At 58.7% G+C, this 115,088-nt stretch carries 104 protein-coding genes, 6 tRNA genes and 3 rRNA genes (2 of these 113 only partly in view); 27 read left to right on the top strand and 86 right to left on the bottom strand.

Annotation, left to right across the window (positions count from 1 at the left end; translation table 11 throughout):
- The 12 genes from rpoB to TAN611_RS01200 all read right to left on the bottom strand — a co-directional run.
- A protein-coding gene (rpoB, locus tag TAN611_RS01255; RefSeq protein WP_105229429.1) for a DNA-directed RNA polymerase subunit beta crosses the window boundary here: on the bottom strand, positions 1-167 show its beginning. Its footprint begins 3,862 nt before the window's first position; only the first 167 of its 4,029 coding nucleotides appear in the window; its start codon is at positions 165-167; its stop codon lies off the left edge, out of view.
- A gap of 329 nt (positions 168-496) precedes the next feature.
- Positions 497-865, bottom strand: a complete 369-nt coding sequence (rplL, locus tag TAN611_RS01250; protein ID WP_015344225.1) for a 50S ribosomal protein L7/L12 — start codon at positions 863-865, stop codon at positions 497-499.
- Positions 866-928: 63 nt separating this feature from the next.
- Positions 929-1,426: a 50S ribosomal protein L10 gene (rplJ, locus tag TAN611_RS01245; protein WP_015344224.1), complete on the bottom strand. Its 498-nt coding sequence runs from the start codon at positions 1,424-1,426 to the stop codon at positions 929-931.
- 327 nt (positions 1,427-1,753) lie between these two features.
- Entirely contained in the window at positions 1,754-2,458 is a 705-nt protein-coding gene (rplA, locus tag TAN611_RS01240; protein WP_105229428.1) for a 50S ribosomal protein L1, read from the bottom strand.
- A 3-nt stretch (positions 2,459-2,461) separates the two neighbouring features.
- Positions 2,462-2,890: a 50S ribosomal protein L11 gene (gene rplK / locus TAN611_RS01235; RefSeq protein WP_004089458.1), complete on the bottom strand. Its 429-nt coding sequence runs from the start codon at positions 2,888-2,890 to the stop codon at positions 2,462-2,464.
- 162 nt (positions 2,891-3,052) lie between these two features.
- Positions 3,053-3,598, bottom strand: coding sequence for a transcription termination/antitermination protein NusG (nusG, locus tag TAN611_RS01230; protein ID WP_004929914.1), 546 nt, complete (start codon positions 3,596-3,598; stop codon positions 3,053-3,055).
- Position 3,599: 1 nt separating this feature from the next.
- Entirely contained in the window at positions 3,600-3,983 is a 384-nt protein-coding gene (gene secE / locus TAN611_RS01225) for a preprotein translocase subunit SecE (protein WP_105229427.1), read from the bottom strand.
- A 257-nt stretch (positions 3,984-4,240) separates the two neighbouring features.
- Positions 4,241-5,425: an elongation factor Tu gene (tuf, locus tag TAN611_RS01220; RefSeq protein ID WP_105229426.1), complete on the bottom strand. Its 1,185-nt coding sequence runs from the start codon at positions 5,423-5,425 to the stop codon at positions 4,241-4,243.
- Between the two features lie 110 nt (positions 5,426-5,535).
- A tRNA-Thr gene (locus TAN611_RS01215) sits at positions 5,536-5,611 on the bottom strand.
- Positions 5,612-5,617: 6 nt separating this feature from the next.
- A tRNA-Gly gene (locus TAN611_RS01210) sits at positions 5,618-5,692 on the bottom strand.
- 186 nt (positions 5,693-5,878) lie between these two features.
- Positions 5,879-5,963: transfer RNA gene (locus TAN611_RS01205), tRNA-Tyr, on the bottom strand.
- A 23-nt stretch (positions 5,964-5,986) separates the two neighbouring features.
- A tRNA-Thr gene (locus TAN611_RS01200) sits at positions 5,987-6,062 on the bottom strand.
- A gap of 397 nt (positions 6,063-6,459) precedes the next feature.
- Here TAN611_RS01200 and TAN611_RS01195 point away from each other — a divergent pair.
- Both TAN611_RS01195 and coaA read left to right on the top strand, forming a co-directional pair.
- Entirely contained in the window at positions 6,460-7,008 is a 549-nt protein-coding gene (locus TAN611_RS01195; protein WP_105229425.1) for a GNAT family N-acetyltransferase, read from the top strand.
- Positions 7,009-7,231: 223 nt separating this feature from the next.
- On the top strand, positions 7,232-8,182 hold the full coding sequence (gene coaA, locus TAN611_RS01190) for a type I pantothenate kinase (protein ID WP_197951015.1): 951 nt from the start codon (positions 7,232-7,234) through the stop codon (positions 8,180-8,182).
- A 41-nt stretch (positions 8,183-8,223) separates the two neighbouring features.
- Here the strand turns inward: coaA and birA are convergent, their stop codons facing one another.
- From birA to pepQ, 11 genes are all read right to left on the bottom strand, one after another.
- On the bottom strand, positions 8,224-9,186 hold the full coding sequence (birA, locus tag TAN611_RS01185; protein WP_197951013.1) for a bifunctional biotin--[acetyl-CoA-carboxylase] ligase/biotin operon repressor BirA: 963 nt from the start codon (positions 9,184-9,186) through the stop codon (positions 8,224-8,226).
- Positions 9,183-10,220, bottom strand: coding sequence for a UDP-N-acetylmuramate dehydrogenase (gene murB, locus TAN611_RS01180; protein ID WP_105229422.1), 1,038 nt, complete (start codon positions 10,218-10,220; stop codon positions 9,183-9,185). The genes birA and murB overlap by 4 nt, the downstream gene beginning before the upstream one ends.
- A gap of 422 nt (positions 10,221-10,642) precedes the next feature.
- Positions 10,643-10,758 (bottom strand): 5S ribosomal RNA (gene rrf / locus TAN611_RS01175).
- A 106-nt stretch (positions 10,759-10,864) separates the two neighbouring features.
- A 23S ribosomal RNA gene (locus TAN611_RS01170) occupies positions 10,865-13,772 on the bottom strand.
- 207 nt (positions 13,773-13,979) lie between these two features.
- A tRNA-Ala gene (locus TAN611_RS01165) sits at positions 13,980-14,055 on the bottom strand.
- Between the two features lie 130 nt (positions 14,056-14,185).
- Positions 14,186-14,262 (bottom strand) — tRNA-Ile (locus TAN611_RS01160).
- Between the two features lie 74 nt (positions 14,263-14,336).
- Positions 14,337-15,878 (bottom strand): 16S ribosomal RNA (locus TAN611_RS01155).
- The 16S, 23S and 5S rRNA genes sit together here with 2 tRNA genes alongside, the layout of an rRNA operon.
- Before the next feature lie 404 nt (positions 15,879-16,282).
- Positions 16,283-16,804: a menaquinone-dependent protoporphyrinogen IX dehydrogenase gene (gene hemG, locus TAN611_RS01150; protein WP_105229421.1), complete on the bottom strand. Its 522-nt coding sequence runs from the start codon at positions 16,802-16,804 to the stop codon at positions 16,283-16,285.
- A gap of 21 nt (positions 16,805-16,825) precedes the next feature.
- Positions 16,826-18,277: a Trk system potassium transporter TrkH gene (gene trkH / locus TAN611_RS01145; RefSeq protein ID WP_105229420.1), complete on the bottom strand. Its 1,452-nt coding sequence runs from the start codon at positions 18,275-18,277 to the stop codon at positions 16,826-16,828.
- A 34-nt stretch (positions 18,278-18,311) separates the two neighbouring features.
- Complete coding sequence (locus TAN611_RS01140; protein ID WP_105229419.1) at positions 18,312-18,926, bottom strand: IMPACT family protein; 615 nt, start codon at positions 18,924-18,926, stop codon at positions 18,312-18,314.
- On the bottom strand, positions 18,926-20,257 hold the full coding sequence (pepQ, locus tag TAN611_RS01135) for a Xaa-Pro dipeptidase (RefSeq protein WP_105229418.1): 1,332 nt from the start codon (positions 20,255-20,257) through the stop codon (positions 18,926-18,928). The genes TAN611_RS01140 and pepQ overlap by 1 nt, the downstream gene beginning before the upstream one ends.
- Positions 20,258-20,600: 343 nt before the next feature.
- Between pepQ and fadB the strand changes: the two genes are divergently transcribed.
- Entirely contained in the window at positions 20,601-22,790 is a 2,190-nt protein-coding gene (gene fadB / locus TAN611_RS01130; protein ID WP_203067119.1) for a fatty acid oxidation complex subunit alpha FadB, read from the top strand.
- An 11-nt stretch (positions 22,791-22,801) separates the two neighbouring features.
- Positions 22,802-23,965: an acetyl-CoA C-acyltransferase FadA gene (gene fadA / locus TAN611_RS01125; protein ID WP_105229416.1), complete on the top strand. Its 1,164-nt coding sequence runs from the start codon at positions 22,802-22,804 to the stop codon at positions 23,963-23,965.
- A 150-nt stretch (positions 23,966-24,115) separates the two neighbouring features.
- On the opposite strand, the gene fre is transcribed toward fadA, so the two are convergent.
- The 3 genes from fre to pepE are packed head-to-tail and all read right to left on the bottom strand — an operon-like array spanning position 24,116 to position 27,171.
- A complete protein-coding gene (gene fre, locus TAN611_RS01120; protein WP_105229415.1) occupies positions 24,116-24,817 on the bottom strand; it encodes an NAD(P)H-flavin reductase in 702 nt (233 codons plus the stop codon).
- A gap of 51 nt (positions 24,818-24,868) precedes the next feature.
- On the bottom strand, positions 24,869-26,389 hold the full coding sequence (gene ubiD / locus TAN611_RS01115; RefSeq protein WP_105229414.1) for a 4-hydroxy-3-polyprenylbenzoate decarboxylase: 1,521 nt from the start codon (positions 26,387-26,389) through the stop codon (positions 24,869-24,871).
- 56 nt (positions 26,390-26,445) lie between these two features.
- A complete protein-coding gene (gene pepE / locus TAN611_RS01110) occupies positions 26,446-27,171 on the bottom strand; it encodes a dipeptidase PepE (protein ID WP_111736247.1) in 726 nt (241 codons plus the stop codon).
- A 274-nt stretch (positions 27,172-27,445) separates the two neighbouring features.
- On the opposite strand from pepE, the gene rfaH reads away from it, so the two are divergent.
- Positions 27,446-27,934: a transcription/translation regulatory transformer protein RfaH gene (gene rfaH, locus TAN611_RS01105; protein ID WP_105229412.1), complete on the top strand. Its 489-nt coding sequence runs from the start codon at positions 27,446-27,448 to the stop codon at positions 27,932-27,934.
- A gap of 33 nt (positions 27,935-27,967) precedes the next feature.
- Here the strand turns inward: rfaH and hemB are convergent, their stop codons facing one another.
- The 12 genes from hemB to udp form a co-directional block, all read right to left on the bottom strand.
- A complete protein-coding gene (hemB, locus tag TAN611_RS01100) occupies positions 27,968-28,990 on the bottom strand; it encodes a porphobilinogen synthase (protein WP_203067118.1) in 1,023 nt (340 codons plus the stop codon).
- 14 nt (positions 28,991-29,004) lie between these two features.
- Entirely contained in the window at positions 29,005-29,787 is a 783-nt protein-coding gene (gene tatD / locus TAN611_RS01095) for a 3'-5' ssDNA/RNA exonuclease TatD (RefSeq protein WP_187043798.1), read from the bottom strand.
- 53 nt (positions 29,788-29,840) lie between these two features.
- Complete coding sequence (tatC, locus tag TAN611_RS01090; protein ID WP_015344202.1) at positions 29,841-30,611, bottom strand: Sec-independent protein translocase subunit TatC; 771 nt, start codon at positions 30,609-30,611, stop codon at positions 29,841-29,843.
- Between the two features lie 3 nt (positions 30,612-30,614).
- Positions 30,615-31,133, bottom strand: a complete 519-nt coding sequence (tatB, locus tag TAN611_RS01085) for a Sec-independent protein translocase protein TatB (RefSeq protein WP_203067117.1) — start codon at positions 31,131-31,133, stop codon at positions 30,615-30,617.
- Between the two features lie 3 nt (positions 31,134-31,136).
- Positions 31,137-31,400, bottom strand: a complete 264-nt coding sequence (tatA, locus tag TAN611_RS01080) for a Sec-independent protein translocase subunit TatA (RefSeq protein ID WP_111736244.1) — start codon at positions 31,398-31,400, stop codon at positions 31,137-31,139.
- A 133-nt stretch (positions 31,401-31,533) separates the two neighbouring features.
- The gene (gene ubiB / locus TAN611_RS01075; protein ID WP_105229408.1) at positions 31,534-33,165 is read right to left on the bottom strand and encodes a ubiquinone biosynthesis regulatory protein kinase UbiB; all 1,632 of its coding nucleotides are present in this window, start codon (positions 33,163-33,165) and stop codon (positions 31,534-31,536) included.
- The gene (locus tag TAN611_RS01070) at positions 33,162-33,770 is read right to left on the bottom strand and encodes an SCP2 domain-containing protein (protein WP_105233187.1); all 609 of its coding nucleotides are present in this window, start codon (positions 33,768-33,770) and stop codon (positions 33,162-33,164) included. Before TAN611_RS01070 ends, ubiB begins: the two co-directional genes overlap by 4 nt.
- A gap of 13 nt (positions 33,771-33,783) precedes the next feature.
- Positions 33,784-34,539, bottom strand: coding sequence for a bifunctional demethylmenaquinone methyltransferase/2-methoxy-6-polyprenyl-1,4-benzoquinol methylase UbiE (gene ubiE, locus TAN611_RS01065; RefSeq protein ID WP_105229407.1), 756 nt, complete (start codon positions 34,537-34,539; stop codon positions 33,784-33,786).
- Positions 34,540-34,619: 80 nt separating this feature from the next.
- Positions 34,620-36,155 carry a DNA recombination protein RmuC gene (rmuC, locus tag TAN611_RS01060; RefSeq protein WP_203067116.1) on the bottom strand — a complete coding sequence of 512 codons (1,536 nt, stop codon included), beginning with the start codon at positions 36,153-36,155 and terminating at the stop codon, positions 34,620-34,622.
- A 125-nt stretch (positions 36,156-36,280) separates the two neighbouring features.
- Positions 36,281-36,811: a DedA family protein gene (locus TAN611_RS01055; protein ID WP_105229405.1), complete on the bottom strand. Its 531-nt coding sequence runs from the start codon at positions 36,809-36,811 to the stop codon at positions 36,281-36,283.
- Between the two features lie 90 nt (positions 36,812-36,901).
- Positions 36,902-37,684 carry a tyrosine-protein phosphatase gene (locus tag TAN611_RS01050; RefSeq protein WP_111736242.1) on the bottom strand — a complete coding sequence of 261 codons (783 nt, stop codon included), beginning with the start codon at positions 37,682-37,684 and terminating at the stop codon, positions 36,902-36,904.
- 233 nt (positions 37,685-37,917) lie between these two features.
- Positions 37,918-38,679 carry a uridine phosphorylase gene (gene udp / locus TAN611_RS01045; protein ID WP_111736241.1) on the bottom strand — a complete coding sequence of 254 codons (762 nt, stop codon included), beginning with the start codon at positions 38,677-38,679 and terminating at the stop codon, positions 37,918-37,920.
- 272 nt (positions 38,680-38,951) lie between these two features.
- Between udp and TAN611_RS01040 the strand changes: the two genes are divergently transcribed.
- Complete coding sequence (locus tag TAN611_RS01040) at positions 38,952-39,788, top strand: dienelactone hydrolase family protein (protein ID WP_197950205.1); 837 nt, start codon at positions 38,952-38,954, stop codon at positions 39,786-39,788.
- Between the two features lie 72 nt (positions 39,789-39,860).
- On the opposite strand, the gene TAN611_RS01035 is transcribed toward TAN611_RS01040, so the two are convergent.
- The 4 genes from TAN611_RS01035 to metE all read right to left on the bottom strand — a co-directional run bounded on the left by TAN611_RS01035 (position 39,861) and on the right by metE (position 45,164).
- Positions 39,861-40,796 (bottom strand): iron ABC transporter permease, encoded by a 936-nt coding sequence (locus tag TAN611_RS01035; protein WP_203067740.1) that lies wholly within the window; start codon positions 40,794-40,796, stop codon positions 39,861-39,863.
- Between the two features lie 62 nt (positions 40,797-40,858).
- The gene (locus TAN611_RS01030; RefSeq protein WP_203067115.1) at positions 40,859-41,812 is read right to left on the bottom strand and encodes an ABC transporter substrate-binding protein; all 954 of its coding nucleotides are present in this window, start codon (positions 41,810-41,812) and stop codon (positions 40,859-40,861) included.
- An 8-nt stretch (positions 41,813-41,820) separates the two neighbouring features.
- Entirely contained in the window at positions 41,821-42,615 is a 795-nt protein-coding gene (locus tag TAN611_RS01025; RefSeq protein WP_105229401.1) for an ABC transporter ATP-binding protein, read from the bottom strand.
- Between the two features lie 227 nt (positions 42,616-42,842).
- Entirely contained in the window at positions 42,843-45,164 is a 2,322-nt protein-coding gene (metE, locus tag TAN611_RS01020; RefSeq protein ID WP_203067114.1) for a 5-methyltetrahydropteroyltriglutamate--homocysteine S-methyltransferase, read from the bottom strand.
- 126 nt (positions 45,165-45,290) lie between these two features.
- Between metE and metR the strand changes: the two genes are divergently transcribed.
- A complete protein-coding gene (gene metR, locus TAN611_RS01015; RefSeq protein WP_105229399.1) occupies positions 45,291-46,241 on the top strand; it encodes an HTH-type transcriptional regulator MetR in 951 nt (316 codons plus the stop codon).
- A 46-nt stretch (positions 46,242-46,287) separates the two neighbouring features.
- Here metR and TAN611_RS01010 read toward each other — a convergent pair whose 3' ends face one another.
- The 8 genes from TAN611_RS01010 to TAN611_RS00975 all read right to left on the bottom strand — a co-directional run bounded on the left by TAN611_RS01010 (position 46,288) and on the right by TAN611_RS00975 (position 56,256).
- On the bottom strand, positions 46,288-47,406 hold the full coding sequence (locus TAN611_RS01010; protein ID WP_203067113.1) for a porin: 1,119 nt from the start codon (positions 47,404-47,406) through the stop codon (positions 46,288-46,290).
- Between the two features lie 44 nt (positions 47,407-47,450).
- On the bottom strand, positions 47,451-48,569 hold the full coding sequence (locus TAN611_RS01005) for a phosphotransferase (protein WP_158684775.1): 1,119 nt from the start codon (positions 48,567-48,569) through the stop codon (positions 47,451-47,453).
- Between the two features lie 14 nt (positions 48,570-48,583).
- Entirely contained in the window at positions 48,584-49,684 is a 1,101-nt protein-coding gene (locus tag TAN611_RS01000; RefSeq protein WP_203067112.1) for an aminoglycoside phosphotransferase family protein, read from the bottom strand.
- Positions 49,681-51,507 carry an ABC transporter ATP-binding protein gene (locus tag TAN611_RS00995; RefSeq protein WP_203067111.1) on the bottom strand — a complete coding sequence of 609 codons (1,827 nt, stop codon included), beginning with the start codon at positions 51,505-51,507 and terminating at the stop codon, positions 49,681-49,683. The genes TAN611_RS01000 and TAN611_RS00995 overlap by 4 nt, the downstream gene beginning before the upstream one ends.
- A complete protein-coding gene (locus tag TAN611_RS00990) occupies positions 51,504-52,652 on the bottom strand; it encodes a glycosyltransferase family 4 protein (RefSeq protein WP_203067110.1) in 1,149 nt (382 codons plus the stop codon). Before TAN611_RS00990 ends, TAN611_RS00995 begins: the two co-directional genes overlap by 4 nt.
- Positions 52,649-53,887 (bottom strand): glycosyltransferase family 4 protein, encoded by a 1,239-nt coding sequence (locus TAN611_RS00985; RefSeq protein WP_203067109.1) that lies wholly within the window; start codon positions 53,885-53,887, stop codon positions 52,649-52,651. The genes TAN611_RS00990 and TAN611_RS00985 overlap by 4 nt, the downstream gene beginning before the upstream one ends.
- Positions 53,832-54,935 carry a glycosyltransferase family protein gene (locus TAN611_RS00980; protein ID WP_203067108.1) on the bottom strand — a complete coding sequence of 368 codons (1,104 nt, stop codon included), beginning with the start codon at positions 54,933-54,935 and terminating at the stop codon, positions 53,832-53,834. The genes TAN611_RS00985 and TAN611_RS00980 overlap by 56 nt, the downstream gene beginning before the upstream one ends.
- Before the next feature lie 460 nt (positions 54,936-55,395).
- A complete protein-coding gene (locus TAN611_RS00975; protein WP_105229391.1) occupies positions 55,396-56,256 on the bottom strand; it encodes a carboxylate/amino acid/amine transporter in 861 nt (286 codons plus the stop codon).
- 146 nt (positions 56,257-56,402) lie between these two features.
- Here TAN611_RS00975 and TAN611_RS00970 point away from each other — a divergent pair, with 146 nt between their 5' ends.
- On the top strand, positions 56,403-56,732 hold the full coding sequence (locus tag TAN611_RS00970) for a hypothetical protein (protein WP_105229390.1): 330 nt from the start codon (positions 56,403-56,405) through the stop codon (positions 56,730-56,732).
- A gap of 1 nt (position 56,733) precedes the next feature.
- Here TAN611_RS00970 and ugpQ read toward each other — a convergent pair whose 3' ends face one another.
- The 11 genes from ugpQ to TAN611_RS00915 form a co-directional block, all read right to left on the bottom strand.
- Entirely contained in the window at positions 56,734-57,471 is a 738-nt protein-coding gene (gene ugpQ, locus TAN611_RS00965) for a glycerophosphodiester phosphodiesterase (RefSeq protein WP_197952296.1), read from the bottom strand.
- Positions 57,471-58,544, bottom strand: a complete 1,074-nt coding sequence (locus TAN611_RS00960; protein ID WP_105229388.1) for a sn-glycerol-3-phosphate import ATP-binding protein UgpC — start codon at positions 58,542-58,544, stop codon at positions 57,471-57,473. The genes ugpQ and TAN611_RS00960 overlap by 1 nt, the downstream gene beginning before the upstream one ends.
- The gene (ugpE, locus tag TAN611_RS00955) at positions 58,545-59,390 is read right to left on the bottom strand and encodes a sn-glycerol-3-phosphate ABC transporter permease UgpE (protein WP_203067107.1); all 846 of its coding nucleotides are present in this window, start codon (positions 59,388-59,390) and stop codon (positions 58,545-58,547) included. It lies immediately after the preceding gene.
- The gene (gene ugpA / locus TAN611_RS00950) at positions 59,387-60,274 is read right to left on the bottom strand and encodes a sn-glycerol-3-phosphate ABC transporter permease UgpA (protein ID WP_105229386.1); all 888 of its coding nucleotides are present in this window, start codon (positions 60,272-60,274) and stop codon (positions 59,387-59,389) included. The genes ugpE and ugpA overlap by 4 nt, the downstream gene beginning before the upstream one ends.
- 95 nt (positions 60,275-60,369) lie before the next feature.
- Entirely contained in the window at positions 60,370-61,683 is a 1,314-nt protein-coding gene (ugpB, locus tag TAN611_RS00945; protein ID WP_105229385.1) for a sn-glycerol-3-phosphate ABC transporter substrate-binding protein UgpB, read from the bottom strand.
- 186 nt (positions 61,684-61,869) lie between these two features.
- A complete protein-coding gene (locus tag TAN611_RS00940; protein WP_105229384.1) occupies positions 61,870-63,057 on the bottom strand; it encodes a PLP-dependent aminotransferase family protein in 1,188 nt (395 codons plus the stop codon).
- A gap of 78 nt (positions 63,058-63,135) precedes the next feature.
- A complete protein-coding gene (gene livF / locus TAN611_RS00935) occupies positions 63,136-63,837 on the bottom strand; it encodes a high-affinity branched-chain amino acid ABC transporter ATP-binding protein LivF (protein WP_105233184.1) in 702 nt (233 codons plus the stop codon).
- A 5-nt stretch (positions 63,838-63,842) separates the two neighbouring features.
- Positions 63,843-64,613, bottom strand: a complete 771-nt coding sequence (gene livG / locus TAN611_RS00930; protein ID WP_105229383.1) for a high-affinity branched-chain amino acid ABC transporter ATP-binding protein LivG — start codon at positions 64,611-64,613, stop codon at positions 63,843-63,845.
- Positions 64,610-65,893, bottom strand: coding sequence for a high-affinity branched-chain amino acid ABC transporter permease LivM (locus TAN611_RS00925; protein ID WP_203067106.1), 1,284 nt, complete (start codon positions 65,891-65,893; stop codon positions 64,610-64,612). The genes livG and TAN611_RS00925 overlap by 4 nt, the downstream gene beginning before the upstream one ends.
- Positions 65,890-66,816, bottom strand: coding sequence for a high-affinity branched-chain amino acid ABC transporter permease LivH (gene livH / locus TAN611_RS00920; RefSeq protein WP_203067105.1), 927 nt, complete (start codon positions 66,814-66,816; stop codon positions 65,890-65,892). Before livH ends, TAN611_RS00925 begins: the two co-directional genes overlap by 4 nt.
- Positions 66,817-66,925: 109 nt before the next feature.
- A complete protein-coding gene (locus TAN611_RS00915) occupies positions 66,926-68,038 on the bottom strand; it encodes a branched-chain amino acid ABC transporter substrate-binding protein (protein WP_111736229.1) in 1,113 nt (370 codons plus the stop codon).
- Between the two features lie 405 nt (positions 68,039-68,443).
- On the opposite strand from TAN611_RS00915, the gene panM reads away from it, so the two are divergent.
- Genes panM through TAN611_RS00900 form a run of 3 tightly spaced genes read left to right on the top strand, consistent with a single transcriptional unit; the run spans position 68,444 to position 72,100 of the window.
- Entirely contained in the window at positions 68,444-68,836 is a 393-nt protein-coding gene (panM, locus tag TAN611_RS00910; protein WP_105229378.1) for an aspartate 1-decarboxylase autocleavage activator PanM, read from the top strand.
- Positions 68,833-70,050, top strand: coding sequence for a DUF3142 domain-containing protein (locus TAN611_RS00905; RefSeq protein WP_203067104.1), 1,218 nt, complete (start codon positions 68,833-68,835; stop codon positions 70,048-70,050). Before panM ends, TAN611_RS00905 begins: the two co-directional genes overlap by 4 nt.
- Positions 70,037-72,100 (top strand): hypothetical protein, encoded by a 2,064-nt coding sequence (locus tag TAN611_RS00900; protein ID WP_203067103.1) that lies wholly within the window; start codon positions 70,037-70,039, stop codon positions 72,098-72,100. The genes TAN611_RS00905 and TAN611_RS00900 overlap by 14 nt, the downstream gene beginning before the upstream one ends.
- A gap of 66 nt (positions 72,101-72,166) precedes the next feature.
- Here TAN611_RS00900 and rpoH read toward each other — a convergent pair whose 3' ends face one another.
- From rpoH to ftsY, 4 genes are all read right to left on the bottom strand, one after another.
- Complete coding sequence (rpoH, locus tag TAN611_RS00895; RefSeq protein WP_105229375.1) at positions 72,167-73,024, bottom strand: RNA polymerase sigma factor RpoH; 858 nt, start codon at positions 73,022-73,024, stop codon at positions 72,167-72,169.
- 393 nt (positions 73,025-73,417) lie between these two features.
- Positions 73,418-74,371, bottom strand: coding sequence for a permease-like cell division protein FtsX (ftsX, locus tag TAN611_RS00890; protein ID WP_105229374.1), 954 nt, complete (start codon positions 74,369-74,371; stop codon positions 73,418-73,420).
- Entirely contained in the window at positions 74,361-75,032 is a 672-nt protein-coding gene (gene ftsE, locus TAN611_RS00885) for a cell division ATP-binding protein FtsE (RefSeq protein ID WP_105229373.1), read from the bottom strand. Before ftsE ends, ftsX begins: the two co-directional genes overlap by 11 nt.
- Before the next feature lie 5 nt (positions 75,033-75,037).
- The gene (ftsY, locus tag TAN611_RS00880) at positions 75,038-76,762 is read right to left on the bottom strand and encodes a signal recognition particle-docking protein FtsY (protein ID WP_203067102.1); all 1,725 of its coding nucleotides are present in this window, start codon (positions 76,760-76,762) and stop codon (positions 75,038-75,040) included.
- A gap of 254 nt (positions 76,763-77,016) precedes the next feature.
- Here ftsY and rsmD point away from each other — a divergent pair, with 254 nt between their 5' ends.
- Positions 77,017-77,640 carry a 16S rRNA (guanine(966)-N(2))-methyltransferase gene (rsmD, locus tag TAN611_RS00875; RefSeq protein WP_105229371.1) on the top strand — a complete coding sequence of 208 codons (624 nt, stop codon included), beginning with the start codon at positions 77,017-77,019 and terminating at the stop codon, positions 77,638-77,640.
- Positions 77,630-77,902 carry a DUF1145 family protein gene (locus TAN611_RS00870; RefSeq protein ID WP_105229370.1) on the top strand — a complete coding sequence of 91 codons (273 nt, stop codon included), beginning with the start codon at positions 77,630-77,632 and terminating at the stop codon, positions 77,900-77,902. The genes rsmD and TAN611_RS00870 overlap by 11 nt, the downstream gene beginning before the upstream one ends.
- Before the next feature lie 10 nt (positions 77,903-77,912).
- Here TAN611_RS00870 and TAN611_RS00865 read toward each other — a convergent pair whose 3' ends face one another.
- Positions 77,913-78,269 carry a DUF2500 domain-containing protein gene (locus TAN611_RS00865; RefSeq protein WP_105229369.1) on the bottom strand — a complete coding sequence of 119 codons (357 nt, stop codon included), beginning with the start codon at positions 78,267-78,269 and terminating at the stop codon, positions 77,913-77,915.
- 197 nt (positions 78,270-78,466) lie between these two features.
- Between TAN611_RS00865 and TAN611_RS00860 the strand changes: the two genes are divergently transcribed.
- Positions 78,467-79,093, top strand: coding sequence for a lysoplasmalogenase (locus TAN611_RS00860; RefSeq protein ID WP_105229368.1), 627 nt, complete (start codon positions 78,467-78,469; stop codon positions 79,091-79,093).
- Positions 79,094-79,124: 31 nt separating this feature from the next.
- Here the strand turns inward: TAN611_RS00860 and TAN611_RS00855 are convergent, their stop codons facing one another.
- Both TAN611_RS00855 and TAN611_RS00850 read right to left on the bottom strand, forming a co-directional pair.
- Entirely contained in the window at positions 79,125-79,439 is a 315-nt protein-coding gene (locus TAN611_RS00855) for an AprI/Inh family metalloprotease inhibitor (protein ID WP_232251578.1), read from the bottom strand.
- A gap of 158 nt (positions 79,440-79,597) precedes the next feature.
- The gene (locus TAN611_RS00850) at positions 79,598-81,040 is read right to left on the bottom strand and encodes a serralysin family metalloprotease (protein ID WP_105233183.1); all 1,443 of its coding nucleotides are present in this window, start codon (positions 81,038-81,040) and stop codon (positions 79,598-79,600) included.
- A 668-nt stretch (positions 81,041-81,708) separates the two neighbouring features.
- Here TAN611_RS00850 and TAN611_RS00845 point away from each other — a divergent pair.
- The 4 genes from TAN611_RS00845 (at position 81,709) to TAN611_RS00830 (ending at position 87,501) form a co-directional block, all read left to right on the top strand.
- Positions 81,709-84,024 carry a zinc/cadmium/mercury/lead-transporting ATPase gene (locus TAN611_RS00845; protein WP_203067101.1) on the top strand — a complete coding sequence of 772 codons (2,316 nt, stop codon included), beginning with the start codon at positions 81,709-81,711 and terminating at the stop codon, positions 84,022-84,024.
- Between the two features lie 143 nt (positions 84,025-84,167).
- Complete coding sequence (locus tag TAN611_RS00840) at positions 84,168-85,256, top strand: hypothetical protein (RefSeq protein WP_105233182.1); 1,089 nt, start codon at positions 84,168-84,170, stop codon at positions 85,254-85,256.
- On the top strand, positions 85,256-86,380 hold the full coding sequence (locus TAN611_RS00835) for a BamA/TamA family outer membrane protein (protein ID WP_105229365.1): 1,125 nt from the start codon (positions 85,256-85,258) through the stop codon (positions 86,378-86,380). The genes TAN611_RS00840 and TAN611_RS00835 overlap by 1 nt, the downstream gene beginning before the upstream one ends.
- 26 nt (positions 86,381-86,406) lie before the next feature.
- Positions 86,407-87,501, top strand: coding sequence for a DUF4056 domain-containing protein (locus TAN611_RS00830; protein ID WP_234008606.1), 1,095 nt, complete (start codon positions 86,407-86,409; stop codon positions 87,499-87,501).
- Between the two features lie 17 nt (positions 87,502-87,518).
- Here the strand turns inward: TAN611_RS00830 and tusA are convergent, their stop codons facing one another.
- Complete coding sequence (tusA, locus tag TAN611_RS00825) at positions 87,519-87,773, bottom strand: sulfurtransferase TusA (protein WP_015344163.1); 255 nt, start codon at positions 87,771-87,773, stop codon at positions 87,519-87,521.
- Positions 87,774-88,041: 268 nt separating this feature from the next.
- Between tusA and TAN611_RS00820 the strand changes: the two genes are divergently transcribed.
- From TAN611_RS00820 to TAN611_RS00810, 3 genes are all read left to right on the top strand, one after another.
- A complete protein-coding gene (locus tag TAN611_RS00820) occupies positions 88,042-88,707 on the top strand; it encodes a 7-cyano-7-deazaguanine/7-aminomethyl-7-deazaguanine transporter (protein WP_105229363.1) in 666 nt (221 codons plus the stop codon).
- 39 nt (positions 88,708-88,746) lie between these two features.
- Positions 88,747-89,178, top strand: coding sequence for a GNAT family N-acetyltransferase (locus TAN611_RS00815; protein ID WP_187043815.1), 432 nt, complete (start codon positions 88,747-88,749; stop codon positions 89,176-89,178).
- Between the two features lie 156 nt (positions 89,179-89,334).
- The gene (locus TAN611_RS00810; protein ID WP_187043816.1) at positions 89,335-89,898 is read left to right on the top strand and encodes a DcrB family lipoprotein; all 564 of its coding nucleotides are present in this window, start codon (positions 89,335-89,337) and stop codon (positions 89,896-89,898) included.
- A 41-nt stretch (positions 89,899-89,939) separates the two neighbouring features.
- Here the strand turns inward: TAN611_RS00810 and glpC are convergent, their stop codons facing one another.
- Genes glpC through glpA form a run of 3 tightly spaced genes read right to left on the bottom strand, consistent with a single transcriptional unit; the run spans position 89,940 to position 94,046 of the window.
- Positions 89,940-91,139, bottom strand: a complete 1,200-nt coding sequence (gene glpC, locus TAN611_RS00805) for an anaerobic glycerol-3-phosphate dehydrogenase subunit GlpC (protein WP_187043817.1) — start codon at positions 91,137-91,139, stop codon at positions 89,940-89,942.
- Positions 91,136-92,407: a glycerol-3-phosphate dehydrogenase subunit GlpB gene (gene glpB / locus TAN611_RS00800; protein ID WP_187044788.1), complete on the bottom strand. Its 1,272-nt coding sequence runs from the start codon at positions 92,405-92,407 to the stop codon at positions 91,136-91,138. The genes glpC and glpB overlap by 4 nt, the downstream gene beginning before the upstream one ends.
- Positions 92,397-94,046 carry an anaerobic glycerol-3-phosphate dehydrogenase subunit A gene (gene glpA / locus TAN611_RS00795; RefSeq protein WP_203067100.1) on the bottom strand — a complete coding sequence of 550 codons (1,650 nt, stop codon included), beginning with the start codon at positions 94,044-94,046 and terminating at the stop codon, positions 92,397-92,399. The genes glpB and glpA overlap by 11 nt, the downstream gene beginning before the upstream one ends.
- Before the next feature lie 359 nt (positions 94,047-94,405).
- On the opposite strand from glpA, the gene glpT reads away from it, so the two are divergent.
- On the top strand, positions 94,406-95,758 hold the full coding sequence (gene glpT / locus TAN611_RS00790; protein WP_105229359.1) for a glycerol-3-phosphate transporter: 1,353 nt from the start codon (positions 94,406-94,408) through the stop codon (positions 95,756-95,758).
- 235 nt (positions 95,759-95,993) lie between these two features.
- The gene (gene glpQ / locus TAN611_RS00785) at positions 95,994-97,073 is read left to right on the top strand and encodes a glycerophosphodiester phosphodiesterase (protein ID WP_105229358.1); all 1,080 of its coding nucleotides are present in this window, start codon (positions 95,994-95,996) and stop codon (positions 97,071-97,073) included.
- A gap of 67 nt (positions 97,074-97,140) precedes the next feature.
- On the opposite strand, the gene yigL is transcribed toward glpQ, so the two are convergent.
- The 5 genes from yigL to pldA form a co-directional block, all read right to left on the bottom strand.
- Positions 97,141-97,941 (bottom strand): sugar/pyridoxal phosphate phosphatase YigL, encoded by an 801-nt coding sequence (yigL, locus tag TAN611_RS00780; RefSeq protein WP_105233179.1) that lies wholly within the window; start codon positions 97,939-97,941, stop codon positions 97,141-97,143.
- A gap of 8 nt (positions 97,942-97,949) precedes the next feature.
- Positions 97,950-98,990: a lysophospholipase L2 gene (gene pldB, locus TAN611_RS00775; protein WP_203067099.1), complete on the bottom strand. Its 1,041-nt coding sequence runs from the start codon at positions 98,988-98,990 to the stop codon at positions 97,950-97,952.
- A 31-nt stretch (positions 98,991-99,021) separates the two neighbouring features.
- Positions 99,022-99,651, bottom strand: coding sequence for a threonine export protein RhtC (rhtC, locus tag TAN611_RS00770; protein WP_105229356.1), 630 nt, complete (start codon positions 99,649-99,651; stop codon positions 99,022-99,024).
- Between the two features lie 2 nt (positions 99,652-99,653).
- Positions 99,654-101,486, bottom strand: a complete 1,833-nt coding sequence (recQ, locus tag TAN611_RS00765) for an ATP-dependent DNA helicase RecQ (RefSeq protein ID WP_111736218.1) — start codon at positions 101,484-101,486, stop codon at positions 99,654-99,656.
- 85 nt (positions 101,487-101,571) lie between these two features.
- Entirely contained in the window at positions 101,572-102,450 is an 879-nt protein-coding gene (gene pldA / locus TAN611_RS00760) for a phospholipase A (protein ID WP_105229354.1), read from the bottom strand.
- A 202-nt stretch (positions 102,451-102,652) separates the two neighbouring features.
- On the opposite strand from pldA, the gene TAN611_RS00755 reads away from it, so the two are divergent.
- Both TAN611_RS00755 and rarD read left to right on the top strand, forming a co-directional pair.
- Positions 102,653-103,123 (top strand): thioesterase family protein, encoded by a 471-nt coding sequence (locus tag TAN611_RS00755; protein WP_111736217.1) that lies wholly within the window; start codon positions 102,653-102,655, stop codon positions 103,121-103,123.
- Between the two features lie 63 nt (positions 103,124-103,186).
- A complete protein-coding gene (rarD, locus tag TAN611_RS00750) occupies positions 103,187-104,074 on the top strand; it encodes an EamA family transporter RarD (RefSeq protein WP_203067098.1) in 888 nt (295 codons plus the stop codon).
- On the opposite strand, the gene TAN611_RS00745 is transcribed toward rarD, so the two are convergent.
- Positions 104,066-105,130: an AbrB family transcriptional regulator gene (locus tag TAN611_RS00745; protein WP_105229351.1), complete on the bottom strand. Its 1,065-nt coding sequence runs from the start codon at positions 105,128-105,130 to the stop codon at positions 104,066-104,068. The two genes, rarD and TAN611_RS00745, sit on opposite strands and share 9 nt — an antisense overlap.
- 131 nt (positions 105,131-105,261) lie before the next feature.
- The gene (gene corA, locus TAN611_RS00740) at positions 105,262-106,212 is read right to left on the bottom strand and encodes a magnesium/cobalt transporter CorA (RefSeq protein WP_105229350.1); all 951 of its coding nucleotides are present in this window, start codon (positions 106,210-106,212) and stop codon (positions 105,262-105,264) included.
- A 513-nt stretch (positions 106,213-106,725) separates the two neighbouring features.
- Between corA and TAN611_RS00735 the strand changes: the two genes are divergently transcribed.
- Positions 106,726-107,199, top strand: a complete 474-nt coding sequence (locus tag TAN611_RS00735; RefSeq protein ID WP_197950242.1) for a WbuC family cupin fold metalloprotein — start codon at positions 106,726-106,728, stop codon at positions 107,197-107,199.
- Positions 107,200-107,219: 20 nt separating this feature from the next.
- On the opposite strand, the gene uvrD is transcribed toward TAN611_RS00735, so the two are convergent.
- The 6 genes from uvrD to TAN611_RS00705 form a co-directional block, all read right to left on the bottom strand.
- Positions 107,220-109,382, bottom strand: a complete 2,163-nt coding sequence (gene uvrD, locus TAN611_RS00730; RefSeq protein WP_105229347.1) for a DNA helicase II — start codon at positions 109,380-109,382, stop codon at positions 107,220-107,222.
- 75 nt (positions 109,383-109,457) lie between these two features.
- Positions 109,458-110,174 (bottom strand): 5-amino-6-(5-phospho-D-ribitylamino)uracil phosphatase YigB, encoded by a 717-nt coding sequence (yigB, locus tag TAN611_RS00725; protein WP_111736214.1) that lies wholly within the window; start codon positions 110,172-110,174, stop codon positions 109,458-109,460.
- Positions 110,174-111,085: a tyrosine recombinase XerC gene (gene xerC / locus TAN611_RS00720; protein ID WP_105229345.1), complete on the bottom strand. Its 912-nt coding sequence runs from the start codon at positions 111,083-111,085 to the stop codon at positions 110,174-110,176. The genes yigB and xerC overlap by 1 nt, the downstream gene beginning before the upstream one ends.
- Positions 111,082-111,786, bottom strand: a complete 705-nt coding sequence (locus tag TAN611_RS00715) for a DUF484 domain-containing protein (RefSeq protein ID WP_105229344.1) — start codon at positions 111,784-111,786, stop codon at positions 111,082-111,084. The genes xerC and TAN611_RS00715 overlap by 4 nt, the downstream gene beginning before the upstream one ends.
- The gene (gene dapF / locus TAN611_RS00710; RefSeq protein WP_105229343.1) at positions 111,783-112,607 is read right to left on the bottom strand and encodes a diaminopimelate epimerase; all 825 of its coding nucleotides are present in this window, start codon (positions 112,605-112,607) and stop codon (positions 111,783-111,785) included. The genes TAN611_RS00715 and dapF overlap by 4 nt, the downstream gene beginning before the upstream one ends.
- A 72-nt stretch (positions 112,608-112,679) precedes the next feature.
- Positions 112,680-112,880, bottom strand: a complete 201-nt coding sequence (locus TAN611_RS00705) for a lipoprotein (RefSeq protein WP_281354970.1) — start codon at positions 112,878-112,880, stop codon at positions 112,680-112,682.
- Between the two features lie 127 nt (positions 112,881-113,007).
- Here TAN611_RS00705 and cyaY point away from each other — a divergent pair, with 127 nt between their 5' ends.
- Positions 113,008-113,328, top strand: coding sequence for an iron donor protein CyaY (cyaY, locus tag TAN611_RS00700; protein ID WP_105229341.1), 321 nt, complete (start codon positions 113,008-113,010; stop codon positions 113,326-113,328).
- A 37-nt stretch (positions 113,329-113,365) separates the two neighbouring features.
- Here the strand turns inward: cyaY and TAN611_RS00695 are convergent, their stop codons facing one another.
- A protein-coding gene (locus tag TAN611_RS00695; protein WP_187043820.1) for a class I adenylate cyclase crosses the window boundary here: on the bottom strand, positions 113,366-115,088 show its 3' portion. Its footprint extends 833 nt past the window's final position; the window shows 1,723 of its 2,556 coding nt (coding positions 834-2,556); its start codon lies beyond the right edge, outside the window; it ends in the stop codon at positions 113,366-113,368.

The following is a 115,088-nucleotide window of genomic DNA, read 5'->3' as shown; positions in this document are numbered from 1 at the left end:
ACAGAACGGAAGGCGGCTTCAAGGCCGTACTGCCCTTCTGGATCTTGCTCGATAAACTTCTGGAACGAGTCAAGCTGGATAGAAAGGAGATATGGCACATCCAACACTTGTGGACGCTTACCAAAATCCTTACGAATACGTTTTTTCTCGGTATAGGAGTAAACCATAGGGTTCCTCAGCTCGCTGAAAAGTAGAACCTCTCTGTCCGTCCGATTAGGACAGTTCATGCAACACTATTTTGTCGACCGGAAAGCGAGGACACTTTCCGCAATACCTCTTGCTATCACTCTTAAACCATTTCATTGCACCTGCCCCCAGAACTCCTGGAGCGCACAGCTGCAGTATATTAAGTCGTCGATAGAAACAAATATTGGGAGGCAATCCAGTAGCCAAACAGTGTGAAACGCTACTGGCGCCCTACAGCGCAAAAAGGCTGGTGACTAAAAAGTCACCAGCCATCAGCCTAATCGCTTAGGCTGCAACCGGAAGGGTTGGCTTATTTAACTTCAACTTCAGCGCCAGCTTCTTCCAGGGATTTTTTCAGAGCTTCAGCGTCATCTTTGCTCACGCCTTCTTTCAGAGCGGCTGGAGCAGATTCAACCAGGTCTTTAGCTTCTTTCAGACCCAGGCCGGTAGCGCCACGTACTGCTTTGATAACAGCAACTTTGTTAGCGCCTGCAGCTTTCAGGATAACGTCGAATTCAGTTTTCTCTTCAGCAGCTTCAGCAGCACCGCCAGCAGCAACAGCTACAGCAGCAGCAGCAGAAACACCGAATTTTTCTTCCATAGCGGAAACCAGCTCAACAACGTCCATTACGGACATAGCAGCTACTGCTTCCAGGATTTGGTCTTTAGTGATAGACATAACAATTGTTCCTAAGATTCAGAAATAGTTTAAATACGTTAGCAAAGGCTAAGAAAGAGCGGCTTATGCAGCTTCTTTCTGATCGCGCACAGCAGCCAGAGTACGAACCAGTTTGCCGGCAGCGGCTTCTTTCATGGTCGACATCAGGCGTGCGATTGCTTCTTCGTAAGTTGGCAGCGTTGCCAGGCGGTCGATTTGCGCCGCAGGGATCAGCTCACCTTCAAAGGCCGCAGCTTTAACCTCGAACTCTGCATTCGCTTTCGCGAACTCTTTGAACAGACGAGCAGCAGCGCCCGGGTGTTCAGTAGAGAATGCAATCAAGGTTGGACCGACAAACGTGTCTTTCAGGCATTCGAACGGAGTGCCTTCAACAACGCGACGCATCAGGGTGTTGCGAACAACACGCATGTAAACGCCAGCTTCACGACCTGCTTTACGCAGTTCAGTCATTTTACCTACGGTAACGCCGCGGGAATCCGCAACAACCGCAGACAGCGCGCCTTTGGCTACTTCGTTGACTTCAGCAACAATCGCTTGTTTGTCTTGAAGATTTAATGCCATTAGCTTTTTGCTCCTGGATTAGCCGGGGAACATCCCCGGAACTCACTTCACTTAATCGCTGCCGAAACAGCAGATCAAGCGGCTTAACACGGTGAGCAGAATCCAGCAAAGACATTCTTTTATAAAAAATTTCTTTAGGCTCTGTCACCGTCTACGCAGGAAAATTAAGTATCTTGCGATACACCTGCGGTCTTGGACGGAGGCCTGGATTAGGCCAGGCTCCAACCGAAAATTCTTGTGTTCCGCCGATAAAAACGGCAGAACCTTGGGGCATAAGATTCTAGGCGAAAATATGCCCCAAGTCAAAGCGATTAATCGTCTAAACGATTAGCTCGCTACAGCAGTCAGGCCGCTCTGATCGATAGCAACGCCAGCACCCATGGTGGTGGAGAGGCTAACTTTCTTGATGTAAACGCCTTTAGCCTGAGATGGTTTCGCTTTTTTCAGCGCAACCAGCAGGGCTTCCAGGTTTTCTTTCAGCTGAGCTGCTTCGAAATCAACCTTACCGATAGTGGTATGGATGATGCCGTTTTTGTCGTTACGGTAACGAATCTGACCTGCTTTAGCGTTTTTCACTGCTTCAGCAACGTTCGGCGTAACGGTACCCACTTTCGGGTTTGGCATCAGGCCACGTGGACCCAGAACCTGGCCCAGTTGGCCAACAACGCGCATTGCATCTGGAGATGCGATAACAACGTCAAAGTTCATTTCGCCTTTCTTGATCTGATCGGCCAGATCTTCCATGCCTACCAGCTCTGCGCCAGCTGCTTTTGCAGCTTCAGCGTTAGGGCCTTGAGCGAAGACGGCAACGCGTACGCTGCGACCGGTGCCGTGTGGCAGAACGGTAGCGCCGCGAACGTTTTGATCAGATTTACGCGCGTCGATGCCCAGGTTAACGGCAACGTCTACGCTTTCTACGAATTTAGCGGTGGCCAGCTCTTTCAGCAGAGCAACAGCTTCGGTGATGTCATACTGTTTAGTAGCATCAACTTTGTCACGGATCACGCGCATGCGCTTGGTCAGCTTAGCCATCTATTAATCCTCCACTACCAGGCCCATGGAACGAGCAGTACCTTCGATGGAGCGAATCATCGCTTCAACGTCGGAACCAGTCATGTCCGCAGCTTTGGTTTCTGCGATTTCACGTACCTGAGCACTGGTCACTTTACCGACTTTGTCTTTGTTCGGCTTGCCAGAACCAGACTTGATACCAGCCGCTTTTTTCAGCAGAACTGCTGCTGGCGGAGTTTTGGTAACGAAGGTGAAGGAGCGATCAGAATAAACGGTAATAACAACCGGGATCGGCAGGCCTTTTTCAATGCTGTCAGTCTTAGCATTGAACGCCTTACAGAATTCCATGATGTTAACACCTTGCTGACCCAGAGCTGGACCGACTGGCGGGCTCGGGTTAGCCATACCAGCTGCAACCTGCAGCTTAACGTAGGCTTGTACTTTCTTGGCCATTGAAATTTCCTCGTATGGGTAGTATCGCCTCGCAAGAGGCTCCCCGTGTTTCACCCCGCTCAAACCAATGAGCAAGGCCTCTAAAAACAAAAGGCGCGAAATTATAGTTTAATTTCGCGCCTCATACAAGACGTAAAGCCCGGATAGCTGATGATTAAACGATCAGCCTTTCTCCACCTGGCTGAAGTCCAGTTCTACCGGCGTTGCACGACCGAAGATGGAAACGGAAACCTTCAGGCGGCTCTTTTCGTAATCCACTTCTTCCACCACGCCGTTAAAGTCAGCAAACGGACCGTCGTTAACGCGCACCAGTTCACCCGGTTCGAACAGCGTTTTCGGACGTGGCTTATCGCCAACCTGCTGCAGGCGGTTCATGATGGCGTCAACTTCTTTGTCGCTGATTGGCGCAGGGCGATCCGACGTACCGCCAATAAAGCCCATCACGCGCGGAACGCTGCGCACCAAGTGCCAGCTGGCATCGTTCATCACCATTTGAACCAGCACGTAACCCGGGAAGAATTTGCGTTCGCTCTTACGACGCTGACCACCACGGATTTCAACCACTTCTTCCGTAGGCACCATGACTTCGCCGAACAGCTCTTCCATATCGTGCAGTTTGATGTGTTCACGCAGCGATTGCGCTACGCGACCTTCAAAACCAGAAAACGCCTGAACGACGTACCAACGTTTTTTTGGAGCTTCAGACATTTTAGAACCTCAGGCCAGTAATAAACGATACCAGACGGACCAGAACGCCATCCAGCCCCCACAGAATCAAAGACATCACGGCAGTTACCGCGGCAACGATCAATGTGGTGTGCAGCGTTTCCTGGCGCGTTGGCCAAATCACTTTACGTACTTCGGTACGCGCTTCACGCGCGAACGCTACGGTGGCTTTACCTTTGGTCGTCATCAGGGCGATGGCGCCCGCAATAGCAATCACCACAACCACAGCCAGCGCACGCAATGGCAGGCTGAAATCGCGGTAGTAATAGTTACCGACAATAGCCACAACCAACAGAACGGCGACGATTAGCCACTTCATCACTTCCAGGCCGCGCCCGCTCCCTTGAGCCTCGGTATTCGCACTCATAAACCAACCTGTCACTTATGATTCAGAACAAACAACTTTGCCTCGCATTGCGAGGCAAACCAAACCGATTAGATGCTCTTCAAACAGCATTCGGTGTTTTACGCGATGACGTACCCTGTCAATACGCTTTTAAGAGCCCATCTCACCAATGATTATGAACGTAAAATCGCTGATGAGATAGGTTCTAGTTCACAGCGTAGAAAAAGGGCATCAAATGATGCCCTTTTACCGCGTGTCGCGTCAAATGTTATCAGCGATTAAGCGATAACTTTAGCAACAACACCCGCGCCTACGGTACGGCCGCCTTCACGGATTGCGAAACGCAGACCGTCGTCCATCGCGATTGGGTGAATCAGGGTTACTACCATGTTCACGTTGTCGCCTGGCATTACCATCTCTACGCCTTCTGGCAGTTCGATGGTACCGGTCACGTCAGTTGTACGGAAGTAGAACTGTGGACGGTAGCCTTTGAAGAACGGAGTATGACGGCCGCCTTCGTCTTTGGACAGAATGTACACTTCAGATTCGAACTGGGTGTGCGGCTTGATTGAACCTGGCTTCGCCAGTACCTGACCACGTTCGATTTCTTCACGCTTGATACCACGCAGCAGAACACCTACGTTCTCACCAGCACGGCCTTCGTCCAGCAGTTTGCGGAACATTTCTACGCCAGTACAGGTAGACTTAACGGTGTCTTTGATACCAACGATTTCAACTTCTTCACCGACTTTGATGATACCGCGCTCTACACGACCGGTAACAACGGTACCACGACCGGAGATGGAGAAGACGTCTTCGATTGGCAGCAGGAACGGCTTGTCTACAGCACGCTCTGGCTCTGGGATGTAGCTGTCCAGCGCTTCTGCCAGCTCAACAATCTTCGCTTCCCACTCGGCTTCGCCTTCCAGCGCTTTCAGCGCGGAACCACGGATTACCGGCAGGTCGTCGCCAGGGAAATCGTAAGCAGACAGCAGTTCGCGAACTTCCATCTCTACCAGTTCCAGCAGCTCTTCATCATCTACCATGTCGCATTTGTTCATGAATACGATGATGTAAGGTACGCCTACCTGGCGGCCCAGCAGGATGTGCTCACGGGTCTGAGGCATTGGGCCGTCAGTCGCTGCTACTACCAGGATTGCGCCGTCCATCTGCGCTGCACCGGTGATCATGTTTTTCACGTAGTCGGCGTGCCCTGGGCAGTCAACGTGCGCGTAGTGACGAGTCGGGGTGTCATACTCAACGTGAGAAGTGTTGATGGTGATACCACGAGCTTTTTCTTCTGGCGCGTTATCGATCTGGTCGAAAGCGCGAGCAGCACCGCCGTAGGTTTTAGACAGTACGGTAGTGATTGCAGCGGTCAGCGTTGTTTTACCATGGTCAACGTGGCCGATAGTACCGACGTTAACGTGCGGTTTTGTACGTTCAAACTTTTCTTTAGACATCGATTGTCCCTCTAAGACACGGATAAATCGGTGGTATCACCACATCAACCAAGCTTAATGCTTGCTGAATTCAGAACAGAAAGAGAATCAGGGGGCGAGAAAATAAGAAGTGGTGCTGATAGGCAGATTCGAACTGCCGACCTCACCCTTACCAAGGGTGCGCTCTACCAACTGAGCTATATCAGCACATCTTGGAGCGGGCAGTGGGAATCGAACCCACATCATCAGCTTGGAAGGCTGAGGTAATAGCCATTATACGATGCCCGCATCCTGGAACTCGGCTACCTGATTTTTCTGCAGATATTGGGATGGGGAAAGGACGGTTGGTCGCTGAATTCCTCACCCTTCGTTTTGTACAGCCTTAAACACGCTGTGCAAACCGGTTTACCTTCCCCGCCCGGCATTCATCATACTGGCTGCCGTGCGGTTTAACCTTGCTAACAAGGTTAAAAATGGTGGTGGGGGAAGGATTCGAACCTTCGAAGTCTGTGACGGCAGATTTACAGTCTGCTCCCTTTGGCCGCTCGGGAACCCCACCAGATTTTAACTACAGGTACTTGATGGTGCCGGCTACCGGAATCGAACTGGTGACCTACTGATTACAAGTCAGTTGCTCTACCTACTGAGCTAAGCCGGCATCAAGTGCAGCGCATTCTAGGTAGAGAGCGCGGGCTATGCAACAAAAAAATTGCGTTCTGCGCACTTTCGCTCATAAAACAGTCGATTTTTGCATTTTGCAGCGGATTCAGCTCGCTCCGCGCGCAAATAACCATCAAACGCGACGACCATTCTGTACAATTTCATCCGCTTTTTGCAAGTCTTGAGCCGATGTTTCTGCGTGTCGGCCGGCTCAGTGCGATCAACTGACGGTGTCTCCCCCTTTCTTCAACGCCTGCATCATCAGCGAGCATGGCGCCCCATGATGGTGCAGACGCGCAAACGTACGTCACCCCGTTGACGTATCAGCAGTGGCTTCGGACGGTTGGCGTGCTTATTGCATGGGTTTCTTACCCGCATTAACCAAGGAGTTGTTGATGAAAATTGTACCGATAAATGCCAGTACGCTACCGGTCTACCGCAGCGAGTTGGCAGCACTGCTGCTGGATGCCGTAAAAGGGGGCGCATCAATCGGCTATACCGAGGACATTACGCCAGAAGAGGCGGCCAGCTACTTCCACGGCCTGCGCCCGGCGCTGGCGAAAGGCGAGCTGCTGTTATGGATTGCCAGAGACGAAAGCGGTGTTACCGGTTGTGTGCAGCTGGAACTGTGCCAAAAACCCAATGGGCGCAACCGCGCAGAGGTTCAAAAGCTCCTGGTGCACAGCCAGGCGCGTCGTCAAGGCATCGGCCGCACGCTGATGAAAACCGTGGAAAATACGGCGCTACAGCATCAGCGCGGCCTGCTCTATCTCGATACGCAAGCTGGCAGCATCGCCGAATCGCTGTATCGTGCCATGGGGTACCACTGCCTCGGAGAACTGCCGGACTACGCCGCCACCCCAGATGGTTATTACCACCCTACCGTGATTTACTATAAGCGACTGTTCGCGGTCAATCCGGCATCCCGCTCATTGGCCAGCTGAACCCCGCGCGGTATCATTACTTTTCTCTGATATCGCCTTGCAACGCACGCATTCACAAGTGCGTGCCCGTTCGCACAATTACCATTCTCTCACCGCAATCGACAACAAAGTTGAAAAAAGTCTACGCCAAAAACGAAGCTGTCTATAATATGCAGCTTGTTTATTATCTGGAGTTGGCGTCCGGCGCCTTTCCCAACCTGCGTTAACAGGCAGAATTTGGCTTATGATAAAAAGAGATCAATCTTTAGCAACGCCGTACCTACAGTTCGATCGTACCCAATGGGCTGCGTTGCGAGATTCGGTGCCGCTGACGTTATCAGAAGAAGAAATTGTTAAACTGAAAGGGATTAACGAAGATCTCTCTTTAGAGGAAGTCGCGCAGATCTACCTCCCCTTGTCGCGACTGTTGAACTTTTACATCAGTTCCAATCTACGCCGTCAGGCCGTTCTGGAGCAATTTCTTGGCACCGACGGGCAGAAAATTCCCTATGTGATCGGCATCGCCGGCAGCGTTGCCGTAGGTAAAAGCACCACCGCACGTCTGCTGCAGGCGCTGCTTAGCAGCTGGCCGGAACATCGCAGCGTTGAACTGGTCACCACCGATGGCTTCCTGCACCCCAACAGAGTACTGAACGAACGCGGTCTGATGAAAAAGAAAGGCTTCCCGCAGTCTTACGACATGCATAGCCTGGTGAAATTTGTCTCAGAAGTGAAATCAGGCGCTAAACGCGTCACCGCACCGGTTTACTCACACCTGATTTATGACGTCGTGCCCGATGGCAATAAGGTCATTGAACAGCCGGATATTCTGATTCTGGAAGGCCTGAACGTTCTGCAAAGCGGCATGGACTATCCGCACGACCCACACCACGTCTTTGTCTCAGATTTTGTCGATTTCTCTATTTACGTCGATGCACCTGCCGAGCTGCTGCAAACCTGGTATATCAACCGCTTCCTGAAGTTCCGCCAGGGCGCATTCTCCAACCCAAGCTCCTATTTCCATAACTATGCCAAACTCTCGGAGAGTGAAGCGGTGAAAATCGCCACTCAGCTATGGAATGAGATTAATGGCTTGAATTTACAACAGAACATTCTGCCGACGCGCGAGCGCGCCAGTCTGATCATGACAAAAAGCGCCAATCATGCCGTCGAGCATGTGCGCCTTAGAAAGTAGCGTTTTGCAGGGGACAACCGTGTCCCCTGCTGGCTACACGATCACTCGGCACTGCGTAATGAGATCTCACCGCCGATAAAGGGTTTGATCACGCCATCCTGTTCAAGCAGCAATGCACCCTGCTGATCGATGCCGCGCGCAATCCCCAGGACCTGCTGCTCACCAATCAAGAGTTTGACCGGACGATCGATAAAGTTATCCAGCTCACGCCAACGTGCAATGAAAGGCGACAGTCCTTCACTTTCAAACTGCCGCAATGACTGACGCATCTCATTGAGTAACGTAGCGGCAAGCTCATTGCGATCGATAGCAATCCCTGCCTCCTGCAGGTTAATCCAACCCTGATTAATACTGTCGCTCTGCGTATCCCGCATTGCCAGGTTGATACCGGCGCCGATCACAATCTGTGCAGCATCGCCGGTTTTACCGGTCAATTCAACGAGAATACCCGCCAGTTTTCGGTCATTCAGGTAAAGATCATTCGGCCACTTCACCCGGACTTTTTCTGCCCCCAAACGCTGCAGCACCTCGGTCATCACGATGCCGATCACCAGACTAAGGCCAATCGCCGCCGCCGGTCCCTGCTCCAAACGCCAAAACATCGACAAATAGAGGTTGGCACCGAACGGAGACACCCACTGGCGCCCGCGACGACCTCGCCCCGCCTGCTGATATTCTGCCACACAGGCATCGCCGGATTGCAAACTGGCGATACGATCGAGCAAATACTGGTTGGTTGAATCCACTACCGGCAATACCGTCACCTGCTTCTCATCCAGCAATGCTGTAATACGCTGCGCTTCCAGCAGTTGAATCGGCGCCGGCAGGCTGTAGCCTTTCCCCGGGACGGTAAACACGTCTACGCCCCACTCTCTGACGGTTTGAATATGCTTGTTAACCGCGGCACGGCTCATGCCCAAATATTCACCCAGCTGTTCACCCGAATGGAAATCTCCATCGGCCAGCATGGCGATGAGCTTTAATGGAACCGTCGTATCTCTCATGAAATAGCCTCTACAGCGTCTACTTCACCTGCCGATGCAATAAAGCGCACCTCCGGTTCAAGCCAGACGCTAAACTTCTCTGCAACCGTGTTGCGCACGTGGCGCGCCAGCGCAACGATATCCTGGCTAACGGCATTATCCTGGTTAATCAACACCAGCGCCTGCTTACTATGCACCGCAGCCCCGCCGATACGATAGCCTTTTAACGCGCATTGATCGATCAGCCACCCTGCGGCCAGTTTCACCCGACCATCCGCCTGCGGGAAATGCGGCATAGCAGGGTAAGCAGCTAACAGTTCTGTGGCCTGCTCCTTCTCCACCACCGGATTCTTGAAAAAGCTGCCGGCGTTGCCGGTTTCTCTCGGATCCGGGAGTTTACTGCGACGCATCGCGCAAACCGCGTCAAATACCTGATGCGGCGTTACCGTCTCTTTATCCAGCTTAGTCAGATCGCCATAGCTCAATAGCGGCTGCCACTGTTTATTCAGCCGTATACCGACGGCAACGATGAGATAGCCGACTTTAAACTGATGTTTGAAAATACTTTCCCGGTAGCCAAAGTTGCAGCGTTCAGGCACCATCCGATCGATCTCTCCGGTCGTCAGATTGAGCAGGTCGACGTATTCACAGACATCTTTCCATTCAACGCCATACGCGCCGATATTCTGGATAGGAGCCGAACCGACGCAGCCAGGGATCAGAGCCAGATTTTCCAAACCGGGCATACCGCCGTCGAGCGTTCTTTTTACCAGCTCATGCCAGCTCTCACCGGCGCTGACATGAAGATGCCAGCTATCCTGCTCTTCCCTGACCTTAATACCGTGCAGGCGGTTAATCATGACCGTGCCAGCAAAGTCTTCTAAAAACAGGACATTACTGCCCTCTCCAAGAACCAGCAGCGGCTCTTGACGTTTTTTCGTCTTCTGCCAGACCTTAATCATTAACTCGATGTTCTCTGCAATGACCAATTGCGCTGCATTGACCGGGAGCGCAAAGGTATTGTGATTTTTTAAAGACGCGCTTTCAGTAGACATGATATTGAATACCCATTCCGGAATAATTGCACTTAGTCTACTCGAATAAATTTTTGTGGCTATTATTTGTTTTTTGATAATGCGTAGTAGCAGGCAAAATCATGAAACAAAGCAAGGTGACTCTCAATCTATCTGGATGAAATATCGCAATAATTCCAGACTCATGGCAATAGAAAATTATTCTGCACGCGATCAGACTAATAACACAGTCGTAGAGGAAACGTATAAATACATTGTTTATTAGCGTAGTAATTTATTTCAGCTTTATATGCTTTCCCAATGGATAAACATCGACTGAATAAACAATAACCCAACTATACGTATTATTACTGGGTCACCAGGCATGGATATTACAGATTATTTAGCGATGAATAACGCAAAAAGCCTCATGCTTTCGCATGAGGCTTCTTACTTTGTTTGATGCCTGGCAGTGTCCTACTCTCGCATGGGGAGACCCCACACTACCATCGGCGCTACGGCGTTTCACTTCTGAGTTCGGCATGGGGTCAGGTGGGACCACCGCGCTATTGCCGCCAGGCAAATTCTGTTTTAATCAACCCGCAACGCGTCCACGTCGCCAGTCAATCCAATCTCGGAACTTCACTGAAAATCAAATCGCGTCTCTAAAACACCTTCGGTGTTGTAAGGTTAAGCCTCACGGTTCATTAGTACTGGTTAGCTCAATGCATCGCTGCACTTACACACCCAGCCTATCAACGTCTTAGTCTTAAACGTTCCTTCAGGGGCCTTAAAGGCCCAGGGAAGACTCATCTTGAGGCAAGTTTCGCGCTTAGATGCTTTCAGCGCTTATCTTTTCCGCACTTAGCTACCGGGCAATGCCATTGGCATGACAACCCGAACACCAGTGGTGCGTTCACTCCGGTCCTCTCGTACTAGGAGCAACCCCTCTCAATCTTCCAACGCCCACGGCAGATAGGGACCGAACTGTCTCACGACGTTCTAAACCCAGCTCGCGTACCACTTTAAATGGCGAACAGCCATACCCTTGGGACCTACTTCAGCCCCAGGATGTGATGAGCCGACATCGAGGTGCCAAACACCGCCGTCGATATGAACTCTTGGGCGGTATCAGCCTGTTATCCCCGGAGTACCTTTTATCCGTTGAGCGATGGCCCTTCCATTCAGAACCACCGGATCACTAAGACCTGCTTTCGCACCTGCTCGAGCCGTCACTCTCGCAGTCAAGCTAGCTTATGCCTTTGCACTAACCTCACGATGTCCGACCGTGATTAGCTAACCTTCGTGCTCCTCCGTTACTCTTTGGGAGGAGACCGCCCCAGTCAAACTACCCACCAGACACTGTCCTCACCCCCGATTAGGGGGCCGAGTTAGAACATCAAACATTAAAGGGTGGTATTTCAAGGTTGGCTCCATGCAGACTGGCGTCCACACTTCAAAGCCTCCCACCTATCCTACACATCAAGGCTCAATGTTCAGTGTCAAGCTATAGTAAAGGTTCACGGGGTCTTTCCGTCTTGCCGCGGGTACACTGCATCTTCACAGCGAGTTCAATTTCACTGAGTCTCGGGTGGAGACAGCCTGGCCATCATTACGCCATTCGTGCAGGTCGGAACTTACCCGACAAGGAATTTCGCTACCTTAGGACCGTTATAGTTACGGCCGCCGTTTACCGGGGCTTCGATCAAGAGCTTCTGGTTACCCATAACCCCATCAATTAACCTTCCGGCACCGGGCAGGCGTCACACCGTATACGTCCACTTTCGTGTTTGCACAGTGCTGTGTTTTTATTAAACAGTTGCAGCCAGCTGGTATCTGCGACTGGCTTCAGCTCCATCCGCGAGGGACTTCACCTACGCGCCAGCGTGCCTTCTCCCGAAGTTACGGCACCATTTTGCCTAGTTCCTTCACCCGAGTTCTCTCAAGCGCCTGGGTATTCTCTACCTGACCACCTGTGTCGGTTTGGGGTACGATTTCGTGTTACCTGGAGCTTAGAGGCTTTTCCTGGAAGCTTGGCATCAACTACTTCTGCACCGTAGTGCATCGTCATCACGCCTCAGGGTTAACAAGTAACCGGATTTACCAGGTCACTCCCCCTACACGCTTAAACCGAGACAACCGTCGCTCGGCTAGCCTAGCCTTCTCCGTCCCCCCTTCGCAGTAACACCAAGTACAGGAATATTAACCTGTTTCCCATCGACTACGCTTTTCAGCCTCGCCTTAGGGGTCGACTCACCCTGCCCCGATTAACGTTGGACAGGAACCCTTGGTCTTCCGGCGTGCGGGTTTTTCACCCGCATTATCGTTACTTATGTCAGCATTCGCACTTCTGATACCTCCAGCATGCCTCGCAGCACACCTTCAACGGCTTACAGAACGCTCCCCTACCCAACAACACCTAAGTGTCGCTGCCGCAGCTTCGGTGCATGGTTTAGCCCCGTTACATCTTCCGCGCAGGCCGACTCGACCAGTGAGCTATTACGCTTTCTTTAAATGATGGCTGCTTCTAAGCCAACATCCTGGCTGTCTGTGCCTTCCCACATCGTTTCCCACTTAACCATGACTTTGGGACCTTAGCTGGCGGTCTGGGTTGTTTCCCTCTTCACGACGGACGTTAGCACCCGCCGTGTGTCTCCCGTGATAACATTCTTCGGTATTCGGAGTTTGCATCGGTTTGGTAAGCCGGGATGGCCCCCTAGCCGAAACAGTGCTCTACCCCCGAAGATGAGTTCACGAGGCGCTACCTAAATAGCTTTCGGGGAGAACCAGCTATCTCCCGGTTTGATTGGCCTTTCACCCCCAGCCACAAGTCATCCGCTAATTTTTCAACATTAGTCGGTTCGGTCCTCCAGTTAGTGTTACCCAACCTTCAACCTGCCCATGGCTAGATCACCGGGTTTCGGGTCTATACCTTGCAACTAGACGCCCAGTTAAGACTCGGTTTCCCTACGGCTCCCCTATTCGGTTAACCTTGCTACAAAATATAAGTCGCTGACCCATTATACAAAAGGTACGCAGTCACACCACGAAGGTGCTCCCACTGCTTGTACGTACACGGTTTCAGGTTCTATTTCACTCCCCTCGCCGGGGTTCTTTTCGCCTTTCCCTCACGGTACTGGTTCACTATCGGTCAGTCAGGAGTATTTAGCCTTGGAGGATGGTCCCCCCATATTCAGACAGGATAACACGTGTCCCGCCCTACTCATCGAACTCACGACCTGTGCATCTTCGTGTACGGGACTATCACCCTTTACTGTGCGACTTTCCAGACGCTTCCACTGACACACAAGCCGATTCAGGTTCTGGGCTCTTCCCCGTTCGCTCGCCGCTACTGGGGGAATCTCGGTTGATTTCTTTTCCTCGGGGTACTTAGATGTTTCAGTTCCCCCGGTTCGCCTCATGCCACTATGTATTCATGACATGATAATGTGTCGAAACACACTGGGTTTCCCCATTCGGGTATCGTCGGTTATAACGGTTCATATCACCTTACCGACGCTTTTCGCAGATTAGCACGCCCTTCATCGCCTCTGACTGCCTAGGCATCCACCGTGTACGCTTAGTCACTTAACCTCACAACCCGAAGGTGTCTTCCGACATCGTCGCATTGCTACATTTGAGAGACTCTATGACAGGTTACTCCTCGTCCCGAACGTCTACGGGGGACAAGTTTCAGCTGCCATGTTTCAATTTTCAGCTTGTTCCAGATTGTTAAAGAGCAAAATACTTCGCAGCATACTGTTGCCAATATACTCTGAAGTATTGATTTTCGGACTTATATGGTGGAGCTAAGCGGGATCGAACCGCTGACCTCCTGCGTGCAAGGCAGGCGCTCTCCCAGCTGAGCTATAGCCCCATATAATCGCGTGCAATACCTTTGTTATTACCAACTCGTAAAGAGTTAATTCTTTCTTAGGCAAGGCATGCGACCGGGAAGTTTACTTTGGTAAACGTACCGAGAGCATAACGCAGCATAAGGAAGAATTTGGTAGGCCTGAGTGGACTTGAACCACCGACCTCACCCTTATCAGGGGTGCGCTCTAACCACCTGAGCTACAAGCCTATAAAGGTATTTCTGCTCGTTACTTTTTCATCAGACAATCTGTGTGGACACTGCACAGTCAGGATATCTTTAGGTAAGGAGGTGATCCAACCGCAGGTTCCCCTACGGTTACCTTGTTACGACTTCACCCCAGTCATGAATCACAAAGTGGTAAGCGCCCTCCCGAAGGTTAAGCTACCTACTTCTTTTGCAACCCACTCCCATGGTGTGACGGGCGGTGTGTACAAGGCCCGGGAACGTATTCACCGTAGCATTCTGATCTACGATTACTAGCGATTCCGACTTCATGGAGTCGAGTTGCAGACTCCAATCCGGACTACGACGTACTTTATGAGGTCCGCTTGCCTTCGCAGGTTCGCTTCTCTTTGTATACGCCATTGTAGCACGTGTGTAGCCCTACTCGTAAGGGCCATGATGACTTGACGTCATCCCCACCTTCCTCCAGTTTATCACTGGCAGTCTCCTTTGAGTTCCCGGCCGAACCGCTGGCAACAAAGGATAAGGGTTGCGCTCGTTGCGGGACTTAACCCAACATTTCACAACACGAGCTGACGACAGCCATGCAGCACCTGTCTCAGAGTTCCCGAAGGCACCAATCCATCTCTGGAAAGTTCTCTGGATGTCAAGAGTAGGTAAGGTTCTTCGCGTTGCATCGAATTAAACCACATGCTCCACCGCTTGTGCGGGCCCCCGTCAATTCATTTGAGTTTTAACCTTGCGGCCGTACTCCCCAGGCGGTCGATTTAACGCGTTAGCTCCGGAAGCCACGCCTCAAGGGCACAACCTCCAAATCGACATCGTTTACGGCGTGGACTACCAGGGTATCTAATCCTGTTTGCTCCCCACGCTTTCGCACCTGAGCGTCAGTCTTCGTCCAGGGGGCCGCCTTCGCCACCGGTATTCCTCCAGATCTCTACGCATTTCACCGCTACACCTGGAATTCTACCCCCCTCTACGAGACTCTAGTCTGCCAGTTTCAAATGCAGTTCCCAAGTTAAGCTCGGGGATTTCACATCTGACTTAACAAACCGCCTGCGTGCGCTTTACGCCCAGTAATTCCGATTAACGCTTGCACCCTCCGTATTACCGCGGCTGCTGGCACGGAGTTAGCCGGTGCTTCTTCTGCGAGTAACGTCAATGTAATGCCGTATTAAGACACTACCCTTCCTCCTCGCTGAAAGTGCTTTACAACCCGAAGGCCTTCTTCACACACGCGGCATGGCTGCATCAGGCTTGCGCCCATTGTGCAATATTCCCCACTGCTGCCTCCCGTAGGAGTCTGGACCGTGTCTCAGTTCCAGTGTGGCTGGTCATCCTCTCAGACCAGCTAGGGATCGTCGCCTAGGTGAGCCATTACCCCACCTACTAGCTAATCCCATCTGGGCACATCCGATGGTGTGAGGCCCGAAGGTCCCCCACTTTGGTCCGAAGACGTTATGCGGTATTAGCCACCGTTTCCAGTGGTTATCCCCCTCCATCGGGCAGTTTCCCAGACATTACTCACCCGTCCGCCGCTCGCCGGCAAAGTAGCAAGCTACTTTCCGCTGCCGCTCGACTTGCATGTGTTAGGCCTGCCGCCAGCGTTCAATCTGAGCCATGATCAAACTCTTCAATTAAAAGCTTGATTCGCTAAGTTAATAGCTGTTGCTCAAAGATTTACTGCATGAATTTTACTTCAGTTAGTCACTCTTCAAGACTTGATATTTTTTTGCATCCGAGGATGCTGGATATCGTCTTGTGAGTGCCCACACAGATTGTCTGATAAATTGTTAAAGAGCATCGCCGGAGATAATTCTCATCGGCGCGGGCTGCGTATACTACGCCTTTCGCCCGGAGAGTCAAGCGTTTATTTCGCTTTCTTCTCGCTGACCCGGCGGCTTGTCAGTCGTTGTTCCCGGTCAGTGGAGGCGCATTATAGGGAGTTCTCAGAACGCCGCAACCCCTAATTTCAAAAAACTTTTCAACTGCCTTCTTTTTCAACAAAACGCTGCTCAAGCCAGCGTTTTTGTCACTTTTCATACTAAAGCTGGCGAAATTCCTGGGCAAAGCGCTCGACCTCACGCCAATCCGTGTACTCCACTTCTTTACTGCTATCCGTTTCTCCCCCGGTCATACGCATAATGAACTGAATCATAATACGGTCGAACCAGCGATAACGCGGATAACGCAGCGCGCCGGCAAAGACCGCACACTGTGTCGGTTGCCATGGCGAAGACAGCAGGAACTTACGGGTATAAGGATTAGTTTGAGGTGAACGCTTGTCTGGCTTGCGCGCCGTCAGGTTGACTGAGAAAAAGGCGCTCGGCATTTGGTTCAGGCGTTCAGCATGACGTTTTACAAACTTATCCAACCCAGGATGGAAATGCCCGTAGCGAATCGAGGCGCCGATCATGATGCGTTGATACTGCCTGAGATCGACGTTTTCCGCCTGAAGCAGATCGACCACATCACAGCACATCGCCTCTTGCAGTTTGTTCGCAATATAAGAAGCGATTGCGTGAGTCTGCCCATCGCGACTTGAATAGAGAATCAGTGCCTTCATGGCGTTACTCCTTATCTAGGATCATTCACGCCAGAAGGTCGGCGTAAACAGAACCAGCAGTGTGAAAACTTCAAGGCGCCCGAACAGCATCGTCAACACCAGTATCCACTTCGCCGGCGGCGGCATAGTCGTAAAGTTATCGGCGACAACCCCCAGACCCGGGCCCAGGTTGTTCAGCGTGGCGGTCACGGCAGCAAAGGCGGAGAAATCATCTACACCGGTAGCGATAATCGCCAGCATGCTGACGATAAACACCAGCGCGTAAGCGGAGAAGAACCCCCATACTGCTTCTAATATACGTTCGGGTAACGCACGGTTACCCAGCTTAATGGTATACACCGCATTGGGATGCACCAGCCTTTTCAGTTCACGCGACCCCTGCAGATACAGCAGTAAAATGCGGATTACCTTCAAGCCACCGCCGGTAGAACCGGCGCAGCCGCCGATAAAGGCGGAACACAGCAGCAACATAGGCAAGAACAGCGGCCATTTGGCGATGCTGTCAGTCGTGAAACCTGCCGTCGTCGCCATGGACACCACTTGGAAAAACGCCTGGTTGATCGTTTCCATACCTGACTGATAGACGCCATGCCCCCACAGGATCACCGAACACACCACCACCAGCGTCAATTGCACAAAGATAAACATGCGGAATTCAGGGTCGCGCCAGTACACTTTAAGGCTGCGGCCGCTCAATAACGCAAAGTGCAAACCATAGTTACAGCCGGAAATCAGCAGGAACACGGCGATGATGGTGTTAATTGTCGGACTGGCGTAATAGCCGATGCTGGCGTCGTGGGTGGAGAAACCGCCAATGGCGATGGTTGAAAAGCTATGACCAATAGCGTCGAACGCCGACATCCCGGCCCCCCACAGTGCCAATGCGCAGGCTAAGGTCAACAGCACATAGATAAGCCACAGTGTTTTCGCCGTTTCCGCAATCCTCGGACGCATTTTATTATCTTTCAACGGCCCCGGCATTTCTGCACGGTACAGCTGCATCCCGCCGACGCCGAGAATAGGTAAAATAGCGACCGCCAGCACGATGATCCCCATCCCGCCCATCCACTGCAGCATCTGCCGGTAGAACAAAATGGCTTTTGGCAGCGAGTCCAACCCGACCAGCGTCGTTGCGCCAGTGGTGGTCAAACCGGAAAAGGATTCGAAAAATGCATCGGTAAGCGAGAGATTGGGCCGCTCAGAAAACAGGAAGGGTAAAGCCCCCACGCTGCCCAGCACCGTCCAGAAAAGCACCACGATCAGAAATCCTTCGCGCGGCTTCAGCTCATGCTTTTGTTTACGGTTCGGCCACCACAGCAGTAGGCCGATAGTGACAGCGACAAAGAAGGTCTGCGTAAATGCCCGTCCCGCGCCATCGCGGTAAATCAACGCCACCAGCCCAGGGAGGAACATTGTCCCGGAGAATAAGATGACCAATACACCTACGATACGGGTTATGGCGCGAAAATGCATTTCACACGATCCTTAGCAATTTAATTGGAGGGAATTATTGCGAAATGGGGGTTAATTGCAAATTACCGCGACTCAGATCACGTAATTTATTCCCAAAGGTCTCGGTTTCCGTTGCCGGCAAGGCCAGATGCAACACAACATCCGCACCGTATTCGCCGTGCAGAATCCGCCCTTCCATTTGCTGTAGCAGGTTCTCAACCAACGCCAGCTGCGCATAGTCGCATTGCAAAGTATATTCCAACTGCGGCACTTTGCTGACCAACGGCAGCAGCTTTAACGCCTGCTGTACCCCGCTGCCATAGGCCTTGACCAGGCCACCGGTGCCTAATTTAATCCCGCCGTAGTAGCGTACCACCACTGCGGTTATCTCCCCCACGCCGCTGCCCATCAGCTGGGCCAGGATCGGTTTCCCTGCTGTGCCGGAAGGCTCGCCGTCGTCGGAAAACCCCAACTGCTGCGAATCCCCCGGCGCGCCGGCGACAAAAGCCCAGCAGTGGTGCCGGGCCGTTGGATGCTCTTCTCTGACCCGCTGAATAAAAGCTTTAGCCGCTTCCACACCGCAGGTCGGTGCCAACAGCGTAATAAAGCGGCTTTTCTTTATCTCCTCACTGACGCTGATAGCCTCTGCAGGAACCGGGTATGCTTCCATCACGCCAAATTAAGATCGCGCGTCATGTTTTCCACCCGCTTTTCATGAATCACGACGTTGTCTTCAATGCGGATGCCGCCGTAAGCCTTCAGCATATCAATGCGCTCCCAGGCAAAGTGTTTGGCGAACTCGCCGCTGCGCCACGGCGCCAACAGAGACTCAATAAAATACAGCCCCGGCTCAATGGTCAATACCATGCCCGGCTGCAGCACCCGCGTACAGCGCAGGAACGGATATTTGGCCGGCGCCGCCAGATGGGTGCCGTTTTCATCCTGCATAAAGCCGGCGGCGTCATGCACCTGCAACCCCAACGGGTGGCCCAGACCATGCGGCAGGAACGGGCAGGTCAGCCCTTGTTCAACCATCGCCTCTTCGCTGATGTCATTCACCAGGCGGTGTTTCTTCAGCAGGCTGGCCAAACGCTGATGCATCTGCACGTGGTAATCGGTATAACGCACGCCGGGCTTCAGCGTGCCGATCAGCGCCAGCTGTTCAGCATTGAGGTCTTTAATCAGGGCGGCGAAATCGCTATCGCCGTCCGCCGCATAGGTGCGCGTCAAGTCCGCTGCATAACCGTTATATTCCGCACCGGCATCGATCAGGAAGCTGCGCATGTCGGACGGCGGCTGATGATCGAGCGTGGTGTAGTGCAGCACGGCGGCGTGTTCATTCAGCGCCACGATATTGCCGTAAGGCACGTCAGTGTCGCGGTGGCCGGTCGCAGTCAGATAAGCCTGGTTGATATCAAACTCGCTCATGCCGGACAGAAAAGCTTCACGCGCCGCCTTATGGCCCGTCACCGCCGTTTTCTGCGCGGCGCGCATGCAGGCCTGTTCGTAACCGGTTTTGATCGAACGATGGAAATCAAGGTAGTTCAGCACCGCCTGCGGATTGATATTATCTTCCGCAATGCCCAACTCCCGCGCCCGCTGCTGGGCATAGCCGAGATAGCCGACGCGCTCGCGCTGTGCCGGCAGAAGCTGACCAATATCGCCGGCATTAGCCAGCGGCATCAGATCGACGGATTGCGTCCAGAAGCTGTTCGGCAGAGGCTCGACGCTGTGCCAATAATCCACCGGCGAATAGAACCACAGCTTCGGTTTGTTAACGCCATCAATCCATAACCAGCAGTTCGGCACCGACGTCACCGGCACCCACGCTTTAAAATGCGCGTTGACCTTGAACGGATAGTGGTGGTCATCCTGAAAGACCCGCAACAACTCGCCGGAATGAATCAGCAGCGCGTCCAGTTTATTGCGCGCCAACACATCGCGTGCGCGGTTTTGCAGTTCATTCAGATGTTCGTTATACAAAGAAGCCAGCGTTTCCATCACAGTACCTTTATGCCCTTAGAACGGAATGCGCCATCTTAACACACTGATTACGCACTCCAACCCCGCCCCATCAGGCATGCGAAACACCTCGCAAACTGTTAACGACACAGACCCTATCAAGGCAACCATTGCCACACTGTCCACGCTGATTTGATGTCAACCTGCACCGAACGGCCAAACCACACAAAATATAATCACATTTAATATCAATGAGATAAAGTTATTCGCTGTGATCGGCGCAGCAAAAAATCAATTTCTAATTTGCATATTTTTAACATTAAAACCACACTCACTTTCATCTGGTCATACCAGATCAGAGGCGCTGATTCAGGAGATAAACATGCTCTACCAAGGCGAAACATTACAACTACACTGGCTCGAGAACGGTATCGCCGAGCTGGTGTTTGATGCCCCAGGCTCCGTCAACAAGCTGGATACCCGCACCGTTGCAGCGCTGGGTGAAGCGCTCGACGTACTGGAAAAACAGACCGAGCTGAAAGGGCTGCTGCTGCGTTCCAACAAAAACGCATTTATCGTCGGTGCCGATATCACCGAATTCCTGTCGCTGTTCGCCGCCCCGGCGGAAAAACTGCAGCATTGGCTGGCTTTCGCCAATTCCATTTTCAACCGCCTGGAAGATTTACCGGTGCCGACCATTGCCGCCATCAACGGCTATGCGCTGGGCGGCGGCTGCGAGTGCGTGTTGGCGACGGACTTCCGCGTCGCGACGCCGGATGCGCGCATCGGCCTGCCGGAAACCAAACTCGGCATTATGCCGGGCTTCGGCGGCTCGGTACGTCTGCCGCGTCTGCTCGGCAACGACAGCGCACTGGAGATCATCGCCGCAGGTAAAGACATCGGCGCCAAAGAAGCGCTGAAAGTCGGCCTGGTCGATGCGATCGTCGCGCCGGAAAAATTGGCGGATGCCGCGCGTCAGATGCTGCAACAGGCCATTGACGGGCGGTTAGACTGGCGCGCCAGTCGTCAGCCGAAGCTGGAGCCGCTGAAGCTCAGCCCGATTGAAGCAGCCATGAGCTTCACTACCGCCAAGGGCATGGTTCTGCAAACGGCCGGCAAACACTATCCGGCGCCAATGACCGCGGTGAAGACGATAGAAGCCGCCGCCGGATTGGGACGCGATGAAGCACTGAAGCTGGAGACCGCCAGCTTTGTGCCGTTGGCGCGTTCCAATGAAGCCCGGGCGTTGGTCGGTATTTTCCTCAACGATCAGTTTGTGAAAGGTCAGGCGAAAAAACTGGCGAAAGATCGCGCCGCGCCGAAGCAGGCCGCAGTGCTGGGCGCCGGTATTATGGGCGGTGGCATCGCCTACCAGTCCGCATTAAAAGGCGTGCCGGTACTGATGAAAGATATCAGTGAAAAATCGCTGACGCTCGGCATGGGCGAAGCCGCCAAGCTGCTGAACAAACAGTTGGAGCGCGGCAAGCTCGACGGCATGAAGATGGCCGGCGTGCTGGCAACCATTCAGCCCACGCTGGACTACGCCGGCATTGAACGCGCTCAGGTGATTGTGGAAGCGGTGGTGGAGAATCCGAAGGTCAAAGCCGCAGTGTTGGCCGAAGTTGAAGGGCTCATCGGCGAAGATACGGTTCTGGCCTCCAATACCTCGACTATTCCGATTAATGAACTGGCAAAATCGCTGCAACGGCCGCAGAACTTCTGCGGTATGCACTTCTTTAACCCGGTGCATCGCATGCCGCTGGTAGAAATCATCCGCGGTGAACGCACCAGCGACGAAACCATCGCCGCCGTGGTGGCCTACGCGTCACGCATGGGGAAAACGCCGATCGTGGTCAACGACTGCCCGGGCTTCTTCGTCAACCGCGTGCTGTTCCCTTACTTTGCTGGCTTCAGCCTGCTGTTGCGGGACGGCGCTGATTTCCGTCAGGTCGATAAAGTGATGGAAAAACAATTCGGCTGGCCAATGGGTCCGGCCTACCTGCTTGACGTGGTCGGCATTGATACTGCACATCACGCCCAGGCCGTGATGGCCGCCGGCTTCCCAGAACGCATGAGCAAGGACTACCGCGACGCGGTCGACGTGATGTTCGACAACCAGCGCTTCGGCCAGAAAAATCAGGTGGGTTTCTACCGCTATAGCCAGGATAACAAAGGCAGACCGCGTAAAGAGAACGACGAACAGACCGATGCGCTGTTAGCGACGGTCAGCCAGCCGCGTCAGAACATCAGCGCCGAGGAAACTATCGCGCGCATGATGATTCCAATGATTAACGAAGTGGTGCGCTGTCTGGAAGAAGGCATCATCGCCAGCCCGGCGGAAGCCGATATGGCACTGGTTTACGGCATCGGCTTCCCGCCGTTCCACGGCGGCGTCTTCCGCTATCTGGATACCATGGGCACGGCCCATTACGTTGAAATGGCGCAACGTTACGCACATCTGGGCGAGCTGTATCAGGTTCCGGCCGGCCTGCGCGCCAAAGCCGAACGTAATGAAACCTACTACCCGGTGACGGCGCCAATCGCGGATGTCTCCACGGGCCAACCGGCATGAGGTCATAAAAGATGGAAAACGTAGTTATTGTTGACGCCGTCCGTACGCCGATGGGCCGCTCAAAAGGCGGCGCCTTCCGTCAGGTACGCGCCGAAGATCTGTCCGCCCACCTGATGCGTACGCTGCTCAGTCGCAATCCGGCGCTGGAACCCGGCGCAATTGACGATATTTACTGGGGCTGTGTACAGCAAACGCTGGAGCAAGGTTTTAATGTGGCGCGCAACGCCGCACTACTGGCGGAAATTCCCCATACGGTGCCCGCCGTTACCGTTAACCGCCTGTGCGGTTCCTCCATGCAGGCGCTGCACGACGCCGCTCGCGCCATTATGGTCGGCGATGCGCAGGTCAGCCTGATCGGCGGCGTCGAGCATATGGGCCACGTGCCGATGAACCACGGCATTGATTTTCACCCCGGCCTCAGCCGTTCGGTCGCCAAGGCCGCCGGCATGATGGGGCTGACCGCTGAAATGCTGGCCAAGATGCATAACATCAGCCGTCAGATGCAGGATGAGTTCGCCGCGCGTTCACACCAGCGCGCCTATGCCGCCACCCAGGCCGGGCATTTTAACCAGGAGATCGTCGCCACCACCGGTCACGATGCCGATGGCGTACTGACCCGCTATGATTTTGATGAAGTGATCCGCCCGGAAACCACGGTGGAAACGCTGGCGGCGCTGCGCCCGGCCTTCGACCCGGTGAACGGCACGGTCACCGCCGGCAGCTCCTCCGCCCTGTCAGACGGCGCTTCCGCCATGCTGCTGATGAGCGAATCGCACGCCAAAGCCCTGGGGCTGAAAGCCCGTGCGCGCATCCGCTCTATGGCGGTGGTGGGCTGCGATCCGTCCATCATGGGCTACGGCCCGGTGCCGGCCAGCCGGCTGGCGCTGAAGCGAGCCGGGCTGACCACTCAGGATATCGATCTGTTTGAACTGAACGAAGCCTTCGCCGCACAGTCGCTGCCCTGCATCAAGGATCTGGGGTTGCTGGACAGCCTGGACGACAAAGTGAACCTGAACGGCGGCGCCATTGCGTTGGGTCACCCTTTAGGCTGTTCCGGTTCGCGTATCTCCACCACCCTGCTGAACCTGATGGAACGTCGCGACGCGCAGTTTGGCCTGGCCACCATGTGCATCGGCCTGGGACAAGGCATCGCCACCGTGTTCGAACGCGTATAACACACCCTTTGCCGGCCCGCCGGGTCGGCATCTCAGTTTAGTTGCCGTGCTTCCCGCCTGTCAGGGGCGGGTTTTTTATCACCCTGCTTAACCAGCAAAAAAATAGGGCGGCTTGCGCCACCCCATATTACAACCTGTACCGCATCCCGCTTAAATAAACGAGAAGGCATCGCCAAACATGCGCGACGCCTGTGCACCACGTTCCGCGCAGAAGCGCTCGCGGGCAATTTTCGCCATCTCGAAGCGGCCGGCGATATAAATATCGTGCTCGGCCAGCGAACCGTAATCCTGCAGCACCGCGCTCAATACCGTGCCGCTGCGGCCGCGCCATTCAGGTTCAGGCTGTTCTACTACCGGGATCACCTTCAGGTTCGGATGCTGCAACGACAGCGCTTCCAGCTCGCTCAGGTCGTACAGATGCTGTAGCTCACGGCCGCCCCAGTAAATCGCGATATCGCGCTCCGGCTGCTGCTCCAGCGCAGTCAGCAAAATGGATCGTGCGTACGAGAAGCCGGTTCCTCCGGCGATCAGCACCAGCGGACGGCTGCCGTCTTCACGCAGCCAGGCGTCGCCATGCGGTACGTCAACGGTAATCGCCTGCTCTTTCAAAATACGATCCATCACCGCCATGGCGTACAGGTTCAGCTCTGAAGCGCCGATATGCAGCTCAATATATTCCTGCTGCGACGGGGTAGACGCCAATGAGAACGGACGCTTGTCGCGTTCGTCCATCACCACCATCAAATACTGCCCGGCCTTGAATAAAAACGGCGCTTCCGGCACCAAACGTACCCGATAAACGGTATCGGTAATGGCCTCTACGGAGGTCACTTTACAGCTCAATATTGTCATGCGTTCCCTCTGTCGGGTCATCAATGCAAAACTGAGAACAGGGCGCTGACGTTACAGCGTCGGTTCCCTGTCACTGAAGATTGCGAGCTCGTCCCAGATCTCATCGATGCGCGCACGCACCTTTTCATCCATTACGATCGGACGGCCCCACTCGCGCTGGGTTTCCCCCGGCCATTTATTAGTGGCGTCCAGCCCCATCTTCGAACCCAGCCCGGAAACCGGCGAGGCGAAGTCCAGATAGTCAATCGGCGTATTTTCCACCATAACGGTATCCCTTGCCGGATCCATTCGTGTGGTAATTGCCCAAATCACATCATTCCAGTCACGCGCGTTGACGTCGTCATCGCAAACAATCACGAACTTGGTATACATAAACTGACGCAGGAACGACCAAACGCCCATCATCACACGTTTGGCATGACCCGGATACTGCTTCTTCATGGTTACCACTGCCAGGCGGTAGGAGCAGCCTTCCGGCGGCAGGTAGAAGTCGACGATTTCCGGGAACTGTTTTTGCAGAATCGGCACGAACACTTCGTTCAACGCCACGCCCAATACCGCCGGCTCATCAGGCGGACGGCCAGTATAGGTGGAATGGTAAATGGCATCGCGACGCTGCGTCACATGCGTAACGGTGAATACCGGGAAATGGTCGATTTCATTGTAGTAACCGGTGTGGTCGCCATATGGCCCTTCCGGCGCCATTTCGCCCGGCTCAATATAGCCTTCAAGCACGATTTCCGCGCTGGCGGGCACTTCCAGATCGTTGGAAATACATTTGACGACTTCGGTCTTATTGCCACGTAGCAGCCCGGCGAAGGCGTATTCAGAAAGCGTATCCGGCACCGGCGTCACCGCGCCGAGAATGGTGGCCGGGTCGGCCCCCAGCGCGACGGAAACCGGGAAGCGCTCACCGGGGTGCGCCTGACACCACTCCTGAAAGTCCAGCGCGCCGCCGCGGTGCGACAGCCAACGCATAATCACCTTGTTCTTGCCCAATACCTGCTGACGATAAATCCCCAGATTCTGCCGCTCTTTCTCTGGTCCGCGGGTCACGGTCAGCCCCCAGGTAATCAGCGGCGCAGCGTCTTCCGGCCAGCAATGCATCACCGGGATGCGGCCAAGATCGACATCATCACCCTGCCAAACCTGCTCCTGGCACGGTGCTGAACCCAAGACTTTGGTCGGCATGTTCAGCACCTGCTTGAACTTCGGCATCTTGTCGAACAGATCGCGGAAGCCTTTTGGCGGCTCAGGTTCTTTCAGAAACGCCAGCAGTTTGCCCACATCGCGCAGCGCGCTGACGTCTTCCTGGCCCATGCCCATCGCCACGCGGTTCGCCGTGCCGAACAGGTTGCACAGCACCGGCATGTCATAGCCTTTCGGGTTTTCAAACAGCAGCGCCGGGCCGCCCGCACGCAGAGTGCGATCGGCAATTTCCGTCATTTCCAGATAGGGATCGATGGGCTGGCTGATGCGTTTTAGTTCCCCTCTCTTTTCCAGCAATGAGAGGAAATCGCGTAAGTCACGGTATTTCATACTGTTCATTATAACGGCCAGTGAGGCGGGCATTATAAGCCCTCTTCACGGTTGATGCTGCAATTTTGTTAAACAGAGCCGCAGCGCTGTCAGTGGCAATCGAACGGCACCAGCGCCTGCAGCGCCAGCGTATCCTGAAATTCCTGCGTCGCCGTGTTATGGCGGAACAGCTTGTAGCCCTGGCTGCGGGCGCTGACATAACGCAGTGTATTATCACGGACGTGCAGCAAACTGCCCTCTCGCAGCGCGACTACGGATTCGCTCGGATTGACCGCACAGAATTCAGCCAGGCGTTCATCGCGCGTCTCCCCCATATGACCACTGATATGCGCATCGATATAGTGCGGATTAATCTGCAGCGGGAACAACCCTAACGACGGCAATACGACGCTGTTGCGTACCGGCATATCATTGGTGGTGCGAATGCTTGGCGTCGCCACATTACAGCCGGCGCTCCAGCCGACGTACGGCACATTGCGCTCACGCACTGCGCGCTGAATGGGGACGATCAGTCCATTTTCATGCAGCAGCTGATTCAGAAGCCAGCTGTTGCCGCCGCTGACCAGAATGCATTCAGCCTGTTCAACCGCCGCCGCCGGCGATGACGAGTGGTGAATGCTGGCGACGGGAATGCCCAGCGTCTGCGTCAGCTCCTGCGCGCGCTCATCATAATCACTGCGGATCAGCGCGTAAGGAATCAGCAGCGCTGAGGTGAGATGACGACGGGCAACCATCTCCAGCAGTTCTTCTTTGGCGTAGCCCAGCAGCTCCGCTTCCCCGGAAAGCTTACCGTTGCTCAGTAGAAATAGTTCCATTGCTCTCTCTTATCTAAGAAGGATGAATAACATCACATTGGCGCTCGCCGCGCTTTGCCATACTGCTCACGGTAACAAATTTTGCGCCTACAGTTATACCCGGGTGGGGCAGATATGTGTGTGACGGCACATCAAACGCCGCAGGTTAAGTACGATCTACGCCAGCGGCGTTGGTTATATCTGATTAACCCCATTTCACGATTGTGGGGCTTGGCCTAGGTATCCGTAATGGCTTTTGCTATGCTTAACGGCTGACAGAAAGGCATGTGAAATTATGGAATCTTGGTATTTACTCTATTGTAAACGCGGCCAGCTCTTGCGGGCACAGGAACACTTGGAACGACAGGCGGTGGGCTGCTTCAGCCCGGTTATCGCGCTGGAAAAGATCGTGCGCGGCAAGCGCACCACGGTGAACGAACCGCTGTTTCCCAACTACCTGTTTGTGGCGTTCGATCCTGAGCGGATCCACACCACAACCATCAGCGCAACCCGCGGCGTCAGCCATTTTGTCCGCTTCGGTTCGCTGCCAACGATCATTCCACAGACGGTTATCGAAGAACTGCGCACCCATACCAGCGACACCTATGTCGACCCGGAAACGCCGCAGCCGGGCGATACCGTGCTGATTACCGACGGTGTGTTCGAGGGCCTGCAGGCTATCTATACCGAGCCAGACGGCGAGGCGCGCTCCATGCTGCTGCTCAACCTGATTAACAAACAGGTGACGCAAAGCCTGGATAACCGCCAGTTCGAAAAGATGTAAACAAGGCGCCGCAGGGCGCCTTTTTATGCTCTGTCAGCGCTGCATCGCTTCGTCATGCAACCACTGCGCCACGCGCTTGGCGAAATAGGTCAGCACACCATCGGCACCGGCGCGTTTGAAACACATCAGCGATTCCATAATGGCCGGTTGCTCCTGCAGCCAACCATTCTGGATTGCCGCCATATGCATCGCATACTCACCGGAAACCTGATAGGCGAATGTCGGCACGCCAAAGTTATCCTTAACGCGTCGCACCACATCCAGATACGGCATGCCAGGCTTCACCATCACCATATCCGCGCCTTCCTGCAGGTCCTGCGCAATTTCCTGCAGCGCTTCGTCGCTATTGGCCGGATCCATCTGATAGGTTTTTTTGTTGCCGCCTTTCAGATTGCCGCTGGAGCCCAGCGCATCGCGGAACGGGCCGTAATAGCAAGAGGCATATTTGGCAGAGTAGGCCATGATCTGCGTATTGATCAGCCCCTGCTGCTCCAGACTGTCGCGAATGGCGCCGATGCGACCATCCATCATATCGCTCGGGGCGACGATTTCTGCGCCGGCTTCTGCGTGTGACAACGCCTGGCGCACCAAAATCTCTTTGGTGACATCGTTAATCACATAGCCGTCGCTATCAATCACGCCGTCCTGACCGTGTGTGGTATAGGGATCCAGCGCCACATCGGTCAGGATCCCCAGCTCAGGCACCGCATCTTTCAGGACGCGCACCGTACGCTGCACCAGGCCATCCGGGTTATAGGCTTCTTCCGCATGCAAAGATTTCTGCGCGGACTCAATCACCGGAAATAACGATATCACCGGCACGCCAAGCTTGGCGATGGCTTCCGCCTCTTTGACCAGCAGATCGATAGACATACGTGACACACCCGGCATGGAGCTGACCGCCTCTTGACGTTGGCTGCCTTCCATCACGAAAACCGGATAAATCAAATCGTTAACGCTCAGTTGATTTTCAGCCACCAGGCGGCGGCTGAAATCATGGCGACGCACGCGACGCATGCGACGCCCCGGGAAAGTGCCCGGAAACGCATAGCTCATACTCTTCTCCTGACTCATGCCAACCGGAATAACCGGCGGGCGTTACGATCGGTTTCCTGCGCCAGCCATTGCGCATCTTCCTGACGCCAGGTCGCCACCTGACGGACGATATGGGGCAGAAAACAGGGTTCATTACGACGCGAGGCAGGTTTGGGCTGCAAATCCCGCGGTAACAAATACGGCGCGTCGGTTTCCAGCAGCAACCGGTCAACGGGAATTTTCGGCAACAGCGCGCGCAGCGCCAGGCCGCGACGCTCATCACACACCCAGCCGGTAATGCCGACGGATAAGCCCAACGACAGGCAGCCTGCCAGTTCCTCTTCGTTGCCGGTAAAACAGTGCACGACGGCGGCCGGCAGCTTATCCAGCCAAGGCTCCAGCAATGCGACAAAACGTGCGTGCGCATCACGGCAGTGTAAAAACACCGGCATCGCCAGCTCCGCCGCCAGCGCCAGTTGCGCGCTAAAGGCCGCCTCTTGTTCCTGCGGCGTAGAGAAATTGCGGTTAAAATCTAGCCCGCACTCACCAATAGCCACCACTTCCTCCCTGGCGGCCAATGCGCCTATCTGCTGAGCGACATCGTCGTTCCAGCCGCTGGCCTGATGCGGATGCACGCCCGCAGTGGACCAACAGAAGCCGCGGTAATGCTGCGCCAGCGCGCTGGCCGCCTCACTTTCCGGCAGGTCGGTGCCGGTAATCAGCATCCCCGTGACGCCGGCTTCCCGGGCGCGTTCAACCACCTGAGCGGCATCTTTGGCAAATTGTGAACTGGTCAGGTTAACACCGATATCAAACATGGCTTTTCCAAAACAGAAGCCGCCCATCAGGGCGGCTTGGCGATAACAATAACTCAAGACGTCGGGTGTTCTTCACCCTCATCCTCTTCTTCCGGCTGCGGCCGTCGCTTGCCGACGTAGAAGCGGGCAAAGAAGATGCCGACTTCAAACAGCAGATACATCGGGATAGCCAGCAGCGTCTGCGAGAACACGTCCGGCGGCGTCAGCAGCATCCCCACCACAAAGGCGCCGACCAGCACATAAGGACGCTTCTTCTTCAGGTCTTCCGGCGAGGTGACGCCACTCCAGCACAGCAGAATTATCGCAACCGGTACCTCAAACGCCACGCCAAACGCCATAAACAGCGCCATCACAAAGTCGAGGTAGTTGTTAATATCGGTAGCTATCAATACGCCGGCCGGCGCGGTTTTGGCAAAGAAGCCGAACGCCAGCGGGAACACGATAAAGTAGGCAAACGCCATCCCCAGATAGAACAGGACGCTGCTGGAAAATAGCAGCGGCATCATCAGGCGGCGCTCATGCTTATACAGTGCCGGCGCAATAAACGCCCAGACCTGATACAGGATGACCGGCGCCGAAACGAACACCGAGACAATCATCGTCAGTTTAATCGGGGTAAAGAAAGGAGAAGCCACATCGGTGGCTATCATGCTCGCCCCGGCCGGCAACTGCTTGATTAACGGCGCAGAAACCAGCTGATAAATATCATTGGCAAAGAATACCAACGCAATAAAGATCACCAGTACGCTGATGATTGAGTTCAACAGCCGCTTACGTAGTTCGATCAGATGACTGATAAGCGGTTGGGTGTCTTCCACAGCCATGTTTTAACGATCGCCATTAGATGAGTGGGATGCCGGGGTGTGGTCCGCAGCAGACGTGACGGGAGCCTTGGCCGCAGACGAGGTCGCTGGCGCTTCCGGCGGCACAGCTTTCGCAATGGCGGCCGGCGCGGCGCTGTTCGCCGCCTCTGCGGTAACGACGTCGTCATGCGCCGCCTCAGGCTCGTCAGTCCGTGGATTATGGATAGTGTTGGCTTCAGCATCAGCACCAGGCTGATACGAACGCTTCAGCGAGTCGGTCGCTTCTTTCAGCTCGTCCATCGACGCCTTCAGCTCCGGCGTCAGATTTTGCAGACCGGCACTTTCCGCTTTCTTCAGGCTGTCCTGCAGTTCCTGCAGCTTCAGCTCCTGAGAGAGTTCATTTTGCACCGATGCCGCCAGAGAACGCAGAGCACGGATCCAGCCCGCAACCGTTCTTACCGCAACCGGCAACCGTTCCGGCCCCAGCACAACCAGACCAATCACCAGTACCAGCAGCAGCTCACTAAACCCAATGTCAAACACGGTTTATACCTGCTCTTTGTTCTTCGACTCTTCAGTTTTCACTTCCGGCTGCTTATCCGCGATAGGCTTGGCCGCAAAGTCAGCATCGTGGCTGGTTTTTTCCGTCGTGTTGGTTGGCGAGGTGTTGTTGTCGTCGCCAATCGCCTTTTTGAAGCCCTTGATCGATGCGCCGAGATCGGAGCCCAGCGTACGGAGCTTATTGGTACCAAACAGCAGCACCACGATCACCGCAATGATCAACAATTGCCAAATACTAATACCGCCCATTCCAATTACCTCTAGATTTACAGGGGTTATTCAACGTTGCCGCATTATACGGCAACTTTTAACCGGGTTACGAGTTCCTCGTCGACTTTTACATTACGCTGACAAGCGTAAACAGGGTCCACGAAAAACAGATTCAGCTCGCGCGCTTCCAGCCCACGATCCAGGCGACGATCCCTCCGGCCATCATCCAGGCCGGCAGTACCTCGATACCGCCCAGCAACAGGATGGAACCGCCTACTAATAGTGTAGCGCCAACGCCGAACAAATACCGCGACTGTCCCTGCCGGACGCGCTGCGCCTGCATCTGATGGGTCAGCTTATCAACGCTTTGTTGCAACAGCTTATGCTGCTGCAAACTATCATAAAATAATTCCGGCAGTTCAGGCAGCTTCTCCGCCCAGAACGGCGCCTTGTCTTTCAGGGCGCGGACAACCGCAGGAATGCCCACTTGATCGCGCAGCCAGCTTTCCAGGAAGGGTTTCGCCGTGGTCCACAGATCCAACTGCGGGTAAAGCTGCCGCCCCAGGCCTTCAACATACAGCAGGGTCTTCTGCAACAGCACCAGCTGCGGCTGCACTTCCATATTGAAACGGCGCGCGGTGTTAAACAAGTTCAACAGCACGTTGCCGAACGAAATTTCCGCCAGCGGCTTTTCAAAAATCGGCTCGCACACGGTGCGGATGGCGAATTCAAAGTCTTCCACGTTGGTATCGCGCGGCACCCAACCGGAATCGACGTGCAGTTCCGCCACCTTGCGGTAGTCGCGGTTGAAGAAGGCGATAAAGTTTTCCGCCAGGTAACGTTTATCGTCTTTGTTCAGCGAGCCGACGATACCGCAGTCAATGCCAATATAGCGGGGATCTTCCGGATGCTCATAGCTGACAAAGATATTGCCCGGATGCATATCGGCATGGAAGAAACTGTCGCGGAACACCTGGGTAAAGAACACCTGCACGCCGCGTTCAGCCAGCAGTTTCATATTGGTGCCCTGCGCTTCCAGCGTCGGGATGTCCGACACCGGTATGCCATAGATACGCTCCATCACCAGCAGGCTCTCGCGGCAGTAATCGGAATAGACTTCCGGCACGTAAAGCATCGGGCTGCCGTCGAAGTTACGCCGCAGCTGAATGGCATTCGCCGCTTCACGCAGCAGGTTCAATTCGTCCAGCAGGGTCTTCTCATACTCGCGCACCACTTCGCGCGGGCGCAGGCGGCGACCGTCCGGCAACAGTTTCGGCACCCAACCGGCCAGGCGATACATCAGGCGCACGTCGGCTTTGATAATCGGCCCGATATCAGGCCGGATCACCTTCAGCACCACTTCCTTGCCGGTGGTTTTCAGGCGGGCGGTATGTACCTGCGCAATCGACGCCGACGCCAAAGGCTGTTGTTCAAAATCGTCAAACCACTCTTCCAGCGGCCCGCCCAGCGCCAATTCGATATGCTTGCGCGCCAGCGCGCCGTCAAACGGCGCTACGCGGTCCTGCAGCAGCGTCAGCTGGTCGGCAATGTGCGGCGGGAACAGATCGCGCCGCGTCGACATCATCTGGCCGAACTTGATCCACACCGGGCCCAGTTCCTGTAATGCCAAACGCAGACGTTCGCCCAGCGGCTGATCCTTGTGTTTGTTCGGCATCCAGAACAGTAAACGCCGGCCAAAACGCAGCGGCAGGGTCAGACGCATTTTAGGGATTAGCTCATCCAGGCCGTAGCTAAGAAAAACGCGAACGATAAAGTACAGGCGGCGTAATTCGCCAGGGGTCATCGCTTACCCTCCAACTTGTCCATGCGGGCCAACAAGGCTTCCAGACTGCGGGTTGCGGCGTCCACTTCTTCGTTGAACCACACCACTTCCAGCGGCCCCGGCGCAACGCGCCACTCTTCGGTCAGCGTTTCCGCCACGTAGCGCTGCTGGCTCTGCAGACCGGACTTCAGCAGACAGGCGCCTTTGCCCATCACCTGCGTAATACCCTGTGCGGCAATATCGCCGATGTAGGGCGCCAGCCACTCTGCCGGATCCCACTCCGCCAAATCCAGCAGCCCGACCAGCTGTTGCACCACCTGAATATCGCCTTCGACAACCAGCTCGCCGCTGCGCATCAACGGCGACAGCTGCTGACGGTCACGCAATTTCAGCAGCACCGGAATACGCGTCTGCACCGTGCAGTCGGCTGCATCTTCGGATTGCCCCAGCACATCGACCCGCTGTTCGCTGAAAATCAGCACCAGCGGCGCAGAAAACTCCTGCAGTTCAATCCGCAGCACCTTGCCGGCCAAACGCTGACGCGCGGCCTTCATGCTGCGATCGCGGAACAGCAGGCTATTAAGCGACGTTTCCAACACGCCGGTCAGCAGCGGGGTTAACAGCATCGGCATGTCCATATCAGAACTTAAAGCCCCGGTGCAGTGCAACAATGCCGCCGGTCAGGTTGAAGTAGCTGACGTTGTCGAAGCCGGCGTTCTGCATCATGCCTTTCAGGGTTTCCTGATCGGGATGCATGCGGATGGATTCCGCCAGATAGCGGTAGCTTTCCGGATCCTTCACCACCAGCTCGCCGATTTTCGGCAGTACATGGAAGGAGTAGGCGTCGTAGGCTTTGCTCAGCGGCGCCAACAGCGGTTTGGAAAACTCCAGCACCAGCAGACGGCCGCCCGGCTTCAGCACGCGGAACATCGAACGCAGCGCCTTGTCTTTATCAGTGACGTTACGCAGGCCGAAAGAGATGGTGATGCAGTCGAAATAGTTATCCGGGAACGGCAGCGCCTCAGCATTGGCCTGCACGTAGTTGATGTTGCCGACAATGCCGCGATCGCGCAGCTTATCACGCCCCATCTTCAGCATGGATTCGTTGATATCCGCCAGCACCACCTGCCCCTGTTCCCCGACCATGCGCGAGAACTTGGCGGCCAGATCGCCGGTGCCGCCGGCCAGATCCAGAACGCGCTGACCGCGGCGCACGCCGCTGCAATCAATGGTAAAACGCTTCCAGACCCGATGAATGCCGAATGACATCAGGTCATTCATTACGTCATATTTGGCCGCTACCGAGTGAAAAACATCGGCCACCATGGCCTGTTTTTCTTCACGTGCTACGGTACGAAAACCGAAATCTGTGGTTTCCTGCGATTGATCTGCCATTGTCTTGCCTGCTATTCAGTCAATTTTGTAGTTGTGGAGTGTACCAGAACCCCACGAAATACCCCACCTCGCCGCAGCGTTCATCCCTGCGACGTCTGGTCGGTAGCATCTTTTGCCTCTGCCTCTGGCAACGCGCCGGCGGCGTCATCGGCTGCCTGTGCACCTTGCCGATCCTGCTCGCTGGCCTGCTGCGCCAGCTGCGGGTTTATCGGCCGTTTCACCTCAACCCCCAAGGCGCGGAAGCCTTCGGTCTGACAGATAAGATTACCACGGCCTTCGCTGAGTTTGTTCATCGCCTGCCGATAGCTGCCCTGCGCTTTATCCAGACTTTGCCCCAACGCCGACATATCATCAACGAACAGGCGCATTTTGTCGTACAGCCGCGCCGCGCGGTCGGCAATGCGCTGGGCGTTCTGGCTCTGGTGCTCATAGCGCCACAGGTTGGTGATGGTACGTAACGCCACCAGCAGCGTAGTCGGGCTGACCAGCATGATATTGTGCTTCAGCGCTTCGCTGATAAGCTCAGGCTCGCGGTCAATAGCCAGCAAGAACGCCGGCTCCACCGGAATAAACATCAGAACGTAATCCAGCGAGCGCAGCCCCGGCAGTTGCTGGTAATCCTTCCGTCCCAGCAGCCGGATATGTCCGCGCAGGGAGGCGATATGCTCACTCAGCGCGGCTTCGCGCTCCGCCTCATCTTCGCTGTTGAAGTATCGCTCATAGGCCACCAGCGACATTTTGGCGTCGATCACCACGTCTTTCCCCTGCGGGAGACGTACGATCACATCAGGCTGCATACGGCTCTGATGGTCCAGCCGCACGTTCACCTGTGTTTCATACTCATGCCCTTCCCGCAGGCCGGAGGCCTCGAGTACCCGGCTGAGCACCACCTCACCCCAGTTGCCCTGAGTTTTGTTATCGCCTTTCAGCGCTTTGGTCAGATTGATCGCCTCACGCGCCATCTGCGCATTCAGCTGCTGCAGATTACGTATCTCGTGAGTCAGGGTGTGGCGCTCCCGCGCTTCCTGACCAAAGCTGTCCTGTACCTGACGACGGAAGCCGTCTAGCTGTTCGCGCAGCGGCAGCAGCAGCCGATCCAGACTCTGCCGGTTCTGTTCATCCACCTTGCGGCCGCTGTGTTCGAAGATGCGGTTGGCCAGATTCTCAAACTGGGTGGTCAGCCGCTGCTCGCTGTTGATCAGCAGCCGCTGTTTCTCTTCGGCCGCCATGCGCGTTTCTTCCAGGCGAATCGTCACCTCGCGCAGCTCGGCCTCCTGCATGCTGTTGACCTCGCGCTGGGCGCGCAGCTCCTGGTTGAGCTGCTCACACTCGCCACGCCAGTGTTCAAGCTGTTGTAGCTTCTCCCGCGCTGCGGCGAACTGCCCGTGCAGATTACGCAGGTCCAAATCGTTTTGCCGCAGCTGCTGCTCCTGCCGCTGCGCCGCCTCCTGGCGCGCCGCAATCTCCTGCTGCGCCTGCTGCAGCGACTGCTCCAGCAAACGCAGTTCCGTTTCGTGATGCGCCTGGTTCTGCTGCTGCCTCAGGTTGGCGATCAACCACCCCAGCAGCATGCCGATGACCACGCCGCCAATACCGTACACCAAGCTGGTATCCACCCTGCCTCCCGTTAACCCGTACCGTCCGGCGCTTCGCGCCCGCTGCCCGTCACGTTAAGGGGAGACTGTATGGATGTCCAGTCAGAATTTTATCTGCCGTGCAATTATGCGCAACGCTGCGCAAACTAGGCAAACCACTGACTTAACCACTTGATACCGAACGCCCCCGGCGCAAGAATGCCGAACGCCCAGATCATCGCCGAGGTCAGGTTGGCCAGTTGAAAATAGCGCTGCGGCATGGCGCAGATACCGCCGACCAGCGGCACCACCGCGCGCAGCGGGCCGAAGAAACGGCCGAAGAAAATGCCCAGCACGCCCCAGCGTTCAAAGAACGCATGGCCGCGCACCAGTAATTGCGGATTGCGCGACAGCGGCCACATATGGGCCACGCGATCCTGATAGCGGTAGCCGATCCAATAAGAGAGCCAATCGCCAAAGAATGCGCCGGCCGCCGCCGCCGCCCAGATCGGCCAGAAGGCGATGCCGCTTTCCCCGATCAGCGCGCCCAGCGCCAGCAGGATCACCGTCGCCGGCAGCAGCAGGGAAAGAAACGCCAGCGATTCGCCGAAGGCCAGGAAGAAAATAATCGGAATGGCCCAGCCCTCGTGCTGCCGCACGACGTCGCTGACCCAGTGAATAACGTCGCTGAGACTCAAAGACAGGCTCCTTTACGGCGCTGTGATAGTTAGATCCTATGCTCGCCGGGGCTGCTTAAACCCCGGCTAAACGCGGCGGCGATAGCCGCCTCACTCCAGATAGTGCGCCTGCAGAGCGGCACGCTGGCTGGCGCCCAGGCCATACTCCGCCTCCAGCCAGCGGTCGGTGCTGCCGTACTGTTCGCGGATACAGCCCAGCGCCGTCATCAGAAACTCTTCACGGGCGCTCAGCACATAGGCAAACTGCGCCAGCGCAGACTCATTCAGACGTACCGACAGCTGATCCAACATCTGTTCGCGGAAGGCGGCCAGCGTGGTTTCCGTCAGCAGGTAATCTTCCACCACCGTCGCTTCATCCGCTCCCAGCGCGAACAGTACCAACGCAGAGCCGATCCCGGTACGGTCTTTGCCGACCGCACAGTGCTGCACAATGGCCCCTTCCGCCGGGTTGCCGAGCAGGCTCGTCAGCTGCTGATAGGCCGCATTACCAAACGGCAGACGACGATACAGCTCCAGCATAAAAGCACGCGCATCAAACGTCGCCAGCGTCTCGCTGGTGAGTTTTTCCAGGTTGGCGTTCACTTCATTGCTCAGCGGGTTGGCAGGGAAATGGTGGTACTGCGCCCCCTGCCATAAAATATCCGGCTTGGCCTGCACCTCATCGGTATCGCGGTAGTCCAGCACCGAACGCACCGGGACGCCCGCCAGGAACGTACAGTCGTTTTCCGTCAGGCGTTCCAGCGAGCCGGAACGAAACAGCAGGCCGCGCTTGATGCGCCGTCCGTCGGCAGCGCTGTTGCCGCCTAAATCACGAAAGTTGATGCCGCCATCCAGGGGCGCAAGCGAGGGGTGGAGCAGAATTTGGGCGGTCATAGACATCCTCTTGATTATTGTCTGAGAAAGCGCCAACGCAGCGAGTGGACAAAGCGGGCGGACGCTGAAGGTTATACCCTAAATAATTCAAGTTGCGGCAACAGACAAGGGAGTATGACTGAAAAGGCGCAAAACTTTTTACCGCCGGCAGCGCCGCAGCTTACGTACTGATGCAGAATTTAACGCGCAGGAAGGGAGAAACGGGCCGCACGACGGCCCGTAAAAACAGCGGATTACAGCAGGCGACGCGCCGCGTCCACCACGATCTGCACCGCTTTGCTTTCGGTCTGCTTCATGGTTTCCGCGTTCGGGATTTCCTGCTGGGTACGGTTGACGATCACGCCGGCCACCATGCCGGCACGCAGTCCCTGACTGGCGCACATGGTCAGCAACGTGGCAGATTCCATTTCATAGTTCATTACGCCCATCGCCTGCCACTCCTCCATCGAGCCTTTGAAGCGGCTGACCACGCGGCCGGAATAGGTGTCATAACGCTCCTGTCCCGGGTAGAAGGTGTCAGAAGAGGCGGTAACGCCGATATGGGTCACAGCGCCGTTCTCCTTGGCCGCCTCGACCAGCGCGGTGGTACAGGCGAAATCGGCCACGGCAGGGAACTCCATCGGCGCAAAGTGCAGGCTGGCGCCGTCAAGACGCACCGCCCCGGTGGTCACCAACACGTCGCCGACGTTGATATTCGATTGAATGGCGCCGGTGGTGCCGATACGCAAAAACGTACGAATCCCCAGCTGTGCCAGTTCTTCCACCGCGATGGAGGTCGACGGCCCGCCGATACCGGTGGAACAGACGATCACCGCTTTGCCGTCCAGCTCCGCGCGCCAGGTGGTGAACTCACGATGGGACGCCAGATGCACCGGGTTCTCCATCAGTTTGGCAATTTTTTCTACGCGCTGCGGATCGCCGGGAACAATTGCCAACTGAGCCCCTTGTAAATCGTTTTTGGTGAGGCCGAGATGAAAAACATCAGACTGAGACATACGAGACTCCTCATAAATCAGGATTATTGGGAGGAACAAAAAAGCACTCTACTGAAAATCTTCGCCATTTTTCGTGACTAACGTCACCACAAAGGAAGAAACAGGCAGCGATCGACATATTTTATGTGATTTAAATCACATTAATAACCCCAAAGAGCCATGTTTTCACTGGCTCAAGCATAGCCGACAAACGCCACAAAACGGCGATGACAACCGGCCATCTTGTTATCTATAGTTAATCTTTGCTCCGCTTCTCTTGGATGGAGACCGCCATGAAAACCGAACACGCAATGACACTAGAACCGGTACAGGGAAGCTTCGCCCCTGCCGCCGAGCCGTTGGCCGATACGACAATTTACACCGACGATCAGGGCATTCACGCCGGGGAAACCACCATTCCCTCGCAGGGCGATGATCTGCCGGCCTATATTGCCAAGCCGGCTAACCATCAGGGCCCTTTCCCGGTGGTCCTGGTGGTGCAGGAAATTTTCGGCGTCCATCAGCATATTCAGGATCTCTGCCGCCGGCTGGCGAAAGAGGGCTACCTGGCGATTGCGCCGGAGCTGTACTTCCGCCAGGGCGATGCTACCGACTACAGCGAGATTGGCGAACTGCTGCAAAAACTGGTCAGCAAAGTGCCGGACAATCAGGTGCTGGCCGATCTGGACCACGTCGCCCATTGGGCGACCCGGCACGGCGGCGACGCCAGTAAACTGGCCATCACCGGTTTCTGCTGGGGCGGGCGCATCACCTGGCTGTATGCCGCGCACAACCCGCAGCTCAAGGCTGCGGTGGCCTGGTACGGCAAACTGGTGGGGGAAAAGACGCTGAACTCACCCAAGCATCCGGTTGATATTGCCAGCCATCTGTCGACCCCGGTGCTGGGGCTGTACGGCGGACAGGACAGCGGTATTTCACTGGAGAGTGTGGAAAGCATGCGCCAAGCGATCCGCGCCGCCAACGCCGATGCGGAGATCGTAGTCTACCCCGAAGCCGGTCACGCCTTTAACGCGGATTACCGCCCGAGCTATAACGCCGAAGCCGCGCAGGACGGCTGGCAGCGCATGCTGAACTGGTTTGTACAGCACGGCGTGGTCGGGGTGAAGTAAACGGCGTACGGGCTCAGCGCAACGGCTGGGCCCAATCACGACGCCGGCACGGCGGTGGCTCTGACTTAGCACTTAGCGTTTAAACAGAATCATCAGCACAAACACGCCGCCTAACCCGGCGGTAATCACGCCAATCGGCAGCTCCTGCGGCGCCATCAGGGTGCGGCTGAGCACATCGCCGGCGGTCAGCAACAGTGCGCCGATAACGGCGCTCAGCGACAACAATGGCAAATGACGCACGCCGCACAGCGGCCGCGCCAAGTGCGGCACCATCAGGCCGACGAAGCCAATCACCCCGGTTAGCGCCACCAATGCAGACGTCGCCAGCGCGCAGCAAAGAAATACCTCACTGCGTAACCGCGTCAGCTGGACTCCCAGCGAAACGGCGGTCTGTTCCCCGCCAAGCAAAGCGTCCAGTGACCGCCAGCGTAAGCAGATAAAGCTTATCAGCAGCAGGTTGGCGGCGGCCGCCAGCCAAAGATTTTGCCAGCTTGCCAGCCCCAGACCGCCCAATGACCAAAACAGAATCGCGCTTGCCGCACGCTGATCGCCGGTGAACACCAGGTAATTCGTCAGCGCGCCGAACAAAAAAGAGATCGCCAGGCCGCTGATCACAATACGCTCCGCGCCTTTATGCTGTTGCAAACGCAACAGCAGCATGACGGCAATGGCGGACACCAGGCCGCCGATAAAGGCTGCAATGGGTAATGTCCAGTTCCCCAGGCGGTCGCCCAGACGCGTAATCACCGCAACGGCCCCGGCCGACGCGCCGGACGAAAGGCCAAATAAAAACGGGTCCGCCAGCTCATTGCGCGTGGCGGTCTGCAGCAACGCGCCAACCAGCGCCAGCCCCGCGCCGGTGAGCGCCGCCAGCAACACCCGCGGCACACGCAGCTCAAACACGATCCGGGCGATCATCGGCGACGCCGGTCGATCGCCCAGCCCTAATACCGCCATCAGCTGTCCATCAGGTAAACGGGTCGCACCGATAGCGATACCGACCAGCATCAGCACCGCCAGCAATGCCAACAGCAGTACGATCGCCACGACATAGCGCAGCCTGCCGTTAATCAATCAAAGACCTCCGGATACAGCACGCGCGCCAGTTTCTCTATCGCCGCGATATTGGCCGGCCCGGGCGTCAACTCGGCATACTTCAGGCGCAGATAACGCTGATGACGCACTGCCGGGGTGTGTTTCATTAACGGATTCGCGGCAAGAAACTGCTGCAAGTGCGCCGCGCCTCCCCCATGTTGATAATCCAGCAGCACAATCACATCCGGCTGCTGTCGCGCCACTTCTTCCCACGACGTGGTCGCCCAGCTGGCCGCCAAGTTATCCATCACGTTTTTGCCGCCGGCGGCCTCAATCAGCGCGGTCGGCATGGCATATTTCCCGCTGGTGAAAGGTTTATCCTCACCAGAGTCATAGACAAAGACCTTGGGCGCCGGCCGCTGGCCGATACGTTGACGCAGCGTTTCCAGCCGCTGTCGCCACAGATTAACCAACTGGACAGCCTGCGTTTCACGACCGAAGATTTTCCCCAGTTTCAGCATATCGTCATACAGCAGCGCCATACTGGCGCGCGGCCGTGACCGCTGAGTCCAGATGCAGCTTTCGCTCAACACCAGGGTTTTAATGCCATATTTCGCCAGCGACTGCGGCGTAACCTCGCCGCCGATTTTCATGCCATAGTTCCAGCCGGCGAAGAAGAAATCCGGATTGGCTGCCAACAGCGTTTCCAGTGACGGATACTTGTCCGCCAGCTCGGGAATCGTTCCCTGCTGACGTTTGAATTCGGCATCGACCTGATACCAGCCGGATATGCCGGTCAGCCCGACGATATGCGGCTGCAGCCCCAGCGCAAATGCCATCTCGGCCATGTTTAAATCGTTGATTACCGCCCGCTGCGGCGCAGCGTTGAAGGTCAGCGGTTCGCCGCAGCTGTCGACCGTCACCGGAAACGCCGCACCCAACGCCGGCCACGCCAGCAGCAATAACGCATGCAATACTGCCCTGCTCATAAACACCCTCACCCTGCGCATGGCGGCGCTTCAAAAATATGTAATGGCTGGCCGGTTTGCGGATGCGGGATAACAAAGCTGTCCAACCCGAATACCGCGCGAATACAGTCGGCGGCCAGCGCGCGCTCCGGCACATCGCAGCGCACCAGACGACCGCGTTCAATCACCGCTACCCGGTCGGCAAACGGTGCAACCAGCGGTAAATCATGCAGCACTGCAATCACCGTAATCCCCTTGCGTTTCACCCATGACAACAGGCTGGCACGCGCCAGCGGGTCAAGATGATTGGTCGGCTCATCCAGCAGTAACAGCTGCGGCGTTTGAGCGAAAACGCGCGCCAGCGCCGCCCGCTGTCGCTCGCCGCCGGAAAGCCGGGCAAAGCGGCGCTGCCTCAGCGCCTGCATGCGGGTTTCCAGCAGCGCCTGTTCGACAATCTGCCGGTGTTGCCGCATGCTCCCCTCTCCCTGATAGGGCAAGCGCCCCAAAGAGACGTATTCATCGACGGTAAGGTGCGGATGAGCGCTGTCATTTTGCGCCAGAAGCGCAATCGCGCGGGCGCGCTGCATGCGACTAAGCTGAGACAGGGCGCGGCCGGTAAACCGCACGTCACCGGACGTCGGCTGCAGCTCGCCGGTCAGAATACGCAGCAGCGTGCTTTTGCCGCTGCCGTTAGGGCCGATGATCGCCAGCCGCTCTCCCTGCCGCAGGCTCAGACTGATATCGGACAGCAGCGGTTTACCGCCGATGGACAACGACAGCCGCCGTAATTGCAATAACGCAGGGCCATCAGATTGAACAAACAATGATAACCATCCCAAATAATATGTTATAACATAACAATATCGAATGAGGGCACAGCCCGCAATCCCCTTTAGCACCGTAATAATAAAAAAGGGCGCCGAAGCGCCCTGAAGTTGATGACAAAGTCGTCTGATGGCCGGAGATACCCGGGCCTAGCGTAACGAGGGGCACTCCGGCGGCTTACGCCGCTACGACCCCATCGCCACGCTCTCCCTAATAACTAACTTTGTCAGCAGTCTGAGGGCGCCGAAGCACCCTCAATCCTGTTGCTGTCTGGCTTATGCGTTTCACGCAGGCGCTGCGCCGCCAGCACCATGTTCGCCAGCGACTGACGGGTCTCCGGCCAGCCGCGGGTTTTCAGGCCGCAGTCCGGGTTCACCCACAGGCGCTCCGCCGGAATGTTCTGCGCTGCCTTGCGCAGCAGCGCTTCAATCCATTCCACGCTCGGCACGTTAGGCGAGTGGATATCGTATACGCCCGGCCCGATTTCATTCGGGTATTCGAACTCCTTGAAGGCTTCCAGCAGATCCATATCGGAACGTGAGGTTTCGATCGTGATCACATCCGCATCCAGCGCCGCGATCGAATCCATGATGTCGTTAAACTCGCAGTAACACATATGGGTGTGAATCTGCGTATCGTCACGTGCCACTGCGGCATTCAGCTTGAAGGCATCCACCGCCCAGTTCAGGTAAGCGGCCCAGTCGGAGCGACGCAGCGGCAGCCCTTCGCGCAGCGCCGGTTCGTCAATCTGAATAATGCCGATACCGGCCTTTTCCAGATCTGCCACTTCGTCGCGCAGCGCCAGCGCAATCTGCTTGGCGATGGTTTCACGCGTGACGTCTTCGCGCGGGAACGACCAGCACAGAATGGTCACCGGCCCGGTCAGCATGCCTTTAACCGGCTTGTCGGTCAGCGACTGGGCAAACTTGGCCCACTCGACGGTAATCGCCTGCGGACGGCTGACATCGCCGATAATCACCGGCGGTTTCACACAGCGGGAGCCGTAACTCTGCACCCAGCCATTTTGCGTAAACACAAAGCCGTCGAGGTTTTCACCAAAGTATTCCACCATGTCGTTACGTTCAGCTTCACCGTGCACCAGCACGTCCAGGCCCAGGCGCTCCTGCTCGGCAATCGCCTGTTTGATATGTTCGCCGATACTGGTGCGGTAGTTGCTGCCGTCCAGCCTCCCCTGTTTGAAATCAAGACGCAGGCCGCGGATTTCAGTGGTCTGCGGGAATGAGCCAATGGTGGTGGTCGGCCAGGCCGGCAGGTTGAAGCGCTCGCGTTGCGCGTCGGCGCGCTGCGGATACGGGCTGTTGCGCTCGCTGTCCTGCGCGACGATAGCCGCCAGGCGCTGTTCCACCTGCGCGTTATGTACGCGGCTGGAGTGACGGCGGGCACGGGTTGGCGCGCTGTAGGCGTCCAACTGCGCTTGTTTATCCGCATCCGGGGCATTCAGCGCCGCGCTCAGCAGCGACAGCTCCGCACATTTCTGCAGGGCGAAAGCAAACCAGCTCTTCACCTCTTCATCGAGGCGCGTTTCCACACTCAGGTCGATCGGGCTGTGCAACAGCGAACAGGAAGAGCCAATCCACAGCGGACGGCTGCCCACCAGCGGCTGCAGATTATCGAACCAGCGGCTCAGATCGGCGCGCCATACGTTGCGGCCGTTGATCACACCCAGCGACAGCAGCCAGTCTTTCGGCAATGCATTGTTCAACGCGGCAATATCGTCGTTGCCCGCCACCAGATCGACATGCAGCCCCTGCACCGGCAGCGCGCGGATGGTGTCCAGGTTATGGCCGACGCTGTCGAAATAGGTAGTCAGCAGCAGTTTTACCTGGCCCCGCAGTGCCTGATACGCCGGCTGGTAAGCATCCAGCCACGCCTGCGGCAGCTCCAGCACCAGCGCTGGCTCATCAATTTGCACCCACTCCACGCCGCGTTTGGCCAGCTCCGCCAGTACCTGCTGATACACCGGCAGAATATCCTGCAGCAGCGTCAGGCGGTCAAACGGCTCACCCTTAACCTTGCCCAGCCACAGGTAAGTCAGCGGCCCCAGCAGCACCGGCTTGATCTGATGTCCCAGCGCCAGCGCCTCGTCCACTTCATCCAGCAGCTGCGTCCAGCCCAGCTTGAACCGCTGGCCCTGATGGAATTCCGGCACCATGTAGTGATAGTTGGTGTTAAACCATTTGGTCATTTCCGCCGCCGCTGCCGGCTCGCCGCTCGGAGCGCGGCCGCGGCCAATGCGGAACAGCGTATCCAGATCGACGGTACCATCCTGGTTCTGATGACGTGCCGGCACGTTGCCCAGCAGCAGGCTGGTGGTCAGTACGTGATCGTACCAGGCGAAATCGCCGACCGGCACCAAATCTACTCCGGCCTGCCGTTGTTGCTGCCAGTGACGCGCGCGCAGCTCACGCCCCACGGCCAGCAGTTCTTCCTGCGTTGAGTTACCTGCCCAGTAGCTTTCCTGCGCTTTTTTCAGCTCACGACGTAGCCCAACACGCGGAAAACCCAGAGTGTGATTCAAAATTGTCATCGTCTTTCCCCCATTGTGGCCCGGACAAATGGGCACTTAGCCGTCTAGATGTTTACACATCCATAATCAACAGGTACTGTAGTAACCACAAGCGCAAATTATTCACTGTCACCGTGAAGGACTCTCATGATCGAACTGAAACACTTACGGACGCTGCAGGCACTGCGTAATACCGGCTCGTTAGCCGCCGCGGCAGCCCAACTCCATCAGACCCAGTCTGCCCTTTCGCATCAGTTCAGCGATCTGGAACAGCGTCTGGGTTTCAAGCTGTTCGTTCGCAAAAGCCAGCCGCTGCGCTTTACCGCGCAGGGAGAGATCCTGTTGCAGCTGGCGGAGCAGGTGCTGCCGCAGATCCAACAGGCGCTGCAGGCCTGCCATGAACCGCATCAGACCACGCTGCGCATCGCCATCGAATGTCACAGCTGCATCCAATGGCTGACGCCGGCGCTGGATAACTTCCGCCAGCGCTACCCGCAGGTGGTGATGGATTTTAAATCCGGCGTCACCTTCGACCCGCAGCCGGCCCTGCAGCAGGGCGAGCTGGATCTGGTGATGACCTCCGATATTCTGCCGCGCAGCGGTCTGCACTATTCGCCGATGTTTGATTTTGAGGTGCGTCTGGTACTGGCGCCAGATCACCCGCTGGCCGGTAAAACGCAGATCACACCGGAAGATTTGAGCGATGAAACGCTGATGATTTACCCGGTGCAGCGTCAACGGCTGGATATCTGGCGTTACTTCCTGCAGCCGGCCGGCATCAGTCCGGCGTTAAAAAGCGTCGATAATACGCTGCTGCTGATTCAGATGGTGGCGGCGCGCATGGGCATTGCCGCGCTGCCGCACTGGGTGGTGGAGAGCTTTGAACGTCAGGGGCTGGTGATCACCAAAACCCTGGGCGACGGCCTGTGGAGCCGGCTGTACGCCGCGGTGCGCGACGGCGAACAGCGCCAGGCGATCACCGAAGCGTTTATTCGTTCCGCCCGTCAGCATGCCTGCGATCATCTGCCGTTCGTGCGCGACGCCGCACGCCCCAACGCGGTGCCGCCCGTCACTCAACCGCTGACGTCACAGCCCTGAACCCATGCCGGCCGGACGCCCGATCGTCGGCGTCCGGCCGGGCGCTTTAGAAATAGATGCGCAGCCCCAGCCCCAGCAGTCTGTCGGTCACTTTTTCGTACCGGTCGGCGCGTTGATCTTCATGGGCCAGCTCGACCCAGGTGACGACCTTTTTCGTCAGTTCATAATCTGCGCCTATCACATAACGCTGCTCCCGCCAGTTATTGGCGTCATGGTTGCCCGCCTTCCGGTAATAGCCGCCGTAGAGATTACCCCGGCCCCAGTCCCAGTTTGCTCCCAGCCCCAGCAGTTCAGCCTTCGGCGTCCCGTTGACTTTTTTATACGCATCTCCCGAGCGCTGGTTGTCGTTTTTGATGCGCAACCGCCCGTAGTCAACCGCCAGAGAGAGATCGAGATCCGCCAGGGTATACTCTGCGCCGATGCCCCAGATCTCTTCTTTGATCGCCTTCACCCGCGCCTTGCTGTCCATATAATTCTGGGGTTTCTTCGCGCGTTCGCCGTTGCCTTCCGCCATACCGTATCCTGCGGCCAGCCGCAGGTTCGCCTGACGGAAAAAGGCCGCCAGCGTGTAGGCGTTATTGATATCGTTAATCTCATCGCCGTTTTGCAGGGTGTAGGTTGCGCCGGCGCTGAAACCGGCAAACTCGGCGGACATCATGCGCACAGAATTGGACACGCGGCCGATAAAGTCATTTTTACCGTCATCGGAGCTGCCGGTGGAACGGCCAATATATCTATCGCCGAAATCCAATACGCCGCCATATTCGTAGGTATAGTCTGAACGCGCCACCTTATCGAACGGCGACAGGACGCGACCAATGGCGATATTGCCAAGACTGCGCCGCGCCAGACCGACATACGCCTGGCGGTTGCCCAGTTTGAATTTGTTCTCCGCCGACTGGGTATCGTTGCCAAACTCTAAATAACCAAAACCGCGCAGGTCGCTGTCGATTTGGTGTGAAATGCCAATACCAAAACGCGAACTCTCATCCTTGATATGCGTGCTGTTTTGCCCCGCGTCGGTTTTCTTCGCATTTTCGAACATCAGGCGAATTGAACCGGAAAAATCCAGCGTGGTGCCCTTTTCTTCATACAGCGTTATCGCCTCAGCCGCACCAGAAAGGAATAACAACGGTACTGCCGCTAAACATGAATTCCTTATCATCCTTCTCTCCCGCTTGTTCATACCCCGTCGCCGATACAGACGGCTTACAGCCCCTGATGGTCGTCAGCCTGCACCATATGCTTAGCCATTTTTTGCCAGGCAGGCCGCCACTGATAAACGCCAGTCAGGCGGATCCAGCTCAGTTCGGTAAATAAGTTCGCACGCGCCATCGACGCCTCATCCGGCGCCCAACCGTTCAGCAAGGCCTGTCGCGCCAGACGAAAACGAGTAAAACTGAGCGAGGGCTCCAGTCCGCTGCACCAGGCATGCTGATAGGCCCGCAACCGCAGATGTGCCAATACGTTGCCCAGATCCAGCGCCGCATCGCCCAGCGCCAGCGTGTCAAAATCCAGCAGCGCCGGCCCGTCCGGCGTGAACAACACCTGTTTGTCGTGCAAATCACGATGCAGCAGAGACAGCGGTACGACGCCCTCACCGGCCAGCGCGCCGCAAAGCTGCTGACTGCGCTGGTGCAGAACCAGCACGCGCTCCGGCGGCACCTGCCCAGACAGCATCATGCGCATCAGCCAGTCATCAACGATGCGCCACTCATCCTCAAGGCGATGCTGAGGCAAACCACACCAGTCGGCAGGGAGTTCACGTTGACAGCGGCGCATCATGCTGCCGAAGGCAAACCAGCAACCGGCCAGCCCACCGTCATCCAGCGACGGGTCATTTCCCAGTTCGGCCAGCGTCCGGCCCGCCAGCGGGGCGGTGATTAACGCCGCATCGTCATGCTGCAACAGCGCCGCCAACACGGCGTGTCCGCCGTAATAGCGTGCGGCGCACGCCTGACGATGCACCAGCGCCGGCGCTTTCCCCGGCCGCAGCACCTTGATAAAGCCGTGGACGGAACGGATCACCGCCCGCTTTCCCCTGCGGTGCGCCACGACCACGGCGCTGGGGTCGTCCCGCAGCGCGTGCTGTAAATGCCCCGTCAGCGCCGGCAACGCCGCATCCTGACCATAGGGATGAAGTCGCAGCCACTGCGCCTCCTCCGGCAGGAGCGGATTGACACTCAGCAGCGCTGCATGACGACGGCTGCGATCGCCGTGCATCGGCGTCGCCTCCACGATGATGCGCTTCACCGCCGGCGGCAGACTATCGTCCAGCGACGGCCAGCAGCGCTGCAGACGCCAGACGCCGCCTGACAGAGCAAACATGATCTCCGGTAGTTTCATTCCAGCACCGCCCACGCCTGTTGAATGCGCGCCTGCAGTGCACCCTGCCAGCTCTCATCGCCATAACGATACGGTTCGGCCGCCCGCTGAAGCAGCGCATACGCCACCCACGCCGACAGCGCAGGGTAAGGCAGCGCAGGCAGGCTGCGTAAGTTGCCCTGCAGCATCTCAACCGCCAACAGCGAGCCGATGTCCATCACCGGCTGCCCGTAGCCGGCGCGATCGACATCGATCAAACGCGGCGGTCGCCGGGCGTGCCACACAATCTGGTCGGCGGAAAAATCGCCGTGCACCAACCCCGGCGGCCGGTTCAGCGAGTCCGCAACGGCCGCCGATAAGCGTTCCGTCAACCGCCGCACCTGATGGTGCAGCGCCGGCAGCAGCCAGCACAGCGTGCGTTCAGCCTGCGCCAGCGTCTGCGCGAACCAGCTTGCGTCATAATGTGGCAGATCCAGGCCGTCGGCGTGCAGCGCATGCAGCCGGGCCACAGCAAACAAGGACTCCTCCAGCCTCTCGGCCGGCACGCTCCCGGCGGTTTCACCTTCCAGCCACTGCAGGCTGACGATATGATGCCGTGTGTCCATCCGTTGCAACGCCGCCCCCAACCCTGCCTGATGAACCAGCCTCACCACCGCTGCATAAGCCGGCGTGCAGCGGGCCAGCACTCTGACCAACGAAGAACCGCCATGCTGCTCTTCCACCCGCAACACCATCCGCCGCCCCGGTCGATATTTCAGCAGCGACCAGCCTGTCGTCGCCTCGCCAGACAGCCGGCGACGCAATACCCGCCAGCCGCGGTGCAGCGCCGGATCGAGCGCCATGCTGCCCATGATCGCTCCGGATCCCAGTGCGAGCAGCGGCAGGCCGTACCGCTCAGCGCGCTGCCTGAATTTATTCGCCTTCAGTGGATCGGCGTGGACATAGAGCCAGCCTCTGCCGAGGCCGTCGCCGAAGTCGCCCGAGATCTCTCCCCACACCGAAGTGCCGGGCTTGACGCGCAGGTAATGGCAGCCGATGGGCTGCCCGGCCATCTGGGTTAACGCCTGATCGCTCAACGCGCGCCGGATAGCCTGCGGATCCACCAGATTAATCATCATATTTCCCCTCCGTGCTGCGAGTGGCTGCGGGCGCGCTCTGCCCCCCAGCGAGCAAAACGACCATCCCCCGCCAGCAAGGCGTCCCGCGGCCCGGACTCAACCACCCTGCCGTCCTCCAGCCAGATGATGCGTTCACAGCGCATCGCGACGTCAAAGTCATGGGTGATCACCAGCGTGGTTCTGGCGCGAATCAAGCGGTCAAGGCTATTGAGCACCGCCTGCGCCGCCCGGCTGTCCAGCCCAGACGTCACCTCATCCAGCACCACCACCGCCGCATCGCGCAACAGCGCCCGGGCAATGGCAATACGCTGACGCTGGCCGCCGGACAGCGTCTCGCCGCGCTCCCCGAGCACCGTATCAAAACCGGCCGGCAGCGCCTGAATAAAGGCCAGGGCGTCGGCCTGCCGGGCGGCGGCGACAATGGCCGCATCGTCTGCGGCCAAATTGCCCATGCGGATGTTGTCGCGAATACTCATGGCGAACAGCACCGGCTCCTGATGCACCACCGCCACCTGCGCACGCAGAGAAGCCAGCATCAGGCCGCGCAACGGCCGCCCGTCAAGGCGCACCTCACCCCGGGCAGGATCCTGCAGACGCATCACCAGCGCCGCCAGACTGGACTTCCCGGCTCCGGATGCGCCGACCAGCGCGACATGCTCGCCGGCCCGAATATGCAGCTCAACGCCCTTCAACACCGGCGCACCGCCGTAGTCTGACCAGACATGGTCAAAATGCAGTTCGCCGCGCACCGGTTCGGAACAGGGCCGCGCATCGGCAGCATCGCTGATTGCGGGCTGCTGCCGCAGCACCTGCATCACCCGCTCGCCCGAGGCGGCGGCGCGCGCGATCCTGCCGCTATATTTCGCCACGTCGCGCAACGGTTTCATGGTGGTTTTCATGTACGTCAGAAACAGCACCAAATCGCCTGGCGTCATCTCGCTGCGCAGCACCTGCAGCCCGCCGAAAAACAACACCGCCCCTACGGCAAGGGCCACCAGCACATCGGTGGCGCGCTCCAGTGCCGCGGCCAGCCGCCGCGCCCGCACGCCTTCAGTCAGCGATTTTTGATTAGCGCCGGCAAAACGTTGGCTGAACGCCGACTCCAGGCCATAAGCCTGCACCACTGCAATCGCCCCCAGCGTTTCATGCGCCAGCGAAGCCAGCGCCCCCTCCTGCTTCCGGGTTTTCCGCGCTGCGGCGGTGATTTTCGGGGCGGAATAGCGGGTGGCGAGCACAAACGCCGCAGCACAGCCCAAGACACACAGGGCCAGCGGCGGGTTGAGCCACAGCATCACGCCGCTCATGGCCACCAGGGTCAGCATGTTGCCCATCAGCGGCAGGCCGGCGGTGACCGCCACCTCCTGCAGACGGCCGATATCCGCCACCAGCCGCTGCACCAGATCGCCCTGCGGCGTAGTACGGTGATACTGTACGCTCAGACGCTGCACGTGCTGATACAGATCGGCGCGCAGCCGGGTGGCGATGCGGCTGCCGGTCAGCGCAAAGGCCAGCGTGGTCAGAAAGCTCGCCATCGCGCGCAACATCGCCAGCGCCAGCGCACAGCCGCCGCAGACAAGCAGCAGCCACAGCGTCGCCGGCGCCATATCGCCGTCCAGACGAGCGCCCAGCGAAACCGACAGCGCGTCAATCACATATTTCACCGGCCACGGCTCGGCAACGCGCAGCACTACCTCCGTCAACATCGCCAGTACGCCGCCGGCGGCAAGCTTCTTCTGCTGGCGCAGGTAAGGCAGCATATGGCGCACCATCCGTCCGAGCGACGACGCGAATGCGTACGCCTCAGGCCCTGTCGCTGACGTCATCGCCGTCCTCCTGGCGTCACGCCGGCCGCCATCGCCTGCAGCATACGCGCCATCACCCGCTGCCAGCTTTGACCCAGCGCCCAGCGGCGCGCCGCCTGCCCCAGCCGTTCGCGCAACGCCGGGTCATCCGCCAATGCCAGCAGGTGGCGCGTGAGCGCCTGGCTGTCGCCCGGGGTAAACATCAGCGCCGTTTCACCGTGCAGCAGAATATCCGTCAGTTGCCCATGCGCGCCCGCCACGATCGGCAGCCCGGCGGCGGCATATTCAAACACCTTGAGCGGGGAGAAATAGGGTTCCGCCTCGGCGGTATAGGGCGCGACCGCAATGTCCATCCGCTGCAACAGTGCTGGAATAGACTCCGGCGTCACCGCGCCGGTAAATTCAACCTGCAGCGCCAGCCTGGCGGCCAGGCTACGGAGACTCTCGGCCTGCGGGCCGTCGCCGACGATGCACAGCCGCCATGCAGGCCGTCCCGCCTGCGCGGCGGCCTGCAGCAGCACCTCCACCCCGTGCCAAGGCTTCAACGTGCCGACAAAGCCGATGGTTAGCGGGTTTACCGCATCGCGCCACGGCGGCGGAACGATACGTTCGGTATTAACGCCGTTGGGCAATATCAACACCCTGGCGGCCGGCGCATGATGCAGCACCCAGTCGGCAACGGCGGAAGAAACCGCCACCACTACGCTGGCCGCCCGCGCCGCCGCCTGCAGTGTCGCCAGCGCCCGGTCGTAATAGATCAGGCTGCGATATTTACGCTGCTCCTCCAGCAGCGGCGCATTCACCTCCAGCGCGCAGGGGATGCCAAGCTCGCTGGCCGTCAGCATCACGTCGGCGCTGAATAATGAATAACGTTCAATCACCCGTTCCGGACGCTGAACGGCAATTGCCTCCGCCATCCGGCGGCCGGCTCGCCACACCGCCTCCTCGCGTTCGCGGGGCGTCTGCGCCCCCGGCGGCAGCGGGAACACCTCAACCGGCAGATCCGCCAGGTCAGCAGGTACCGCATCGCCGCGCCGCAGGCATAACGCATTAACCTGATGCCCGGCGCGGCGCAGGGCGCGGATGACCTCCTGCACATGAACGCTGGCTCCTTTGGTGCCGAACAGCGCAATGCCGGGATCCGCACACACATAGGCAATCCTCATCGGTGCGTCCCCCCGGCGGGCGGCGGCTCCGCCTGCGCCTGCGCCAGCAGCTGCGCCTGCACGGCGGCGTCGAAGTTGCGTTCGATCAGACTGCGGCCGGCATCGGCCAGGCGGCAACTCAACGCCCGATCCCGAGCCAGCCGCAGCATCGCCTCCGCCAGTGCCTCTGCATCATGCTGCCGCACCAGCAAACCGGTTTCCTCATGGCGGATCGCCTCGGGAATGCCGGTCACATCCGTCGCGATGCAGGGAATACCCAGCGCCATCGCCTCCAGCAGCACCGTCGGCAGTCCGTCCGCATTGCCGTCTTCCGCCACCACGCAGGGCGCGGCAAACGCCGTCGCCTGCCGCAACAGCGGGATCACCTGCTCCCGCGGCAACGCGCCGCGCAGCGCCACCTGCTGCGCCAGACCGAGGCGCATAATCTGCGCCTGCAGCCGAGCCTGCTCCACGCCGCTGCCGATAATGTCCACTTGAAAGCCGACACCCCGATCGCGCAGCAGTCCGGCAGCGTCAATCAGGGTCGCAAAGCCTTTTTTTGGCACCAGACGCCCTACGGCGATAAAACGTGGCGACGCATCCGGCAGAGCGCTGGGCGCCTGGAAAGTAAAGGTTTTTAGATCCAGCCCGTTGTAGATACGCCGGATCCGAAAACCGCCGTGCGGATCCGCGGCGCTCAGGCGCGTTTCCAACCAGCGGGCGTTGTAATCACTGATAGCGACCACATGGTGCGCCTGGGAAAACAGCTGCCGCAAATGTGTGTGAGATACCGACTGATGGAACAGGTCTTTAGCATGGGCGGTTACCGAGAACGGCACCCCCGCCAAACGCGCCGCCAGCGCCGCCGTATCGGCGGACACCGTGGCGAAATGCGCATGCAGATGGTCGATTTTGTGCGCCCGCACCTGGCATGCAATTGCGCAGGCCTGCGCCGCCACCTCCATTGGCTGGCTGAATAAAACGGGCAGCAATGAATTCAGCGCAGGTAGCTGCTGCTGCGCCTGGCGCAGCAGTGCCCATAACGCATCCGCCGTTTGCGGCCGTATCGGATAACACACCGGCGCCTTGACTCGCCGCACCGCATCATGAATCAACGCCTCATCAGGCGTGCGCAGGGAAAAGATGTCCAGCGTTTCTCCCGCCGCTTCACGCGCCAGAATCTCCGTTGAGATAAAGGTTTCAGACAGCTTGGGATAGGTTTTCAGCACATATCCTGTGCGCGGTGTCCGTTGCATCAGCAGTTCCTTCCTTGGTGGTTAATAATGAGCTGGCCAGAGCCGGCACATGCTGCAGGCCATCCAGATCTATCCTGCTCCGTACAACGCGCCGTCCGCTGCACCGCTCCAGCCAGTCACCGACGAACGCCGGCGTGATCCGGTCAATCGGGCACATATCGATCAGGCCGCATTCTGCCAGCACCTGAGCCCGGATTTGCTGCTCCAGGCGCGGCGAACGACGCGGCACCACCAGCGTCGGCGTGTCGGTCGCCAACGCTTCGCACAGCGTGTTGTATCCCCCCATGGTCAGCAGACCGGCAGCGTAGGCGATACGGGTGGCCGCATGTTCGATAAACGATGTCACGCTGATGGCCGGCGAAGAGACCATCAGGCGCAGGGCTGCAACGTCTTCTGCCGGCATATCAGGGCCGGTGCAGACAAGATGCTGATACCCAGCGGGCACCCTGGCTCTGACGGCGGCCTGAGCGACGGGAAAACCGTCCGACCCTGCGCCGACAAAGGTCAGGAACTGCCGTCCCCACTGATTTTTCATCGCGGCGTCAGGTTCGCCCAGCGTACGCCGCCCTTTGGCGAGATAACCGGTGAAATCGCTTATCGCGCGTAACTCTTCGGGCAGCTCGCCGGAATCAAACGGGGAATGAATGCGCGGATCGCTATAAATCCAGATCCGATGATAATATTCTCTGACCGCCTGATGACTGCCGCTGGCATACCATTGGGCCAGCGCGGTTTCTGGCCCGTCCAATATATCCCGCAGGCCAAGCACCAGCCGGGTTGTCGTCAGCGTCTTTAATGCCGGCAACAGCTCACCCTGTAAACCTGCAGGATGTTTATCAACAATTAAAATATCCGGCTCAAACGCCTCCAGTGCGGAAGCGATAATTTTTGCGCGCAGCGCCGCCAATTCCGCCAGCGGCATAACTAATTGACGTGAGCGGTAATTACCGCCGAGTTTTTCATAACCGGGCAGCACCAGAAGATCCCAATTATCCGGCCGACTCAGACGGCCTGCATGGTGGTTGCCTGAGATCAATAATCCGGTCACAGGCCCGTACAAACCGCGGCTCAGGCTGTATGAAAGCGCCAGGTTTCGCCGTAAGTGTCCCAGACCGACAGCATCATGCGAATACAGCACAATTCTAATAGGTTTACCGCATTCCATACGTCACCTTTATTGTTTTTTAGCCTAACGTTCATTCGCTCAGATAACGCCGCCAGAGTCAGGAATGAAAATCATCAATTGTTATTCACAAACAAATATATATCCCTTGAATATTAAGTCATTATATATTGCCAAAGATAAAATATATTTGGGAATAAACCGAATTAGCTGCGAATAATAAAAAAACAAACGGAATTAATACAGAAAATAACGGGAATATACTTAGTTAAGCGAGAAATATGAGAAATAACCTGAAGCGATAAATAAACGTGAAGGATGTAATAACGGAAAAGACGGCGCCACGAACGAAAAAATATTGAATTCTGTTCGCAGCGCGTCTGTCTTAAAGTGCTTCTTTCACCGCCACCCAGCGCCGGTGTACCCACAGCGAGGCGCAAATCACCGCGCCGCCGATAATAAAGCTCGGCCAGTGCGGCTGCTGCTGCCAGATAGCCAGGTTAACCAACAGCCCGGCCGGCACATGCATATTGTTCATAATGCCGAGGGTACCGGCATCCACCTGCGTCGCGCCGTAGTTCCACATAAAATAGCCCAGCCCCGACGCCACCACGCCCAGCCAGACCAGAATGCCCCACTGCAGACCGGTGGTCGGCAACTGTTGCGGGTTCCCCCACAGCAACCAGGCCGCAACGGCCACCACCAGCGCCCCCAGATAGAACCAGGAAAACGCGGTATGCTGCGGCAGCGGATGCACTTCCATCAGGCGCTTATAGCCGACAATGCCGATGGCGAAGCTGATATTGGCTGCCTGCACCAGCAGCAGCCCCAGCCAGAAGTGTTCGCTCAGCTGGTGATAGCGGATAATCGCCGCCCCCAGCACCGCCAGCAGAGCGCTGAACATATAACCCCAACGCAGGCGCCGGCGGCTGAGCAAATCGTAGATCAGCGTGATGTACAGCGGCGTCAGCACGGTAAACAGCAGAAACTCCGGCACCGTCAGATACAAAAAGGCGCGGAAGCTGAACAGGTACATGATGCCCAGCTGGCAGGCTCCCACCAACATATACAGCAGGATCACCCGCCCCTTGATGTTGCGCCAGCGCAGAAACGGCAGGAATACCACGGCCGCCAGGCCGATACGAATCAGCACCGAAAACCAACTGTCCACCTGACCCGCGAGATATTCGCCAATCAGGCTAAAAGAGAATGCCCATAAAATGGTAGTAATAACCAGCAGTAGCACGTCGGGAATTTCCTATGCACGGTAAAACAGCGATTGTAACGGATGGCAGCGCCCGATGCGGCACGAATCGGGTTTACATCTGGTCAATAATAGAACTCACAGCATTTTTACCGCTTTGCGTTAAGCTTAAAACACAGGAGGAGTGAATGATGAAAGGCAAATTCTGGAGCATGGTGTTCCTGATGCTGGCGTCTGCCTCAGCGGCGGCGGAAAACGGCGTCACGACGCTGAGCGGGCAGCAGCAGTTTCTCAATCAGCGCGCGCAGCAACAGCAGCAGCAACGTATGCTGAACAATCAGCAATTGGATCAGCGCCGCCTGCAGCAGCAGCGGCAATTTGACAACAATCAGCAGCGCTTGCGGCAAATGACGCCGAACGGCAGCCAAACGCTGCCAAACGGCAATCAGCCCCGCAACCCGTTCGATCGCACCACGCCGGCGGTGCCCGTCGCGCCGCGGCCGGCCGGCGCGCGTTAAGTTAAAAATCTGCGCCGATCAGATCGATACGATCGGTGCAGATGCAATCTACGCCCCAATCCAACAGCTGTCGCGCCCGCTCCGGGCGGTTGACGGTATACGCCAGAATCCGCAGGCCGGCCTGCTTCAGCGCCTGCACCCGCTCGGCGGTCAATGCCTGATGCGCAATATGCAGCGACACGCAGCCCAACTGTTCGGTCAGCGCACGCCAGTCATCCCGCCAGCGTTCCAGCAGCAGGCCGCGCGGCAGCTCCGGCACCGCCGCCTGCGCCGCCGCCAACGCCGCCACAGAGAAAGAAGAGAGCAGCGGATCGGTCTGCCCCTGCCACAGCAGGCGCGCCGCCTGCGCCACCGCCCGGCCGGTTTCCTCGTCCGCGCCGCGGGTGGGTTTAATTTCAATGTTGGCCATCATGCCGTGCTGCCGGCAACGCTGAGCTACCTCGGCCAGCAGCGGCAGCCGCTCTCCCTTAAACGCCGCGCTGTACCAGTTGCCGGCATCCAGCTGCGCCAGCTTGTCCCACGGCAGCTCGCCGGCCACGCCCCAGCCGTTGCTGGTTCTGTCCAGCGTGTCGTCGTGCAGCAGGAAGATCTGTCCGTCCTGCGCCAGCTTGGCGTCGAACTCAATCATTGTATGGCCGTGGCGTGCGCCGACGTCGATCGCCGCCAGAGTATTTTCCGGCGCCAGAGAGCCGCCGCCGCGATGGGCGACGATATGAGGATAAGGCCAGGCTTGGGTCATCATTCCATCCGTAATCCGCTTTGAGTATCAAAAAAGTGCAGCGCCTGCGCTGGCAGCTGTAAATATAACGTGCTGCCCGGCGTCGGCAAGTGCTGATGCGCCAGACGCACGATTATCCCCGCGCCGCCCCACTGCCCGTGAGCCAGATTATCGGCCCCCAACAGCTCCAGCGTCTGCAGGGTCAGCGGAATCGCGCCGCGTGCATCCTGCGCCAGCACGATATGCTCCGGCCGAATCCCCAGCGTCAGCCGGCGGCCGCTCCACGCAGGGCGCGCCTGCGGCAATGGCAGGCTGAAGCCGTCCTCCAGCTGCAGGCTGCCGCCGTCAACGCTGATAACGCCGGGCAACAGATTCATCGCCGGCGAACCGATAAAGCTGGCGACAAACAGCGACGCCGGACGCTGATACACCTGCGTCGGCGTGCCGATCTGCTCCGCCACGCCTTTATTCATCACGATCACCCGCTGCGCCAGCGTCATCGCCTCCACCTGATCGTGGGTTACATACAAACTGGTGGTTTTTAGCCGCCGGTGCAGCTGCTGCAGCTCCAGACGCATCTGAACCCGCAGTTTGGCATCCAGATTGGACAGCGGCTCATCAAACAGAAACACCGCCGGCTCGCGCACGATGGCGCGCCCCATCGCCACCCGCTGGCGCTGCCCGCCGGACAGCTCGCGCGGTTTGCGCTGCAGCAACGGCCCCAGCTCCAGAATACGCGCCGCATCGTTCACCCGCTGCTGAATATGCTGTTTACCGAAGCCGCGGATTTTCAGCCCGTAGGCCATATTGTCGTACACGCTCATGTGCGGATACAGCGCATAGTTCTGGAACACCATGGCGATGCCGCGATCTTTCGGCTCCAGCTCGCTGACCCGCTGATGGTCAATGTAAATATCGCCGCTGGAGATACGCTCCAGCCCGGCCACCATGCGCAGCAGCGTCGACTTGCCGCAGCCCGACGGCCCCACCAGCACAATGAACTCGCCGTCGGCGACGTCCAGATCGAACGGCTGGATGACGGTATTTTTGCCGTCATAAGACTTGGTGACTGCCTGTAGTTTTAAACCTGCCATTTATTTCTCACTGTCTACCAGACCGCGCACAAACCAGCGCTGCATCAGAAGAACCACCGCCACCGGTGGGATTAAGGTCAGAATCATCGCCGCCATCACCTGATTCCACTGCGTTGGCGCGCCGGAGGTGGAGATCATGCTTTTAATCCCCGCCACCGCGGTACCCATATCGGCATCGCTGACGATCAGCAACGGCCACAGATACTGATTCCAGCCGTAGATAAAGGTGATCACGAACAGCGCTGCCAGGTTGGTTTTCGACAGCGGCAGCACGATATCCCAGAAAAAGCGCAGCGGCCCGGCGCCGTCGATGCGCGCCGCCTCCAGCAGTTCATCCGGCAGCGTCATAAAGAACTGGCGGAACAGGAAGGTGGCGGTGGCCGACGCCATCAGCGGCAGCGTCAGGCCGGTATAGCTGTCCAGCAGCTTCAGATCGGCGATCACCTGCACCGTGGGGAAAATACGCACTTCCACCGGCAACATCAGCGTCAGAAAGATCAGCCAGAAAAACAGGCTGCGCAGCGGGAAGCGGAAATAGACGATCGCATAGGCCGACAGCATCGAGACCGAGATTTTGCCAATGGTGATCGCCAGCGCCATCACCAGGCTATTGAGCAGCAGCAGCCCGAACGGTGCTTTAACATTGCCGATCCCATCCCGCCAGATGCGGCTGAGGTTCTCCCACAAATGATCGCCGGGGATCAGGCTCATCGGCACCTGAAACACCTGCCGGTCGTCCAGCGTGGCGGCGACAAACGCCACATACAGCGGAAACAGGATCAGCAGCACGCCGATAATCAGCATCACATGGCAGAAAATATCCAGCCCGCGTCGGTTCTCAATCATTGGTAACGCACCTTACGCTCAACAAAGCGGAACTGGATCACCGTCAGGCCGATCACCAGCAGCATCAGCACCACCGACTGGGCGGCGGAGCTGGACAGATCCAGACCGGCGAAGCCTTCGCGGTAGATTTTGTAGATCAGCGTGGTGGTCGACTGCACCGGCCCGCCGCTGGTGGCGGCGTCAATCACCGGGAAGGTGTCGAAAAAGGCATAAACCAGATTCACCACCAGCAGGAAGAAGCTGACCGGCGAGATCAGCGGCAGCACCAGATGGAAAAAGCGCCGCACCGGGCCGGCGCCGTCGATCGCCGCCGCTTCCACCAGCGAACGGGGAATCGACTGCAGCGCCGCCAGGAAGAACAGGAAGTTATAGCTGATCTGCTTCCACACTGACGCCAGCACCACCAGGAACATCGCCTGGCCGCTGTTCTGCGCGTGGTTCCAGTCGTAGCCCAGCGCGCTGAGCAGATGGGTGATCAGCCCCAGGCCGGGGTTGAACAGAAAAATCCACAGCACCGCCGCTACCGCCGGCGCCACCGCATAGGGCAGGATCATCAGCGTCTGATAGAGACGGCTGCCGCGCACCACGTGATCGACCAGCGCGGCGAAAAACAGCGACAGCGCCAGACCGATGCCGGCCACCAGTCCGCTGAAAATCAGCGTGGTATAGAACGAGTCCAGGTAATACGGGTCCTGGAACAGCTGGCTAAAGTTCTCCAGCCCGACGAACCGGCTGGAGAGGCCGAACGGATCGAGGCTCTGCACCGAGTACCACAGCGCCTCACCGGCAGGCCACAGGAAAAATATCGCGGTAATCAGCAGCTGCGGCAGCACCAACGCATAGGGCAGCCAGCTGCAGCCGAAACCGGTACGAGAAGAAGACATAGGATTAACCCATTTATCAGCAGCAGGAACGGGCCCGGCGTGCGTCAGCGCACACGCCGGACGCGGGCGCAGCGGCGGCGCCCGTCATTTGCTTATTAGCGGGTAGACGCCTCAAACCGGCGCAGCTGCGCATCGCCGCGCTGCACCGCGGCATCTAACGCCTGCTGCGGCGTTTTCTTACCGGTCCACACGCTTTCCAGCTCCTCATCCACCACGCTGCGGATCTGCAGCATATTGCCCAGACGCAGGCCTTTGGTGAACGGCAACGGCGGCTTGTTCAACATCTGACGCGTCGCCACATCGGCGCCCGGGTTTTTGTCATAAAACCCTTGCTGCCTGGTCAGTTCGTAGGCTGCGGTAGTGATCGGCAGATAGCCGGTTTTCTGGTGCCATTCGGCGGCGATCGCCGGCTGCGCCAGATACTGCAGGAATTCGGCCACGCCTTTATAGGTGGCGGCGTCTTTGCCATTCATCACCCACAGACTGGCGCCGCCGATAATGGCGTTTTGCGGCGCATTTTTGCTGTCGGCGTCATACGGCATCATGCCGACGCCATAATTGAATTTGGCGTAGTGTTTGATATCCGCCAGCGAACCGGAGGAAGCGGTGGTAATGGCACAGTCGCCGCCGTAGAACTTCTCGGTGGATTCATCTTTACGGCCGAAGTAGGTGAAATCCCCCTTCTTGTTCATCGCTTCCAGCAGTTGGATATGTTTGACCTGCAGCGGCTGGTTGAACAGCAGTTTGGCGCTGGCGCCGCCAAAACCGTTGTTCTCACTGGCGAACGGCACGCCGTGCCAGGCGCTGAAGTTTTCCAGTTGGATCCAGCCCTGCCAGCCGCTGGCGTAGCCGCACTTCATGCCGGCCGCACGCAGCTTGCTGCTGTATTCCGCCAGCTGCTGCCAGGTTTTCGGCGGCTGTTCCGGATCCAACCCCGCCTGTTTAAACGCATCCTTGTTGTAGTACAGCACCGGGGTGGAGCTGTTGAACGGCTGCGACAGCAGATGACCGCTCTGACTGTCGGTGTAGTAACCGGCTACCGTCGGCACGAACGCCGACTCATCAACGCTGATACCCGCCTCTTTAAACACCTGATACACCGGCTTAATCGCCTTGCTCGCCATCATGGTGGCGGTGCCCACCTCATACACCTGCAGGATCGCCGGCGCCTTGCCGGAACGGTAGGCGGCAATGCCCGCCGCCAGGCTCTGTTCGTAGTTGCCTTTGTAAACCGGCACGATCTTGACGTCGCTGTGCGTCTGGTTAAAACGCTCGGCCAACGAATCCACTTCTTTACCAAGCTGCCCTTCCATCGAGTGCCAGAACGGAATTTCGGTCGCCGCCTGCGCCTGCGCGCCGGCCGCCAGCGTCAGCGCCACGCACAGCGCCGCTTTTTTCATGGTGATCATGCCTTGCTCCTGAAAACTGGTGTAAAAGCGCCTGAGCGCAAAGGAATTGATTATTGTTCGGCAGCAAACATGTCATGCGCAGATGACAAAATAATAATGATTGGGTGACGGCGGGATGACAGCAGGGTTAAGTGCAGATGGCGTTTTAATGTCGGCGGCGCGCCTTATGCGCACCGCCAGGCAGGGTTACAGCGAACGGCGCAGACGCGCCACCGCTTCCTGCATCTCCTGTTCGCTGGCGGTGGCGAACGACAGACGGAACGTAGAACGATCCGGACGGTTAGCGAAGAAATATTCCCCCGGCACAAACACCACACCGTTGGCCAGCGTCGCGTTCAGCCATTCGGTGGCGTTGAACGGCTGACGGAAACGCGCCCACAGGAACATGCCGCCTTTCGGCATATCGAAGTCGATAACCTCACCCAGTTCGCTGCGCACCAGTTCGGCCAGGAGCTCGCCTTTTTGCTGGTAAGCACGACGGATGGTGTCGATCTGCGCCGGCAGGCGGCCGAGGCCCAGATAACATTCGACGATGCTCTGCGACAGCGCACTGGCGTGCAGATCCGCCGCCTGCTTGATAATCGCCACCTTCTGCAGCAGCAGCGGCGGCAGGATCGCCCAGCCCAGACGCAGGCCCGGCGCCAGGATTTTCGAGAAGGTTGAGGTGTAAATCACGTTATCGGTATGCCCCAGCAACCGTTGCGCCACCTGATACAGCGTGGCGTTGCGCTCTTCGGTAAAGCGCAGTTCGCCGTAGGGGTCATCTTCAATAATCAGGAAGTTATGCTCCGCCGCCAGCCGGACCAGCTGTTCACGGCGCGCGGCGCTCAGCGTCAGGCCGCTCGGGTTGCCGAAAGTCGGCACCACGTATACCCCTTTGATGCGCTGCGTTTTCAGCAGCTCGGCCAGTTCGTCCACCACCATGCCGTCGCTGTCGGAGGAGACCGACATCACCGTGGCTTCCGCCAGCTCCAGCGTCTGCAGCGCCGCCAGATAGGTCGGGCTTTCCACCACAAACACGTCACCCGGGTTCACCACGGTGCGCATCACCAGATCCAGCGCCTGCTGCGAGCCGGCGGTGACCATCACATCTTCCGGCCGCGCCTGCACCCCACGTTCGGCACACAGCGTGCAGATTCGTTCGCGCAGCAGCGGGCTGCCCTCCGTCAGGCCATACTGGAACGCGCTTTTCGGCTGTTCATCGATCGCCTGCCGGGTGGCGATGCTCAACCCCTCGAAGTCGAACAGCGCATCGGAAGGAATGCCGCCCGCCAGTGAGATGACGCCCGGCATTTTGCTTTGTTTGAGTAATTCACGAATGGCAGAGCTTTTAACATTGATAATACGTTGGGCGAGAAGTCCTTCAGCGTTCATGATTTATCTTTTTATCTCGTAATCGGTAAGAAAAGGGGCGCGCGACAGGCACCCCGACGCCCCGGGCAATCACCGGGGTCAGCCCCCCAGATAGGCGGAGCGAACTGCTTCGTTTGCTAACAATGCAGCTCCCGTATCTTCCAACACCACGCGGCCGTTTTCCAGTACATAACCGCGATCCGCCAGCTTTAGCGCCTGATTGGCGTTCTGCTCCACCAGGAAGATGGTCATCCCCTCCGCGCGCAGCTGTTCTATGGTGTCGAAAATCTGCTGGATAACGATCGGCGCCAGACCGAGCGACGGTTCATCCAACAGCAGCAGTTTCGGCTGGCTCATCAGCGCCCGGCCGATAGCCAGCATCTGCTGCTCACCGCCGGACATGGTGCCGGCGCGCTGCCCGCGGCGCTCCCGCAGGCGCGGGAACAGCTGGAACACCCGCTCCAGCCGCTGCTGATACTGCGGACGTGCGGCGAAGAAGCCGCCCATTGCCAGATTCTCTTCCACCGTCATGCGTGCAAACACCCGCCGTCCTTCCGGCACGATCGCCACCGCTTCGCGCATAATCCGCGAGGTCGGCCAGCGGGTGATGTCCTGATCCAGCAGCGTGACCGTTCCCTCGCTGGCGCGCGGTTCACCGCACAGCGTGCCCAGTAAGGTGGTTTTGCCGGCGCCGTTGGCGCCGATCAGCGTGACAATCTCCCCCTGGCGGATGGTCAGGCTGACCTGATGCAGCGCCTGAATTTTTCCGTAATGGGCGGAAACCTGATTAAACGACAGCATCATGATTACGCTTCCCCCAGGTATGCCCGGATCACATCCGGGTTATGGCGAATTTGCTCCGGTGTCCCCTGCGCCAACGGCGCGCCCTGATTCACCACATAGATCCGGTCGGAAATCCCCATCACCAGCTTCATATCATGCTCAATCAGCAGCACCGAGACCTGATGCTGATTGCGCAGTTCGACAATCAGCCGATCCAGCTCGGCGGTCTCCTTCGGGTTCAGCCCCGCCGCCGGTTCATCCAGCATCAGCAGTTCAGGGCGCGTCACCATGCAGCGGGCGATCTCCAGCCGCCGCTGCTGGCCGTAGGCCAGATTGCCCGCCGAACGGTTGGCCATCTCCAGCAGACCAACGCGCTCCAGCCACACCGCCGCCCGCTCACGCGCGTCGGCTTCGGCGCGGCGAAAGGCCGGCGTTTTCAGCAGCCCGGCGAACACCCCGCTGCGTAAATGCTGGTGCTGCGCCACCAGCAGGTTTTCCACCACCGTCATTTCTCGGAACAGGCGCACGTGCTGAAAGGTGCGCACCACGCCCAGCCGGGCGATCGCCTGGCCGGACAGCCCCGCCAACTGACGCTCACGCAGGCGAACCGTGCCGCTGGTCGGGCGGTAGAAGCCGGTCAGGCAGTTAAAGATGGTGGTTTTGCCCGCGCCGTTCGGGCCAATCAGCGAGACAATCTCTCCCTGATTGAGCGTCAGGCCGACGTTATTCACCGCCAGCAGTCCGCCAAAACGCATCGACAGTCCTTCGACCGTCAGCAAAGGTTGCGCGCTCATGGCTGCTCCTCCTTCGCCGCCTGAATATCCGCCGCTTTCAGCTTCATCTGCGGACGCTTCATCGGCAGCAGCCCCTGCGGCCGCCAGATCATCATCAGCACCATCAGCGCCCCCAGCAGCAGCATGCTGTACTCATTTAAATCACGCATCATCTCCCGCGACACCACCAGCAGAACCGCCGCCAGGATCACCGCAAACTGCGAGCCCATACCGCCCAGCACCACGATCGCCAGCACAAACGCCGATTCGACGAAGGTAAAGGACTCCGGGCTGACAAACCCCTGACGCGCGGCGAACAACGTGCCGGCAAAACCGGCGAAGGCGGCGCTGATGGTAAATGCCGTCAGCTTGATTTTGGTCGGGCTTAACCCCAGCGAGCGGCAGGCGATCTCATCCTCACGCAGCGCCTCCCAGGCGCGCCCCAGCGGCATGCGCAGCAGACGGTTAATCACAAACAGCGTCAGCACCACCAGCAGCAGCGCCACCAGATAGAGGAAAATAATGCGGTCGCTGGGGTCATATTTCAGATCAAAGAAGTTATGGAAGGTATCCCAGCCGCCGTCGCGTGCGCTGCGGCTGAACTCCAGCCCGAACAGGGTCGGCTTCGGGATCTGGCTGATGCCGTTCGGCCCGCCGGTGATCTCGGTGTTGTTCAGCAGCAGAATGCGCACGATCTCCCCGAAGCCGAGCGTGACGATCGCCAGATAGTCGCCGCGCAGCCGCAGAACCGGGAACCCCAGCAGAAAACCGAACGCCGCGGTCACCATCCCCGCCAGCGGCAGGCTCTCCCAGAAACCAAAGCCGTAATAGTGGTTGAGCAGCGCATAGGTGTAGGCGCCGATGGCATAAAAGCCGCCGTAGCCCAGTACCAGCAGGCCGGACAGCCCCACCACCACGTTCAGCCCCAGCCCCAGCATGACGTAGATCAGCGTCAGGGTGGCGATATCCACCGTCCCGCGCGACACCAGAAACGGCCAGGCGACGGCAGCGACGATCAGCAGCGCGGCCAGTAGCTTTTGTCGCGGCGTGCTGCCGTCAAAGCTCGGCAATACCCAGGCCGGGCCGCTCACTTTACTCAGCCCCTGCTGCAACAGCGGGCGCAGCAGCTGAAAAACAAACACCACCGCGCAGCCGATGCCAATCCACATCCAGCGCACTTCTGCCGTGCCGCGCACCACCAGTTTGGTGCCGTCCAGGCCCAGCTGCATCCCCATCAGAAAGGCCGCCATCACAAACAGCACCGCCGCGGCGAGCAGGGCATTAAGCAGATTGAGTTTCATACCTTCTCAACCTCCGGACGGCCCAGAATCCCGGTCGGCATCACCAACAGCACCACGATCAGCAGGGCGAATGACACCACGTCTTTATATTCGGCGCTCAGGTAGGCCGAGGTCAGCGCTTCAGCCACCCCCAGCACCAGACCGCCGATCATCGCCCCCGGAATGCTGCCGATGCCGCCCAACACGGCGGCGGTAAAGGCCTTCATCCCGGCTATAAAGCCGATATACGGATTAATCACGCCATAGAACTGCCCCAGCAACACGCCGGCCACCGCCGCCATCACCGCACCGATCACGAAGGTCAGCGAGATCACCCGATCGGTGTTGATGCCCAGCAGGCTGGCCATTTTTAAATCTTCCGCACAGGCGCGACAGGCACGCCCCATGCGTGAATAGCGGATAAACAGCGTCAGCGCCAGCATCGCCAGGAAGGTGACCACCCAGATGGTGAGCTGCATGGTGCTGACGGTAGCGGCGAAGCCGTTGCTTTCCCCCAGCACCCAGCGGCCGGTCACCAGGCTCGGCAGCGCCAGATCGCGCGATCCCTGCGTCAGGCTGACGTAGTTTTGCAGGAAGATCGACATGCCGATGGCGGAGATCAGCGCGATCAGCCGTTTGGAGTAACGCACCGGCTTATAGGCCACCCGCTCGATGCTCCAACCGTACGCGCTGGCGATCACGATCGACACCAAAAACGCCGCGCCGATCAGCAGCCAGCCGGCGTCGATGCCGAACATCATCAGCGCGGCGATGACGATAAACGAGACATAGCTGCCGATCATATACACTTCGCCGTGGGCGAAGTTAATCATGCCGATAATGCCGTACACCATGGTGTAACCGATGGCGATCAGGGCATAGGTGCTGCCCAGCGTCACCCCGTTGAACATTTGCTGCAGGAAATAGAGAAACTGCTCAGACATACGCGGACCCTCGGCTGCGCGTTGAGTGCAGGGCGCGGCATGCCGCGCCCACGCCCGCCGGGATGCGCCTTTCCCCGGCAAGACTGCAACGTGAAAGACGAAAGGTCGGTTACTTCACCGGCGTCGAGGTGCCGTCGGCGTGCCATTCGAAAACGCCGAACTCGAAGCCTTTCAGGTCGCCCTTCTCATCCCAGCTCAGCGGCCCCATCACGGTATCCACCGGCTTGGCCTTCAGATCCTTGACGATATCCTCCGGCTCCTGGCTGCCGCTGCGCTCCATGCCGGTCGTCAGCGCCTGCAGCGCCGCATAGGTGGTCCAGACGAAAGGACCGGTAGGATCCTGCTTCTTGGCCTTCAGCGCATCGACAACCGCTTTGTTGGCCGGCACCTGATCGTAACGCTTCGGCAGCGTTACCAGCATGCCTTCCGACGCCGCGCCGGCAATATTCGACAGCGAGGAGTTGCCCACCCCTTCCGGCCCCATAAAACGGGTCTTCAGCCCGGCCTGTTTGGCCTGGCGCAGAATCTGCCCCATTTCCGGGTAATAGCCGCCGAAGTAGACAAAGTCCACGTTCTCTTTTTTCAAGCGGGCGACCAGCGTGGAGAAGTCCTTATCGCCGGCGGTGATCCCTTCAAACATGACCGGTTTCACCCCTGCTTTCTGCAGGCTGTCACGCACCGCGCGCGCCAGGCCTTCGCCGTACTGCTGCTTATCGTGCACCACGGCGATGCGCTGCGGCTTCAGGGTTTCCATAATGTATTTGGCGGCGGTCGGCCCTTGGTCGGAATCCAGCCCGGTGGTGCGCATGATCATCTGGTAACCACGGGTCGTCAGATCGGCATTGGTGGCCGCCGGGGTAATCATAATCACCCCTTCGTCTTCATAGATATCCGACGCCGGCTGGGTGGATGACGAACACAGGTGGCCGATTACATAGCGAATACCGTCGTTGATCACTTTGTTGGCCACCGCCACCGCCTGCTTCGGATCGCAGGCATCGTCATATTCGACCGCCACCAGTTTGTCACCCTTGATGCCGCCCTTGGCGTTGATATCGGCGATCGCCTGACGCGCGCCGGTAAATTCCATATCGCCGTATTGCGCCACCGGGCCGGACATCGCCCCGACGACGGCCACTTTAATCTCTTCCGCCAGCGCGCCGTGGCTCATCGCCATGGCGATGCAGCCGGCCAACCATGCCTTACCCTTGGTTACTTTCATCCGCATCATCCCCGTCTGTTGTTGTGTGTGAAGCTATCCGTTGTGTTTGCCATGCCGACGCATCAGCGCTTTATTCATAAGTAATAATGACTTAGGCATTTAAACGGCAGTATTTTCTTATAAGACCTTATTTTTCATGCCATTAAACAGGAGTTTTCTTCTGCAAATCAACTTGACCATCCAGAAACAAGCGATGTAAACAGGATAAAGTATGGATGAAATCTGAGCTATTTCCTCCTTTATGCAGCGCGTTACACTGGTTAACAATCTGTTTACTAATTTTTTACTCGGAAAATTACCGCACGGAAAAACATTCTGCGAATCCGTCGTACAGAAAAAGTTACACATCGTGACCAGCAAGATCTATTACACTGACGCCATCGCTAATTTGTCCGGAAATGTTGCATGAAACTCACTATCGAACGGTTAACCGCGCTGTCCGCACAGGACCTGATCGATCTTGGAAAAATCTGGCCGCACCAGACAGCGGGGCAGTGGCAATCCTGGTTAACCGGCGAACGGGCGCTGTTTGGCGCACGCTTTAACGAACGCCTGTTAGGCGCGGTAAAGGTCTCGCTGGATGGCGACACGGCGCAGCTGCACGACCTGCTGGTGCGTGAAGTCACCCGCCGTCGCGGCGTCGGCCTCTATCTGGTGCAGGATATGCAGCGTCAGCTGCCGCAGGCTGCCCATTGGCAGCTCTCCACCGCCGATCTCGCCGCCCGTGAACGCGGTGAGGTGGAAAACTTTATGCGCGCCTGCGGCTTCAGCGTGCACGGCGAAATCTGGCAAAAATGAAACGCTGGGCGGCTGCGCTGTTGCTGGTTCTGCTAGCGTTCGGCGCCTGGTTAGCCGGGCGCCATCAGGCGCTGTCGGCGCCGCCGGTCTGGGATCAGCAGGTTTATTTGTGGCAACGGGTCTGGAGTACGCAGCACGCCCAGGCGCTGGCCGCCAGCCGCGATCTTTTTTCCAGCTTACGTATCCTCGCTCTGCAACTGCATCCGCGCGAAGGGTTGCGGGTGATGCCGGTCGATACCGCGCTGCTGAAGCAGGACGGCCGCCCGCTGTGGCTGGTGGCGCGTCTGGACGGTTCGCAGCCGCGCTGGGATGAGGAGCGGTTATATTCCCGGCTGCTGCAGCTAGTGCAGCAATACCGCGCCGCCGGGCTGTCCGTGGTCGGTATCGAGATCGATCACGACGCCGCCACCGCCCGCCTGCCGCAGTACCGCGATGCGCTCCGGCGCCTGCGCCGACAGCTGCCGGCAGACGTACAGCTGAGCATCACCGCACTGCCGGCCTGGCTCGACTCGCCGCAGCTGCCGGCCCTGCTGCGGCAGGTTGACAGCTCGGTGTTGCAATTACACGCCGTACTCTCCCCGCAGCAGGGGCTGTTTGACAGCCGGCTGGCGCTGCGCTGGACGCAGCGTTACGCCCAGGTGACCAATAAACCCTTCCGCATTGCTCTGCCGGCCTACGGCATGGGGTTGGTCGGCGTTGATGCGCAGGGCGCGCAGGTGGAGAGCGAGGCCTCACTGCGCGTGGCGGGCAGCCTGCGCGAGCTGACGGTCGCGCCGCAGCACATCGCTGACTTTCTGCAGCGGCTGTCTGCACATCCGCAACCGCATCTGCGGGGCGTGGTCTGGTTTCGCCTGCCGCTGGCCGGCGACCGCCGCGCCTGGTCGATGAATACCCTGCGCAGGGTGATCCGTCAGCAGCCTTTACACAGCCGCTGGCAGGTAAAAATGCGCCCGCAACCACAGCAAAACGGCCTGTATGATCTGATAATTGCCAATGATGGGCCAGCCGATGCGCCGCTGCCCACGGCGGTTACGCTGGCGGCCGGCGACTGTCTGGCCGCCGACGCGGTTGGCCGTTACCGGCTGGACGCAACGGCCACGCAGCTGCGTTTTATCCGCACCGGGGATGAGTTGGTGCGCGCCGGGCAATCACGCCCGCTAGGTTGGCTGCGCTGCCAACATCTGACGCCAGGAGGCATTCGTGTTACACCTTAATTTTCGCACCGCCCGGCCGCTGACGCTGAGCATCGCCATCGCCGCCACGCTGGGCGCGCCGTTGGCGCAGGCCTGCGGCCCGGATTTTCCCAACCGTCTGCTGCTCGACCGCAACGGCACGCTGCTGTCGATGCCAGAAGGCAATTTCACCTTTGAAACCAGCCGTCTGACGCCGATCGACCCGCAACTGCCGCGCTGGCAGGCACCGCCGCCGCCAGGCCCGATGAAACCGATGCCGCTGTCGCCGGAAACCGTCGCCATTAAACAGATGCGCGCTGCCAAAACCGTGGAAGAAGCCGACGCCGTCAACGGCCAGGTACTGTCCGCCGCCGCACGCCAGTACACGCTGGGTGCCGTCGCTTTTGCCGACCGCGATCCGCGCGCTGCGGACTACTTTCAGCAGGTGCTGGCCCTGCCGGATAGCGAGCAGGGAGCATGGGGGCTGCGCGCGCGCTACTCCCTCGGCCGGCTGCTGATGAACGATTACGGGACGCCGGAAGACGCCGATACCTCCGCCACGCCTCCTCGTCCGGACCCGGCGCAGCTGCGTCAGGCGCTGGCCGCCTTTCAGCAGGTTATCGACCGCGTGAAAAGCGGCAGCGACGATCCGGACCAACTGGCGCTCAGCAGCCTCGGGCAGCAGGCGCGCATCCATTTCTGGCTGGGTGATATCGGCCGCGCCGTACACCTCTATGCGCAGCAGGCGGCGCAGGGTGATGCGCAAGGTGGGCGGTCGCTGCAATATGTCGCCAGCTATCTGGTCGATCCGCAGCACTTCGAACAGCTGAAAAAGATCGTGGCCGATCCGCTGGTACAGCAGCTGGTGACCGTCGAGCTGTTCGCCCGCAGCGGCAACCTGCAGGCACAGGATAATGACAGTTCGCCCCCACGTTCGCAGCAGATTACCCAACGTTTGCTGACGCTGCTGGACGCCGAGACAAAAAGCGGCTTCAACGGCAGCGACCGCCTGGCGGCGCTGGCCTACCGATCCGGTAACTACCCGCTCGCCGCCAGTCTGCTGCGCCATGCCGGTGACTCCGGCCTTGCCTGGTGGCTGCGCGCCAAAATGGCGCTGCGCGACGGCAAGCTGCAGGACGCCACTGCCGCCTACGCCAAAGCGGCGGCCGCTTTCCCGGCGGATGAAAGCTGGGGTGAACAGCGCGGGAACAATTACGCGCAGGAAACCATTATCCCGGACTGCCGCATCGCCGGCGAACAGGCAATTCTGGCGCTGAACCGCGGCGATTATCTGCAGGCGCTGACGCTGCTGTACCGCAGTAAGGATCTGTATTGGGCGGATGTCGCCGACGTGGCCGAGCGGGTGCTGACGGTTGACGAGCTGAAAGCGTTTGTCGATAAGCAGGTGCCGCCGCCCAGTCAGCCGCTCAAACCGGAGGAGCCGAACGTGTATAACGGCCAGGTGCTGACGCCTGATATCCACCTGCGCCAGCTGCTGGCCCGGCGTCTGATGCGCGCCGGACGCTATCAGGAAGCGCAGAACTATTTCGCCGTGCCAAATTATCGCGCCGCCGCCCAGCAACTGGCGCAGCAGTTCAGCCTTGCGCGGCAAGGCAGCAATAGCAAACTGGCGCGAGCGCAGGCCTACTACCAGACTGCAACGCTGCTGCGTGAACAGGGGCTAGAGCTGACCGGCTATGAAATGACGCCGGACTACGGCATATATGGCGCTGGGTACTCTTACCTGGGCGACGCCTTCGACACCCGTGAGTTGACGCACAAAAGCTGGATCACCACGGCAGAGGCCGCGCGCGCCGCCAAGGCATTGCCGCCGCAGGACAACCGCTTCCTGCACTACCGCTGGCAGGCGGTAGCGGCGGCGCAGAAGGCTGCGGACTTATTGCCGCCGAAAAGCCAGGCGTACGGCGCGGTGCTGTGCAACGCCGCCAGTTGGGTGATCAAGCGCGATGCCAAAACCGGCCGCGCGCTGTATAAACGCTACCTCGCCAACGGCAAGCCGGATGCCGCCCTAAATAAGTTCGGCTATCAGTGCCCGGCGCCGGACTTCGATGCGTTAACCGCCAAGTCCTGAACCGCCGCGGCGGACGACAGGCATAAAAAAACCCGGCTCTGCCGGGTTTTTTGACTGCATCAGCAATTATGCTTCGATCGCCATTTTCAGTTTTTTCATGGCGTTCTTTTCCAGCTGACGCACACGCTCGGCGGAAACGCCGTAGCGGTCGGCCAGTTCCTGCAGGGTGGACTTGTTCTCATCGTCCAGCCAGCGGGCGCGAATAATATGTTGGCTACGCTCATCCAGACCTTCCAGCGCATAGGCCAGCTTGTCGGCGGCGTTGCTCTCCCAGTTGTCTTCTTCGATACCTTCGGCGAAGTCAGACGTTTTGTCCTGCAGGTACAGCACCGGCGCCATCGACTGGCCGTCGCGCGCTTCGTCGTCCGGCGTCGGGTCGAAGGTCATGTCCTGCGCCGCCATGCGGGATTCCATCTCGCGCACGTCTTTGCTGGATACGCCCAGCTCACGCGCCACCAGCTCGACTTCGTCCTGGTTGAACCAGCCCAGACGCTGCTTGGTTTTACGCAGGTTAAAGAACAGCTTGCGCTGCGCCTTGGTGGTAGCGACTTTGACGATACGCCAGTTACGCAGTACGTATTCGTGAATTTCTGCCTTGATCCAATGCACCGCAAAGGAAACCAGACGCACGCCAACTTCCGGATTAAAACGGCGCACAGCTTTCATCAGGCCGATATTACCTTCCTGGATCAGGTCCGCCTGCGGCAGGCCGTAACCCGAGTAATTACGGGCAATATGAGCGACAAAGCGCAGGTGAGACAGGATCAGCTGCTTGGCCGCATCCAAATCGCCCTGGTAATGCAGCCGTTCAGCCAGCTCCCGCTCTTCCTCTGCCGTAAGCATCGGATAGGCGTTGGCGGCCCGAACATAGGCTTCCAAGCTGCCTTGGGGTACTAAGGCTAAAGTTTGCATTTCTTTGGTCATTCAAACCCTCTCTCTAATAAAACCGATCGTACAGGTGACGATACTGCTGCTGCACATCACAACGCTGTTGCTGCCAAGCCTCTGTAAGGAGGTTTGTCGGTTGCCGATTGAGCCTGTTGAGTATCTGTTTGGCGGGGAGTCATTGATTTACGGTGATCATTGCAAAACGGTTCCACACGCCGGGCACCTTAACATTTGCTGCAATTTTTGACCGTGCTCTACCCTAAAAGTTCACCGTTTTTCGATCGCAATGTTCATGACAATACGCGATGAACTGACGGCCAGATAGGGAATTCGTGCGCTTGAGCAGAGGCGGGATCCCAGAAGATCCGAGATGGCTCTTCTCCTGCAACACGGCAAACGCAGCAGGAGAAGAGTATATCAAAAAATTTTTTACTGTGGTGTAAATCGGCGTAAATGTTGCACGGTGGCCAACCAGGCGGCAATCCAGCCGATCATCGCGGAGATGATCAACAACAGTAATGCCTCGTCCCAACCCAGCCCGTGCAGCGTAAAGGTGGTGCCGAACACCTTCGCCACGCCGGCCACCACCGACTCCAGCTGCCACACCAGCGCGCCGGACAGAATCAGCGACAGCAGCGCGCCGAAGAAGCCCAGCATCGCGCCGCCGTTAAGAAACGGCCGCAGAATAAAGCCGTCGGTCGCGCCGATAAGCTTCATCACGTTGATGGTGTCGCGCCGGCTAAAGATGCTCAGACGCACGCTGTTGCCGATCACCAGGAACACCGCCACCACCATCAGAATGCCGATAATGGCCGCCACCTGGCCCACCAGCCCGGTCAGCGCCGCCAGGCGGGCAAACCAGCTGTCGTCCATACGCACTTCATCCACGCCCTGCACCGCCGTTACGCGCTCGCGCAGCGTATTCAGGGTGTCTGAACTCTGGAAGTCCATTTTCGGCGTGATAATCGCCACCGCCGGCAGCGGATTCTCTTCCAGCATATCCAGCGCCCCGCCGAAGCCGGACCAGTTGCGGAACTCACCGAGCGCTTCTTCGCGCGACAGGTAGTTCACCTTCTCGACGCCCGCTTCAGCCTTGATGGTGTCCAGCACCTTGACCGCAGCGTCATCGTCGAGCGATTTATCGAGATACACCGTCAGCTGCGGTGTCGGATACCATTGGGTTGCCGCCGTGCTGACGTTTTTCCACACGATGTAGCACACGCTCGGCAGCGTCAGGGAGATGGCGATCACCATCACCGTCAGCAACGTCGCCAGCGGCTGACGCAGCATGTCTTTGATCGCATTCATCCACGCATAGCGCCACTGTTCGCGCCAGCCGCCGCGCAGCGCCTTGCTCTTGGCGGTTTTTTTACTATTCGCCATGCTGCGCTCCTCCTATCATGCGGCCCTGGCTGAGCGTCAGAATACGGTAATTGCGGCGGGCGATCAGCCCGGTGTCGTGGGTCGCCATCAGGACGGTTACCCCAACGCGGTTAAACTCTTCAAACAGGCGCAGGATGCCTTCCGACAGCGCGTCGTCCAGGTTGCCGGTCGGTTCATCCGCCAGCAGCACCGCCGGTTTGTTCACCACCGCACGGGCGATGCCCACGCGCTGCTGTTCACCGCCGGACAGCTGGATCGGAAAGTTCTTCGCTTTGTCCAGCAGGCCTACCTTGTCCAGCGCCGCCGACACGCGACGGCGGATATCTTCGCTGCTGGCGCCGGCGATAATCAGCGGCATCGCCACGTTGTCATACACCGTGCGATCCAGCAGCAGATGGTGGTCCTGGAAAATCATGCCGATCTGGCGGCGCAGGAACGGCACCTCGCTGTTTCTCAGCCGGCTGATGTCATGACCGGCGAACCAGATATGGCCGGCGCTCGGCCGTTCGATGCCGCATATCAGCTTCAGCAGGGTACTCTTACCCGCCCCGGAATGGCCGGTCAGAAACGCCATTTCTGCCGGGCGCAGATGAAAATCCACCCCCTGCAACGCCTGACGCCCGCCCAGATAAGCTTTACTGACCTGTTCAAAGCGAATCATCCGTATTAATCCTCTCGGGCAAAAAGTGCCTCAATAAAATCGTCAGCCTTAAACGGCCGCAAATCTTCGATGCCTTCGCCAACGCCGATATAGCGAATCGGAATGCCGAACTGATCGGCAATGGCGAAGATCACCCCGCCCTTGGCGGTACCGTCCAGTTTAGTCAGCGTGATGCCGGTTAACCCTACGGCTTCATTAAATAATTTCGCCTGGCTGACCGCATTTTGACCGGTACTGGCGTCCAGCGTCAGCATAACCTCATGGGGGGCGTCCTCGTCCAGTTTTTTCATTACCCGGACGATCTTCTTCAACTCTTCCATCAGGTGGGCTTTATTCTGCAAACGTCCGGCGGTATCGGCAATCAGTACGTCGACGCCGCGCGCTTTGGCCGCCTGCACCGCATCAAAGATCACCGAAGCGGAATCAGCGCCGGTATGCTGCGCCACCACCGGAATGTGATTACGTTCGCCCCACACCTGCAGCTGCTCTACCGCTGCGGCGCGGAAGGTATCCCCCGCCGCCAGCATCACCGACTTGCCCTCGGCCTGGAACTGACGCGCCAGTTTACCGATAGTGGTGGTTTTGCCGACGCCGTTAACGCCAACCATCAGAATGACATACGGCGTTTTACCACCGACATCCAGCGGTTGATCAACCTTGGCCAGAATTTCGGACATTTCCTCCTTCAACTTGCCGTACAGCGCTTCAGCGTCTTTCAGCTGTTTACGGCTGGCGTGCTGAGTGAGGGAACTGATGATTTTACTGGTGGTTTCCACGCCAACATCGGCGATCAGCAGCTGTTCTTCCAGCTCTTCAAACAGATCGTCGTCGATCTTCTTGCCGCGGAACAGGCCGACAAAACCGGACCCCAGGTTCTGTTTGGTCTTAACCAGGCTGCGTTTCAGGCGGGCGAAGAAGCCTTCTTTGGTCGGCCGCTCCTGTTCCTGCGACGCCGCCGGCGCTACCGCCGCGACCTCCGGTTCAGCTTCCGCAACCGGTTCAACTTCTGCAACCGGTTCAACTTCTACAACCGGCTCAACTTCGACAACCGGTTCAGCTTCCGCAACCGGTTCAGCTTCGACAACCGGTTCAACTTCTACAACCGGCTCAACTTCGACAACCGGTTCAGCTTCTACAACCGGTTCAGCTTCCGCAACCGGTTCAGCTTCCGCTTCCGGTTCAACTTCGACAACCGGCTCAGCTTCTACAACCGGCTCCGCTTCCGGTATGGCGCGTTCGGGCTGCGGCGCATGTTCCGGCGCCGCGTCCTTCTCCACCAGCAGCTCGGCGATGGCCGGCGCGGCCGTGTCGATGCTCTCGGCAGGTTTGGCATCGCTTGCCGTCATATCATCGGCCTGCGGTGCATCCGCTTCCGCCTGCGGCATCACCGCCTCAACGATCTCGTCCTGCGTATACACCGGCGCAGCGCTTTCCGACGCCGTCTCAGCGTCTTCTTCCTGTGCTTCTGCCGCCGGCGTAGCGTGCGCCGCAATATCCGGCACATTTTCGGCAACCTGTTCGGTGCTGCCGTCCCATTCGCCCGGCAGATCGACAGAAGCGGCAGGCTCGGATTCCTGCGCGGGGAGCTTATCATCCAGCGTGGTCGCCGGCGCAGGTTCTACCGCCGCCGCTTCAGGCTCGGCCTGTTCAGCCTGTGGTTCCGGCTGTTTCTCTTCTTTTTGGCCGAAACCCAGCCAGGAGAAAAACCCACGTTTCTTTTCTTTTGCCATGCTGTGACCCTAACTCCGTACCAATGGCTGAATAACGAAAATAATTTAACCCCCGAGTCTATCACTTTCCCTCGCGGAGCAACACGCATCCGGCAGGTGAAAATCCGCCAATGGCCGTTGCTCGACGCCTCTTCGCCGGCACATCCCGCCGCATAAACCGCAAATTGCCAGACAGCGCGCTATTTCCCCGGGACGCTCTCCCCGTTAGAATAGCGTTAACTTTTCTCGATCTGCGAAATACATTAAGACTTTTTATGGCAAGACTATCGTCACGGCCCGCGCCCCGCAAAGCGCAGGCGGCCGCGGCCGGACAAATCCGCATTATCGGCGGCCAGTGGCGCGGACGTAAATTACCGGTGCCGAACAGCGCCGGGCTGCGGCCTACCACCGATCGGGTGCGTGAGACGCTGTTTAACTGGCTGGCGCCGGTGATTCAGGGCGCGCGCTGTCTGGACTGTTTTGCCGGCAGCGGCGCGCTGGGGCTGGAAGCGCTGTCACGCTATGCCGGCAGCGCCACGTTGCTGGAATTCGAACGCCCGGTTGCCCAGCAGCTGGAAAAAAATCTGGCGCTGCTTAACGGCAACGGCCAGGTGATCAATACCAATGCGCTGAGCTGGCTGGCCAACGCCGGCGCAGCCTATGACGTCGTATTCCTCGATCCGCCGTTCCGCAAGGGGCTGCTGGCGCAAACCGTCAACCTGCTGGAGCAGCAAGGCTGGCTGGCCGATGAGGCCTGGGTATACGTGGAGGCCGAGGCCGAAAGCGCCGCGGCCGACGTGCCGGCCAACTGGGCGCTGCACCGTGAAAAGGTCGCCGGACAGGTGGCCTATCGTCTTTATATTCGTTCCGCCAAAGAGAAAACTGAAAATGCTGATTAATCTGGGTCGCCTGCTGATGTTATGCGTATGGGGCTTCCTGCTGACCAACCTGATTCACCCGTTCCCCAAGCCGCTGAAGTACTTTATCGACGTGGCGCTGTTCTTTATGGTGATAATGCACGGGTTTCAGGTGATGCTGTTGAAATCCACCCAGCCGAAGGATCAGCCCATCAGCTACTGGCAGGAAGCCAAAATATTTATTTTCGGCGTGTTTGAGCTGCTGGCCTGGCAGAAAAAACAGCCGCCGCTGAAGAAGAAGTAACCTTCCGCATTTACCGCTGCGCGGTAAAAGAGATAAAGCGCGTGCCCTGCATCTTCAGGGTGCCGTGCGCACCGGGCGTTATCGGGTCATACTGCGGCTGCTTCAGCCGCACCACAATATTTTCACCACCGCGCTGCGGCTGAAAGGTCACCTCATAGCGCATCGCTTCATTGACGATATGCTCACGCTGGCGCGAGCGGTTGGTGCTGGCCGCAAAGGCGCGTTTGTCGCTCACCACAACCTGCGTGGCGCGCACCGGCTCGCGGTCGTTCGCCGCCTCCTGCTTACGCTGGCTGAAGTAACGCTGCGTTGCCAGTACGGCAATCAGCGCCACCACGGCGATAAAAATCAGCGGTGGTTTACTCATCTCTTTCCCATTCCCTTCGCCGCTAAAAGCGGGTAAACATAGCACTCAGTGAAAAACCTTACCGCACCGCAACGTGCTTCTCTATAGCCGGACAAATAACATCGCGGTCCTGATTCCAGGTATACACTGAAGAAGTGACGCAGGTGACATTTTTCGCGCCGCCCGATTATGGCGCTGATGACTAATAAGGAAGATATATGAGTTGGCCATTCCTTGCCGTATTCTTTTCCGGTTGGTTATACGTTGACGCCGCCTATCGCGGCCCGAGCTGGCAACGCTGGGTGTTCAAACCCGTCACGCTGCTGCTATTGCTGCTGCTCGCCTGGCAGGCGCCGGTGCTCGGCGCCGCCGGTTATCTGATCGTCTTTGGCCTGCTGGCAACCCTGGCGGGCGATGCCTTGCTGCAGTTGCCCCGCCAGCAGATACTGTACGCCCTCGGCGCATTCTTCCTTGCTCATCTGTTGTATGCCCTCAGCTTCGCCAGCCAGATGACCTTCAGCCTGTTCTGGCCACTGCCGCTGGCGCTGCTGATTATCGGCGTGCTGCTGCTGGCGGCGCTGTGGACGCGGATCGCCGAGCAGCGCTGGGCGGTCGTTGCCTACGTCGGCATGACGCTGCTGATGGTCTGGCTGGCCGGGGAACAATATTTCCTGCGCAGCACCGACTACGGTTTCTCGTTGCTGACCGGCACCTCGTTACTGCTGCTGGCAAGCATTGTCTGGCTGGTGAGCCATTATCGCACCAAGTTTCGCGCCGCCGACGCTATCGTCGCCTTCTGTTATTTTGTCGGCCACTTCCTGATCGTGCGTTCGCTCTATCTGTAAGCTTACGGGTTCGCAGCCGCGAACCCGCCATTCAGTCCAGCGCCTTCAGCGTCAGGCCGTCCTCATCGCCGATGCGGTGGCGATAAATATCGCCGTCACGTGAAAAAAACGCCAGCGTGCTGCCGTCGGCCTGCAGCAGCGCGATACCGTCCGGTGCGGGACGCCAGCCGGCCGCCGGCGCGCTCAGCAGCGTCTGCAGACACTGCTGCGCATCCTGCAGCTGATAACCGTTGGCAGCCGGCTGTTTGTCAGCCCGCAACGCAACCCGGCACTGTGTGTCGCCCTTGGCGACCTGCCACTCACCCGCCAGCGACTGCGCGGAAGGAAGAACCAAACTGCTGGCCATAGCGGCTCCTGTCGTTATGCAATATGTCATCATCGCGGCCACCGCCAGGGTGGCGCGCATCCGTCGTTTGCTCATGGTCTGTTCACCGTAAACGTGGCGGGCGCGGCACAAGGGCCGTACCCGTCCTGCCGGTCAACCGGCAACTGCCTGATTACTGCCTAGACGATAAAATCGGTGGCTACATCCGCCTGCCCAACGATTTTCACCAGGAAATCCGGCGTACTATGCCCGCCGAAGTCCACCGCCAAATCGCTGACATTGTTGGCGGCATCATAAGTCAGCAGAGCCTCACCCGCCGCACCGCTGAACTGGTCGACAAAGTGAATCGCATCACCGCCCTTGTTAAAGTATGACAGATCGATTTTATCGATACCCTTCTGAAAGTCACGGATCCAGTCCGGCGCATCCGGGGTGGAGTCACCGACGGCAGAGAACACAAAGGTGTCATTGCCGGCGCCACCCCACAGCTCATCGGCACCGCCGCCGCCGAACAACACGTCATTGCCCGCACCGCCTTTCAGCACGTTGTCGGCCTGATTGCCGACCAGCACGTCGTTGCCGGAGCCGCCGATGGCGTTCTCAATGGTCACGCCGGCCGCAATCGACACGTTGCCCTTCAGCCCGCCAACGTCGGAGAATGACGTCTCGTTCAGGTTGATGCGCTGGTCAGCGCTATAGCCGGAGAAGTCAAAGGTATCGTTACCGCCGGCATCCCACACGGAGAAGATCACTTTTTCCGCGTTGCTGCTGGTGCTGAAAAAGTCGCGATCGGTGTTGGAGTTAAAGCCGTATACCGTATCACCGGTACGGGTGCTCATATTGGCGCCGTACAGGTGCTGGATCGCCGAAATGTCATCCAGCAGCGGGCCGGCGGCATAATGGCCGCCGTTGTCGCCGCCGGTGTTGCTTTCGCTCCAGTAGCTCATCAGGCTGAACATGCGGCTGTCTTCCGCATAGCTGGCGTCACGATAGGAAGGGTTGCCCTGGCCGGCATTGTAGTCGCCAGGGTGGCTCAGCCCCAAGGCATGACCGATTTCATGGGTAAAGGTCTGACGGCCGTAATCTTCAGAGGCCGGATGCTGAATATTGGACTGGTTAATGTTGTACCAGCTTTGACCAGAGACGCTGCCGGAGCCCGGCAGCCAGGCGTAGGCCTGGGTGTCATAGTCGGTCTGGCCGTACTGATCCTGGCTGTAGTTGCCGAAGGTAATGTTGGCTTTTTGCGTGCCGGACACCTCGGTAAAAGTGATATTGGCCACATCAGACCAGGACTGCAACGACAGTTTGGCCTGCTGCTGCTGTTCAGCGCTGAACTTGCTTAAGCCGCGATCGCCGCCGTCATTGGCGGAATTGAACTGATAGTCGGGAAATGAGAAGGTCAGTTTTACCGGGGTATCAAATACGCCTTTTCCATTCCAGGTTTGGTTAGTGCGGGTAATATATAACCCGGCCTCTTCAGTAGAAAATGAGTCCTTGCCATTAACTTGAATCCCATTACCGCGTTGGTGATAATGCAGTAAATCATTAACGGCATCATAACCAGTTTTGGTCGCCGCCAGGCTGGATTCATTTACTTCTATCGCTTTTTTCTTCGATTGCATTGGTTCGATTCCACGCATTATTTGATCGTTAACGATCAAATAGATAAACATAACCTTCCCTGTTACTGCGTAAGTACATCCCGCAGATCTCTGGGAAGACGCGTATGCGCCAGTGATGGCTTGAATAGATAAGGAATTAATACATAACAATCAGTAAATAAGATCACCATCCCAAATGGTAATCGTTTCCAAGTATAGGTAGCGATATTGAATGAATCTCAGAATTAAAAACTTTTTAAATGCTTTACGAAAGTGTTTTTATCTAGAAAAACATGAAACAAACACATATGAAACACAAAAATAACGACAAGAAAGAGACAAAGCCCAATAAGAACGCCACGTCGGGCAACGAGTGTTTCATGCTGGCACTTTTCATATTGCCTGAAGTTTTATTTCATTAAATGATAAATTGATCACAAATATTATTTTGAACACAAACTAAATATCCACAACGAACATATTTGACGTGCTAAAAATAAAATATAGAAAGCAAAATAATGACTAAATCAATAATAAAAACCTCTGGATTGAGTTTCATATTATTAGCATGCTAAACAAAGCCGGCCTGATTAATTAATCACTCGTCTATTTTATTCCCCTTGACTCTGGAGTTGGCTCCAAGGTGTAAAGTTTGCCACGATAATGATCGTTAACTGCCTGGGGGCGTTATGCATACTCATAAAGAACATCAGCACCACGAACACAACCACTATGACGGCGGCTGCGGTTGCAACCACAGCCACGCCAAAACCCAACACGGCTGCAGCAGTGAAAAACCGGCTGACGCCGCAGGCCACGCCTGCAGCGACGGCCACCAGCATCAGCACGGCGCAAGCTGCTGCGACAGCGGCGACCCGGATGAGGAAAGCGACAGGTTAGCCGCCGCTCCCCCAGCCGGCAGCCAGCGTTTTAGTTGGAAGGTCAACGGCATGGACTGCCCAAGCTGCGCCAAAAAAATCGAGAATGCCGTCACCGCCGTACCCGGTGTCAGCAACGCACGCGTACTGTTTGCCACCGAGAAATTAGTGGTGGATGCGCAGAGCGATATCAGCCAACGCGTGCAGGAGGCCGTCGCACAGGCCGGCTTTACCCTGCTTGGCATCGGCGGCCAGCCGCAGACGGCGCCGGGCAACGAATCACGTTTTGCACCCTACTATCCTTTGTTGCTGCTGACGGCACTGATGATTCTCAGTTGGGCGCTCGACCGCATCAACCCGCAATGGGGCAGCATCGCCTTTATCGCCACCACGCTGGTCGGGCTGGCGCCGATCGCGCGCAAAGCGCTGCGTTTAATCCGCTCCGGTACGCCGTTCGCCATTGAAACCCTGATGAGCGTCGCCGCCATCGGCGCGCTGTTTATCGGCGCTACCGCCGAAGCCGCCATGGTACTGCTGCTGTTTATGGTCGGCGAACTGCTGGAATCCTATGCCGCCAACCGGGCGCGACGCGGCGTCACCGCGCTGATGGCGCTGGTGCCGGAAGAGGCGGTGCTGCTGAGCGGCAGCCAGCGCCGGCGCGTACCGGTCAGCAGCCTGCGGCCGGGCGATGTGATTGAAATCGCCCCCGGCGCCCGGCTGCCGGCCGATGCCGAGCTGATCGACCCGTTCGCCAGCTTTGACGAAAGTGCACTGACCGGCGAGTCCGTACCAGTGGAACGCCAGCAGGGAGAAAAAGTGGCGGCGGGCAGCCTGTCGGTCGATCAGTCGGTGCAGATGAAAGTGGTCTCCGAGCCGGGCAAGAATGCCATCGACCGCATCCTGCAGCTGATTGAAGAGGCGGAAGAACGCCGCGCGCCGATTGAGCGCTTCCTTGACCGCTTCAGCCGCTACTACACGCCGGCAATCATGCTGCTGTCGCTGGCCGTCATTCTGTTGCCGCCGCTGCTGTTTTCCCAGCCATGGGAAACCTGGATTTATCGTGGCCTGACGCTGTTACTGATCGGTTGCCCGTGCGCGCTGGTGATTTCAACGCCGGCGGCCATCACCTCCGGCCTGGCGGCGGCCACCCGCCGCGGCTCATTGATTAAAGGCGGCGCCGCCCTGGAACAATTGGGACAGGTGCAAACCATCGCGTTTGATAAAACCGGCACCCTGACCGAAGGTAAACCGACAGTCACCGACGTGCTGCCGATCGGCGCGCTGAGCGAACAGCAACTGCTGACGCTGGCGGCTGCGGTCGAAGCCGGTTCACATCACCCGTTGGCGCAGGCGATCGTTCGCCGGGCCGAACAATATGGCACACCGCTGCCGCTGGCCGACAGCCGTCGCGCGCTGGCCGGCGTGGGCATCGAGGGGCAGCTTGACGGCAAAACGGTGCGCATCAGCGCGCCGGCCAAACTGGCGCCGGGGCTGCTGGACATTACCTGGCAAACGCGTCTGGAACAGTTGGAAAGCGAAGGGAAAACCGTGGTAGTGGCGCTGGAGGATAATCAGCCCGTCGGCCTGTTGGCCCTGCGCGATACGCTGCGTAGCGACGCGCGACAGGCGATCGCCGAGCTCAGCCAAATGGGCATCAGCGGCGTCATGCTGACCGGCGACAACCCGCGCGCGGCGGCCGCCATCGCCCGTGAGCTGGGTATCGACTACCGCGCCGGGCTACTGCCGGAAGATAAGGTCACGGCGGTGACGGAACTGAGCCGGCAACGGCCGACGGCGATGCTCGGCGACGGCATCAACGATGCGCCGGCCATGAAAGCCGCCAGCATCGGTATTGCCATGGGCAGCGGCACCGACGTCGCACTGGAGACCGCCGATGCGGCGCTGACGCACAACCGCCTGCTGGGCATCGCCGAGATGGTACGCATCTCACGCGCCACCCACGCCAATATCCGGCAAAACATCACCATTGCGCTGGGGTTGAAGGCAATCTTCCTGGTCACCAGCCTGTTGGGCTTCACCGGGCTGTGGCTGGCGGTGCTGGCCGACTCCGGCGCCACCGCGCTGGTGACGCTGAATGCGATCCGGCTGTTAAAAATCCGTCAGTGATCTTATTGTGCTCCGCGCCACGCGCGGAGCACAATAGGCGCATTTAATGTACGCCTACACGCCCTTAGTTATTATATCCTTACGCTCTTACCATAAGAATACTCTGCTTTTTTAAACGTATTCACATGCAAAGAGCCTGAATGATGAAACCCTTTAACTATAAAAACGTTATTTTCGTTCCCGTTGCTTTGTTTTCAGCGGTAACATTTGCGCAACAACCCACTTCTGAAGACACCGAACGGCTGATTGACAACGCCCAGCGCCCCGCTTTTTCCCAAGGCGCATTGCCGGCGGCCAGCCAGCAGGACGTCACACCGCCAACCCAGCCGGTCACACCGCAATTGCAATCACAGTCGCAACATCACATGCTGCCTTTCTGGGGCGATGAAGCGCGCGCCCGCGGTTACGACCTGCCGGAAACCTTCGGTATCGGCATTAACCATATGAATATGCGGCAGAATATTGAGGTCAGCAGTATCGCCTTCTCCGGGTTGGGTTGGGACACCTTCCAGATGCCGGGCGACCTGTTTAATATCAAAGCCGAAAACAGCCGCGAGAAAAGTAAAACCGAAACGATGCGTCTCGACGCCTGGGTGTTACCGTTCCTGAACGTCTACGGCATCGTCGGCCATACCCGTGGCAGCTCCCACTCGATCGTCTCCGTCGATGCCGATCCCAGCCAGTACACCAATCTGATGGACAGGATCATCGCCTCAGCAGTGCACCAAATGAACAAAAGCGGTCAGCTGAAAGATCTGGATTTCAATCTGGATTTTAAAGGCACTACCTACGGCGCCGGCTTTACGCTGGCCGGCGGTTACGAAAACTGGTTCGCGACGCTGGACACCAACTACACCCGTACCGACTTCAACATTCTCGACGGGCAAATTTCGGCGCTCACCGTGACGCCGCGCGTCGGCTACCGTTTCCAGATGCCGGGCATCAGCGGCACCAGCCACCTGAACCTGTGGGTCGGCAGCATGTATCAGGACGTGCAGCAAGAGTTTAAAGGCAGCCTGGGGGATCTGAATATGCCGGCCGCTCTGCAGCCGCTGATCGCTATCGCCAACCAGCGCGGTGAAGGGCGCTTCCGGGTCAAGCAACACCTGCAGTCACCGTGGAACGTGCTGGTCGGCGCGCAATATGAGATCACCCGGAACTTCAACGTGATGACGGAAATCGGCTTTAGCGAGCGCAACAGTGCGATGGTTTCCGCTGAATACCGCTTCTGATGTTACGCTGGCTTCCCCTTCTGCTGTTGACGGTGCAAACGGCGGCCTGCGCCGTGCTGCCCAGCCGGCAGCAGATTGACGACCTGCTGCGCCCGCTGGGCGCAGACAACCATTTTGACCACCGTAAGACCATCGACTGGGGCGTACTGCCGGGGCCGTTCTATACTCCGGAACTGGGTCTGGGCATTGGCACCGCCGTGGTCGGCATGTATCGCCCGGACAGCAGCGACAGCGTCAGCCAAAACTCTACGCTGGCGCTCAAGGGCTTTTTCAGTTCGACCGGCGCGTTCGGCATGGGCTTTGAAAACTACAGCTTCTTTGCCAACGACCAGTGGCGTTTTTTCACCACCGGCAGCATGAAAAATATGCCCACCTATTACTGGGGCACCGGCTATCAGGCCGGCCGGCATGATAGCAACAAGGAGAAATATACCCAGCAGTCGCTGCAGGTCGCGCCTGTCGTGATGTACCGCATTGCCGATGCTACCTACCTGGGACTCGGCTGGGATTTCTCCTCAACCCACGCCGACGATCCGGACAACGGCGACCACAGCCTGTTTCTGTCGGAAGCGGCCGGGCCGTCTTCGATCAGTTCCGGCGTCAGCGCGCATTTCAGTTACGATACGCGGGACTTTGTCGCCAACGCCAGCCGTGGACAGTACTTCAACCTGACCTACACCCATTTCGCCCCTGAACTAGGCAGCGACAGCCGGTTCGAAACGCTGGAATCGCAGTACAATCTGTACCATAGTCTGAGCGCCAAAAGCGTACTGGCACTCGATCTCTACGGCCGTTTTGCCAGCGGCGAAGTGCCATGGGATCGCCTGTCGGAGCTGGGCAACGATAACCGTATGCGTGGTTACTATCAGGGACGCTACCGCGATCGCAACGCCTTCAGCGGGCAGATCGAATACCGCCGCAAGCTCAACTGGCGGCACGGCTATGTGCTGTGGGCCGGCACCGGCACCATGAGCCGCGACGCCGGCGAGCTGGGACGGGACTGGCTGCCGACCGTCGGTGCCGGCTACCGTTTTGAGTTTAAACCTCGGATGAACGTACGCCTCGACTTCGGCGTCGGGCGTCAGAGCAGCGGGTTCTATTTTCAGGTAGGAGAAGCTTTTTAATGCGTTATAGTGCGCTGATATTCATCATGTTTCTGAATACGGCACAGGCCGTCGCGGCGACGGAAACCACTATCACAGCGCAACCGACCCGCGCCACGCGCATCGCCTGGCCGGTAACGCCCCCGCTGTCCGCGCCGGACGGGTTGCGGCCATGCTGCGCCTTCGGCTTCGATCTCAAGGTTCAGGCGCTGGGCATTCCGGTGCCCTTTTATCAGTTGGGTAACGTGGTGGACGCCAATCAGCTTGGCCATCACCGCTATAACGACAGCGCCTTCGGCGCCGTCAGCAATGTGCTGGGGCTGAGCAGCGAGCGGGACGGTCTGCTGTACACCCGCCGCGGCGGGTTTATCGATATCGCCCACGTACGCGACACCGCCGACAACACCCTGTACCTCTTCAGCCAGATCCTGCCACGGCTCGGCCAACGCTGGCAGCTCTCCCTGGGGGAGGAGCTGGCGCAGCGGCGGATTCAGCTCAACGCCTTTACGCCGCCGACAGACGCGGCACAGCGCTATACGCTGGCGGCCTATCTGGCAGGGAAACTGGCGTACCAGCTGGCCGCCTGGCATGAAATCGCCCAGTGGTACGGTTACCAGTCCGTACCCGGTTTTTCCGAGGAGATCTCCGCCTTTTCGCCGGAAGATCTCTATTCCAACCTGCTGGGCGCGCGGCTGGCGATCGATGCAATTTTACAGGGCGGCGCGGTTTCGGTCGGCAGCTATAACCGGGCGATGGAAAGCCTGCTGCCTGCGGCGCTTAATCAGCTTGGCGCGGTATCCGCCACGCAGACCCGGCGGCAGCTGGCCGCTATCGACGGCGACTGGTGGGACAGCCACCGGCGGGTGCCGGAAAAATTTTTGGTGTTGAAACGCAACTATGACACCGGCGACAACCGTCTGCCGACGCCGGTGCCGTTCGAACGCACCGCGCCGCAGCGCCTGATGCTGCCGCAGCAGCGCTACGGCATTCCGTTGGATGATATCGGAGAGTTACAACTCTGGCCGGGCAGCTCCCCGCGTCATCTGCCGCCGCCGTCGCCCTACTATACGGCGAAAGACTTCAGCGCCCTGGCGCTGCACGCCCGGGCCGAAGACGCCCGGCAGATACTGGAAAAGCGCTGACGGGCGGCACGCCGGCCTCAGGCAGCAGCGGTGCCCTTACGCAGCAAATAGCGGTAAGGGGTCTGCTCAGTCTCCTGCGCCACCAGCGTATGCTCCATAAAACGGCAGAAGCCGGGGATATCGCGGGTGGTGGCCGGATCGTCGGCAATGATCAGCAGCGTTTGGCCATTGTCCATATGGCGTACGGTTTTACGCACCATCATGACCGGTTCTGGACAGCGCAGGCCAAGCGCATCGAGCGTTTGGTCTGCCTGGGAAAAGATGTCACTCATGTTATTAATCTCGATCAACTACGATCGGCGAACGCTCGCCGGATCTCATAACGGCATAGTTTACGCCGGTGGTTTTTCTGTGCAACATGCGTTAACGTTTGCGTGTATTTTAACCGCACCGTTGATTGCATTGGTTGCGCAAACGCGTATCATGCGCCGCGCGGCTGACAAAAAAAGCGGCCGTACAATTTATTGATCGCCCCGCACACTGCAGGGTGAACATCGTCGGTATGGGTTCCCTCACCCCATTCATTCAAAAAGGTCATTTATGTACGCTTTTACTCCGCAACAGCGCACCGGCGCGTTGCTTTGGCTGTCGCTGTTCCACATCCTCATCATTACCTCCAGCAACTATCTGGTGCAGCTGCCGATTACCATTTTCGGCTTCCACACCACCTGGGGCGCTTTTACCTTTCCATTTATTTTTCTCGCTACCGATCTGACCGTGCGCATTTTCGGCGCGCCGCTGGCCAGAAAGATCATTCTGGCGGTGATGGTGCCGGCGCTGTTTATCTCTTACGTGATTTCCACCGTGACGTTTCAGGGCGAATGGCAGGGGCTGGCGGCGCTGGGTCAGTTCAACCTGTTTGTTGCACGCATCGCAGTCGCCAGCTTTATGGCCTATGTGCTCGGCCAGATCCTCGATGTGCACGTGTTTAACCGCCTGCGCCAGCGCAGCGCTTGGTGGGTCGCGCCCGCCGCCGCGATGTTCCTCGGCAATATCAGCGATACGCTGTCGTTCTTCTTTATCGCCTTCTACCAGAGCAGCGATCCGTTTATGGCCGCCCACTGGGTGGAAATCGCCCTGGTGGATTACAGTTTCAAGGTGATGATCTGCCTGCTGTTTTTCCTGCCGATGTACGGCGTGCTGCTGAACATGCTGCTGAAATATCTCGCCAGCCGTCATCAGAACGGCGCGCTGCAGACCAGTTAAGCTATGATGGCGGTCTGCGCAATGACGGAGGCCGCCAAGATGTTAACCACCCGCCCTGCCACGCTGGCACAAATCCAGCAGATCTATCAGCACATCCCCGAGTTTGCCGCCGCACACAGCCTGCAGGATCTGCAGCTGCGCATCGGCGACGCCGCGCATTACGCGCTGATTGCCGAGCTGGACGGTCAGCCGGTCGGTTTCAAGCTGGGTTATCAAACCGGTGACGATACCTTCTACAGCTGGCTGGGCGGCGTGCTGCCCGCCTTCCGCCGCTGCGGCGTCGCCGGACGGTTGCTGGAAGAGCAGGAGCGCTGGGCGCGCATGCAGAGCTTTACCCGGCTGACGGTGAAAACGCGCAATCAATTCCGCGCGATGCTGACGCTGCTGGTCAGCCGCCACTATCAGATTATTGCGCTGGAAAAGAAGGGCGAAGTGGCTGATTATCGGCTATTACTGGAAAAAATTTTATGACAACATCCTTCTTGCATTTCGCTGCTCAATAGGTTGCGATCGAGCAAAGAGACACGCGATCCGTCATACTTCAGGTAACAGGAACCTTAGCGTTATGCGCTGCCCTGCATTTGCATGATTCAGGGTATAACCCGTGAAGAAAAGGAAGAAAGCCCAATGCGTAAAGTAGCAAAATTAATGGGTATCAGCCTGCTGGTACTTGGCCTGGCAGCCTGCGACGGCGACACCAAAGACGCGCAGGCACCGGCCGGCGACGCCGCCAGCAGCAGTGCGGCCGCACAACAGGTGAATTTGCTGGACGGTAAACTGGCGTTTACCCTGCCGACCGGCATGTCCGACCAAAGCGGCAAGCTGGGCAATCAGGCCAACAATATGCACGTGTATGCCGACAGCACCGGCCAGCGCGCGGTGATCGTCATTCTGGGCGATAAGACCGCCGAGAGCCTGGAAACGCTGGCGCAGCGTCTGGAAACCACGCAGCGCGCACGCGACGCCAACCTGCAGGTAGTGACCAATAAGGCCATCGAGGTCGACGGCGTTCCGCTGCGCCAGCTGGACAGCATCCTCAGCAGCGGCGGCGAGAAAGCCTACTCATCTATCCTGATCGGCACGCTGGACAACCACCTGCTGACCATTCAGGTGACGCTGCCGGCGGATAATCAGCAGCAGGCGCAGACCGACGCCTCCGCGATTATCAACACGCTGAAGCTCAAGCAGTAATCCTCCGCGGGCCGGCGCAGCCGGCCCCGTTCTCCCCCGCGTTAGGCCAGCGCCTGCGCCAGCAGCGTGATCGGATGTTCGCAGCGCTTGCTGGTCGACATTTCAATCTGCCATTTGCAGGTTTCACAATCGGTAATCACCAAATCGACGCCGCTCCGCTCAATCTGCTGAAACAGCGATGCGCCGATACCCTGCGAGGTGGCGTAATTCTCCGATTTAAAACCGTACGTGCCGGCAATGCCGCAGCACTGCGAATCCAGCACCACCAGCTCCAGCCCGGGGATCTGCCGCAGCAGTTCCAGGGTGTAGGCCGTCCAGCCCATTTTCTCCATATGGCACGGCGTATGGTAGGCCACGCGCAGCGGCGTATGGCGCAGCGGCAGCGTCCGCCCTTCGCTCAGCAAACGATAGAGGTAACGCGTCGCCAGCTCCACGCGGTCACGCACCGCCGTGGTGTCCACGCCTAACAGGTGCGGATACTCATCGCGCAGGGTAAAGGTGCAGCTCGACGAGGTCGCCACCACCGGCATGCCCTGCTCCAGCACCGTCTGGCGCAGGGATTCGGCGTTCACCGTCGCCTGTTTTTTCGCCTGTTCGATAAAACCGTTGGCGATCAGCGGCACGCCGCAGCACTTTTCCCGCTGCAGCAGCTGAACGCCGATCCCCATGGCGTTAAACACGCGGATCAGATCCTTGCCCAGCTGCGGATGGTTGTAGTTAACAAAGCAGCCGTGGAAAAACGCCACCTGCTCGGCATAGCCCCGCTGCTGCTGCGCCTGCTGACGATACCAGCGGCGGAAGGTGCCGAACGAGTACTTCGGCAGCGTGCGGCGATGGTCAATTTTCAGCGCCTTATCCAGCAGTTTGCGCACCGGTTTCAGACCGGTGGCGGCATTGACGATCGGCGCGAACGGCGTCGACAGCGAACCCATGATGTCGGTATGGCTGAGGATGGCGTCGCGCAGGCTCGGTTTGCTCTGGCTCAGATCGGCACGCGCCCGCTGAATAATATCGCCGATTTTGACCTCCGACGGGCAGGCCACTTCGCAGCGTTTGCAGTTGGTGCAGTACTTCAGCGCTTCGTCATACAGCGCCGGATCCTTCAGCCGCAGACGCTCGCCGTCCGGTCCCGCCTGCTTCGGCCCCGGATAGAGCGGATTCACCTTGGCCACCGGGCAATAGGTGGTGCAGACGGTGCATTTGATGCAGCTTTCAAAGCTGTTATCGCTCGTCAGGCTCATGCGTCCCCTCCCTGTTCAACAATATGTCGGGCGACATGCAGCGCCCCCAACAGCGACACGCCGGCACCGCATCCCTGCTGCAGCGGATCGTAGCCGCCGGTCACCGCGCCGATGGCGTACAGGTTATCCAGCGCCTGCCCCTGCCTGACGGCTCGCAGTTGCGCGTCGGTGCGCACGCCGAACTGCAGATAGGGTTGCGGCGCGAACAGGTCGCGCTGACACCAGTCGGCGCGCTCGGCGCGGTCGTAAACATCCAGCCCGAAGACCGGCTCGCGGATGCCGTTGATATCCGAACTCAGGCCGTTACTGAAGAAACTGCCGCCGGCCAACACCAGCTGCGGCGCCCGCAGCGGAATATCGCCGTGGTTACGGGTATACAGCGCCGTCACCCGCCCGCCGTCAAACTCGGCGCGCAGCGCGCGATCGCCGGGCATCAGCACGCCGCCCAGCTGCACCAGACGCTGACGCAGCGCCTGGTGCAGGCGCATACCCAACACCGAAGGCGGCAGAGTCGGCAACAGCATTACCGGCTTGCCCAGCCGCTGTTGCAGCGCCTGCAGCGCACGGTCATCCTCCAGTCCCAGGCAGGCCGGCAGGAATACGGCCTCCGCCTCGTCCGCCAGCCGCCGGATTTCCTCCGCCAGCGCGGCATGTTGTTCCGGCATATCCAGCACCCGGGCGATATTGACCGCGCGGAATTCGCTGGGGTTATTGCGCAGACGGTCGAGCGCTGGCAGATGCAGATAGCCGACACGAACGTCAACGCCCTGCTGGCGCTGCAGCGAGCTGGCCGCCAACTGCGGCTGGAAATCCAGAAAGCCTTCGATGCCCAGCAGCGCGATGCTGCGCCACGGCAGCGGCGCGTCCAGCGGCGTGGTCGGCACCGCCTGCGGACTGAGCCAGGTCGCCCGCCGCGTGCCCAGCGGCGTAACGCGCAGATGGTTCATCCGGCTGTCGCCCTGCATCGCCAGGCCGCAGCGCTGCAGCAGCTGCTGCGCCTCGTTCGCCAGCGCGGCCACCTGCGACGCGCCTATCAGGCTGTAAGGGTGCTGCGGCGCCTGCTGCGCCAACGCAGGCAGCGCGTCGAGCGGCGCCGCCACCGGCGTGCCGTCCGGCAACTGCGCCAGCAGATCCAGCGAACCGGAGGCAAAATAGAGCGCGCTCTGCCCGTTGCTCACCACCGCGCAGCGCCGGCCCTGCTCGCTCAGACGCAACGCGCAGCTCAAGCCCGCCAGTCCGCCGCCGATCACCACGACATCAAATTGCATCATCCGCCTCCTGTTTGCCGTCGCCGCACTCATCCAGCCCGCACAGTCCCTGATAGACCCAACTGGTGAACTCGCTTTCGCGCAGCGCATCGCCCCAGGCGATCGGCCGCACGCCTTTCCAACGTTCGTTCAGAAAATGGGAGAGCTGGGTGATGGACTGCTGCGGCGTGCTGACGTTAAAACGGGAAAGCAGGCCGGCGGCGCGACAGGCGCACAGCTCGCCCTGACAGGTGCCCATTCCCACGCGGGTGCGGCGGCGTAAATCCACCAGATTATTGACCGTCAGCGACTCTACCGCGTAGCGCACTTCGCCGGCGGTCACCGCTTCGCATTCGCACACCAGGCTGGTATCGAGGCGATTCTCGGCCGGCACCAATCCGGCGCGGTCGCCGTGGCGATACACCGCCGAACCGCGAATGCTGGCCGGCAGCGACACCACGCGGCGCACGGTTTCTTCCGCCGACTGACGCGAGCCGGGCAGCGCCTGTTCCGCGGTGGTGCAGCGGGCGTTGACGGCGAGTTTTTCGCACACCAGGTCGGTGGCCCACTCCGCCATCAGCCGGTAGGTCATCAGCTTGCCGCCGGTGATGGTGATAAAGCCTTCCAGGCCGTCGCGCTGCGCATGGTCGAGCAGCGCAATGCCGCGGCTGACGTTACGCCCGGACGGATCGTCATCGCTGGCCACCAGCGGCCGCACGCCGGCATAGGCGCGCAGAATACGGGTCTGCGCCATCGCGGGCGCCAGCAGCGCCCCTTCACGCATCAGCGTATCCACTTCCTGCGGCGTCACCAGCATGTTGTCGATCTGATCGTAATCAATGTGCGTCGAGGTGGTGCCGATCAGCGAGATGGTGTCGCCCGGCACCAGAATGTCGGCGTCCGCCGGTTTACGGCAGCGGTTGATCACCATGTTGTTAATGCGATGGCCGAGGATCAGCAGCGCCCCCTTCGCCGGGAACATGCGCACGCGCAGATCGGCGTATTCGGCAATTTGCTGGCCCCAGATGCCGGCGGCGTTGACCACCACCTCGGCATGAATTTCATACTGACGCCGCTGCTGATGGTCGTAAACGCGCACGCCGCGCACGCGATCGCCCACGCGCAACAGCCCCACCACCTGATGGTAGGTCAGGATCTGCGCGCCCTGTTCGCGCGCGTCCAGCATATTGGCAGCGGTCAGCCGGAAAGGGTCGACCGTGCCGTCCGGCACCCGCACGGCGCCGATCAGCACCGGGTTGGCCGCCGGCTCCAGGCGCAGCGCCTGCTGCGGATCAATCGCCTGTGCGTCAATGCCGGCCTGCTGACAGGCCTGGATAAACTGTTGCTGATACGCCAGCGAATCCTGCGGCAGCGTGATGAACAGGCCATCGGTGCGCTCGATGCAGTGATGCGCAATACGTTTCAGAATGCGGTTTTCTTCAATGCACTCGCGGGCGGATTCGCCGTCGGTCACCGCATAACGCGCGCCGCTGTGCAGCAGGCCGTGGTTGCGCCCGGTGGCGCCGGTGGCGATATCGTGACGCTCCAGCAGCAGGCAGCGTAAGCCGCGGCGCGCGCAGTCGCGGGCAATGCCGGCGCCGGTCGCGCCGCCGCCTATAATGATGACATCCGTTTCAGTTACCGGTGAAGCGTGGCTCATTTCCACCCCCAATGACGCTGATTATGGGGCTATTGATCCATAGTTAGTGTGGAATTTGTTTGATAAGGAACAATAACGAACATAAAACGAAAGAGAAATGTCTATAAAAATCCACTTATGTGATCGTCATCACGACTTTTTTGGCTTTGTCTATTTCATAACGTTAACGAATCGCTCAAAATTCGCCGTTGTTTTATAAAAGTGTAACAAATGCGCCATCCATCACAGAGCCAACCAGGGGTTTTGTCTAGCATGGCGCTCGTTATAGAACAAAAAGCAACACTCTAGATATCCGCTCAAACACGACTCAGAACGCCTGCTCTGAGCGTGTCATACTGATAAAGCCATCGGAGGCGCTCATGTTGAGTATTTTTAAGCCAGCCGCACACATTTCTCGTGTGCCGGTCGACAAGGTAGATCCGCTCTATCGCCGACTGCGCTGGCAAATTTTTATGGGAATTTTCTTCGGCTACGCCGCGTACTATCTGGTACGTAAAAACTTCACCCTGGCAATGCCTTATCTGATCGAAGAAGGCTTCAGCCGCGGCGATCTGGGCTTCGCCCTGTCAGGGATCTCCATCGCTTATGGTTTCTCCAAATTTATCATGGGCTCGGTGTCCGACCGCTCTAACCCGCGCGTCTTCCTGCCCGCCGGTCTGATTCTGGCCGCCTGCGTCATGCTGTTTATGGGCTTTGTTCCGTGGGCCACCTCCAGCATCGCCGTGATGTTCGTGCTGCTGTTCCTGTGCGGCTGGTTCCAGGGCATGGGCTGGCCGCCGTGCGGCCGCACCATGGTGCACTGGTGGTCGCAGAAAGAACGCGGCCAGATCGTCTCCATCTGGAACTGCGCGCATAACGTCGGCGGCGGCCTGCCGCCGCTGCTGTTCCTGCTCGGCATGGCCTGGTTCAACGACTGGCACGCCGCGCTGTACATGCCGGCCTTCGGCGCCATTCTGGTGGCTCTGATCGCCTTCGGCCTGATGCGCGATACGCCTCAGTCCTGCGGCCTGCCGCCGGTGGAAGAGTACAAAAACGACTACCCGGACGATTACAGCGAAAAAGCGGAAGAAGAACTGACCGCCAAGCAGATCTTCATGCAGTACATCCTGCCGAACAAGCTGCTGTGGTATATCGCGGTCGCCAACGTGTTCGTTTACCTGCTGCGCTACGGCATTCTGGACTGGTCGCCGACCTACCTGAAAGAAGTGAAGCACTTCGCGCTGGATAAGTCCTCCTGGGCCTACTTCCTGTACGAATATGCCGGTATCCCGGGCACCCTGCTGTGCGGCTGGATGTCGGATAAAGTGTTTAAAGGCAACCGCGGCGCCACCGGCGTCTTCTTTATGACGCTGGTCACCATCGCCACCATCGTCTTCTGGATGAACCCGGCGGGCAACCCGACGATCGATATGCTCTGTATGCTGGTCATCGGCTTCCTGATTTACGGCCCGGTGATGCTGATCGGCCTGCACGCGCTGGAACTGGCGCCGAAGAAAGCCGCAGGCACCGCCGCCGGCTTCACCGGTTTGTTCGGTTATCTGGGCGGCTCGGTCGCCGCCAGCGCCATCGTCGGCTACACCGTGGACTTCTTCGGCTGGGACGGCGGCTTTATGGTGATGATCGGCGGCAGCATCGCCGCAGTTATCCTGCTGCTGCTGACCATGCTGAACGAGAAGAAACATCACGCAGACATTGCGGCGAAACGCGGCTAATCGTCACGAAAACCACGCACTATACCCGAAACAACCCGGGTGACAGGAAGGCGGCAAGAGAAGGTATCCCGATGAGCTTACTCAGGTAAGCGATTCGGGTGACTGAGCGCCGCCAACACACCGGTCACTTGGCGTATGACGGGTATATGCCCAAAGGCCGCACCGCGGCCTTTTTATTCCCCACCCACTGGCAACGATGCCGCCTGCGGCTGCCCTGCCACTTAAGGAGAAGACTATGCGGACTCACGTTAAAGCCCTGCTGTCAGGGATTATTCTGGCGACTACCCTCAGCAGCGCCGCCTTCGCCGCCGACAAGGTGGTGATCGCCCACCGCGGCGCCAGCGGCTACCTGCCGGAACACACGCTGCCGGCCAAGGCCATGGCCTACGCGCAGGGCGCGGATTTCCTCGAGCAGGATCTGGTGATGACCAAGGACGACGAACTGGTGGTGCTGCACGATCACTACCTGGACCGCGTCACCGACGTCGCCAAACGCTTCCCGGATCGCGCACGCAAAGACGGCCGCTACTACGCCATCGACTTTACCCTGGCCGAGATCAAATCGCTGAAGTTCACCGAAGGCTTTGATATCAAAGACGGCAAGCAGGTGCAGAGCTACCCGGGCCGCTTCCCGATGGGTAAATCCGATTTCCGCGTCCACACCTTCCAGGAAGAGATTGAGTTCGTGCAGGGCCTGAACCACTCAACCGGCAAGAACATCGGCATCTATCCGGAAATCAAGGCGCCGTGGTTCCACCAGCAGGAAGGGAAAGACATTTCCAGCAAGGTGCTGGCGGTGCTGAAGCAGTACGGCTATACCGGTAAAAATGACAATGTGTACCTGCAGTGCTTCGACGCCAACGAGCTGAAACGCATCAAAACCCAGTTGGAGCCGAAGCTGGGCATGGACCTGAAGCTGGTGCAGCTGATCGCCTATAACGACTGGAATGAAACCTACGAGCAGAACGCCGACGGTAAGTGGGTCAATTACGACTACGACTGGATGTTCAAGCCGGGTGCGATGAAGCAGATCGCCCAGTATGCCGACGGCATCGGGCCTGATTACCATATGCTGGTGGCCGCCGAGAAGTCCAAACCAGGCCACATCGTACTGACCGATATGGTGAAAGAAGCGCACGCCAACAAGCTGGCGGTGCATCCGTTTACCATCCGCGCCGACGCGCTGCCGAAGTACGTCACCGACGTCAATCAGCTGTACGACGTGATTTATAACCAGGCCGGCGTTGACGGGGTATTCACCGACTTCCCGGACAAAGGCGTGCAGTTCCTGCAAAAACAGGGGCAGCACCGGTAATACACGCGGCTGGCCGGCAGGCCAGCGACGTTGTCAATGCGGGCGGTGACATCCCCGCCTGCATCACTCAGGAGAGGAACATCTCGCGCAGATAATGCGGCACCGCGTTATCCACGTTGGAGCCAATCACCTCCAGCTCCGGCAGTTTGTCCTTCAGGCGCTGATGCGCGTCACGCATAATGCAACCTTTGCCCGCCATCGCCAGCATTTCCAGATCGTTCATGCCGTCGCCGAACGCGATGCACTCCTTCAGCGAATAGCCGATGATTTTCGCCACCTCTTCCAGCGCATGCCCCTTCGACACGCCGCCGGCCATCACTTCCAGACAGGTCGGGAACGAGAAGCTGACGTTCACCCGGTCGCCCCAGCGCGCGTTAATCGCCTCTTCCAACGGCAGCAGCTGTTCGTGGTCGTCACAGGTGAAGTACACCTTACAGACGCCGTCGGTTTCCAGCAGACCCGGCTCAAACAGCTGATATTTAAACACCGACTCGCGGAAAAACTCCTTCTGCTCCGGGCTTTCGCGGTTGATAAACCAGTCATCGTCGCGGTAGACGTTGGTGGTGATATCCGGGCTGTTATGGACGATGCCGTACAGATCGCGGGCAATATCGCCGTCCAGATTATGGCTGAAGATCAATTCGCCGGCGGTGTTGTGCACCCGCGCGCCGTTGGAGGTGATCATAAACGCGCTGATGCCGAGATTATCGCGGATTTGCCCCACGTCGATATGGTGACGTCCGGTGGCAAACACAAAGTGCACGCCTCGCTGCGTCAGCAGCTTCAGCGTCTCCTTGGCATAAGGCGACAAAGTATGGTCAGGGGACAGCAGGGTGCCATCCAGGTCGGAAGCAACAACATGATACATAAATACGTTCAACCTCTAATGGAGTTGTCGGCGGCATCAGCGCCGCTGAAAGCGTGTTGGGCATAAAAACGCAGGATTGCGTTCAACGCTTCGGCGCGCATAGCGTCCCGCTCAAACAGGATCTCATGGCGCGCGCCCTGGATAACCCGCGGTTCGCCCCCTTCACAAGGGTGTCCCGCGTCTGACAGTGCCTGACAAAAAGCCTGGTGCGAACGGTTATCAACCACCCGTTCCTCACCGGCCTGCAATAACAAGATTGGCGTGGTGATGTCTTTCGCCTCGGCAATCGCCTGTTGCCCGGCCTGAATACTTTCCCGCACCCAGTGGTAGGTCGGCCCGCCCACCTGCAGCTCCGGGTAGTCGGCATAATAACGCACCGAGCGCCGGTAGCGTTCACGGCTGTGGGTCAGTACGTTGACCACATACGGCAACGGCCGCCATTGTCCGGTGCCCACCGCGTAGTAATCGCGCACATTCGGCCGCTTTTCCGCCCAGTTCAGGATACGGTGCGCCATCCAGTCAGGCATCGGTAAAAAGATGCCGAACATCGGCGCGCACAGCGCGGCGGCGGCAAACGCCTGCGGCTGCCGGGCGAGGAACTGCGCCAGAATCGCGCCGCCCATCGAGTGCGCCAGGGCAAAATGCTGGCGATATCCCAGCGGCAGCACCGCCTGCTGATAAAAACGCGTAAAGTCTTCGACGTAATCGGCAAAGTTCACCACGTGACCGCGATGGCTGTCCGCCAGCAGGCGCCCGGATCGCCCCTGCCCGCGGTGGTCGATGATCATCACGTCGTAGCCGCGCTGAAACAGATCGTAGGCGACTTCCGGATATTTCACATAGCTTTCGATGCGGCCGGGGCTTATCACCACCACCCGCTGGTGCTGCGGCGCGCTAAAGCGCACGTAGCGGATCGGCACATCGTCAACGCCGTTGAACTCGCCTTCCTGACGCTGACGCCAGAAATCCAGCAGTGGCCCGGTGGCAAAGGCCGCAAACTGGGTTTCACGCGTGAGCCACTCATCGGGGCTGAGTATAAACGCCGTCATGACATGCTTTCCTTCCGCTGTCGCCGACCGCTTAGCGGGTAAAAATCAGGTGTAAACCGAAACCGGTGAACAGGACGCCCGCCAGGCCGTCGATCCATTTCGCCAGCCGCTGGTAGCCGCGGCGCATCGCCGGCAGGGCAAAAATCATCGCCACCAGGCTGAACCAGGCAAAAGTTTCCGCCACGATCAGCAGAAACAGCCCCCAGCGCGCGCCGGCGCCGACGCTGTCGCCGACAAACAGCGAAAACACGCTGCCGAAGTAGATCACCGCTTTCGGGTTGGACAGATTGGTGAGAAAACCGCGGATAAAGCTGCGGCCCGGCTTGGCCAGCGCCACCTGCGCCTCATCAGGCTGCGCCGCCGGCTGCCCGCGCCTGGCGCGCGCCGAACGCAGCAGTTGCCAGCCCATCCAGCACAGATAGATGCCGCCGCCGACCATAATGATCTGATGCAGCCAGGCCATCTTCGCCAGAATCAGGTGCAGCCCCATCAGCGCCACGCCGGCCCACACCACGATCCCCAGGGCGATGCCCAGCACGCCCATCATCGCCTCGCGGCGCGATCGGCTGGCGGCGGTCTGTGACACAAAGAAGAAATCAGGCCCCGGACTCATCAGGGCGATCAGGTGCACCAGCGCGACGGTCAGAAACAGCATCAGCATGATTAATCCTCATCGTTATCCATATGGTCGCGGATCATCGCCATAAACGGCGCGCCGAAACGTTCAAGTTTACGCTGGCCGACGCCGTTTACGCTCAGCAGTTCGCTGGCCCGGATCGGCATCTGTTCCGCCATTTCCAACAGCGTCGAGTCGTTAAACACCACGTACGGCGGAATATTTTCTTCATCGGCGATCGATTTACGCAGCTTGCGCAGCTTGGCGAACAGTTTGCGGTCGTAGTTGCCGCCGTAGGATTTCTGCGCCGCGCCGCCGCGCGCCTTCAGGCTCTGAATACGCGGCACCGCCAGCTGCAGCTCCACTTCGCCGCGCAGTACCGGACGTGCGGCTTCGGTCAGCTGCAGCGCCGAGTGCATGGCGACGTTCTGGGTAATAAAACCCAGATGGATCAGCTGGCGCAGCACGCTGATCCAATGTTCGGTGGTGTGATCGCGACCGATGCCGTACACCGGCAGTTTGTCGTGGCCGAACTCGCGGATGCGCTGATTATTGGAGCCGCGCAGCACTTCCACCACGTAGCCGATGCCGAAACGCTGGCCGACGCGGCCAATCGCCGACAGCGCCTTGCGCGCGTCCTCCAGCCCGTCATAGCGCTTCGGCGGGTCGAGGCAGATATCGCAGTTGCCGCAGGCCTCTTGTTTGCCTTCGCCAAAGTAGTTGAGCAGCACCAGACGCCGGCAGGTTTGCGCTTCGGCAAAGGCGCCCATGGCGTTGAGCTTATGACGCTCGATATCCAGCTGCTGCCCGGCGGGTTTTTCCTCCAGACAGCGGCGCAGCCAGGCCATATCGGCCGGGTCATACAGCAAAATCGCCTCCGCCGGCAGGCCGTCACGGCCGGCGCGGCCGGTTTCCTGATAGTAGGACTCAATGTTGCGCGGAATATCGAAGTGCACCACGAAACGCACGTTGGGCTTGTTGATCCCCATGCCGAACGCCACCGTGGCCACCACCACCTGCAGATCGTCGCGCTGGAAGGCTTCCTGCACCTGCGCACGCCGCGCGTTGTCGAGGCCGGCGTGGTATGCCCCCACGCTCAGGCCACGGCTCTGCAGACGGGCGGCGGTGTCTTCCACCTTGGCGCGGCTGTTGCAGTAGATAATGCCGCTTTTACCGCGCTGGTCCTGCACAAAGCGCCACAGCTGATCGAGCGGTTTAAACTTCTCCACCAGCGTATAACGGATGTTCGGCCGGTCGAAGCTGCTGACCTGAATCAGCGGATCCTGCAGCGCCAACAGGCGCGAAATGTCATTGCGCGTGGTCTCGTCAGCGGTCGCCGTCAGTGCGACCACCGGCATCGCCGGGAAGCGCTGCTTCAGCTGGCCAAGCGCGCGGTACTCCGGCCGGAAATCGTGGCCCCACTGGGAAATACAGTGCGCCTCATCCACCGCCAGCATCGCCGGCGGGCAGCTGTCGAGCAGCGACAGGAAGCTGTCCATCATCAGGCGTTCAGGGGCGATATACAGCATTTTAATCGCGCCGCTGCGGCAACCGGCCATCACTTCCAACTGCTGTTCGCGCGTTTGCGTCGAGTTATAGCAGGCCGCCGCCACGCCGTTGGCCAGCAGTTGATCCACCTGATCCTTCATCAGGGAGATCAGCGGGGAGACCACCAGGGTCAGGCCCTCCAGCATCAGCGCCGGGATTTGATAGCACAACGATTTGCCGCCGCCGGTCGGCATCACCACCAGGCAGTCTTGGCCGCGGGTCGCCGCGTCGATAATCGTTTGTTGTCCCGGACGGAATTGTTGATAGCCAAAGGTGTCGCGTAACACCTGCTCTGCCAGCAATTCGCTGTTTATCACTGCTGCGGTAGACACACACTTCCCCATGTTAAATTCTGAGTACCCCGATAAATGAAGCCGCCGCCAGATTTGCGGCGGCCTCAGGGACGTGGGGATATGATTACATAATATCGTTCAGCATGACACCAACGCCGACGCGTGTCTGCCGGAAGTTGTAATCAATCATCGATTCACCATAGCCGCTGAATACCTGGGTATAGAAGCGGACATGCTTGGTGATCGGATAGCTCCAGCCCAGTTCCGCTCCGCCGAAGCCGGTATTCCAGTTGTAGTGGCCGTCCACGCTGAAGACGCTCTCGCCCCAGGTATAACCGACTTTCAGGCGGTAGTAGCCCATATATTTGGTGATATCCGGGTTGTCGTCGCTGCTGGCACTTTCAGAGAAACGCAGCCAGGGTTTGACATCGACCTGCCAGTTGCCGTTCTGCGCCATCAGGCGCGCGTAGGCGCGGTTCCAGCTGCGCGAGGTCGGCTCCGAACGGCCGTTCGACTGGTGGTTAAGCCCCACCTCGATGTCGCGCAATGTCCAGCCGGCAAAGGTGTAATCCGTTGCCCAACCGAGGAAAATCTGCGGCTCATAGTTGGTTTCACGGAACGGCGAGGACTGACCGCTGTTGGAGAGCTGCCACCAGGAACGCTGAGTATAGGACGCGCCGAGCACCGAGTTTTCACCAACAATGCCGCGCCACAGCGGAAACGCCAGGCTGAGCTGGAATTTCACTTCGTCTTTGCGCGCATGGTTCGCCCAGCTGTAGCTGTCGATCGCCTCTTTATTGAGATCGCTGGTGTAGCTATACAGTATGTAGTTAGGTTCGTACGGGTAGAGCGTAAACGGGTTATCGTGGGACTGCAGCATATTGGCGATAATGCTGCCGTTAACCGCCGGTTTATCATGTATTTCTTGTTGTTTCGCTTCTTCGGCCTGAACCAGCGCCGGGGCCAGCAGCGTTGCCATTACGGCCCCTGACAGAATACGCATAATTCTCATCACTCCAGCAAATAAAAACACACCCTGAAATAAAAACAGGCCATTTTACACACAAAGCAGCGTTTACAGCAGTCCGGGGCGCTTTTATTGGAATAGTCTGGAAAGCAACAAAGGTTAAGCATAAAATCAACAAGTCATTAACCTGGACTGACCAGTATCCTAAACCCATCTATCAATAAGAAGAATCACCATTATGTCGACCATGCCTCTTACAACGGAAGCCGCTCGCCAGAAAATTGGCGAAATCTTTGTTTATCACATGCCGTTTAACCGCGAGCTGGGATTGGAGCTGCGCCATTTTGACGACGACGGCGTCGAACTGACCTTTACCAATCAGCACAAACTGGTAGGCAACGCCGCGCAGAAGATCCTGCACGGCGGCGTGATCGCCTCGGTGCTGGACGTCGCCGCCGGGTTGGCATGCGTCGGCAGCGTGCTGATGCGTCAGGAATCGCTGATTGAAGAGGAGCTGGCGGCGCGCCTGTCGCGCATGGGCACCATCGACCTGCGCGTCGACTATCTGCGCCCCGGCCGCGGCGAACATTTCATCGCCTCCGCCTCGGTGCTGCGCAGCGGCAACAAGGTGGCCGTCGCCCGCGTCGAGCTGCATAACAACGACGGCCTGCATATCGCTAGCGCCACCGCCACCTATCTGGTTGGCTGATTGTGCCCGGTGAGCGTCTTCAGTACACTCACCGTATCCGAACCCTTACCTCCAGGTCACGTCATGGACGCACAGCAAACGCGTCAGGGCATCTTCTTTGCCCTGGCCGCCTATTTTATTTGGGGCATCGCCCCGGCCTATTTCAAACTTATCCAGCAAGTACCGGCCGACGAAATCCTTACCCACCGGATTATCTGGTCGTTTTTCTTTATGCTGGCGCTGGTGACGCTGGGGCGTAACTGGCCGAAGGTGCGCGCCGCCTGCGCCAACCGCAAGCGCCTGCTGCTGCTGGCGCTCACCGCGCTGCTGGTCGGCGGCAACTGGCTGCTGTTTATCTGGGCGGTGAATAATCACCATATGCTGGAAGCCAGCCTGGGCTACTTCATCAACCCGCTGGTGAACGTATTGCTGGGGGTGCTATTTCTCGGCGAGCGTTTCCGCCGGATGCAGTGGGTGGCGGTCGCCCTGGCGTTTACCGGCGTGCTGGTGCAGCTGTGGCAGTTCGGCTCATTGCCGGTTATCGGGCTGGGGCTGGCGTTCAGCTTTGCGTTTTACGGCCTGCTGCGCAAGAAAATCGACATCGACGCGCAAACCGGTATGCTGATTGAGACGCTGTGGCTGCTGCCGGTCGCCGCCGTTTATCTGTTCTTTATCGCCGACAGCGCCACCAGCCATCTCGGCGCCAACCCCTGGTCACTGAACCTGCTGCTGGTCGCCGCCGGCATCGTCACCACCGTGCCGTTGCTGTTCTTCACCGCCGCCGCCACCCGTCTGCGTCTGTCGACGCTGGGCTTTTTCCAGTATCTCGGCCCGACGCTGATGTTCCTGCTGGCGGTCACCTTCTACGGGGAAACCGTCGGTCAGGATAAACTGGTGACCTTCGGCTTTATCTGGGCCGCACTGGTGCTGTTTACCCTCGACGCCCTGTACACCCAGCGCAAGCTACGATGAGCTGGAGGCCGGCGTCGCGTGGTTGGAAATAAAACGCGCGATCGCCGGCCCGGTCAGCAGGATGGTGAACAGCCGCAGCGTCTGCAGCGCCATCACAAATGACATATCCACCCGACTGCCGGCGGCGATAATCGCCACCGTATCCAGCCCGCCGGGACTGGTGGCCAGGTAGGCGGTCATCATGTCTACCGGCAGGAAACAGGTCAGCATCCACGCCAGCAGGCCGCAAAACAGCATCAGCGCGGCGATGGACACCAGCATCTGCGGCAGCGTACGCATCGCCAGCAACAGGATCGGCCGGGTGAAACGCAACCCCACGCTCCAGCCAATCAGCGTATAGGCCAGCGCCAGCAGCCATTCCGGGATCTGCAGCGCCATCGCGCCGCTGGAGTGCAGCGCGGCACCGATAATCATCGGCAGCAGCAGCGCTCCCGAAGGAATACGCAGCCGCGGCCCCAGCCAGGCGCCTGCGGCCGCCACCGCCAGCGTCGCCAGAAAGCGCCAGTCCAGCGGCGGGAACCAGACCAATGCGGCGCTGCTCTGCCCCGCTTCATCCCCCAGACCGATACGCGCCACTACCGCCGCCGCCGTGGCGACAAACAGTACGCGCAGATACTGCATAAACGCCACCAAACGCACGTCCGCGCCGAAGTCGCCGGCCATGGCGACCATCGCCGAGGCGCCGCCGGGCGACGCGCCCCAGGCGCCGGTCGGGCCGGGCAGATCGCTAAAGCGCACCAGACACCAGCCGGAGATGGCGCTGGCCAGCAGCGTCGCCAGCAATACCAGTAAAATCAGCGGCCAGTCGGCCAGCAGCGGCGTCAGAATGGAAGGGGACAGACTTTGGGCGATCATGCAGCCCAGCACGGCCTGCGCGCCGATAAACAGCGGTTTAGGAATGCGTACCGACGCGCCCAGCAGCCCCATGGTCACGCCAACGATCATCGGCCCCAGCAACAGGGCGGCGGGAATATGGAACGCCAGCAGGGCGAAGCCCAGCGCCAGCGACGCCAGCAGCAGGATCAGCCATTGCAGTACCGCGGGGAACCTCTCCATGGGAAGGATTGCCTTCAAATAATTTTGCAGGGAATTATCTTAGCAGGCTAACGGCGTGAAATCACGATACGGCAGGCGCTACGCCGCCCCGGCCTGCGGCTTGACGCCGGCAGGCCGGGAAGCGCACCGGCTTACAGCCAGTTCTTACGCTTAAAGTACAGGTACGGTGCCAGGCCGGCCAGAATCATCAGGCTGATCGCACCCGGATAGCCAAACGACCACCTCAGCTCCGGCATAAATTCGAAGTTCATGCCGTAGCTGGAGGCCACCAGCGTCGGCGGCAGGAACACCACCGACACCACCGAGAAGATCTTGATGATGCGGTTCTGTTCGATATTGATAAAGCCCATTGCCGCCTGCATCAGGAAGTTCACCTTCTGGAACAGCGACTCATTGTGCGGCAGCAGGGATTCGATATCGCGCAGCACCTCACGCGCCTGCTCCAGCTGGCCGGTCGGCAGCCGCGCCTTACGCACCAGAAAATTCAGCGCGCGCTGGGTATCCATCAGACACAGGCGCACCTTCCAGCCGATGTCTTCCAGCTCCGCCAGCGTCGACAGCGCCTCGTCGTACTCATCGCCCTGATGCCCTTCCATTATCACCCGGCTGAGCTTTTCCAGATCGCTGTAAATATTCTCAATTTCGTCCGCCAGCTGTTCAATTTTGGTTTCAAACAGATCCAGCAGCAGTTCATAGGCGTTGCCATCCACCATCATCTGATTACGGGCACGCATGCGGTACAGGCGAAACGCCGGCAGCTCGCGCTCGCGCAGCGTATACAGTCGGCCGTCACGGATGGTGAATGCCACGGTGGAGTTGCCGGCGTGATCTTCCGCATCTTCGAAATAGAAGAAGGAGTGGATGTGCAGACCGTCTTCGTCTTCAAAAAAACGCGCCGAGGCCTCGATGTCGTCCAGTTCCGGACGGGTGGCCAGGCTTTGTCCCAGCTCATGTTGCACACGGTCGCGCTCGCTTTCTTCCGGCTCGACCAGGTCTACCCACAGTGAGGTGGTCAGGTCTTCTGCCTCATCCAGCTCGAGGCGGGACAAGCGGCTGTTATCTAATTTGAAAGCGCTTAGCATGTGCTAAAACTCCCTAATGGTGAGGGGATACCCTGCATTCATTGGAGTTGCATCATCCCGGGCGACAGAACGCCCAAACCCACTGATGCAACTCACATCATTTTAGGCAGACAACGCGTTGAAGCACAGAAACGGGGGAGGCACACAGGCCACGCTCGTTTCAGACCATAAAGAGATCTGACTCAGAGCGACGCACGGAGGGGTCGCCGACAACCACGAAGGCTATCAGCGTAATGGGATAGCCTTAGAAGTTGTACCTGTTGGGATCCAGGTCAGTGAGCCAGCATCTACTGGGTGTGTCCAAGGCGAATGTCCTCATTGATAATCGTGCGCGCATGTTACGCCGAGAGGAAAAAGCCTGTCAACACGTTAAACAGGATAAATACCCAACAATTCACCACGATGACAATGCCATAAAAATCCGCGTGCCGGCGCAAAGAAATGACCGCGCGCAACGCCCCGCGCCGGGAAAGTTGCTAGAATCACTACATCGATAGCTTGCGGATTTCCTTAATGAAATTGATAACCCAACAACAGATGAACACCATGGGCGAGCAGGCCGCCCAACTGCCGCGCCTGCGCACCCACCACCTGCTGCATGACGATATCAATGAGCCGGTGCAGAGAATGACCATTGCCATGGAGCCGGGCACCTATATTCGCCCGCACCGCCACCCGCAAAGCTGGGAGCTGCTGACGCCGCTGCGCGGCCGCTTTGTGGTGCTGCAATTTGACGACCACGGCGCGGTGATCCGGCGCATTATGCTGGGCGAAGAGAACCGGCTGCTGGAAATGCCTGCCAACGTCTGGCATACCGTGCTGTCGGTCGATACCGGCGGGGTGCTGTTCGAGGTGAAGCCGGGGCCGTATCAGCCGTTAACGGCGGAAGACTGCATGCGCTGGGCGCCGCCCGAAGGCGGCGACGGCATTGAGGCGGTATTGCGCTGGTACGCGACCGCACAGGAAGGCGACCGCTACCCGGGCTGAGGCCGCCGGGCGCCGGGGGATTACGGCGTCTCCAGCTTGGCGTAGGCCGCCACCAGCCATTTGATTCCTTCGCCCTGGAAAGCAATCTGCAGCCGACTGTGCTCGCCGCTGCCTTCCAGATTGACGATGGTGCCTTCGCCGAACTTCGGATGGCGCACCCGCTGACCCAGTTTGTAGCCGGTATCGTTCTCGCTGATTGGCGTGCCCATACGCTGGTGTTTCACCGGCCGCGACACGCTGGCGCGCAGCCGCACTTCCTCCACGCACTCCTCCGGGATCTCGCCGATAAAGCGCGATGGCCGGTGGTACACTTCCTTGCCGTACAGCCGGCGCGTCTCGGCGTAGGTCAGCGTCAGCTTTTCCATCGCCCGCGTCAGGCCGACGTAGGCCAGACGGCGTTCTTCTTCCAGCCGGCCGCCCTCTTCCAGCGACATCTGGCTGGGGAACATGCCCTCTTCCACGCCGACGATAAACACCTGGCGGAACTCCAGCCCTTTGGCCGAGTGCAGCGTCATCAGCTGCACCGCGTCCTGATAGGCGTCGGCCTGCCCTTCACCGGCCTCCAGCGCCGCGTGCGATAAAAATGCCTGCAGCGGCATTAAATCCTGATCTTCATCCTGATAGCTGAACTGGCGCGTCGCCGTCACCAGTTCCTCCAGGTTTTCGATCCGCGCCTGGCCCTTTTCACCCTTTTCCTGCTCATACATGAGGAACAGGCCGGAGTCGCGGATCACCCGATCGGTCTGCACGTGCAGCGGCATATCCGCGGTTTCATGCGCCAGCGAATCCACCAGCTCGGTGAAGCGCTGCAGGGCGGAGGCGGCGCGTCCGGCCAGGACTTTGTCCTGCAGCAGCGCGCGCGTGGCCTGCCACAGCGTCAGCTGGCGGTCGCGCGCCGTCTGGCGCACCACGTCCAGCGTACGGTCGCCGATGCCGCGCGTCGGCGTGTTCACCACGCGTTCAAACGCCGCATCGTCGTTACGGTTGGCGATCAGACGCAGGTAGGCCAGCGCATCTTTGATCTCCTGCCGCTCGAAGAAGCGCATGCCGCCGTAAATGCGGTACGGCATGGCGGTTTGCAGCAGCGCCTCTTCCAGCACGCGCGACTGGGCGTTGCTGCGGTAGAGGATTGCGCAGTCGTTCAGCGCGCCGCCGTTTTCCTGCCAGGTTTTGATGCGGTTGACCACAAAGCGGGCTTCATCCAGCTCGTTGAACGCGCAGTACAGCGAAATCGGCTCCCCTTCCGCCCCTTCGGTCCACAGGTTTTTCCCCATGCGGCCGTCGTTATTGGCGATCAGCGTGTTGGCGGCCTTGAGGATATTGCTGGTCGAACGGTAGTTCTGCTCCAGACGGATGGTTTCGGCGCCCGGAAAGTCTTTCAGGAAGCGCTGAATATTCTCCACCTGCGCACCGCGCCAACCGTAGATCGACTGGTCGTCGTCGCCGACGATCATCACATTGGCCCGGTCGCCCGCCAGCAGGCGGATCCAGGCGTACTGAATGCGGTTGGTATCCTGGAATTCGTCCACCAGGATGTTAGTGAAGCGATCGCGGTAATGGTTGAGGATGTGCGGCTTGTTCAGCCACAGCTCGTGGGCGCGCAGCAGCAGCTCGGCAAAGTCCACCAGCCCGGCGCGATCGCAGGCCTCCTGATAGGCCTGATAGATACGCAGCCAGGTGGCTTCCACCGGATTGCCATAGCTTTCAATATGCTGCGGACGCAGGCCGTCATCTTTTTTGCCGTTGATGTACCACATCGCCTGACGCGGCGGCCACTGTTTCTCGTCCACGTTCAGCGCGCGGATAATGCGTTTGAGCAACCGCAGCTGATCCTCACTGTCGAGAATCTGGAAGTCCTGCGGCAGGTTGGCGTCCATATGGTGGGCGCGCAGCAGACGGTGCGCCAGGCCGTGGAAGGTGCCGATCCACATGCCGCCCTGGCTGGTGCCGATCAGTTGCTCGATACGGTGACGCATCTCCGCCGCCGCCTTGTTGGTGAAGGTGACCGCCATAATCGAATACGGCGAGCAGTTCTCTACCGCCAGCAGCCAGGCGATGCGATGCACCAGCACCCGGGTTTTGCCGCTTCCCGCGCCCGCCAGCACCAACAGGTTGCTGCGTGGCGCCGCCACGGCTTCACGTTGTTTGTCATTCATGCTGTTGAGCAGGTCGGAAACGTCCATAGGCACCATTACGTGGTAAGGGAAAACCGCGCCGGCGCGGCTTTCACTGTGAATTTATACAGAGTTATGGAGGGATTATAACAACGCTGTCAGCGATGCCAACTGCGAAACCTCAATATGTGGCAGCAAACGGCTGTCGGCGGCCTGCATCAGGCTGCGCCGGCGGTCATTGATCCAGCAGGCCTGAAAACCGGCGCGCAGCGCTCCCGCTACGTCGGTGGTCAGGTCATCGCCCACGTGCAAAATATGCGCGGGCGCGATCGCCAGCCGTTCGGCGGCCAGCTGATACATATCCTGATAGGGCTTGGCGCGGCCGTCCGGCCCAGAACGCAACACAAAGCGGAAATAACCGTCCAGGCCGCAGCGCGCCGGATCGACGTTGCCGTTGGTGATCGCCACCAGCGGGTAACGCGCACCCAGCGCCTTCAGCGTGGCGTGGGTGGCCGCCGGCACCTCAATGCGGCTGCGCCAGTCGGCAAAGTGCCGCATGGCGGCGTCAGCTCCTTCCGCCGCGTCGCCTTCCGCCAGCCCCTGCCGGCTCAGCGCCAGGTGGATGGCCCGCCAGCGCCAGCGGGTGACGTCATGGTAAATTTCCGGCTCATGGGCGCGCAGCTCCTGCCGCAGGCGGTGAAAATCCGCCGACTGAAAGTCTTTCAGCCCCGGATGGTAATCTTGTAAAAAGGCCACCGACTGCCGCTCCGTCTCAACGATCACCGGGCGGTTGTCGTACAGCGTATCGTCCAGATCGAACGTCAGCGCCGCCAGCGGGCGCAGCGGCCGGTAAAAATGCATCAGGATTTCCCCCGTTTGGCGCGTGGATGCGCCGCATCATACACGTTGGCCAGGTGTTGAAAGTCGAGGTGGGTGTAGATTTGCGTGGTGGTCAGGTTGGCATGCCCCAGCAGCTCCTGCACCGCGCGCAGATCGCCGCTGGATTCCAGCACGTGGGTGGCAAAGGAGTGGCGCAGCTTGTGCGGGTGAATGTGGCTGCTGACGCCCTGTTTGACGCCCCACTCGGCAAAGCGCTTTTGCACATTGCGCGTGGAGATGCGCTTGCCCTGATTGGAGAGAAATACCGCATCGTCGCCCGGCGCGAACAGATCGCGCATCGCCAGCCAGCGTTCCAGCCAGGTGACGGCGGTGCGGCCGATCGGCAGCTTGCGCTCCTTGCTGCCTTTCCCCATCACCCAGATCTCGCCGGCGGCCAGATCGAGGTGCCGGCAGTCCAGCCCCACCAGCTCCGCCAGACGCAGTCCGGCGCCGTACATCACTTCCAGCATCGCGCGGTCGCGCACCGCCAGCGGGTCGTTGACGTCGATCTCCAGCAGTTGGCTCACTTCGTCGACGTCGATATTTTTCGGCAAATGGCGGCCGCTGCGCGGCGTGCGGATGCCCTTCGCCGGGTTGGCAGGCAGCTGCCCCTGGCTCACCTGCCAGTCGAGGAAACTGCGCAGTGCGGAGAGACGCAGCGCCAGGCTGGCGGCATGCAGCCCCGCCCGCTTGCTGCGGGCCACCAGTTGCCGCACCAGCGCCGCATCCAGCTGCGACCAGGCGCTGACGCCCAGCCCGCCGGCCAACGAGCACAGCGCCTGCAGCTGGCGGGAGTAGTTAATCTGGGTCAGCGGACTGAGCTGGCGTTCCACTTTCAGGTAGCGCAGAAAAGCGTCCACCGGCGGTTGCAGGCCGGCCGCTGGGCCCGTCATGCGCGTTCGATCCAGCGTTCCAGCAGTTCCGGCAGCATGCGCGCCAGCTGGGCCAACATTACGGTGCCCATACCCGGCTGATAGTGCTGCGTGTCACGACTGCTGAAGATCACCATACCCAAATCGCCGTCCTCGCCCAGCAGCGACAGCGCCACCGAGCCGACCTGTTTGGCCTGCGGCAGCAACAGCAGCAGTTCCGGGCCGTTCAGGCTGCCGAGAAAGTGGTGGTCATCCCCCAGGCGCTGAATGCGCAGCGGTTCAAATGCCGAGCGCGCAATGCCCAGGTGGGTAAAGTCCGACGGCGCGCCGATCTGCCAGCGATCGCTGAACAGGCGGATGTTGGCACCGGCCAGCCCGAAGCCGCGCGCCCAGCGCTGCAGGCGATTGAGCATATCCTGCAGGCTGTCGGCGGTGGCCAGGTTGGCCTGCAGATGCAGCAGCCGGCCAAACAGGTTTTCATTGGCGCTGGCCTGCTCCATCAGCAGCGTAATCTCTTCTTCCAGCCGGTCAATATGGTTGCGCTGTCGCGCCAGATGCCACTCCACCAGCGATACGGTGCCGCGCACCGGGTGGGGCACGCGCATCTGCTCAACCTGGCGCGCATTGCGCATAAAGAAATCCGGGTTCTGCTGCAGGTACTGCATTACGGCGTCGTCATCAAGCGCAATGGCTGCGACGGCCTGGTCCTCAACGCTTTTCATAGATGAATAAATCCGTCATAAACATGGGTGGCCGGGCCGGTCATAAACAGCGGCGTGCCCGGCCCTTTCCAGCGTATGTGCAGACTGCCGCCCGGCAGTTCCACATGCACCTCTTCTGACAGCAATTCCTGTTGAATCCCTACTGCCACGGCGGCGCAGGCGCCGCTGCCGCAAGCCTGCGTTTCACCGGCGCCGCGCTCGTAAACGCGCAGCTTAATATGCTCGCGGCTGACCACCTGCATAAAGCCGATATTGGCGCGCTCCGGAAAACGTTCGTGGTTTTCCAGCACCGGGCCAAGCAGTTCCACTTTGGCGGTTTTTACATCATCCACCTGCAAAACACAATGCGGGTTGCCCATCGATACCACGCCGGCCAGCACCGTGTGCTCGGCCGCTCGCATGATATAGGTCTTCTCCGCCTTGGCGGCGCGGAACGGCACCGCCTGCGGTTCAAAGTTAGGCTCGCCCATATTAACGCATACCCGATCGTCGTCGGTCACGCTGAGCACCATGCGGCCGGTTTGGGTGCTGACGCGGATATCGCGCTTATTGGTCAGCCCTTTCAGCCGCACAAAACGGGCAAAACAGCGCGCGCCGTTGCCGCACTGCGCCACTTCGCTGCCGTCGGCATTGAAGATGCGATAATGGAAATCCAGTTCCGGATCGTAAGGCGGTTCCACCACCAGCATCTGGTCAAAACCGATGCCCAGATGCCGATCAGACAGCCGGCGAATCAGCTCCGGGGAAAAATAGACATTCTGTGTCACGGCATCGACCACCATAAAGTCGTTGCCCAGACCGTGCATTTTGGAGAACTGCATATCATACTCCGCTTTCTGGACGCGCTAGCCGTCGGTCATTCACGGCGGCGCTCGCCTCCGCCGTGCAGCGCGTTATTCGGCGCTCATCGACGGTTTTTGCTGAGAGCCGGCGGCTTCCTGCTGATTTTTCTGCACCTGATCGCCGGTTTGTACCGGCTGCGCCGTCTTCTCGCCTTTCGCATCATCAGGGAAGTACAGCGGGCCTTTCAGACCGCAACCAGAGAGACCGGCGACCAGAACCGCCAGCAGCGCATAGCGTAGTTGTTTTTTCATTTGCATTAATGCCTGTAATTTATGCGTCCGAGCCTGCCATAGCCAAAATAATCGGCGTTGCAGCAAGGCGGCAAGTATGAAGGGTATATAATCGCAGGTGGATCATGAAAAGCAATAGGAATCGAATATGAACGACAGTGAGTTTCACCAGTTGGCCGACCAGCTGATGCAGGATATTGAGCAAACGCTGGATAATTTTGACGGCGATGCGGACATCGATTACGAAACCAACGCCGGCGTGATGACGCTGACTTTCGAGAACGGCAGTAAGATCGTCATCAACCGTCAGGAGCCGCTGCATCAGGTCTGGCTGGCGACCAAATCCGGCGGCTATCACTTCGACTACCGCGACGGCACCTGGCTATGCGACCGCAGCGGCTGGTCATTCTCCCAACTGTTGAGCGAGGCGGCGACGCAGCAGGCCGGCGAGACGATCGAATTCGCCTGACCGTCATCACGGGTGCGAAGGAGCGCGCCTGACGTTATCAGTGCAGTTGATATTGTTGCTTCAGCGGCTGCGCGGCGGCGCCGTCGCTGACGGTAACGCACAGGTTGGACAGCGCGTTGCTGCGAAACGGGATCACCTGTGTGCGATCGTCGATCTGCACGATCTGATAGAACTGCGGCAGGTTGAAGTTGATAAAGCTGGAGCCATAGGTGAAACGGTCGTGCGAGGAGGAGTAGAAACGGCTGACGTCGCGTACCAGTTCTTCCTTGCTGCCTTCGCAGTGGTGATACACCTCAACGCGGTTTGACTCATCCAGAATGTAGATATTAAAGCCCTGATCGTCCTTGGCGTCCTCAAAGAAGAACTGAATAATCCCTTCGCTGGCGAAGCCGTCCACCACCGGCGGCAGATGCACCTGATCGGTTTCCACCTTGATCGACAGGCCGTGCAGCTTGTTGTTGGAAATCGCGCCGTAAAATTCCACCGCGTTTTCCAGCTTCTGCACCGAGACGCTCAGACGTTCGAAGAACAGGCCCCAGGTCTGGCCGGCCACACGCACCGCCTTGAAGCGGCCCGGCTCCAGCCGCGTGCTGGACAGGCGCAGCTCGATGCATTCGGAGACCAGTTGCTGAATACGGGTGCGGATCAGCCCGCGCAGATGCTGACTATAGCAGAACACTTCCACCGACTCCGGCGGCGACGCATCCTGGTGCATTTTGCCCAGAATGGTTTTCAGCGCTTCCAGCACTGACTGTTCACCGCTGAAATGCAGCGTACGCACTTCGTTCCACGAGTTGCGGTACAGCAGATCGATACTGCCGACCAGACACTGCTGCTGCTGGCCGAAGCTGAAGACATCCAGCTTGCGGAAATCAAAGTGCACCACCTGATTGCGGAAGGCGGCGGTCGGGTCGTTTTCCAGATTGACGATAATCGCCAGATGGCGGATTTCACACGGGCTGTACAACGCTTTCGGCGTTGGCGCCGGCAGGCGCAGCGGGAAGCTGTGCGACACGTCGGCCACCAGCTCCTGCAGTTTCTCGCTGTCGCACAGGTTGGCGCTCTTGATATGCAGCCGCGTACGCGACGTCAGCAGGCCGTTGAAATAGGCCCAGGCCACCAGCTTGTTCAGGTAGCGGTTATATTCCAGCGGCTGATGGCTGACGATGGAGTCCATCGCCGGCGCCTGATTGTACAGGTACCAGCCGGTGCGGTTGGCGCGGCCGATCGGCACGTGGATAAAGGTGAGATCGCCTTCTGACAGGTCCGGCGAAATCTGCGGATTCACCAGCGTTACCTTGCCCGGCAGCGCCTCAAAGGCGGCGTACAGCTTGCGCGTCAGCACGCCGATGTCCTGCGGGCTGGCGCTGACGCTGAGGTTGTTGCGGCGCGCAAAGCGAATCAGGTTGCGGTAGCTTTGCATCATCGCATCCAGCAGCTCGTTATGCGCTTCGCGTACCCGTTCGATCTTCCAGTTGGCGCGGTTATCCAGCATCGCCAGCCGTTCCTGGTCCCAGCCCCACTCGCTGACCAGTTGGCTGAGGATCTCCCGCCGCCAGCCGACGCTGGTCTGCGGATGAGACAGTTTTTCACACACTTTCAGGTAGAAACAGCGGCGGACCAAATCGAGGCGGGTGGTGTCGTTAATCTGCGTCAGATAGCGGGTGACGCGCTCCAGCATCATACAGTAGGCATCCAGACCGAAGCAGACGATCTCACCCTCGTGCAGATGCTGTTTGATACCCGTCGCCAACAGCTGC

Source organism: Serratia sp. Tan611, assembly GCF_905188235.1.
GTDB classification, from domain to species: domain Bacteria; phylum Pseudomonadota; class Gammaproteobacteria; order Enterobacterales; family Enterobacteriaceae; genus Serratia_B; species Serratia_B rhizosphaerae.
This window is presented reverse-complemented; position numbering and strand designations above follow the sequence as displayed.

Coding starts and splice junctions, on each gene's coding strand:
- rplL (WP_015344225.1), bottom strand. CDS start 865: ATGTCTATCACTAAAGACCAAATCCTGGAAGCAGTAGCTGCTATGTCC.
- rplJ (WP_015344224.1), bottom strand. CDS start 1,426: ATGGCATTAAATCTTCAAGACAAACAAGCGATTGTTGCTGAAGTCAAC.
- rplA (WP_105229428.1), bottom strand. CDS start 2,458: ATGGCTAAGCTGACCAAGCGCATGCGCGTGATCCGTGACAAAGTTGAT.
- rplK (WP_004089458.1), bottom strand. CDS start 2,890: ATGGCCAAGAAAGTACAAGCCTACGTTAAGCTGCAGGTTGCAGCTGGT.
- nusG (WP_004929914.1), bottom strand. CDS start 3,598: ATGTCTGAAGCTCCAAAAAAACGTTGGTACGTCGTTCAGGCGTTTTCT.
- secE (WP_105229427.1), bottom strand. CDS start 3,983: ATGAGTGCGAATACCGAGGCTCAAGGGAGCGGGCGCGGCCTGGAAGTG.
- tuf (WP_105229426.1), bottom strand. CDS start 5,425: ATGTCTAAAGAAAAGTTTGAACGTACAAAACCGCACGTTAACGTCGGT.
- TAN611_RS01195 (WP_105229425.1), top strand. CDS start 6,460: ATGAAAATTGTACCGATAAATGCCAGTACGCTACCGGTCTACCGCAGC.
- coaA (WP_197951015.1), top strand. CDS start 7,232: ATGATAAAAAGAGATCAATCTTTAGCAACGCCGTACCTACAGTTCGAT.
- birA (WP_197951013.1), bottom strand. CDS start 9,186: ATGAGAGATACGACGGTTCCATTAAAGCTCATCGCCATGCTGGCCGAT.
- murB (WP_105229422.1), bottom strand. CDS start 10,220: ATGTCTACTGAAAGCGCGTCTTTAAAAAATCACAATACCTTTGCGCTC.
- hemG (WP_105229421.1), bottom strand. CDS start 16,804: ATGAAGGCACTGATTCTCTATTCAAGTCGCGATGGGCAGACTCACGCA.
- trkH (WP_105229420.1), bottom strand. CDS start 18,277: ATGCATTTTCGCGCCATAACCCGTATCGTAGGTGTATTGGTCATCTTA.
- TAN611_RS01140 (WP_105229419.1), bottom strand. CDS start 18,926: ATGGAAGCATACCCGGTTCCTGCAGAGGCTATCAGCGTCAGTGAGGAG.
- pepQ (WP_105229418.1), bottom strand. CDS start 20,257: ATGGAAACGCTGGCTTCTTTGTATAACGAACATCTGAATGAACTGCAA.
- fadB (WP_203067119.1), top strand. CDS start 20,601: ATGCTCTACCAAGGCGAAACATTACAACTACACTGGCTCGAGAACGGT.
- fadA (WP_105229416.1), top strand. CDS start 22,802: ATGGAAAACGTAGTTATTGTTGACGCCGTCCGTACGCCGATGGGCCGC.
- fre (WP_105229415.1), bottom strand. CDS start 24,817: ATGACAATATTGAGCTGTAAAGTGACCTCCGTAGAGGCCATTACCGAT.
- ubiD (WP_105229414.1), bottom strand. CDS start 26,389: ATGCCCGCCTCACTGGCCGTTATAATGAACAGTATGAAATACCGTGAC.
- pepE (WP_111736247.1), bottom strand. CDS start 27,171: ATGGAACTATTTCTACTGAGCAACGGTAAGCTTTCCGGGGAAGCGGAG.
- rfaH (WP_105229412.1), top strand. CDS start 27,446: ATGGAATCTTGGTATTTACTCTATTGTAAACGCGGCCAGCTCTTGCGG.
- hemB (WP_203067118.1), bottom strand. CDS start 28,990: ATGAGCTATGCGTTTCCGGGCACTTTCCCGGGGCGTCGCATGCGTCGC.
- tatD (WP_187043798.1), bottom strand. CDS start 29,787: ATGTTTGATATCGGTGTTAACCTGACCAGTTCACAATTTGCCAAAGAT.
- tatC (WP_015344202.1), bottom strand. CDS start 30,611: ATGGCTGTGGAAGACACCCAACCGCTTATCAGTCATCTGATCGAACTA.
- tatA (WP_111736244.1), bottom strand. CDS start 31,400: ATGGGCGGTATTAGTATTTGGCAATTGTTGATCATTGCGGTGATCGTG.
- ubiB (WP_105229408.1), bottom strand. CDS start 33,165: ATGACCCCTGGCGAATTACGCCGCCTGTACTTTATCGTTCGCGTTTTT.
- TAN611_RS01070 (WP_105233187.1), bottom strand. CDS start 33,770: ATGCTGTTAACCCCGCTGCTGACCGGCGTGTTGGAAACGTCGCTTAAT.
- ubiE (WP_105229407.1), bottom strand. CDS start 34,539: ATGGCAGATCAATCGCAGGAAACCACAGATTTCGGTTTTCGTACCGTA.
- TAN611_RS01050 (WP_111736242.1), bottom strand. CDS start 37,684: ATGACCGCCCAAATTCTGCTCCACCCCTCGCTTGCGCCCCTGGATGGC.
- udp (WP_111736241.1), bottom strand. CDS start 38,679: ATGTCTCAGTCTGATGTTTTTCATCTCGGCCTCACCAAAAACGATTTA.
- TAN611_RS01040 (WP_197950205.1), top strand. CDS start 38,952: ATGAAAACCGAACACGCAATGACACTAGAACCGGTACAGGGAAGCTTC.
- TAN611_RS01035 (WP_203067740.1), bottom strand. CDS start 40,796: ATGCTGGTCGGTATCGCTATCGGTGCGACCCGTTTACCTGATGGACAG.
- TAN611_RS01030 (WP_203067115.1), bottom strand. CDS start 41,812: ATGAGCAGGGCAGTATTGCATGCGTTATTGCTGCTGGCGTGGCCGGCG.
- metE (WP_203067114.1), bottom strand. CDS start 45,164: ATGACAATTTTGAATCACACTCTGGGTTTTCCGCGTGTTGGGCTACGT.
- metR (WP_105229399.1), top strand. CDS start 45,291: ATGATCGAACTGAAACACTTACGGACGCTGCAGGCACTGCGTAATACC.
- TAN611_RS01010 (WP_203067113.1), bottom strand. CDS start 47,406: ATGATAAGGAATTCATGTTTAGCGGCAGTACCGTTGTTATTCCTTTCT.
- TAN611_RS01005 (WP_158684775.1), bottom strand. CDS start 48,569: ATGTTTGCTCTGTCAGGCGGCGTCTGGCGTCTGCAGCGCTGCTGGCCG.
- TAN611_RS01000 (WP_203067112.1), bottom strand. CDS start 49,684: ATGATGATTAATCTGGTGGATCCGCAGGCTATCCGGCGCGCGTTGAGC.
- TAN611_RS00995 (WP_203067111.1), bottom strand. CDS start 51,507: ATGACGTCAGCGACAGGGCCTGAGGCGTACGCATTCGCGTCGTCGCTC.
- TAN611_RS00990 (WP_203067110.1), bottom strand. CDS start 52,652: ATGAGGATTGCCTATGTGTGTGCGGATCCCGGCATTGCGCTGTTCGGC.
- TAN611_RS00985 (WP_203067109.1), bottom strand. CDS start 53,887: ATGCAACGGACACCGCGCACAGGATATGTGCTGAAAACCTATCCCAAG.
- TAN611_RS00970 (WP_105229390.1), top strand. CDS start 56,403: ATGATGAAAGGCAAATTCTGGAGCATGGTGTTCCTGATGCTGGCGTCT.
- ugpQ (WP_197952296.1), bottom strand. CDS start 57,471: ATGACCCAAGCCTGGCCTTATCCTCATATCGTCGCCCATCGCGGCGGC.
- TAN611_RS00960 (WP_105229388.1), bottom strand. CDS start 58,544: ATGGCAGGTTTAAAACTACAGGCAGTCACCAAGTCTTATGACGGCAAA.
- ugpE (WP_203067107.1), bottom strand. CDS start 59,390: ATGATTGAGAACCGACGCGGGCTGGATATTTTCTGCCATGTGATGCTG.
- ugpA (WP_105229386.1), bottom strand. CDS start 60,274: ATGTCTTCTTCTCGTACCGGTTTCGGCTGCAGCTGGCTGCCCTATGCG.
- ugpB (WP_105229385.1), bottom strand. CDS start 61,683: ATGATCACCATGAAAAAAGCGGCGCTGTGCGTGGCGCTGACGCTGGCG.
- TAN611_RS00940 (WP_105229384.1), bottom strand. CDS start 63,057: ATGAACGCTGAAGGACTTCTCGCCCAACGTATTATCAATGTTAAAAGC.
- livF (WP_105233184.1), bottom strand. CDS start 63,837: ATGCTGTCGTTTAATCAGGTTTCCGCCCATTACGGAAAAATTCAGGCG.
- livG (WP_105229383.1), bottom strand. CDS start 64,613: ATGAGCGCGCAACCTTTGCTGACGGTCGAAGGACTGTCGATGCGTTTT.
- TAN611_RS00925 (WP_203067106.1), bottom strand. CDS start 65,893: ATGAAACTCAATCTGCTTAATGCCCTGCTCGCCGCGGCGGTGCTGTTT.
- livH (WP_203067105.1), bottom strand. CDS start 66,816: ATGTCTGAGCAGTTTCTCTATTTCCTGCAGCAAATGTTCAACGGGGTG.
- TAN611_RS00915 (WP_111736229.1), bottom strand. CDS start 68,038: ATGAAAGTAACCAAGGGTAAGGCATGGTTGGCCGGCTGCATCGCCATG.
- panM (WP_105229378.1), top strand. CDS start 68,444: ATGAAACTCACTATCGAACGGTTAACCGCGCTGTCCGCACAGGACCTG.
- TAN611_RS00905 (WP_203067104.1), top strand. CDS start 68,833: ATGAAACGCTGGGCGGCTGCGCTGTTGCTGGTTCTGCTAGCGTTCGGC.
- rpoH (WP_105229375.1), bottom strand. CDS start 73,024: ATGACCAAAGAAATGCAAACTTTAGCCTTAGTACCCCAAGGCAGCTTG.
- ftsX (WP_105229374.1), bottom strand. CDS start 74,371: ATGGCGAATAGTAAAAAAACCGCCAAGAGCAAGGCGCTGCGCGGCGGC.
- ftsE (WP_105229373.1), bottom strand. CDS start 75,032: ATGATTCGCTTTGAACAGGTCAGTAAAGCTTATCTGGGCGGGCGTCAG.
- ftsY (WP_203067102.1), bottom strand. CDS start 76,762: ATGGCAAAAGAAAAGAAACGTGGGTTTTTCTCCTGGCTGGGTTTCGGC.
- rsmD (WP_105229371.1), top strand. CDS start 77,017: ATGGCAAGACTATCGTCACGGCCCGCGCCCCGCAAAGCGCAGGCGGCC.
- TAN611_RS00870 (WP_105229370.1), top strand. CDS start 77,630: ATGCTGATTAATCTGGGTCGCCTGCTGATGTTATGCGTATGGGGCTTC.
- TAN611_RS00865 (WP_105229369.1), bottom strand. CDS start 78,269: ATGAGTAAACCACCGCTGATTTTTATCGCCGTGGTGGCGCTGATTGCC.
- TAN611_RS00860 (WP_105229368.1), top strand. CDS start 78,467: ATGAGTTGGCCATTCCTTGCCGTATTCTTTTCCGGTTGGTTATACGTT.
- TAN611_RS00855 (WP_232251578.1), bottom strand. CDS start 79,439: ATGGCCAGCAGTTTGGTTCTTCCTTCCGCGCAGTCGCTGGCGGGTGAG.
- TAN611_RS00850 (WP_105233183.1), bottom strand. CDS start 81,040: ATGCAATCGAAGAAAAAAGCGATAGAAGTAAATGAATCCAGCCTGGCG.
- TAN611_RS00845 (WP_203067101.1), top strand. CDS start 81,709: ATGCATACTCATAAAGAACATCAGCACCACGAACACAACCACTATGAC.
- TAN611_RS00840 (WP_105233182.1), top strand. CDS start 84,168: ATGAAACCCTTTAACTATAAAAACGTTATTTTCGTTCCCGTTGCTTTG.
- TAN611_RS00835 (WP_105229365.1), top strand. CDS start 85,256: ATGTTACGCTGGCTTCCCCTTCTGCTGTTGACGGTGCAAACGGCGGCC.
- TAN611_RS00830 (WP_234008606.1), top strand. CDS start 86,407: ATGTTTCTGAATACGGCACAGGCCGTCGCGGCGACGGAAACCACTATC.
- tusA (WP_015344163.1), bottom strand. CDS start 87,773: ATGAGTGACATCTTTTCCCAGGCAGACCAAACGCTCGATGCGCTTGGC.
- TAN611_RS00820 (WP_105229363.1), top strand. CDS start 88,042: ATGTACGCTTTTACTCCGCAACAGCGCACCGGCGCGTTGCTTTGGCTG.
- TAN611_RS00815 (WP_187043815.1), top strand. CDS start 88,747: ATGTTAACCACCCGCCCTGCCACGCTGGCACAAATCCAGCAGATCTAT.
- TAN611_RS00810 (WP_187043816.1), top strand. CDS start 89,335: ATGCGTAAAGTAGCAAAATTAATGGGTATCAGCCTGCTGGTACTTGGC.
- glpC (WP_187043817.1), bottom strand. CDS start 91,139: ATGAGCCTGACGAGCGATAACAGCTTTGAAAGCTGCATCAAATGCACC.
- glpB (WP_187044788.1), bottom strand. CDS start 92,407: ATGCAATTTGATGTCGTGGTGATCGGCGGCGGACTGGCGGGCTTGAGC.
- glpA (WP_203067100.1), bottom strand. CDS start 94,046: ATGAGCCACGCTTCACCGGTAACTGAAACGGATGTCATCATTATAGGC.
- glpT (WP_105229359.1), top strand. CDS start 94,406: ATGTTGAGTATTTTTAAGCCAGCCGCACACATTTCTCGTGTGCCGGTC.
- glpQ (WP_105229358.1), top strand. CDS start 95,994: ATGCGGACTCACGTTAAAGCCCTGCTGTCAGGGATTATTCTGGCGACT.
- yigL (WP_105233179.1), bottom strand. CDS start 97,941: ATGTATCATGTTGTTGCTTCCGACCTGGATGGCACCCTGCTGTCCCCT.
- pldB (WP_203067099.1), bottom strand. CDS start 98,990: ATGACGGCGTTTATACTCAGCCCCGATGAGTGGCTCACGCGTGAAACC.
- rhtC (WP_105229356.1), bottom strand. CDS start 99,651: ATGCTGATGCTGTTTCTGACCGTCGCGCTGGTGCACCTGATCGCCCTG.
- pldA (WP_105229354.1), bottom strand. CDS start 102,450: ATGCGTATTCTGTCAGGGGCCGTAATGGCAACGCTGCTGGCCCCGGCG.
- TAN611_RS00755 (WP_111736217.1), top strand. CDS start 102,653: ATGTCGACCATGCCTCTTACAACGGAAGCCGCTCGCCAGAAAATTGGC.
- rarD (WP_203067098.1), top strand. CDS start 103,187: ATGGACGCACAGCAAACGCGTCAGGGCATCTTCTTTGCCCTGGCCGCC.
- TAN611_RS00745 (WP_105229351.1), bottom strand. CDS start 105,130: ATGGAGAGGTTCCCCGCGGTACTGCAATGGCTGATCCTGCTGCTGGCG.
- corA (WP_105229350.1), bottom strand. CDS start 106,212: ATGCTAAGCGCTTTCAAATTAGATAACAGCCGCTTGTCCCGCCTCGAG.
- TAN611_RS00735 (WP_197950242.1), top strand. CDS start 106,726: ATGAAATTGATAACCCAACAACAGATGAACACCATGGGCGAGCAGGCC.
- uvrD (WP_105229347.1), bottom strand. CDS start 109,382: ATGGACGTTTCCGACCTGCTCAACAGCATGAATGACAAACAACGTGAA.
- yigB (WP_111736214.1), bottom strand. CDS start 110,174: ATGCATTTTTACCGGCCGCTGCGCCCGCTGGCGGCGCTGACGTTCGAT.
- xerC (WP_105229345.1), bottom strand. CDS start 111,085: ATGACGGGCCCAGCGGCCGGCCTGCAACCGCCGGTGGACGCTTTTCTG.
- TAN611_RS00715 (WP_105229344.1), bottom strand. CDS start 111,786: ATGAAAAGCGTTGAGGACCAGGCCGTCGCAGCCATTGCGCTTGATGAC.
- dapF (WP_105229343.1), bottom strand. CDS start 112,607: ATGCAGTTCTCCAAAATGCACGGTCTGGGCAACGACTTTATGGTGGTC.
- TAN611_RS00705 (WP_281354970.1), bottom strand. CDS start 112,880: ATGAAAAAACAACTACGCTATGCGCTGCTGGCGGTTCTGGTCGCCGGT.
- cyaY (WP_105229341.1), top strand. CDS start 113,008: ATGAACGACAGTGAGTTTCACCAGTTGGCCGACCAGCTGATGCAGGAT.